The following is a 96327-nucleotide window of genomic DNA, read 5'->3' as shown; positions in this document are numbered from 1 at the left end:
CGGCCCAGGCCGCCGCGGCCATGGCGGCAATGGCCAACGTGCCGCAAACGCCCGCCCCGGCAGCGGGCGGCGCGCAAAGCGCGGACGCCTCGCAGGCCGGCAAGGCGCTGTATCAGGCGGTTTGCCAGGCCTGTCACGCAGCCGGCGTACTGAACGCACCGAAATTCGGCGACAAGGAAGCGTGGGCGCCGCGTCTCAAGGACCCGATGGACACCGTCTACAACTACGCGCTGCACGGCAAGGGCGCGATGCCGCCGAAGGGCGGCTCGAACGCGTCGGATGCGGACGTGAAAGCCGCCGTGGACTATATGGTCAGCGCGGCGAAGTAAGCGCCTGGCAAAGCGCGCCGCTGGCGGCATACACAAGCCGCGAAACGAAAAATCCCTGCCTTGCGGTAACGCACGGCAGGGATTTTTTATGTGCTGAGCGTTCCGACACGAGCCGCCCCGGAAAACCACCAATAACGAAGGCACACGGAGTAACTCACACGCATCCGGCGCCATCGCCGGAAAAGCCACGCAATCGCCGAAGCAGCAGGCAGCGGACCACACCGCCAACACCCGCTCAAGCCTTCTGCAACAACGCCTTCAAACTCGCGAGCCGATCCTTCGGCGACATCGGCGCTTCCTCGGGCGTCGGCGGCGGCGCATCGTCGAGCAGCATTTCGTTGATAAAGCGCGACGGCTCGCAGACGATCGTCTCTCTCGCCCGCTTGCGCTTCTTGCACCAGTTCAGATGCAGGCTGCGCTGCGCGCGCGTGATCGCGACGTACATCAGGCGGCGTTCTTCCTCGATGCGCGCGTCGTCGATCGGTTCGTCGTCGGGGCCGCCGCGATGCGGCATGATGCCTTCCTCGACGCCGACCAGAAACACATGCGGATACTCGAGCCCCTTCGACGCATGCACGGTCGACAGGCGCACCGCATCGGGATCTTCCTCGCGGCCTTCGAGCATCGACATCAGCGCGACCGTCTGGATCAGGCCGAGCAGGTTCTTGCCGGTGTCGCCAAAGCCGTCGGCGCTGTCGTAACCGGTCGCCTGGCTCTCGCTGCCGTGCCCGGGTTCTTCCTTCGTGCCCTTGCGCTTGAGCCACTCCATGAATTCGAGCACGTTCTGCCACTTCGCCTGCGCCTGGCGTTCGTCGAACGCGTCGTACAGATACGCCTCGTAATGGATCGCCTCCATCAGTTCATCGAGCAGCGTGCCCGCCGCGTCCTTTTCCGCGCGCTCGGTCAGGCGCTGCATGAAGTCGCAGAACGCGCGCATCGGCTCGATCTGGCGTGGCGACAGGCGCGCCTCGATGCCGCCCATATAAACCGCCTCGAACAGCGACACCTTCGCCTGCCCCGCGAACGCGCCGAGCGCTTCGAGCGTCGTATTGCCGACGCCGCGGCGCGGCGTCGTGATCGCGCGGATGAACGCGGGGTCGTCGTTCGCGTTGGCGATCAGTCGCAGATACGCGCAGATGTCCTTGATCTCGGCCTTGTCGAAGAACGACTGGCCACCCGACAGCACGTACGGAATCCGCTCGCGGCGCAGCACCTGCTCGAAGATGCGCGCCTGGAAGTTGCCGCGATAGAGGATCGCGTAGTCGCGGAAATTCGTGCGCCGCTCGAACTTGTGCGCGGACAGGCGAAACACCACCGACTCCGCCTCGTGCTCCTCGTCGTTGCAGCCCGTCACGGTGATCGTGTCGCCCATGCCGTGCTCGGACCACAGCTTCTTCTCGAACAGCTTCGGGTTGTTCGCGATCACGTTATTGGCGGCGGTCAGGATGCGCACCGTCGAGCGGTAGTTCTGTTCGAGCTTGATCAGATGCAGGTTCGGGAAATCCTTGCCGAGCTGGCCGAGGTTTTCGAGGGTCGCGCCGCGCCAGCCGTAGATCGCCTGATCGTCGTCGCCGACCGCCGTGAACGCCGCACGCTTGCCCGCGAGCAGCTTCACGAGTTCGTACTGGCACGCGTTGGTGTCCTGATACTCGTCGATCAGCAGATAGCGCAGCTTGTTCTGCCAGCGGTCGCGCACCGGCTCGTTGTTCGCGAACAGTTCGGCGGGCAGGCGGATCAGATCGTCGAAATCGACCGCCTGATACGCGTGCAGCGTCGCCACATAGTTGCGATAGACGATCGCCGCCTGATGCTCGTCCTCGGTCGAGGCCGTCGCGATCGCCTGCTCGGGCATGATGAGGCCGTTCTTCCACAACGAGATGATCGACTGGATCTTGCGGATGAAGCCCTTGTCCGTCGAGCCGACCTGCTCCTGGATCATGCCGAAGCAGTCGTCGGAATCCATGATCGAGAACTGCGGCTTCAGGCCGACGTGCTCCGCTTCCTGCCGCAGAATCTGCACGCCGAGCGAGTGGAAGGTACACACCGTCAGCTGGTTCACGGGCACCTTGCGGCCTTCCTTGCCGGGCGTGGTCAACGTCTTGCCTTCGAGCAGCTTGCCGACGCGCTCGCGCATTTCCGCCGCCGCCTTGTTCGTGAACGTGACGGCCGCGATGTGGCGCGGCTCGAAGCCCTTCGCTTCGATCAGGTGCGCGATTTTCTGCGTAATCACGCGCGTCTTGCCGCTGCCCGCGCCAGCGAGCACGAGACAGGGGCCGTCGAGATAACGGACCGCTTCACTTTGGGCGGGGTTCAGGCCTGCGGACATCGTCTGTGGATGGGTAATACGGTTGAGGGCTGTCGAGATCGCCGCGGCGCGAGACGCCGGCCGAAGGCCCCAGGAGATGCTGCGCGGTGCCGCGCCGCCGCCTGCAACCGGCGTCCTGCGCGGCGCGCTTCGCGCGAGAGCAGCGATGTTAACACGGTTGACCCGACGGCTGACCTCGACGGTTATCCACGACAGTTATCCGCGATCGATGCCTTCGCGAACTACCGCCGCGCGCCGCCGCGGCAATCTCGCCGCGGCTCCCCAGTCCATCCGACAAATGCCACAATGAGGACGTTGCGCGCCGTCGCCGCGGTGGCAAAGCGGCGCGCCGTTTTTGCAGGAAGACACGCATGTCCGCATCGCTGAAGATTGGATTGATGGGCTACGGCTTCGCCGGCGCGACGTTTCACGCACCGGTGATCGAACATTGCGGGCGCGCGAGCGTCGCCGCCATCGCGACCGGGCAGCCCGAGCGCGCGCGGGCCGACTATCCGCACGCGAAGATCGTCGCGGACCTCGACGCGCTGCTCGCGCTCGACGAAATCGACTGCGTGGTGATCGCGACGCCCAACGACACGCACTTCGACCTCGCGCGCCGCACGCTAGAAGCCGGCAAGCACGTGGTGGTCGACAAGCCGGTCACGCTGTCCGCCGCCGACGCCCACACGCTCGCCAATATCGCGCTCGCGCGCGGCAAGCTGTTCGCGCCCTTTCACAACCGCCGTTGGGACGGCGACTTCCTGACCGTGCGCGATCTGCTCGCGCGCGTGGAACTGGGCCGCGTCACGCAGTACGAATCGCATTTCGACCGCTTTCGCCCGGGCGTGCGTCAGCGCTGGCGCGAAGACGTCACGCGCGGCGGCGGCCTGCTGTTCGATCTCGGCCCGCATCTGATCGACCAGGCACTCGCGCTGTTCGGCGCACCGCAGACGGTCTCGGCAACCGTGCGCACGCATCGCGACGCCGCGAGCGCGCCCGACTACGTGCATATCCAGCTCGGCTACGGCGAGTTCGAAGTCGTGCTGCACGCGAGCGCGCTGACCTCGCTGCCGGGCCCGCGCTTTGCCATCCACGGAACGCGCGGCAGTTACGTGAAGTACGGTCTCGACACGCAGGAAGATCAGCTGAAGGCGGGGCTGCGTCCCGGCGACGAAGGCTTCGGCGCCGGCAATACGCCCGGCGTGCTGCGCGTGCTGGAAGGCGACCAGGAAGTCGAGCGCGAATGGCCGACCCGCAACGGCGAATACGTGGGCTTCTATATTGCGCTCGCCGACGCGATCCAGAACGGCGTGGCGTTCCCGGTCAGCGCACAGGACGCGGTCGACGTCATGACGCTCGTCGAACTGGCGGAACGCAGCTCCGAACAGGGCGTGCGCCTGCCGTTCGAGCGCGTGCGCTGACGCGCCCGGCTGCGCGCCGCGCCGTTTTGTGTACCCAAAACGGCGTGGCGGATCGGGTCGCGAAGCCCGTCGGATCGGGCTTCGCTGACAGTCCAGAAAGGAACATAACGTTACAAATTTGCCCGCCGACGGGTCAGCGAGCACCCGCCATCATCCGTTGCTAGCGGAGTAGCACCCAAATCACGACAACGACCTACGGAGAATCCATGCCTCGTACCATCCGAGCCCTGGCCGCATGCGCCCTGCTCAGTTCCCTCGCCGCCTGCGTGGTGCCGCCTCCGCCCGCGCCGCACCCTGGTCCTAGCCCGCAGCAGATCGCGGATCAACGCCTGCGTCAGGTCGATGGCCGGATCGACAATCTCTCGCACCGGATCGACGCCCATGTGAACCAGGGCTACTACCCGCCGCCGCAAGGTGGCGCGCTGCATCATCGTCTGGACACGATCCGCCAGGAAGCGCACGACATGGCCGCGCAACACGGCGGCGGTTTGTCCGCCGACGAGCAGCGCGTGTTGAATCAGGAGCTGGACAACGCGGCGCACGCGATCGGCGAATAAACGCGAGAAGGCGCCGCCGGCAGCCAGCCGGGCAAACCGGGCCAGCGCCGGTCGCCTGCCCGTTACCTGCCGCCGGCTACCGGTCATGAACCGGTAGCCGCGTAGCAGCGGAAGCAGTGGCAATCGAAAGCGCGAGCATCACGTCCCGCGCTTTTTTTGCGCCGCGAAGCCGCCGCCGCAGTCGCCATCACGGTCACGAGCCTTGATTTGACAAGCCCCGGCCCGTCGCGTAAATTCGCCGCACGCGTCGGGAGAGCGCGCCGGCAAGCGAAAAATCGCAGGCCGCGCCGCCGAAGGGGCACACCCGCAAACTCTCAGGCAAAAGGACCGACCGCGTCGAAAAAACCCGCCTTCCGGCGGTTTTTTCGCACTCTGGAGAGCGGCAGTAGCCATCCGCGTCGCACGTCGTGCACAGCAGGCAGGCTGCCCACCGAAGGGGCGCGCGTTTCACCGTGACGAATCGGGCTCATCGAGCCGGCCGCGGCAGCGCAATCTCTCAGGTATCGAGGACAGAGGGGTCATGCAGGATCACGCTCGCAGGCACACGGCCGCGAGGCGTTGCGCCGCATGGCCTTTTTTGTTTCGCGAGACGCCCGAGGCCCCATGACCGAACTCAAACACACCCCGCTCCACGCCGCTCACCGCGCGCTCAACGCCCGCATGGTCGACTTCGGCGGCTGGGACATGCCCGTCAACTACGGCTCGCAGATCGAGGAACATCGCGCGGTGCGCACCGACGCCGGCATGTTCGACGTCTCCCACATGTGCGTGGTCGACTTCACCGGCGAACGCGTGCGCGCGTTCTTCGAATACGCACTCGCGAACAACGTCGCGAAGCTGCAAACGCCGGGCCGTGCGCTCTACTCCTGCATGCTGAACCCGCAAGGCGGCGTGATCGACGATCTGATCGTCTATTACTTCGGCGAAGACCACTTCCGCGTGGTCGTCAACGCCGGCACCGCAGACAAAGACCTCGCCTGGTTCGGCCAGCTCAATGCCGAAGGCGGCTTCGGCCTCGCCATCACGCCGCGCCGCGACCTCGCGATCGTCGCGGTGCAAGGCCCGAACGCGCGCGAAAAAGCCTGGCAAACCGTGCCGGCCGCGCGCGCCGCCACCGAAGCGCTGAAGCCGTTCAACGCCGCGCGCGTCGACGGCACGCCGTTCGGCGAACTGACCGTCGCGCGCACCGGCTACACCGGCGAAGACGGCTTCGAGATCATCGTGCCGGCCGCGCACGTCGAAGCGCTGTGGAATGCGCTCGCCGCCCAGGGCGTGCGCCCGGCCGGTCTCGGCGCGCGCGACACGCTGCGCCTCGAAGCCGGCATGAACCTGTACGGTCAGGACATGGACGACACCGTCTCGCCGCTCGACGCCGGCCTCGCCTGGACCGTCGACCTCGCCGCGCCGCGCGACTTCGTCGGCAAGAGCCGGCTCGAAGCCGACGGCTCGCGCGCCGCGTTCGTCGGCCTGATCCTGCTGAAGGAAAACGGCAAGGCCGCGGGCGTGCTGCGCGCGCATCAGAAAGTCGTCACGCCGCACGGCGAAGGCGAAATCACCAGCGGCACGTTTTCCCCGACCATGCAGGAATCGATCGCCTTCGCGCGCGTGCCGCAAGGCGTGCAGCCGGGCGATACCGTGCAGGTCCAGATTCGCGACAAAGCCTGCCCCGCAAGCGTGGTAAAACTGCCATTCGTGCGCAACGGCAAGGTGCTGGCGGTTTAAGCAGCCGGCGCACGCCCCCCATTCAAGTCACTACCGAACCACGCATAGGAGCATCCGATGAGCATCCCGGCCGATCTGAAATACACCGAATCGCACGAATGGGTCCGTACCGAAGCGGACGGCACGCTGACGGTCGGCATCACCGACCACGCGCAGGAAGCGCTCGGCGACATCGTCTTCTTCGAAGTCCAGGAACTGGGCAAAAGCTTGAACGCCGGCGACACCGTCGCCGTCATCGAATCGGTGAAGGCCGCTTCCGACATCTACTTGCCGGTCGCGGGCGAGATCATCGAAGCGAACACGGCCGTCGCCGACTCGCCCGACTCGGTCAACAGCGCGCCGTACGACAGCTGGCTCTTCAAGATCAAGCCGGCCGACGGCGCGGCACTCGACCGCCTGATCGACGCCGACGCCTACGCGAAGTCGATCGGCGCCTGAGTCGCCCGCCGAATCGGCGCCTGACTCGCAGTCCGTTTTAACCGTCCGGCGCGGCGCACGCAACACGGCGTGCGCCGCGCCACCAGGAACACCCATGAAGCTCGAACACCCGGATCGTCTGATGAACCGCACTCCTCTCTCGCTTGCCGCACTCGAAGTGCACGACGCCTTCGCCGAACGGCATATCGGCCCGGATGCGGCCGACCAGCAAGCGATGCTCGAAGCACTCGGCTTCGCGTCGCGCGCGGCATTGATCGACGCCGTCATCCCGCAGACGATCCGCCGCACCGAAGCGCTGCCGCTCGGCCCCTTCGCGCAGCCCAAGAGCGAAGCCGAGGCGCTCGCCGCGCTGCGCGAGCTCGCGGACAGGAACCAGGTGTTCCGCTCCTACATCGGCCAGGGCTATTACAACGCCCATACGCCGACGGTGATCCTGCGCAACGTGCTCGAAAATCCGGCGTGGTACACCGCGTACACGCCGTATCAGCCTGAAATTTCCCAAGGCCGTCTGGAAGCGCTGCTGAACTTCCAGCAGATGGTCACCGACCTGACCGGCCTCGCGATCTCGAACGCGTCGCTGCTCGACGAAGCGACCGCCGCCGCTGAAGCGATGACGCTGCTGCAACGCGTCGGCAAGCCGAAGTCGAACGTGTTCTTCGTCGCCGACGACGTACTGCCGCAAACCATCGAAGTCGTGAAGACGCGCGCGACGCCGGTCGGCATCGAAGTAAAGGTGGGCCCGGCCGCCGAAGCCGCGAATGCGAACGCATTCGGCGTGCTGCTGCAATACCCGGGCGTCAACGGCGACGTGCGCGACTACCGCGCGCTGACCGAAGCGATCCACGCGACGGGCGGCCATGTGGTCGCCGCCGCCGACCTGCTCGCGCTGACGCTGCTCACGCCGCCGGGCGAATGGGGCGCGGACGTGGCGGTCGGCAACACGCAGCGTTTCGGCGTGCCGGTCGGCTTCGGCGGCCCGCATGCCGCGTACCTCGCAGTGCGCGACGAATTCAAGCGGCAGATGCCGGGGCGCCTCGTCGGCGTGACCGTGGACGCGCAAGGCAATCCCGCGCTGCGTCTCGCGCTGCAAACGCGCGAACAGCACATCCGCCGCGAGAAGGCAACCTCGAACGTGTGTACCGCGCAGGCGCTGCTCGCGATCATGGCGAGCATGTATGCGGTCTATCACGGCCCGCGCGGCCTGAAGACGATCGCGCTGCGCGTGAACCGCGTCGCCGCGCTGCTCGCCGCAGGCGCGCAGCAACTCGGCTACACGCTCGCGAACGAGACCTTCTTCGACACGCTCACGTTCAACAGCGGCGCGCGTACGCAAGCGCTGCACGACGCCGCGAAGGCGCAGCGCATCAACCTGCGCCGTGTCAGCGACACGCAAGTCGGCGTGTCCGTCGACGAAACCACCACGCGCGGCGATCTCGCCGATCTGCTCGCGGTGTTCGCACAGGCCGCAGGAGCGAAGGACGTGCCGCAAGTCGACGCGCTCGACTCGACGCTGACCGCGGCGAACACCGCGTCGGTGCCGGCCGCGCTCGAACGCACGAGCGCGTACCTCACGCACCACGTGTTCAACCGTCATCATTCGGAAACGGAAATGCTGCGCTATCTGCGCAGCCTGTCGGACAAGGACCTCGCGCTCGACCGCTCGATGATCCCGCTCGGCTCCTGCACGATGAAGCTCAATGCGACCTCGGAAATGCTGCCGGTCACGTGGCCCGAGTTCGGTCAGATTCACCCGTTCGCGCCGGCCGAGCAAACCGTCGGCTACCGCGAGATGATCGATCAGCTCGAACAGATGCTGGTCGCAGCCACCGGTTATGCGGCCGTGTCGCTGCAGCCGAACGCGGGCTCGCAAGGCGAGTACGCGGGTCTGCTCATCATCCACGCGTATCACGCGTCGCGCGGCGAAGCGCATCGCAACGTCTGCCTGATTCCGGCTTCGGCGCACGGCACGAACCCGGCGTCGGCGCAGATGGCCGGCATGCAGGTCGTGGTCGTGGCATGCGACGCGCAGGGCAACGTCGATATCGAAGACCTGAAGAAGAAAGCCGCGCAGCACGCCGACAAGCTCGCCGCGATCATGATTACGTATCCGTCGACGCACGGCGTGTTCGAGGCGAACGTGCGCGAAATCTGCGAGATCGTGCATGCACACGGCGGCCAGGTGTACGTGGACGGCGCGAACATGAACGCGATGGTCGGCCTGTGCGCGCCGGGTCAGTTCGGCGGCGACGTCTCGCACCTGAACCTGCACAAGACCTTCTGCATTCCGCACGGCGGCGGCGGTCCGGGCGTCGGCCCGGTCGCGGTCGGCGCGCACCTCGCGCAGTTCCTGCCGAACCAGACTTCCTCCGGTTACGAACGCGCGCCGCAAGGCATCGGCGCGGTGTCGGGCGCGCCGTACGGCTCGGCCTCGATCCTGCCGATCTCGTGGATGTATATCGCGATGATGGGCGCGAAAAACCTGACCGCCGCGACCGAAACCGCGATCCTCAACGCAAACTACGTTGCCAACAAGCTCGTGCCGCACTATCCGGTGCTGTACTCGGGCCCCGGCGGCCTCGTCGCGCACGAGTGCATTCTCGATCTGCGTCCCATCAAGGACACGAGCGGCATCACCGTCGACGACGTCGCCAAGCGCCTCGCCGACTACGGCTTCCACGCGCCGACCATGAGCTTCCCGGTGCCGGGCACGCTGATGGTCGAGCCGACCGAGTCGGAGTCGAAGGAAGAACTCGATCGCTTCATCGAGGCGATGATCGCGATTCGCGAGGAAATCCGCGCGGTCGAGGAAGGCCGTTCGGACCGCGAGGACAATCCGCTCAAACACGCGCCGCACACGGCGGCGGTCGTGATCGCCGACGACTGGAAGCATGCGTATGCGCGCGAAACCGCTGCCTATCCGCTGAAGACGCTGATCGCGAAGAAGTACTGGCCGCCGGTCGGCCGCGCGGACAACGTGTACGGCGACCGCAACCTGTTCTGCTCGTGCGTGCCGATCGCGGATTACGAGTAAGTCGCGCGCCCACCGCCTGCCGTGCGCATAGCACGCGCGAGCAGGCGGCGCGACGCGGTGAAGCCTGCTCGGCGTCGGCATCGGCGTCCATGAGCGGACGCGGCGCGGCCCACGCGCAGTCCTGTCGTTGAGGGCCGCAAACGGCTAACATCACACACCGAATCAGCCTAACGAGGAGTTCCGCATGGCGCGAAAGGTGCGATCGATGCAAAGCCGGGCCGCCGCCGCCCGTTCGTGGCGGGCCGCCTACGTCATGCTGCTGGCCGGCGCGGCCGCGCTGCTGCCGCTGCGCGAGGCACAGGCCGCGATGAATTTCTGCGCGGCGCCCGCGCTGCAAACCAGCGAGCGCACCCATGCCGATCCCGGCGTCAAGGCACTCGTCAGCAATGTGCAGGCGCATCTGAACGAGCAGCCGCATGCGCTCGCGAAACTGCACACCGAGGGCACGTTGCCGCACGAGGGCATCTACGATCAGAGCGTCGAAGCGGAACAGGACCTCGACCTGCTGCGCGACGCCGCGCTGGCGTGGCGCGCAACCAGCGACGACCGCTTCCTCAAGCTCGTCGACCGTCTGCTCTATGCCTGGGTCACGACCTATCAGCCGAGCTTCAATCCGATCGACGAGACGCATTTCGAAGGGCTGATCCTCGCGTACGACATGACCGCGAGCGCGCTGCCCGTCAAAACCCGCAACGCGGCAATGGCCTTCCTGACGAAGCTCGCGAGCGGCTACATCGCGCAGATCGACGCGCAGCCGCGGCCGCTTACGGGCACGTTCCGCAACAATTGGCAGAGCCACCGCATCAAGCTGATCGCGATGGCCGCGTTCACGCTCGACAATCGCAAGATGATCAACGCCGCGCAACGGCTGTTCGTCGAGCATATCGGCGACAACGTCGCGCCAGACGGCTCGACGATCGATTTCGGCGAGCGCGACGCGCTGCGCTACGTGGCCTACGATCTGCAACCGCTCGTGACGGCCGCGCTCGCCGCGCGCCGCCACAACCGCAACTGGCTGCAGGAGAAGGGCGCGAACGGCGCGACGCTGCTCGCCGCGCTGAACTGGCTCGTGCCGTTCGCCATGGGCACCCAGACGCATGAGGAATTCGTGCATTCGAACATTCCGTTCGACACGAAACGTCGCGAGGCCGGCTTGCCCGGCTACGCGGGCCCATGGGACCCGAAAAGCGCGACGGAACTGTTTCACCTGGCGGCGCGTCTCGACGGGCGCTTTACGCCCATCGCGCTGCAGCTCGCACCGACGCCGCCCGCGTGGCTCGCCGTGTGTTTGCCGCTGCCGGCGCGCTAAACTATTTATCTACGCAGCAGGAGCAGTACATGGCAGTCAGCGTCTTCGATCTCTTCAAAATCGGCATTGGTCCGTCCAGCTCGCACACCGTCGGGCCGATGCGCGCGGCGCTGATGTTCGTCCAGGGACTCGAGCGCGACGGGCTGCTCGACGCCACCGCGTCGGTGAAAGCCGAGCTGTACGGCTCGCTCGGCGCGACCGGCAAAGGGCACGGCACCGATCGCGGCGTCATGCTCGGCCTGATGGGCGATGCGCCCGACACCGTCAATCCGGAAACGATCACGCAGCGGCTCGAAGCGGTGCGCGTGTCGCGCAAGCTCGCGCTGCTCGGCACGCATGACGTGCCGTTCGTGCTGAAGGAGCACATCGCGTTCTATCGTCAGGCGCTGCCCGAGCATCCGAACGGCCTGAAACTGCACGCATTCGACGCGCAAGGCGCGACGCTGCGCGAATCGACTTATCTGTCGGTCGGCGGCGGCTTCGTGGTGACGGCCGGCGCGCCGAACACGAAGGTGCTGAGCGCCGTCGATCAATTGCCGTATTCGTTCCGCACCGCCAACGAGTTGCTCGCGCTGTGCGCGTCGAGCGGCAAGAGCATCGCGCAACTGATGCGGGAAAACGAGCGCGCCTGGCACACCGAAGAAGAAACGCGCGCGGGCCTGCTGAAAATCTGGGACGTGATGCAGGCATGCGTCGCACGCGGCTGCGGCATCAACAATCCCGATGCCGACGGCCACTTGCCCGGTCCGTTCCAGGTGAAGCGGCGCGCGCCGCAGCTGTATCGCGCGTTGACGGGCCATCCCGAACGCGCGTTGCAGGATCCGCTCTCGATGGTCGACTGGATCAACCTCTATGCGATCGCCGTCAACGAGGAGAACGCCGCGGGCGGGCGCGTCGTCACCGCGCCGACCAACGGCGCGGCCGGCATCATCCCGGCCGTGCTGCACTACTACACGCGCTTCATGCCGAACGCGAACGAGCAGGGCGTGATCGACTTCCTGATGACGGCCGCCGCGATCGGAATTCTCTACAAGCTCAACGCGTCGATTTCGGGCGCGGAAGTGGGCTGCCAGGGCGAAGTGGGCGTGGCCTGCTCGATGGCGGCCGGCGCACTCGCCGCGGTGATGGGCGGCACGCCGCAGCAGGTCGAGAATGCGGCCGAAATCGGCATGGAACACAACCTCGGGCTCACCTGCGATCCGGTCGGCGGCATGGTGCAGATTCCGTGCATCGAGCGCAATGCGATGGCGTCGGTGAAAGCCGTCAATGCGGCGCGCATGGCGTTGCGCGGCGACGGCAGCCACTACGTATCGCTCGATTCGGTCATCAAGACGATGCGCGAAACCGGCGCGGACATGAAGACCAAGTACAAGGAAACGTCGCGCGGCGGCCTGGCGGTAAATATCGTCGAGTGCTGAACGCGGCGGCGCCTGCCGCGTTCCCGCCGTGCCGTGACAGCGCACACGTGCCCGGCGTAAGCTGTCGAACCGCCCATCGGCTGCGCTCGCACATTGCGTCGGTGCGGCCTCATTCCATTGCGCTCACGCGCTGCCAGGAGGCTTCCTCGCCATGTCGCTGTCGAATGCTCCCGCTTCCAACGTTTCCGTTTCCCCCCTCGCGCGCACGACCGGCGCGCGCCTCGTCGTCGATGCGTTGCTCACGCATGGCGTCGAACGCGTATTTTGCGTGCCCGGCGAAAGCTTCCTCGCCGTGCTCGATTCGCTGCATGACGAAACCGCGCGCATCCAGACGGTCGTCTGCCGTCACGAGGCGGCCGCCGCGAACATGGCCGAAGCGGTCGGCAAGCTGACCGGCCGGCCCGGTGTCGCGCTCGTTACGCGCGGGCCGGGCGCGACGCATGCATCGATCGGCGTGCACACGGCGTTTCAGGACTCGACGCCGATGATCCTGCTGATCGGCCAGTGCGCACGCGAGCATCTCGAACGCGAGGCGTTTCAGGAGATCGACTATCGGCGCATGTTCGGCCAGATGGCGAAGTGGGTCGCGCAGATCGACGACCCGAAGCGCATTCCCGAATACCTGAGCCACGCGTTTCACACGGCCACCTCGGGCCGGCCGGGACCGGTCGTGCTGTCGTTGCCCGAAGACGTGTTGAGCGAGGCATGCGACGCGGTGCCCGGCGCGCCCGCTTATCAGCGCGTGGCGGCGTCGCCGTCCGCCGCGCAGATGGAGAAGCTGCGCCAGTTGCTCGACGGCGCGCAACGGCCGATGGTGATCGCGGGCGGCAGCGGCTGGACGCCGGCCGCCTGCGCGGACCTGCGCCGTTTCATCGAAAACTGGCAGTTGCCGATCGGCCTCGCGTTCCGCTTCCAGGACACCTTCGATAACGAGCATCCGAACTATGCGGGCGACGTCGGCCTCGGCATCAATCCCGCGCTCGCGCAGCGCATCCGCGACGCCGACGTGCTGCTCGCGCTCGGTCCGCGTCTCGGCGAAGCCACCACGAACGGCTACACGCTGCTCGACATTCCGAAGACGAAGCAGACGCTCGTGCACGTGCATCAGGGCGCGGAAGAACTCGGGCGCGTGTATGCGGCCGATCTGCCGATCGTGTCCGGCATGCCCGAGCTGGCCGCGATGCTGGCGGAGCTGAAGCCGTCGTCGTCCGGCACGCCCGCCTGGGCGGGCGCCGCCGCGGAAGCGCATCGCGCGTATCTGGAATGGCGCAAGCCGCGGCCGATTCCCGGCGACGTGCAGATGGGCGAAGTGATCCAGCAATTACGCGCGCACCTGCCCGACGACGCGATCCTCACGAACGGCGCCGGCAATTACGCGACGTGGCTGCATCGGCATTTCTCGTATCGGCACTTCCGCTCGCAGCTTGCGCCGACGAGCGGCGCGATGGGCTACGGCGTGCCGGCGGCGCTCGCGGCGAAGTCGCTGTATCCGCAACGCGCGGTGGTCGCGCTCGCCGGCGACGGCTGCTTCATGATGGCGGCCCAGGAACTCGCGACGGCGATGCAGTACGACCTGCGCGTGCTGTTCATCGTCGTCAACAACAGCCACTTCGGCACGATCCGCATGCATCAGGAGCGGCACTATCCGCATCGCGTGCATGGCACCGGCCTCACGAATCCGGACTTCGCGGCATTCGCGCGCTCGTTCGGCGCGCATGGCGAGACCGTCGAGCGTACCGAAGATTTTCTGCCGGTATTGCAACGCGCGCTCGAATCGCAGCTGCCGGCGGTGATCGAGATTCGCATGCCGCAGGAGGCGAGCACGCCTGCGGCGACGCTGGAGATGATTCGTGAGCAGGGGAGGAAGATGCGGGGGGAATGAACGGCTGCACACTCTAAAAGCACCTCGACCGCATAGCCAATAAAAAACCCCGCCGAAGCGGGGTTTTTTCACCATCAACCGCAGCCGGCAAAAAACTTACTTGCCGCCTACGCTTTGCAGCGTCGTCCACTTGCCGTCGACGACCTTGTACAGCGTGATGCCGCCGTTCTTCAGATCGCCGCGTTCGTCGTATGCGAGGTTGGCCGACGTCACGGCCGGCATCGAAGTCTTCGCGAGCACCGGCAGGTACTTCGCCGGATCGGTCGAGTTCGCGCTCTTCATCGCGGCGAACATCGCCATCGCGCCGTCGTAGGCGTACGGCGAGTACGTCTGCACGTCTTCGTTGAAGCGCTTCTTGTACTTCTCGACATAGGCCTTGCCACCCGGCATCTGGTCGAGCGGCAGACCGGCGAGCGAAGCCACCGTGCCGTTCGCCGCGTCGCCCGCGAGCTTGATGAAGGTCGGCGTGTGGACCATTTCGCCGCCCATCAGCGGCGCCTTCACGCCGAGCTGCTTCATCTGCTTGACCATCGGTGCTGCTTGCGAGTCCGCGCCGCCGTAGTAGATCAGGTCCGGGTTGGTCGACTTCAGCTTGGTCAGGATCGACTTGAAGTCAACGGCCTTGTCGTTCGTATATTCACGATCGACGATCGTCGCGCCCGCCGCCTTCGCCGCCTTCTCGAACTGATCGGCCAGACCCTGGCCGTAAGCGGTGCGATCGTCGACGATCGCAATCTTCTTCATGCCGAGGTTCTTCACCGCGAACGCGCCGGCCACCGAGCCTTGCTGCGTGTCCGACGTCATCATGCGGAAGGTGGTCTTGAAGCCCTGCTGCGTGTATTCCGGCGCGGTCGCCATCGCGATCTGCGGAATGCCCGCGTTCGCGTAGATGCGCGAAGCCGGGATCGTCGTGCCCGAGTTGAAGTGGCCGAGCATGCCCTTGATGCCGTCATCCACGAGCTTCTGCGCAACCGTCGTGCCGGTGCGCGGGTCGGCCTGGTCGTCGGCGGAGTCGAGCACGATGCGAACCTGCTTGCCGCCGATCACCGGCTTGGTCGCGTTGAACTCTTCGACCGCGAGTGTGATGCCGTTCTGGAAGTCTTTGCCGTAGTGCGCCTGCGCACCCGTCATCGGACCGGCGAAACCGATCTTCACGTCTTCCGTCGATTGAGCGTTGGCTGTCCCCGCCAGCGACATTGCGGCAACCAGAGCTGCGCCTGCCAGCTGTTTCATTGTGTGTTGCATAGCATCTCCTTGATACCAGGTGTGGATGAAGCGGTTTCGGGGTCGCCGTGCCGCTTCGTTCTATTGAAGAAATCGCCGAGGTTCGCTCAACCGATCGTCATCAAATTCGCATTGCCGCCCGCTGCCGCGGTGTTCACGCTGACCGAGCGCTCGGTGAGCAGACGCTCGAGCGCGTAGTCTTCGTCCCCGCTCGCGAGCGCACGGGCTGCGACGCCCTGCACCGAAACGATCGGCCCCGCGCGTTTCGCAACTTCCTTCACGAGTGCGAGCAGCTCGTCGCTGTCGCCCTCGAACAGCACCGCGTCGAACGACGCATCGGCGTTCTTCTTCACGCTTGCATGCGCCTTCAGCGATGCAGGCAGCTGCGCCACTAATTGTTCACCTGCCGCGCCTTCAAACAAGGCTCGATTTCCCGTAGCCAGCGCCGCCGCCAACTGCACGCGCGCGCCGCTCGCGGTCGACGCGATGCACAGCACCGTGCCGCGCGGGCCCAGCGTGTACGTATTGCGCTCGCCGGTCGGCCCGGAGAGCACCGCGGTCGCGCCCGCCGGCACATGCGACAGATAACCGTCGCAGCGCGCGGCAAGCTGCGGTTCGCGCTCGGCGATCAACCAGTCGCGCAGCACGGTCAGTGCCGCGGCAGGATTGTCGCCGTTTTCCGCCGTGCGTGGTACTTCCGCGACGAGCGCCTGCGCGAGCGACTTCGGCAGACCGGCCGGGCGCGTCGCCAGCAGACGCTGCAGATACAGCGCGCCGCCCGCCTTCGGCCCCGTGCCCGACAGGCCTTCGCCGCCGAACGGCTGGACGCCCACCACCGCGCCGATCACGTTGCGGTTCACGTAGATGTTGCCGACGTGCGCGCGGCCGATCACATGGGCGATCGTCTCGTCGATCCGCGTATGGATGCCGAGCGTCAGGCCGTAGCCGGTCGCGCGGATCTGTTCGAGCAGCTTGTCGAGCTGGCTGCGGCGATAGCGCACGACGTGCAGCACCGGGCCGAACACTTCGCGCTTCAGCTCGTCGATGCTGTCGAGCTCGATCAGCGTCGGCGGCACGAACGTGCCTTGCGCCGTGCTCTCGGGCAACGGCAACTGCTCGACCTTGCGGCCCTTGTCGCGCATCGCCGCGACGTGCGCGTCGATGCCGCGCTTCGCGTCGAGGTCGATCACCGGGCCGACGTCGATCGACAGGCGATCCGGATTGCCCACCGCCAGCTCGCGCATCGCGCCCGTCAGCATTTCGAGCGTGCGCTCCGCGACGTCTTCCTGCAGACAAAGAACGCGCAGCGCCGAACACCGTTGACCGGCGGAGTCGAACGACGACTGCAGCACGTCCGCGACCACCTGCTCGGCGAGCGCCGACGAATCGACGATCATCGCGTTCTGGCCGCCCGTTTCGGCGATCAGCGGAATCGGCTTGCCGTCCGGGTCGAGGCGGCCCGACAACGTCCTGTTGATGAGGCGCGCGACTTCGGTCGAGCCCGTGAACATCACGGCGCGCGTGCGCGGATCGGCCACCAGCGCGGCACCGACCGTCTCGCCGTCGCCCGGCAGCAGTTGCACCGCACCCGCCGGCACGCCGGCTTCGCGCAGGATGCGCACCGCCTGCGCGGCGATCAGCGGCGTCTGTTCGGCCGGCTTCGCGAGTACCGTGTTGCCGGCCGCGAGCGCGGCAGCCACCTGGCCCATGAAGATCGCGAGCGGGAAGTTCCACGGGCTGATGCAGACCACCGGACCGAGCGGGCGATGCGTATCGTTCGAGAACTCGCTGCGGATCTGCGTCGAGTAGTAGCGCAGGAAGTCGATCGCCTCGCGAATTTCCGCGACCGCGTTCGGCAGCGACTTGCCCGCTTCGCGCACCACGAGGCCCATCAGCGTGTGCATCTGCGCTTCGAGCAGATCGGCGGCCCGCGCGAGGCAGTCGGCGCGCGCTTCGACCGGCGTTGCCTGCCAGATCGGCGCTGCGGCAACCGCATGCGCGAGCGCGGCGCTCACGTGTTCGGCGCTCGCTTCGACGACCGTGCCGACGAGATCGCGCTGGTCGGCCGGGTTACGCACGTCGCGCGCGGTGCCGCCGGCGCCGTCGTTGTCTTCGAGCATCGGCGCGGCGCGCCACGGATGATGCGCGCTCGCGAGCAGCGCCGACGACAGCGACGCGAGCCGGTGCTCGTTCGACAGATCGAGGCCCATCGAATTGAAGCGCTCGGCGCCGTACAGGTTGCGCGGCAGCGGAATCTTCGCGTGCGGTGCGCCGAGCGGCGCGATCTTCGAGGCTTCCTCGACCGGATCGGCGATCAGGTCCTTGATCGCAACGCTTTCGTCGGCGATACGGTTCACGAACGACGTGTTCGCGCCGTTTTCGAGCAGACGGCGCACGAGGTACGCGAGCAGCGTCTCATGCGTGCCGACCGGCGCGTACACGCGGCACGGACGGTTCAGCTTGTCGCGGCCCGTGACCTCTTCGTAGAGCGGCTCGCCCATGCCGTGCAGGCACTGGAACTCGTACTGGCCGGGGTAGTAGTTGTTGCCGGCGAGGTAGTAGATCGCCGAGAGCGTGTGCGCGTTGTGCGTCGCGAACTGCGGATAGACCGCATCGGGCGCGCCCAGCAGCTTCTTCGCGCACGCAAGGTACGACACGTCGGTGTAGACCTTGCGCGTGTAGACCGGATAGCCTTCGAGGCCGTCCACCTGGGCGCGCTTGATTTCGGTGTCCCAGTACGCGCCCTTCACGAGCCGCACCATGATGCGGTGACGGCTGCGGCGCGCGAGATCGACCAGGTAGTCGATCACGAACGGGCAGCGCTTCTGGTACGCCTGCACCACGAAGCCGATGCCGTTCCAGCCGGCCAGTTCCGGATCGAAACACAGCGCTTCGAGCAGGTCGAGCGACAGTTCGAGGCGGTCGGCCTCTTCGGCGTCGATGTTCAGGCCGATGTCGTAGCGGCGCGCGAGGATCGCGAGCGAGCGCACGCGCGGCAGCAGTTCGCCCATCGTGCGTTCCTGCTGCGAGCGCGAGTAGCGCGGATGCAGCGCCGAGAGCTTGATCGAGATGCCCGGGCCTTCATAGATGCCGCGCCCGCCGGCCGCCTTGCCGATCGCGTGGATCGCCTGCTCGTACGACGCGTAGTAGCGCTGCGCGTCGGCCTCGGTGGTGGCCGCCTCGCCGAGCATGTCGTACGAGTAGCGGAAACCGCGCGCTTCGTATTTGCGGCTGTTCGCGAGCGCTTCGGAGATGTTCTCGCCGGTCACGAACTGCTCGCCCATCAGGCGCATCGCCATGTCGACGCCCTTGCGGATCAGCGGCTCGCCGCCCTTGCCGATCAGACGCGTGAGCGCCGACGACAGGCTCGTCTCGCTATTGGTCGTCACGAGCTTGCCCGTGAGCATGAGGCCCCAGGTCGCCGCGTTGACGAACAGCGACGGCGCCTGGCCGACGTGTGATTTCCAGTCGCCCTTGCTGATCTTGTCGCGGATCAGCGCATCGCGCGTCGCGCGGTCGGGGATGCGCAGCAGCGCTTCGGCGAGACACATCAGCGCCACACCTTCCTGGCTCGACAGCGAGAATTCGTGGATCAGCCCTTCGACGCCGCCGCCCTTGCTCTTCGAGCGCAGCGTTTCGACCAGCTTGCCGGCCAGCGCCTGCACGTCGCCCGCGAGATTGGCCGGCAGACGCGCCTGGCCAAGCAGGAACGGCACGCACTCCGGCTCGGGGCGGCGATACGCGGCCGTGATCGCCGCGCGCAGCACCGATTGCGGTTGCACGTTCTGCGCGAAATCGAGGAACGGATGCGATGCGCCGTCTTCCTCGCTCTCGACCGCGGAGCCGTCGGCGAGATCGGCCGAGCCTGTCGCGCCCGACAGTTCGGCGGGCAGCTGACCGTGCTCGATTTTTTCGAGATAGGCGAAGATTGCCTGTTTGATCAACCAGTGCGGGGTGCGTTCGAGACGGGTCGCGGCATCTTTGAGCCGGGAACGCAGGAGGTCGTCGACCTTAACGCCAAGGGTGGTGCTAGCCATGTTTCCTTCTTCAGTACCAGGTGCGAGCCCGGCAAAAGACTAAATGTTCGGCGAATCGTACGCCTCCCAATAAAAAGGTGCAACCAACCTTCGATTGCGGTTGCACCCCTCGAGAAGCCTTATGCGGCTTGAGTTTTCGGCCGAAGAGGCGAATTCGGGCCAGCGTGGTTGCGATCGGTATTTTCCCTGGCGTGATTCTTTTCGCAATTAGCCTTATCAAACGACTGCACGCGCCGATATATAGAGATACGGTGACGGGCGGCCCCAAACCTGCGGTTTGCGGGCACGCAAAGAAGACAAACGGGGCCTTCGAGGGCAGTGAGATGGAAAAGTGGTGGGCGATACTGGGCATCTGGGCGCTGTGTGCGACCTGTGCGGTGCTCTTCATTCGAGGCGCGACCGGGCGCCCGAACAGGCAGGAAGAGGATGAGAATCAGACACAGGCGGCCTCGCGCGCATCGGCGAGCAACACGACGCGGACCGCCTTGAACGATTGAGCATGCGGGCGCGACGGCCCACGCGAAGTGGCAAGAAAACGACGTCTTGCGGGGCGTCTGGATCGACGCGGCGCACGGCCATGCCGATTGCATCAGTTGTACGACAGGCGCGTCGAACCAGGTGCCGACATTGCGCGGCGACCCGAGCGGGTCAGGCGGGCGGCACGCCCCGCCACCGGAAGCGCTCCCGCCCAAACCCGAGCTGACGACGACGAATCCCGGAATGCGCAGTTCGAGCGCCTCCCGGCTCTCCACATGACGGCAACTCGCCGGTGCGACGCCGCAGCGATCCAGCCGCGAGCGTCAGATGTCGAGCGGATCGACTTCGAGATTCCAGCGCAGCACACCCTTGAGCCCGCGTAGCAGCGGTTGCCACGCACGCAGCGTCGCCTGCAGCGCGGCGCGCGAAGCGCTCTCGATCAGCAGTTGCGCGCGATGCACGTGCATGACCTTGACGATCGTGAGCGGCACCGCATCGTAGACGGTCACCCGCTCGGCGGCGGGGATGTGGACAAGTTCGGCGGCGGCCTGCTGCAGGAACGCGAGCGCGGCCTCGAGCGTGCGCCCTTCGGCGCGCAGCAGCGCCTGGTAGACGAACGGCGGCAGATGAGCATCGCGCCGTTCGGCGAGCGTCGAGTTGGCAAAACCGACGTAATCGTGACGGCCCAGCGCGTGATACAGCGCGTGACGCGGATAACGCGTCTGCACGAGCACTTCGCCCGGCAAGCCGGCGCGGCCCGCGCGCCCGCTCACCTGCATCAGCTGCGCGAACAGGCGCTCGCTCGCGCGGAAGTCGTGGGAAAAAAGCGCGGTATCGGCATTCAGCACGCTGACCAGCGAGACGCGCTGAAAATCGTGCCCCTTCGCGATCATCTGCGTGCCGACCAGAATGTCGACCTCGCCCGCGTGAACGTCCGAGAACAGCGCCTGCGCGCTGCCTTTGCGGCGCGTGCTGTCGGCGTCGATACGCAGCACGCGGGCGCCCGGCACCGCGCTCGCGAGCGTTTCCTCGACGCGCTGCGTGCCGCGCCCGAGCGGCGCGATATCGACGTTGCCGCACTCCGGACACGAGCGCGGAATGCGCGCTTCCCAGCCGCAGTGGTGACAACGCAGCGCGCGCTCGGGCTTGTGCAGCACGACATAGGCGCTGCAACGCGGACAACCGGCGACCCAGCCGCACGCGTCGCACGCGAGCTGCGGCGCGTAGCCGCGGCGGTTCAGGAACACGAGGCTTTGCTCGCCGCGCTCGAGGCGCGTCTTCAGCGCCGCGATCAGCGGTCCCGACAGGCCTTCGACCGAGGCACGCCCGCGCCGGCGCTCGTCTTCGAGATCGATGAGCCGCACGGTCGGCAGCACGGCATCGGCGACCGCGCGGCGCGACAGCGTGAGCCGCTTGTAGCGCCCCTGGTCGGCCTGCCACCAGCTTTCGAGCGACGGCGTCGCCGAGCCGAGCACGACCGGCACGCCGAGTTGCTTCGCGCGGTAGATCGCCAGATCGCGCGCCGAATAGCGCAAACCTTCCTGCTGCTTGTAGGCTGGATCGTGCTCCTCGTCGACGACGATGATCGCGAGCCGCGGCAGCGATGCGAGCACCGCGAGGCGCGTGCCGAGCACGATGCGCGCGCGGCCCGTGTGCGCGGCGAACCAGTTGCGGGCGCGCTCGCCCTCCGCGAGACCGCTGTGCAGCGTGACGATCGCCGTGCCGTCGAGCGCGGCGAAGCGCGCGCGGAAAGCCGCCTCGAACTGCGGCGTCAAGTTGATTTCCGGCACGAGCACGAGCGCCTGAGCGTCGGGCTTCGCGGCCAGCATTTCAGCAAGCGCGCGCAGATACACCTCTGTCTTACCGCTGCCGGTCACGCCGTGCAGCAGGAACGGCGCGAAGCCGTCCGCATCGCGGATCGCTTCGACGGCAGCGGCCTGCTCGTCCGTCAGCGTGGGAAGCGAGGGCGCGGGCACGTCCGCCGCTGAGGTGGCCGCCGGCACCGCCGCGGCTTCGATCACGTCGAGCGCGACCCAACCGGCCGCCAGCCAGCTCTCCAGCGTGGCCAGCGCCTTGGGATGGAGCGCGCGGGCGTCGGCGGCAAGCAGGAAGTCGGTTTCGGCAAGCGCCTGCGCGAGCTTTCGCAGCGCCGTCGCGCGGGCCGGCAAGGTATCGGGCAAGGCCGCGCGACCCTCGGGCATCAGCCGATAGCGCTCTTCCGGTGCGAACAGCCGCGACCAGCGTGACGCATCGCGCAAAGCCTGCGGCAGCGCGGGCAATGCGACTTCGCCGAGACCGCGCTGGTAGTAATCCGCGGCGAACGCGGCGAGCCCCAGCCATTGCGCCGAGACTGGCGGACAGGCGGCGCAGACTTTATCCACAGCCTTGAGACGCTCGGCCGGCACGTCGCTGTGAGCGGTCACTTCGCAGACAAGCCCCACCACATGGCGCTTGCCGAACGGCACGCTAACGAGCGTGCCTGGCACGGCCGCTTCCGGCGTGTCGCAGCGATAGTCGAACAGAGTCGGCAGCGGATGGTCGAGCGCGACGCGGACGAACATGTCGCTCACGCGGTGCAGGGAAGCCGAAAACATTGCACGGACGCAAGCCACACCACAGAGTCAATTGGACGCGAAGCGAGGCCGTCGAAGTTAAAGTAAAACTTCAATTTCGCCGCTAAGTTTTGGATTCGGCTGAATAATTGCACTCGACTCGCTGCCCTGTGGATAACTTTGTTAAGAACTTCACTCCGATGGGCCGGAAATGGCGTCGCGACGGCCTTCTGTGGGGTTGCGCACATTTTGCCGGATTCCCCGCAAACCCTTACCAGACAAGGCTTAGATCAAATGCGCCGGCAAATTGCAAGGGGTGGGGCACGATTAAAGCCTCTACCGCGCCGCAGCGTGACGAATGTGCATAAGTCAAGTCTTGACAATCACAAGACCGCCATCTGACGGCCTCTGCGCCGCACATTCGTCCTTAGGCCGAGAGCCCACTTCGCTGCATCGCAACAAAATCAGCGTCGGTGACGGCATTACGCCGGCGTATGCGCACCGCTTCGAATCGCGCGGCTATGGCGATGCACTTCGTCGACCAGTTCGGCGACGTGCTCCGGCGGCGTGAACTGCGAAATGCCGTGTCCGAGATTGAAAACGTGCCCCGGATGATTGCCGAAGCTGTCGAGCACCGCGCGCGCTTCCCTACGAATCGCGGAAGGCGGCGCAAACAGCACGGACGGGTCGATATTGCCCTGAAGCGCGACCTTGCCGCCGACGCGCTCGCGCGCCTTGCCGAGGTTGACGGTCCAGTCGAGGCCGACCGCGTCGACGCCGCTTGCGGCGATGTCTTCGAGCCACAGGCCACCGCCCTTCGTGAACGCGATCACGGGAATCTTCTCGCCGTCATGCTCGCGCTTGAGCTGGCTCACCACCTGTTCGATGTAATGCAGCGAAAACCGCTGATAAATGCTGTCTGCGAGCGTGCCGCCCCACGTGTCGAAAATCATCACGGCCTGTGCGCCGGCTTCGATCTGCGCATTCAGGTATGCCGCGACCGAGCGCGCGTTGACGTCGAGAATCCGGTGCAGCAGATCGGGACGCGCGTAGAGCATCGACTTGACGGTGCGGAAATCCGCCGAGCCGCCGCCTTCGACCATGTAGCACGCGAGCGTCCACGGGCTGCCGGAGAAGCCGATCAGCGGCACGCGCTGACGGCCTTGCGCATCGTTGAGCGCCACGCGGATTTCGCGCACGGCGTCGGTCACGTAGCGCAGCGTCGCATCGATGTCCGGCACGGCGAGCCGTGCGACATCGTCTTCGGTGCGCACCGGGTGGGCAAATTTCGGCCCCTCGCCGTTGACGAACTCGAGACCCAGCCCCATCGCGTCGGGCACGGTCAGGATGTCGGAAAACAGGATGGCGGCGTCGAGCGGATAGCGGTCGAGCGGCTGCAGCGTGACTTCCGTCGCATAGGCCGGGTTCTTCGCGAGCCCGAGGAAACTGCCCGCGCGGCCGCGCGTGGCGTTGTATTCGGGCAGATAGCGGCCCGCCTGGCGCATCAGCCAGATCGGCGTGTAGTCGGTTGGCTGGCGCAGCAGCGCGCGCAGGAAAGTGTCGTTCAGAAGTTGATGGGCCACGTTGCGTACGACCAGAAAGCTGAAGGCAAGGCGGCATTTTACCGGACCCGGCTCGCCGCATTACGCGTGATCGGACCAATAACTGTTGCGCTCGCGGCTCATAAAGCCCGCTCTTTGGGGTTGCGGCCGTGGCAAAGGCGCGCGTGGCGGGCGATTCGCGGTGGGCTGTCACTGTCAGCCCGGCTGGACCTGGCTGAACGGCCGATGTTCAAGCTCGCGTTGGCGGGCTACTATCCGTCAGCCTTACCAGCCAATTACACACGACAAGGAGACTCGATGAACAAGGCAGCTCTCGCAATGCTCGGCGCGCTCGCCGGCGTCTTGATGCAGGTGGGCGTGGCCAGCGCGCAGACCGCCACCGCGCCTTCCCGGCTCGACGACATCATGAGCCGCGGCACGCTGCGCGCCTGTACGACCGGCGACTACAAGCCGTACTCGTTCTACAAGGGGGATGGGCAGTTCGAAGGCATCGACATCGACATGGCGGAGTCGCTCGCCAGGTCGCTCGGCGTGAAGGTAGAGTTCGTCAAGACGTCGTGGTCGAACCTGATGACCGACTTCGTCGCGAAATGCGATATCGGTATCGGTGGCGTTTCGCCGACGCTCGAGCGGCAAAAGCATGCGTTTTTCACGCAGGCGTACATGATCGACGGCAAGACGCCGATCGTCCGCTGCGACGACGTCAACAAATACCAGACCGTCGCGCAGATCGACCAGCCGGCCACGCGGGTGATCGTCAATCCAGGCGGCACGAACGAGAAGTTCGCAAAGCAATACTTTCCGCATGCGAACGTGACCGTTTATCCGGACAACGTGACGATCTTCAAGCAGATCCTCGCCGGAAAAGCCGACGTGATGGTGACCGATGCCTCGGAGACGCTGTTGCAGCAGAAGCTGAATCCGGGTCTGTGCTCGGTGCACCCCGACAAACCGTTCCAGTACGGCGAGAAGGCGTGGCTGCTGCCGCGCGGCGACGTGGCGTTCCAACAGTATGTCGACCAGTGGCTGCATCTCGCGCGCGCAACGGGCGAATATCAGGCTATTTCGGATAAGTGGCTGAAGTAAGGCCGCCATTTACCCGTGTTTTTGTGTGTGCTGTTTCGGGCCGCCTGTCGTGAACTGCTCTTGCTCGGGCAGGCAGCCAGTCTCATAAGACGGTTTCGTTTCGCAAGGAGACGATCGTGTAACGAGCCACGACGTTTCTGAGCGTATCCACGCCATGGCCGCAGCGTCACAAGATGTTCAATCCGCCCCTGTTTTCTACGCGAGGAATCGGAAATAAAAGTTTTGCGACGCAGCACGTACCGTGCATTTCACCAGATGAATTTTCCGGGGCGGACCAAGCTCTTGTAATACGGGGAACTCGCCGTGCAAAAGATGCATATGCAACTACTTCATGCGCAATCGACCGAATAGTTTATGCGGCGATATGCGTCGCGAATGGCATCAATCATGCGTATGAAATTGCGCGGCAGTCATCGGTAAATACTACGTTTGAAACGATTTATTTTGGCAATAAATCCCGCAGCGCCTTATCTGGCGGGCGTTACAACCTGAAACACTTTGTTACCGCGCTCATAAGTTAATTCGCCCACAATGCCCTCAACGGTTTCAACACGGATGTGGCTGGGTGCGTGGTGTGAGCGGATACGATGCACTTGCCGGTCGGCTTTGCCGAAGCCCTGTGAAGGGGCATCCCTGTTGGGGCCGTAATCGGCACAGGGTCGCCGTGATAGCCGGTCCCATCTTTGGTCTCCTCGCGCTAACCCCGTAGCGTGTGGTTTTTAGCGGGCTCCAGGCCCGCTTTTTTTTCGTCTTCCCAAACGTTTGCGCGAGACGAAACCTCTCACGCAACCCGCGTTTCCTTCCCTATTCGAATCCTGTATCACGAGTGCTCGTGAGGCATCACGCGGTCTTGTCTACGCTCAGCTTCAATTCGCCGATCATCCGCTCACGCATGATGAATTTTTGTACCTTGCCGGTTACGGTCATCGGCAATTCGTCGACGAAGCGGATATATCGCGGCACCTTGTAGTGCGCAATCTGCCCCTGGCAGAACTGCTGGATCTCTTCGGCGGTCGCATGTTCGCCCGCGCGCAGCACGACCCACGCGCAAACCTCTTCGCCATACTTCGCGTCGGGCACGCCAAACACCTGCACGCTCTGAATCTTCGGGTGGCGAAACAGAAACTCCTCAATCTCGCGCGGATAGATGTTTTCTCCGCCGCGAATCAGCATGTCCTTCAGGCGGCCGACGATGTTGCAGTAGCCCTCGCTATCGAGCGTCGCCAGATCGCCGGTATGCATCCAGCCGTCGACAATGCTCTCGCGCGTCTTCGCCTCATCGCCCCAATAACCGAGCATCACCGAGTAGCCGCGCGTGCAGAGCTCGCCGGTCTCGCCGACCGGCACGACATTGCCGAGCGGATCGATGATTTTCACTTCCAGATGCGGCTGGATACGGCCGACCGTCGTAGTGCGCTTGTCGAGCGGATCGGTCGTCGAGCTCTGGAACGACACCGGGCTCGTTTCCGTCATGCCGTAGGCGATGGTGATCTCGGCCAAGTGCATCTTCGAGACGACCTTCTTCATCGTTTCGATCGGGCATGGCGAACCCGCCATGATGCCGGTACGCAGGCGCGAGAAGTCGTGGGATGCGAACGTCGGGTGATCGAGTTCGGCGATGAACATCGTCGGCACGCCATGCAGCGCGGTGCATTTTTCGTCCGCGGCCGCGGACAGCGTCGCGGCCGGGTCGAAGCCTTCGCCCGGAAACACCATGTTCGTGCCCACCGAGACGCACGCGAGCACCGCCAGCACCATCCCGAAGCAGTGATAGAGCGGCACGGGAATGCACAAGCCGTCGTGTTCGCTCAACCGCATCGCCATCGCGATATAGCGTGCGTTGTTGACCACGTTGCTATGCGTCAGCGTCGCGCCCTTCGGGTTGCCGGTCGTGCCGCTCGTGAACTGGATGTTGATCGGTTCGTGACACGACAGCGTGGCGCCGATCGCATCGAGCCTGGCCGTGTCGAGCGTCGCGCGCCCCCGCTCGATCAGCTCGGAAAAGCTCAGCATGCCCGGCGTTTCCGTGTCGCCCATGCGGATCACGTAGCGCAACTCCGGCAGCCGCGCGGCGTGGAGTTCGCCCGGTGCCTGCGTTGCCAGTTCGGGAGCCAGTTCCTGCAGCATCTCGAGATACATCGATGCCTTGAAGCGCTCGGCGGCAATAATCGCCTTGCAGCCGACCTTGTTCAGCGCGTATTCGAGTTCGGCGAGCCGGTAAGCCGGATTGATATTGACGAGGATCGCGCCGATGCGCGCCGTCGCGAACTGCGTCAGCAGCCACTCGACGCGATTCGGCGACCAGATACCGACGCGATCGCCCTTCGCGATACCGAGCGCGAGCAGCCCTGACGCTAGCACATCCACCTCGTCCGCGAACGCCTTCCACGTCCAGCGGATGCCCTGCTCGCGAAACACCACGGCTGGCCGATCGGGAAAGCGAGCCGCCGTTTCTCGCAGAAACTCGCCGACGGTCGCTTCGCTCAACGGAATTTCAGTCGACCCGCGCACATACGACAGTCCGTCCCTGGGTTCGATGAGCGCACCTTCGCCCGACATATGCGTTGCCATGGTGTTGTCTCCGTGAGCGAAAGCTCGCTCGACTGAAATACATTTGAAATCGATTGTGCCATCGGCGTAGGGCCGACCGGCATCAAGTCTTACCCGCAGCGCATTACGCGAACGGCAATCGCCGGCTTTTTCTTTCTCTCAACTACGCGGACTTTTTACCTTTACGTAAACGTCAATTTAATGCCGAAAAAAAGCAGCCGCGAAGGCTGCTCTTTTCTACCGCGTGTCTTAGTGCTGACCGCGCAGCTTGCGCAGACGCTGGATAGCCGCGAGCTGAGCCGTCGCATACGCGAGTTCCGCCTGCGCGGTTGCGTATTCGAGGTTCGAACCCGTGTTCTGCAGCGCCTCTTCCGCGCGCTTGCGTGCGTCTTCGGCCTTGGCCTCGTCGAGATCCTTGCCGCGGATTGCCGTGTCGGCGAGAACCGTCACAGCGCCCGGCTGGATTTCGAGGATGCCGCCGGCGACGAACACAAACTCTTCTTCGCCGTTTTCAGCTTCGATACGCACCGCACCCGGACGAATCCGCGTGATGAGCGGCGTGTGGCCCGGCAGAATGCCGAGTTCACCCGCTTCGCCCGGCAGCGCGACGAACTTCGCCTGGCCCGAGAAGATCTGCTCTTCCGCGCTGACGACGTCTACTTTAATGGTTGCCATAAGTGTCGACTCCTGTCGACGAAAGTAAGCACTTTGGTGCGCTCACTTTCGTCTCATGCAAGGCTGGGTTAAGCGTAGTGAAGGCGAGATAAGTCAGTAGTGACTTATTCAGTCGGTACGACTTTGCTGCGCCCGCTTCGTTACACCCGACCTTTACTGGATCTTCTTGGCCTTTTCGAAGGCTTCGTCGATCGTGCCGACCATGTAGAACGCCTGCTCCGGCAGATGGTCGCACTCGCCTTCGACGATCATCTTGAAGCCACGGATCGTTTCCTTCAGCGGCACGTACTTGCCCGGCGAGCCCGTGAACACTTCAGCGACGTGGAACGGCTGCGACAGGAAACGCTGGATCTTACGAGCGCGCGCAACGGCGAGCTTGTCTTCCGGTGCGAGTTCGTCCATGCCCAGAATCGCGATGATGTCGCGCAGTTCCTTGTAGCGCTGCAGCGTTTGCTGCACGCCGCGCGTGATCGAGTAGTGCTCTTCGCCGATCACGTTCGGGTCGATCTGGCGCGAGGTCGAATCGAGCGGGTCCACTGCGGGGTAGATACCGAGCGAAGCGATGTCACGCGACAGCACGACGGTTGCGTCCAGGTGGCCGAAGGTCGTAGCCGGCGACGGGTCGGTCAAGTCGTCCGCAGGGACGTACACGGCCTGCACCGAGGTGATCGAACCGGTCTTGGTCGACGTAATACGCTCTTGCAGCTTACCCATTTCTTCAGCCAGCGTCGGCTGATAGCCCACCGCCGACGGCATACGGCCGAGCAGTGCCGACACTTCGGTACCGGCCAGCGTGAAACGGTAGATGTTGTCGACGAAGAACAGCACGTCGAGGCCTTCGTCACGGAAGTGCTCGGCCATCGTCAGGCCGGTCAGCGCGACGCGCAGACGGTTGCCCGGTGGCTCGTTCATCTGGCCGTACACGAGCGCGACCTTGTCGAGAACGTTCGAGTCCTTCATTTCATGATAGAAGTCGTTCCCTTCGCGGGTCCGCTCGCCCACACCGGCGAACACGGAGTAACCGCCGTGCTCCTTCGCGATGTTGTTGATCAGTTCCATCATGTTCACGGTCTTGCCCACGCCGGCGCCACCGAACAGACCCACCTTGCCGCCCTTCGCGAACGGGCAGATCAGGTCGATCACCTTGATGCCGGTTTCGAGCAGTTCCGTCGACGGCGACAGTTCGTCGAACGCCGGCGCCTTCTGGTGGATCGAGCGCATGTTTTCGCTCGCGATCGGACCGGCTTCGTCGATCGGACGGCCCAGCACGTCCATGATGCGGCCGAGGGTCGGCTTGCCGACCGGCACGCTGATCGGGTTACCGGTGTTCTTCACGATCGTGCCGCGGCGCAGACCGTCCGAAGCACCCAGACAGATGGTGCGGACCACGCCGTCGCCCAGCTGCTGCTGGACTTCGAGCGTCAGTTCCGAACCTTCGAGAATGAGCGCGTCGTAAATCTTCGGCATGGTTTCACGCGGAAATTCCACGTCGATCACCGCGCCGATGCACTGTACGATCTTGCCTTCTACCAAAGCAGTAGTACTCATCGCTTTTCCTTTAGATACTCAATTCTTCACTCGCGCAAAGGCGCAGTTTCGATGGGTGCGCCACTACGGGCGCACATGAGCGGCTGCCGACCGTTACGGTCAGACCGCCGCCGCACCACCGACGATTTCCGACAGTTCTTTCGTGATCGCGGCCTGACGGCTCTTGTTGTACACGAGTTGCAGTTCGTTGATGACCGTCTTCGCGTTGTCCGAAGCGGCCTTCATCGCCACCATCCGGGCCGATTGCTCCGATGCCATGTTTTCCGCGACGGCCTGATAAACCAGCGCTTCGACATAACGCACCAGCAGCTCGTCCACCACGGCCTGCGCATCCGGCTCGTAGATGTAGTCCCACTGCGTGCGCGGCGTCGTGCCGTCTTCTTCCGTGCGCTCGAACTGCTCCGCCGACAGCGGCAGCAGCTGCTCGATCACCGGCTCCTGCTTCATCGTGTTGACGAAGCGCGTGTACGCGAGGTACACCGCCGAAATCTTGCCTTCCGAGAACAGGTCGAGCTGCACCTTCACCGCGCCGATCAGCTTTTCCAGATGCGGCGTATCGCCCAGATGCACGACGTTCGATACGACCTTGGCGCGCAAACGGTTCAGGAAACCGAGCCCCTTGCTGCCGATCGCGGTTGCTTCGATCGTCTTGCCCTGGCCTTCCAGTTCCTTGAACTTCTGCACCGACGCGCGCAGCACGTTGGTGTTCATCCCACCGCACAGACCCTTATCGGTCGTGACGAGGATGATGCCGGCCGCCTTCGCTCCGTCGTTCGACACCATGAACGGGTGACGATACTCCGGATTCGCACGGCTCATGTGCGCAGCGATGTCGCGGACCTTGTCGGCATACGGGCGAGCAGCGCGCATGCGCTCCTGAGCGCGGCGCATCTTCGATGCGGCCACCATCTCCATCGCTTTCGTGATCTTGCGCGTGTTTTGCACGCTCTTGATCTTGCCGCGAATTTCCTTCATTCCAGCCATTGCTTGCTCCTTTGTCGGCCCGAGTTAGCGCTTCAGCGCTTACTCGGGTCCCATGCAAAGCGGTCGAAGCAGCACGGGAGCATTCGCATGCGGCCCGCGCCGCTTCAAGGTCCGTTTATGCCTTGCGGATCACTCGCGGATCAATAAGCGCCGGACTTCTTGAAGTCTTTGACGGCCGTATGCAGCAGGCCTTCGTCGTCCTTCGAGAGTTCCTTGGTATCTTCGATACGCTTGACCAGGTCAGCATGGCTCGCCTTCAGGTGGTCGCGCAGGCCCTTTTCGAACGGCAGAACCTGACCGACTTCGAGGTCGTCGAGGTAACCGTTGTTCGCCGCGAACAGCGACACAGCCAGTTCCCACACCTGCAGCGGCTGATACTGCGGCTGCTTGAGCAGTTCCGTCACGCGGCGGCCGCGCTCGAGCTGCTTGCGGGTCGCTTCGTCGAGGTCCGATGCGAACTGCGCGAACGCTGCGAGTTCACGGTACTGCGCGAGGTCGGTACGGATACCGCCCGACAGCTTCTTCACGACCTTCGTCTGTGCCGCGCCACCCACACGCGACACCGACACGCCGGCGTTAATTGCCGGGCGGATACCTGCGTTGAAGAGGTCGGTTTCAAGGAAGATCTGGCCGTCGGTAATCGAGATCACGTTCGTCGGAACGAATGCGGTCACGTCGCCTGCCTGCGTTTCGATGACCGGCAGTGCCGTCAGCGAGCCGCTCTTGCCCTTCACTTCGCCGTTGGTGAACTTCTCGACGTACTCTTCCGAGACGCGAGCAGCACGCTCAAGCAGACGCGAGTGCAGATAGAACACGTCACCCGGGTAAGCTTCACGGCCCGGCGGGCGGCGCAGCAGCAGCGAGATCTGACGGTATGCCCAGGCCTGCTTGGTCAAGTCGTCATAAACGATCAGCGCGTCCTGGCCGCGATCGCGGAAGTATTCGCCCATCGTGCAGCCGGCGTACGGCGCGAGGTACTGCATCGCTGCCGAATCCGAAGCCGAAGCGGCTACGACGATCGTGTATTCGAGCGCGCCCGATTCTTCGAGCTTGCGCACCACGTTCATGATCGACGAAGCCTTCTGGCCGATCGCGACGTAGATACAGACGAGGTTCTTGCCCTTCTGGTTGATGATCGCGTCGACTGCGACTGCGGTCTTGCCGCACTGGCGGTCGCCGATGATCAGCTCGCGCTGGCCACGGCCGATCGGCACCATCGCGTCGATCGACTTCAGGCCGGTCTGGACCGGCTCCGAAACCGACTTACGCCAGATCACGCCCGGTGCAATCTTTTCGATTGCGTCGGTCATCTTCGCGTTGAGCGGGCCCTTGCCGTCGATCGGGTTGCCGAGTGCGTCGACCACGCGGCCGAGCAGTTCCGGACCCACCGGCACTTCGAGAATGCGGCCCGTCGTCTTGACGATGTCGCCTTCCGAAATGTGTTCGTACTCACCCAGAATCACGGCACCGACCGAGTCGCGCTCGAGGTTCAATGCGAGACCGAAGGTGTTGCCCGGAAATTCGAGCATTTCGCCCTGCATCACTTCCGACAGGCCGTGGATACGCACGATACCGTCGGTCACGGAGATCACGGTGCCCTGGTTGCGAACGTCTGCGCTCGCGTCAAGGCCCTGGATCCGGCTCTTGATCAGCTCGCTGATCTCAGAGGGATTGAGTTGCATTATTCGCTCCTGATAGTCAATTCTGTTGCGTGCCAGCCGCTAAAGCGCAAGGCGCTTCAGGCCGTCAGGGCCGTCTGCATGCTGGCAAGCCGCGCGCGGACCGAGGTATCGAGCACTTCGTCGCCGACCGTCACGCGCACGCCGCCGATCAACGACGGGTCGACTTCGACCGTCGGCTTCAGCTTGCGCTTGAACTTGCGTTCGAGGCTTGCGACGAGTTCGTTCAACTGCGCACCTTCGAGCGGGAATGCGCTGACGATCAGCACATCTGCCGCCCCTTCGCGGGCGTTCTTCAACTCTTCGAACTGCGAGGCGATTTCCGGCAGCAATTGCAGGCGATGGTTGTCCACCAGCATCTGCACCAGATTCTTCGCTTGCGCGTTGTCCTTGAGCGGCGACTTGACCGCAGCCAGCAGCAGATCGCTGACCTGGGTGCGGCTCACTTTCGGGCTCGAGGCGATCGACAGCACTTCGGGCAGACGCGCAACCTGTGCCAGCTCCTGCACGAGCGTGGACCAGGCGGCGATGTCACCAGCTTCGGCCACGCCAAACAGCGCTTCCGCGTACGGACGGGCGATGGTTGCAAGTTCGGCCATGATCAGAGCTCGGCTTTCAGTTGATTCAGCAGGTCAGCGTGAGCGGCCTGGTCGACTTCGCGCTTCAGGATCTGCTCAGCGCCCTTCACGGCGAGTGCGGCGACTTCGCCGCGCAGCGTTTCGCGCGCCTTCACGACTTGCTGCTCCGCGTCGGCCTTCGCCTGCGCGATGATGCGGGCGGCTTCAGCCTGTGCCTGTGCCTTGATTTCGTCGGCGACTGCCACGGCGCGCTTTTCCGCGTCGGCAATACGCTGCTGGCCGGCATTGCGTGCCTGGGAGAGTTCCTGGTCGACGCGCTTGTGAGCGGCTTCGAGTTCCTGCTTGCCCTTTTCCGCGGCGGAAAGGCCGTCAGCGATCTTCTTCGAGCGCTCGTCGAGGGCGTTGATCAGCGGCGGCCACACGAACTTCATCGTGAACCACGCGAGGATCAGGAACACGACCATTTGCGCAAACAGGGTTGCGTTGAGATTCACGGTGTTTCCTTAAACGTTGCTTGTTCGGAAAGTGAAACGGCAAGGCGCTCATCGATTCTGTGTTCGATCAGCGCCCCAGTACCCGTTCCGCCCTGCGCCTTTACCAGTTATAGCTCAGACGCAAACCTCCGAGGAACCTCAGCCTGCCAGCTTCGACAGCAGCGGGTTCGCGAACGCAAACAGCATTGCCACACCAACGCCAATCAGGAACGCCGCGTCGATCAGACCAGCCAGCAGGAACATCTTGGTTTGCAGCGGGTTCATCAGTTCCGGCTGACGGGCGCATGCTTCGATGTACTTGCCGCCCATCAGACCGATACCGATACAGGCGCCGATTGCACCCAGGCCGATGATGATGCCGATACCGATGGCGGTCAGACCCTGGATGTTGGCGATGAAAGCTTGCATGATCACTCCTTTGTGAAAAGTCTTTTAGAACTGGTTGGAACTGGGATTTGAAAAACTACGATTCTTTTACCGACCGCGCAGGTTAGTGCGTGTCGTGTGCCTGGCCGATGTACACCAGCGTCAGCATCATGAAAATGAACGCCTGCAGCAGAACGATCAGGATGTGGAAAATTGCCCACACGCTGCCGGCGATCACGTGGCCGATGAAGCCAAGCACCGTCGTGTCCGCGCCGAAGCTCCAGATGCTGCCGAGCAGGGCAATCAGCAGGAACAACAGTTCGCCCGCATACATGTTGCCGAACAGCCGCATGCCGAGCGAGACCGTCTTCGCGACGAACTCGATGATGTTCAGTGCAAGGTTCGGGATCCACAGGAGCGGATGCGCGCCGAACGGAGCGGACAGCAGTTCATGCACGAAGCCGCCGACGCCCTTGATCTTGAAGTTGTAGTAAATCATCAGCACGAACACGCCAAGTGCGATGCCGATGGTGCCGTTCAGGTCGGCGGTCGGCACGATGCGGTGGTGCGGAATCACTTCGGACAGACCCAGCCAGCCGATCACGCGGCCCGGCAGGTCGACGGGAATGAAGTCGAGGGAGTTCATCAGCGCGACCCAGACGAACACGGTCAGCGCGAGCGGAGCGATGAAAGTACGCGAGCCGTGGATCATCGCCTTCGATTGATCCTCGACCATTTCGACGAGCATTTCGATCGCGCACTGGAAACGGCCCGGCACGCCGGACGTTGCCTTGCGGGCAGCGAGATGCAGCACGAAGATGGTGACCAGGCCGCAAACGATCGACCAGAAGAGGGTGTCCAGATTCCACACGTGGATGTCGAAAATCGACGTCTGGTGCGCGGTGGAAAAGTTCTGCAAGTGGTGCGCAATGTACTCGGACGGGTCCATTGCTCGCGTGCCTTCGCTAGCTGCCATATCGTTAAAGCCACCCAAATTGTCGAAAATCGTTTGAGGCCGTTCCCGCCGAAATACTCTATTGCGGGAACGCGCCGGGTGCAGGCCCTGTCTCATCCGCACACCCGTGCCGACGCCACGCGCCGGCCTTAAATTCTTCGTGCTGCTATTTTTGGTACTGCTACCTTAGCGCCACGCCAAGGCAATCCAGTAAGTCTTCAGCGCGATGAGGTAGGTCACGAGCAGCGGAATCCAGCGCACATCGTGATACCAGAAGGCGATGCCTACAAACATCGCGATCGTTGTCCCCATCTTGAGCGCTTCGCCGATCATCCAGCTCATCACTGTCTCGACGCCGCGCTGCTTTATCAAACGTGCCGCGAACAACGCGCCCGGCACCCAACAGATCGCTCCCCCCAGGAACGCGGACAGCGCAGCAGCGCCCGGCGGCTTATAAAACAGCCACCACGCCAGCGTAGCAACCAGGGACAAAACCACTTGCGCTGCAACGACCCTGAAAGGCGTCACCCGCGATGGACGACCCACGTCAGGACCAAACAGCTTTTCTGCCTCGGCCCGCGTGAGCGGAACGATATTGTTATCTTCCTGCCCGTCATCCCATGCTTCGGCCGGGTCGAACTGCCGGCTGGAGGACGCATCGGAAGCGGAGCGTTCTGCGCGGTGTTCGTCGTGCCCATTCTTCGGCGACAGATTCGACGTTTTGACCGCCATCGCAATGTTCCGAAAGTCTCTTTCCAGCCCGCGAGCTTACGCAGCGCTTACGGGGTTGCCGTGCAATTAAATCCGGGCGATTGTAAGCGATAGTTGCAGGCAATTCAAGACTTTAGGCCGCGCTATAACGGCGTGAAACTTGGGCCCACGATACGGTAAAACGCTTGCTGGCAGCGCGAAACACGTCAAATGTAAGGCAGGCGTGGGACGACAAAACCATGGCTCCCGATCGCATGGATCGAAGCTTGCCGGCAGGCTGTTTCGACGTTATGGCAGACGTCTCGGAAATGCAACAAATGCGGTTTTTTTCGGGGAGAACTGGCGCCGTTTCGTGCTGGCAGCGTCTATGCGGGGAACATGTTTACGCGAGTGTATCTGCCCGCTTGCGATAGCAGGCCGTAAGGATTGCCGTGGCCGTCGATCTACCATTGCAGCCCACTCAAACCTGGCATGACTGATTATTTGGCCGATACTATTCAGGAATCCACGATAATTGGAAGGCATGTTCGTTAGTCGAAAAAACGATTCACGAGGCAAGGTTCGAGGACGCCCGAAACCGCAGCGCCCTACCCTTATTGATCGTCGGTCAGACGTTGGCATTGCCGCGCAAGCGGACAAGAATGCCTTCCAGGGCGTCGAGATCGCCGAAGTCCACGAGCACCTGGCCACGGCCACGCCGGCCGAGTTTGATTTTCACGGTCGACGCCAGCAGGTCCGAGAGTTCCTCTTCGAGACGCCGCGTATCGCGCCCGCCATCCGGATTCGCGCGGGCCTTGACCGTGGGCGTCATCTTCGTCGTCATCGCGACGAGCTTTTCGGTCTCGCGCACCGAGAGGCGTTTGTTGACGACCTGGTTGGCCAGCGTGATCTGCGTCGCGGCATCGACAGCGAGCAACGCGCGAGCGTGGCCCATGTCGAGATCTCCGGCGAGCAGCATCGTTTGCACCGGCGCCGCGAGATTGAGCAGACGCAGCAGATTCGACACCGCGCTGCGCGAGCGGCCAACCGATTCCGCCGCCTGCTCGTGCGTGAAGTGGAATTCGTCGAGCAAACGCTGGATGCCCTGCGCTTCTTCGAGCGGATTCAGATCTTCGCGCTGAATGTTCTCGATCAGCGCCATCGCGGCGGCGGCCTGGTCCGGCACGTCCTTCACGAGCACCGGCACCTCTTCAAGGCCGGCAAGGCGTGCGGCACGGAAACGTCGCTCACCGGCGATGATCTCGTATCTGTCCGCGGAGATCGGGCGCACCAGAATCGGCTGCATCAGCCCCTGCGCGCGGATGCTGGCCGCGAGTTCCTGCAGCGCGCCCTCGTCCATGCGCGTGCGCGGCTGGTATTTGCCGGCCTGCATCTTGCTGAGCGGTAGCACGTTCGGCGCACCCTCGATCGCCACCGCCTCGGTGATATCCGCGGTGCCGCCGAGCAATGCCTCCAGACCGCGGCCCAATCCTTTCTTTCTTGCTACTGCGTTCATCGTGCTTCCTCGATCCGCTTAGGATGCTTGGGGCGCGTCGTTCAATGCGCGCACCCGCTCAATCATTTCCGCGCCGAACTGCACGTAGGCCTGCGCGCCACGCGACGCCCTGTCGAACACCACGCCGGGCAGCCCATAGCTGGGCGCCTCGGCAAGCCGTACGTTGCGCGGGATCACCGCGTCGAACACCTTGTCGCCGAAATGCTCTTTCAGTTGATCCGAAACCTGCTGTTGCAATGTGATGCGCGGATCGAACATCACGCGCAGCAAACCGATCACCTTCAGGTCACGGTTCAGATTGGCGTGAACCTGCTTGATCGTATTGACGAGGTCGGACAGGCCTTCGAGCGCGAAGTATTCGCACTGCATCGGGATCACGACGCCATGCGCGGAGCACAGCCCGTTGAGCGTGAGCAGCGACAATGCGGGTGGGCAATCGATCAACACGAAGTCGTATTCGCTCTCGACCGCCGCAAGCGCCACCTTCAACTGACGCTCGCGATTTTGCATGCTGACCAGTTCCACCTCGGCGCCCGCGAGTTCGCGATTCGCGGGCAACACGTCGTAGCCGACCGCTTCCGGCCGCACGCGCGCATCGGCCACGGACACGTTATCCACGAGCACTTCGTAGACAGTGTTCGTACATTCGGCCTTATCGATACCGCTCCCCATCGTGGCATTGCCCTGCGGGTCCAGATCGATGAGAAGAACTCGCTGTCCCTGCGCTGCCAGGCTCGCGGCCAGATTGACTGTGGTGGTGGTCTTGCCGACACCACCCTTCTGGTTCGCAACGCAGAAGATTTTTGCCATCGTTGGTGTGTCCCTTTTGCTGCTTGATGAAGTGAAGATCGTTGAGGATGCGGGTCGCCGTGGGAGTGGCCGTCAGCTTTCCGCGCCCAGCCGAACCTTGATCAGGTGCCGTTCGGCGTCGAGCGACGGCACGTTCAGCCGGATGATCCGTTCCACGTGGGCGCCCGCCGGCAGACGCCCGATTTCACCGTCCGGCTGCACGCCCTTCATCGCCCAGATCGCGCCCTGCTCCGCAACCAGGTGACGGGCCAGTGTAACGAAATCCGTGAGTTCTGCGAATGCGCGCGAAACGATTACGTCGAACTTTGCCGGTACTTCGGCGCCGGGCCGCAATGTCTCGACGCGTCCCGTCACGACCGACAGATTCGCGAGACCCAGCTCGGCCTTCGCCTGAGCCTGGAAAGCCGTCTTTTTATGAACAATATCGTTCGTGGTGACGGTCCATTCGGGCAGTACGATTGCCAACACGATCCCGGGCAAGCCGCCGCCCGAACCGACGTCGAGCACAGAAGACGGGCCGAGCGGCGCGAGATGCGGCACGATCGAAAGAGAATCGAGAATATGCTGGACCAGCATTTGCCGCGGATCGCGAATCGCCGTCAGGTTGTAGACGTTATTCCACTTCGCCAACAGGGCGACGTAATCAAGCAGCTTGCGTTGCTGAACGTCGCTCAGGTCGAGGCCCAGCTCACGGACACCATCCGCCAGCAGCGACGCCAGGGCCTGCTGATCGATACCCCTCTGCCCTGCCGTCATTGCACCACCGGCTTGCTGTCGGTGCCGGGTTCGGCGGGCTTCGCCGGACGCCGCCCAAGGCCTCGCTTCAGATGAACCATCAGCAACGAGATAGCCGCCGGCGTGATGCCCGAGATACGGGATGCCTGGCCAATCGTTTCCGGCCGGAACTGCGTCAGCTTCTGGCGTGCCTCGAACGACAGCCCGCGAACCTCTGCGTAGTCGAGCCCTTCCGGCAGACGCGTGTTTTCGTGCGCCTCGTTGCGTTCGATTTCATCGGCCTGGCGATCGATGTAGCCCTGATATTTGATGCCGATCTCGATCTGCTCCTTGATCTGAGCGAGCAGTACGTCGTCTTCGGCGAGCACTTCGGGCGCACCGCACGTGCCGCCACGCAAGCCGCAGACGCCGTCGTAGCTCACGCCCGGTCGACGGAGCAAGTCCGCGAGGCTGTATTCGTGGTCGATCGGCTTGCCGAGCAGTGCCGTCGCTTCGTCGGCAGATAACGTCTTAGGATTGACCCACGTCGTACGAAGGCGCTCTGTTTCACGTGAAACAGCGTCGCGCTTGCGGCTGAACGCGTCCCAACGGGCGTCATCGATCACGCCCAACTCGCGGCCGATCTCGGTCAGGCGCATGTCGGCGTTGTCTTCGCGCAGGCTCAGGCGGTATTCGGCACGGCTCGTGAACATCCGGTACGGCTCGGACACCCCGCGCGTGACCAGATCGTCGACCAGCACGCCCAGATAGGCCTGATCGCGACGCGGGCACCATGCGTCCTTGCCCTGAACGTGCAAACCGGCATTGATACCGGCCAGCATGCCCTGCGCCGCCGCCTCTTCATAGCCGGTCGTCCCGTTGATCTGCCCTGCGAAGAACAGCCCGCTAATCACCTTGGTTTCCAGCGATGCCTTCAATCCGCGAGGATCGAAATAGTCGTACTCGATTGCATAACCGGGTCGCAGGATATGCGCATGCTCCAAACCTCGCATCGAACGCACCAGTTCGAGCTGCACGTCGAACGGCAGGCTCGTGGAAATCCCGTTCGGGTAGAACTCGTTGGTCGTCAGCCCTTCCGGTTCCAGGAAAATCTGATGCGACTCCTTCGACGCGAAACGGTGAATCTTGTCCTCGATCGACGGGCAATAGCGCGGCCCGACCCCTTCGATCACGCCCGTGTACATCGGCGAACGGTCGAGGCCGCTACGAATAATGTCGTGGGTGTGCTGATTCGTATGCGTGACCCAGCACGGCACTTGCCGCGGATGCTGCTCGACGCGCCCGAGGAACGAAAACACCGGCACCGGGTCCAGATCGCCCGGCTGCTCTTCGAGTTGCGAGAAATCGATCGTACGGCCGTCGATACGCGGCGGCGTACCGGTCTTGAGCCGTCCCTGCGGCAGCTTCAGCTCCTTCAGGCGTGCGGACAGCGAAACCGCAGCCGGATCACCCGCGCGGCCACCGGTGTAGTTGTTCAGACCGACGTGAATCTTGCCGTCGAGGAACGTACCCGCAGTCAGCACCACGGCGCGCGAGCGGAAACGGATGCCCACTTGCGTAACGGCGCCGACCACGCGGTCGCCCTCGACCATCAGGTCGTCGACGGCCTGCTGGAACAGCCACAGATTCGGCTGATTTTCCAGACGATGACGGATCGCCGCCTTATAGAGCACGCGGTCGGCCTGAGCGCGCGTCGCACGCACCGCCGGCCCCTTCGACGAGTTCAGGATACGGAACTGGATGCCGCTTTCGTCGGTGGCGGCCGCCATGGCGCCGCCGAGCGCGTCGACTTCCTTGACCAGATGGCCTTTGCCAATGCCGCCGATCGACGGATTGCAGCTCATCTGCCCAAGGGTTTCGATGTTGTGGGTCAAGAGCAGTGTCTTATTACCCATGCGCGCCGATGCCAAAGCGGCTTCGGTGCCGGCATGACCGCCGCCAACGACGATTACGTCAAATTCTGTGGGAAAAAGCATCGCGGGATCTCACGCCAGATCGTCGCGTGAGCCTCAAAGGAAAATGTATGGGCGAATTATAACGGGTTCAGTTTCGGCCCGAATTTCGTCCGAATGGCTAACGAATAAAAAAAGCGGTGTGTTTCACGTGAAACACACCGCTTGAAAGACCGCCATCAGCAAAAAAGGTGCTGTGCTACGCCACTTTTTTCGCCAGGCCAAGATAGGTTTCGATCACGCGCGGATTCTGTGCGAGATCCGCTGCCGGTCCTTCGAGTGCCAACTCGCCGGTTTCGAGTACATAGCCGTAGTCGGAAATTTGCAGCGCGGCACGCGCGTTCTGCTCGATCAGCAGCGTGGCAACGCCCGTCTGCCGCAGCGCACTGATGATGTGGAAAATCTCCTTCACGATCAGCGGTGCGAGACCGAGGCTCGGCTCGTCGAGCATCAGCAGATCGGGCTTGCCCATCAGCGCGCGACCGACCGCCAGCATCTGCCGCTCGCCACCTGACAGCGTGCCAGCTTCCTGCTTGCGGCGCTCCTTCAGTCGTGGAAACAGCTCGAACACCGGTTCAAGCTGATCGAGGAAATTCCGCTCCCCTGCCCGCTTGCGCCGGTAAGCGCCGAGCACGAGGTTATCTTCGACCGTCATCGACGCAAATAGCTCGCGCTTTTCCGGCACCAGACACATGCCGCGTGCGACCCGCTTCTCGACCGGTATCGCGCTGACGTCCTCGCCGCGATAGTTGATCGCGCCCTTCGCATGGCCGGTGCCCGGCAACGCGCCCATGATTGCGTTCAGCAGCGTGGACTTGCCCGCGCCATTTGGACCGATCACCGAAACGATTTGTCCTGCCCGCACCCGGATCGCCGCGCCGTGCAGCGCCTCGACCTTGCCGTAACGGACCGATAGACCGTCCACGTCGAGAATCGGCGCCACGGCCGCTACACCCGTCGTCATTGTGTTCCCCATCACTCCACCCCGCCCAGATACGCTTCGAGCACCGCCGGGTCCTGCTGCACGTCCTGCGGCAAACCTTCCGCGATCCGCGTCCCGAACTCCATGACCACAAGCCGGTCGGTGAGATTCATCACGAAATCCATATCGTGCTCGACTAGCAACACACTCATTCCTTCCGCTTTCAGGCGACGCAGCAGATCGGCGAGTTGCAGTTTTTCCTGATACCGCAGACCGGCGGCCGGTTCGTCGAGCAACAGCAGCGTCGGATCACAGCACAGCGCGCGAGCGATTTCGAGAATCCGCTGCTGTCCGAGCGCGAGGCTACCCGCCTCGTCATACATATGCTGCTCGAGACCGACGCGGCGAATCTGTCTGGCCGCCTCGGCCATCAAGCGCGCCTCTTCCGCGCGATTCAAGCGCACGATGCTGCGCCACACGCCCGCATGACCACGCAGATGCGCGCCGATCGCGACGTTCTCCAGCACCGTCATGCCCGGCAGCAACTTGACGTGCTGGAACGTGCGGCCGATCCCGCGTTTGACGATTTCACGTGAACTGAGCGCATCGATACGCTCGCCGCGAAACATGATCTCGCCGCTCGTCGCCTGAAGCACGCCGGTCACGAGATTGAAGGTGGTCGATTTGCCGGCGCCGTTCGGCCCGATCAGCCCGATGATCTGCCCGGCTTTGACTTCGAAGCTCACGTCGTTCACCGCGACGAGGCCGCCGAACTGCTTGCGCGCCTTGTTCACCGTCAGCAGGTTTTCGCCGGCTTGCGGTTTGTTGCGCTGCGGTAGAGGCTCCGCGTGATCGGCGAGATGCGCATGCGGCCCGCGCGGGAAAAAGCGCGCGACGAACGGCCACACGCCCTGTCGCGCGTACTGCAACAGCAGCACCATCAGAATGCCGAACACGATCACTTCGAAGTTGCCGTTCTCGCCGAGCAGCTTCGGTAGCAGCGTTTGCAGATAATCCTGCAGCACGGTCAGGATCGCTGCGCCGAGCACCGCGCCCCACACATGCGAAACGCCGCCCACCACCGCCATGAACAGAAACTCGATGCCGTGGTTGAGGCCGAACGGCGTCGGATTCACCGCGCGTTGCAGATGCGCATACAGAAAGCCCGACACCGACGCGAGCACCGCCGCATAAACGAAGATCACGACGCGCATCCAGCCGGTATTGACGCCCATCGCCTCGGCCATCAGACCGCCGCCGCGCAGCGCACGGATCGCGCGGCCCGGCCGGCTATTAAGCAAATTCTGAACAGAGACGACCGCGCCGAGCACGACCGCCCAGATCAGGTAATAGATATGACGGCCGGACTCGAGGTTTATCCCAAAAACATTGAGCACCGGGATGCCGTTGATGCCGTCGTACTTGCCGAGCATGTCGAGATTGCCGAACAGGTAGAACAGCGCGAGCCCCCAGGCGATCGTGCCGAGCGGCAGGAAGTGGCCGGACAGACGCATCGTCACGAGACCGAGCATCAGCGCGACCAGGGCGGTCACGATAATGCCGGCGATCAACGCAAGCCACGGCGACACGCCGTAGCTCGTCGTCAGATACGCGGTCGCATAGGCGCCGATGCCGACGAACGCGGCCTGCCCGAAGCTCGTCATGCCGCCGATGCCGGTCAGCAGCACGAGGCCGATGGCGACGATCGCATACAGCCCGATGTAGTTGAGCAGCGTGACCCAGTACTCGGGCACGTGGATCGGATGCGGCAGCACGGGCAACGCGAACAGCACCACGAGGAACAACCAGAAGAACTTCTTTTGCATGATCCGTTTCATCGCGTCACTCCTCTTCCTCTTCGGCATGCGGGCTCGCAAGACTGCGCCACAGCAGCACCGGGATGATTAGCGTGAACACGATCACTTCCTTATAAGCACTCGCCCAGAACGACGAATACGACTCCAGCAAACCCACGAGAATCGAGCCCGCTGCCGCGAGCGGATAGCTGACGAGACCGCCGATGATCGCGCCCACGAAGCCCTTCAGACCGATCAGGAAGCCCGAGTCGTAGTAGATCGTCGTGAGCGGCGCGACGAGGATGCCGCACAAGGCGCCGAGCCCCGCCGCGAGCGTGAACGCGAGGCGCCCTGCCTGCGTCGTGCCGATACCGACGAGGCGCGCGCCAAGCCGGTTCACCGAGGTCGCGCGCAGCGCCTTGCCCGAGATCGAGCGATCGAAGTACAGATACAGCGCGCCGATCAGCACGACCGCCGTGCCGATCACCCACAGGCTTTGCCCGGAGATCGACAGACTGCCGACGTTGAACGTCGCATCGGAAAACGCGTTGGTGCGCGAGCCTTCCGCGCCGAACATCACGAGGCCGAGACCGACCATCGCGAAATGCACGGCCACTGCGACAATCAGCAGCAGCAGCGTGGTCGCTTCCGCGATCGGCTCATAGGCGAGCCGATAAACGAACGGCCCCATCGGAATCACGATCAAGAGCGTCAGCGCGATCTGCACGATCATCGGCAGCGGCTGCATGAAGAGGCCACGCGTGAGCGCATAGACGGCGATCGGGAACAGCAGATACTTCCCTGCCAGCACGGGCAGCGTGCGCGCCGCATGACGGCGCCGCTCGGCATGCCGCAACGTCGCCGCCGTCTCGACGACAAAACACGCCGCGCCCATCGCCATCAGCAGCCAGCAGGTGGCCGGAAACTTCTGCGTCTGCAATGCGGCGAGCGTCAGCGCGCCATACGAAACAAACTCCCCCTGCGGTATAAAGATCACCCGCGTCACGGAAAACACCAGCACCAGCGCAAGCGCAAGCAGCGCGTAGATTGCGCCAGTGGTAATGCCGTCCTGCGCGAGGATCGCCGCAATTGATAGATCCATACTTCCTCGTCCTGAAGCGTCGAAATCGAAAAACCGGGAAACAGTCGTGATAGCACGGCGCGTAGCCGTCCATCAACCTGCATGCCATGTATGAAAAGACAACCGCCGCGCCGGGATACGGCGCGGCGGTCGTTGCCATTGTCGTCGAACACATGGCAATGCGGTGCCATGCACCGCAGATTGCGCGAGAGGCGCGTACCGCTTTTTATCCTGATGGATTATTTTCAGTCGTTCTGCAGCTTCCATTTGCCGTCGACGATCTGCACGATCACGCGTGCGCGCTGGTCGAGGCCGTTGTGGTCGGTCGGCGTGGTGTTCATGATGCCGTGCGACACCGGCAGTTCCTTGAGGTTTTCGAGCGCGCTGCGCAGCGCCGCGCGAAACTCGGGCGTGCCCGGCTGCGCGGTCTTCAGCGCGACCGGAATCGCGGCCTGCAGCATCTGGCCCGCATCCCATGCGTGACCGCCGAAGGTGGCGACCGAACCCGCGCCATACGCCTTCTCATATGCGTTCTTATAGGCTTCCGACGACTTCTTCACCGGGTTCGAATCGGGCAACTGATCGACGACGAGAATCGGACCGGCCGGCAGCAACTCGCCGTCGCAATCCTTGCCGCACACGCGCAGGAAGTCGTTGTTCGCGACACCGTGCGTCTGATAGATCTTGCCCTTGTAGCCACGCTCCTTGAGCGTCTTGGCCGGCAGCGCCGACGGCGTGCCCGAGCCCGCGATCAGCACCGCATCGGGATTCGCGCTCATCGTCTTCAGCACCTGGCCCGTCACCGATGCGTCGGTGCGGTTAAAGCGCTCGTTGGAGACGACCTTCAGATTGTGGGCTTTCGCCGCGGCGTCGAAGGTCGTGTTCCAGCTATCGCCATAGGCATCCGAAAAGCCGATGAAGCCGACCGTCTTCACGCCGTGACGCTGCATGTAATCGGCGATGGCGTCGGCCATCAGGCTGTCGTTCTGCGGCGGCTTGAAGGCCCACGCGCGCTTCGCGTCCATCGGCGCGATGATCGCCGCCGATGCCGCGAGCGAGATCACCGGCGTCTTGCCTTCGGCGGCGGGATCGAGCATCGCGAGCGCATTCGGCGTGACGGTCGAGCCGATGATCGCGTCGACATGGTCTTCGTCGATCAGCTTGTGCGTGTTCTGCACGGCTTTGCTGGTGTCCGAGCCATCGTCGAGAACGATGTACTGCACGCTCTTGCCGCCGATCTCCTTCGGCAGCAATGCAATCGTGTTCTTCTCGGGAATCCCGAGCGATGCGGCCGGCCCCGTGGTGGACAGCGTCACGCCGATCTTCACCTGCGCGAACGCCGCACCCGCGCCGCACATCAGCGCCATTGCGATGCCCGTGCGTACCCATTGCCTTGTCTTCTTCATTACGAGTCTCCAAACGCCTTGAAGCGCGTATCTATGAGCCGGCTCGACGGGCCCGGTGCGTGATCAAGTTATCGGGCCTGGGTGCGCGCGTGCCAAGCATGGTTTTCCCTGCTCAATGCGAATACCTTGCCCGTTCTGTTCGATGCCGCTCCTCTCACCTGCACGATCGCTGCTGCCTCGGACTGTCGCGCTTTCTGCGGCGCGATTTCCTCTTTTTTAACCACTAATATGCTAGTAGATTGCGTTCTGCATGATCGACGGTCAATAGCGCATGGACCGAATGCGGGTTTGTCCTGAAGCAACGGAACCACACTTCTCTCGCGATGCGCGCCACCGCACGGGCAATAAAAAAGACGCGTCAACTGCACGCGTCTTTTCGATGAGGCTTCGTGGCGTTTTGCCTTCGCTCAGTCGCCGGCCAGCTTCCACTTGCCGTCGACGATCTGCACCATCACACGCGCTCGCTGATCGAGACCGGCGTGATCGTTCGCGCTCATGTTGAAGATGCCGTGCGATGCGGGCATGTCTTTGGTGCCTTCGAGCGCCGCGCGCAGCGCTTCGCGGAACGCCGGCGTGCCCGGCTGCCCTTTCTTCAGCGCGAGCGGAATCGCCTGTTGCAACAGCAGGCCCGCGTCCCACGCATGGCCGCCGAACGTCGACACGGAGCCCACGCCATAAGCGGCTTCATACGCGTGTTTGTACGCGAGCGAGGTCTTCTTCACCGGGTTCGAATCGGGCAGTTGATCCGCGACGAGCAGCGGACCGGCCGGCAGCCACGTGCCCTCGCAATCCTTGCCGCACACGCGCAGGAAGTCGTTGTTCGCGACACCGTGCGTCTGATAGTACTTGCCCTTGTAGCCGCGCTCCCTGAGCGTTTTCTGCGGCAGCGCGGCCGGCGTGCCGGCGCCGGCGATCAGCACCGCGTCCGGGTTCTGCGACATCATCTTCAGCACCTGGCCCGTGACCGACGCGTCGTTGCGCGCAAAACGCTCGTTCGCGACGACCTTGATCTTCTGGAGATCGGCGGCCTTGCTGAACTCCTTGAACCAGCTCTCGCCGTATGCGTCGGCAAAACCGATGAACGCGACCGTCTTCACGCCGTGATTCGCCATGTGCTGCGCGATCGCGGTCGCCATCAGGATGTCGTTCTGCGGCGTCTTGAAGACCCAGGCGCGCTTCGCGTCCATCGGCTCGACGATGCCCGCGGCGGCGGCCATCGAGATCATCGGCGTGGACGTTTCGGCGGCGACGTCGATCATGGCGAGCGAGTTCGGCACGACGGTCGAGCCGATCAGCGCGTCGACGTGATCTTCGCTGGTGAGCTTGCGGGCGTTCTTGACTGCCTGGGTGGAATCGGTCGCGTCGTCGAGCACGATGTAATCGATTTTCTGGCCCGCGACCTCCTTGGGCAGCAGCGCGATCGTGTTCTTCTCCGGAATGCCGAGCGAAGCGGCCGGCCCCGTAGCCGACACGGTGACGCCGATTTTCACGTCTGCGAATGCATGGCCGCTCCAGGCAGCCGATACTCCGGTAGCGACCAATGCCGCGCTAATCCAACGTAATGCCGACTTCATCCTGCTCCTCTATTAACCCCGTTATTCAACTGAATTTAAATCCGCGGATTTAAATGCCAACCCAGTGGTCGGTGAAAAGCGAGTTTAGCGGACGCGCGCGCCGTGCCGCAAGCGTTTTGCAGGGTTGTAGCGCTTAAATGCGGTGTTCTCGCAGAACAAAAATAACGGCCCGATTCAACGATTATCCCGGCGCGGCTTGTCGAAAGCACGTTCGAAAAGCACAAATAAAAAGCGCTGTTGGATATCAATCCAACAGCGCTTTCGTCTGGGCACTGAGTGCCTCAATTGTCTCCTCGTTCTCCACCTGCAAATTCGTGGTGCATCAGAACTGCGTAAAGATTAAACGACGCCTCTACCGGTAACAACTAGCAATTACCCTAGTGGTGCACTGCGGCACCGAATTGACGCACGTCGGCGCGTTTCGTCTGCACATTATGCGACCTGCTTATGAAAGCCGTTGTTTCATTGGATTTTTAGCCTGCCCGAATTAGATCGGATGTCGAAGCAATCTCATATCGCACTGCATCAAGCCAGGCTCGATTATGCACGCAACGGCCGCACGCGCGCGACGATTTCGCCGACGATACCGCGCCGGAACGCCAGCACGCACGCAATGAAAATCAGCCCCGTGACGATCGTCACCGATTCGCCGAGCGAGCGGAACCAGTCGACGCCCGTCATCGAGGCAAACGCGGCACCGATATCGCCGAGCCGGTCTTCGAGCGACACGATCAGCGCGGCGCCGAGCAACGGCCCGAACAGCGTACCCATACCACCCACGAGCGTCATCAGGATGACGAGACCGGACATGGTCCAATACGCGTCGCTCAAGGTTTCGAAGCCCTGCACGAGCACTTTCAGCGAGCCGGCGAGACCCGCGAGGCCGGCCGACAGAATGAACGCCAGCAGCTTGAAGCGATCGGTATCGTAGCCGAGCGACACCGCGCGCGGCTCGTTCTCCTTGATCGCGACGAGCACCTGCCCGAACGGCGAATGGACGATCCGCACGATCAACAGGAATGCCGCCACGACCACCGCGAGCACGACGAAATAGAGCGCGACGTCCGACGAAAGACCGAGCACGCCGAACAGCTTGCCGCGCGGCACGCCTTGCAGACCGTCTTCGCCATGCGTGAACGGCGCCTGCAGGAACACGAAGTACACCATCTGCGCGAGCGCGAGCGTCACCATCGCGAAGTAGATGCCCTGGCGGCGAATCGCGAAGAAGCCGACGACGAGCCCGAGCAGCGTCGCCGTCGCGGTGCCGGTCAGCACCCCGAGCTCCGGCGAGAACCCGAGCGTCTGCATCGCATAGCCGGTCGCGTAGCCGGCCGAGGCGAGAAACATCGCATGTCCGAACGACAGCAGCCCCGTATAGCCGATCAACAGATTGAAGGCGGCCGCGAACAGCGCGAAGCACAGCACCTTCATCACGAAGAGCGGATAGATGCCAAGCACCGGCACCGCGAGCAGCACGATCAGCAGCAGACCGTAGAGGACTTTTCTCTGCATCATTTTTCCCTGCCGAAGAGGCCCGCCGGGCGCACGAGCAACACGAGCGCCATGATCACGAAGACGACGGTCGCCGACGCCTCGGGGTAATACACGCGCGTGAGCCCTTCGATCACACCGAGCATGAGGCCGGTCAGAATCGAGCCCATGATCGACCCCATCCCGCCGATCACGACCACCGCAAACACGGTGATGATCATCGGCTGGCCCATCAGCGGCGAGACCTGGATGACCGGCGCGGCGAGCACGCCGGCAAACGCCGCGAGCGCGACGCCGAAGCCGTAGGTCAGCGTAATCATCAGCGGCACGTTGACGCCGAACGCCTCGACGAGCTTCGGGTTTTCGGTGCCCGCGCGCAGATACGCGCCAAGCCGCGTCTTCTCGATCACGAACCACGTCGCGAAGCACACGACGAGCGACGCGACGACAACCCACGCGCGATAGTTCGGCAGGAACATGAAGCCGAGATTGGTCGCGCCGGTAAGCGCCGAAGGCACGTCGTACGGCTGGCCCGACGACCCGTAGATCGAATGGAAGATGCCTTCGATCACAAGCGTGAGCCCGAACGTCAGCAGCAGGCCGTATAGATGATCGAGCTTATAGAGCCAGCGCAGCATCGTGCGCTCGATCGCAATGCCGAACAGCCCGACGATCAGCGGCGCGAGCACGAGCATCACCCAGTACGGCAGATTGAAATACGACAGCCCCATCCACGCGAGCATCGCGCCGAGCATGAACAGCGCGCCATGCGCGAAGTTGATCACGTTGAGCAGGCCGAAAATCACCGCCAGCCCAAGGCTCAGAATCGCGTAGAACGAGCCGTTCACGAGCCCGAGCAGAAGCTGGCTCAGCATCGCCGGAAGCGGAACGCCAAAGATATCCATTGAAGCCCTTCGCCCTTCAAGCCATCGTCAAGTGAGACCGGTCGCGCGCACGATGCGGCAAACAGCGCCCGCTGCGCGGCACGCAAAACGTCCGGGCTGTTTGAGCCGCCGTTGCTCATGCTCACGAAAACGCCGCACGTACGCGCCGCGCTGCCATTCAACGCAGCAGCAACACGCACGGCGTTTCGTTCACGAACAACGGAAGGCCCCCGCGAGCGTCTCAGGTGCCGCTATCCGCGACTTCTTTCTTCTGGCCCGCGCTTACTTCCACAACGCGCAGCGCGTTTGCGCCTTGGTCGTGAACGCCTGCTCGCCCGGGATCGTCGCCATGATCTTGTAGTAGTCCCACGGTTCTTTCGATTCGGCCGGCGTCTTCACCTGCATCAGGTACATGTCGTGGATCATGCTGCCGTCCTGGCGGATGTAGCCCTTCGCGTAGAAGTCGTCGATCTTCGTCTTGCGCAGCTGCGCCATCACCTTGTCCGGGTCGGTCGAGCCGACCGCCTGCACCGCCTTCAGGTAGTTCATCGTCGCCGAATAGTCGGCGGCCTGCAGGCTCGACGGCATCTTCTTCATCTTGTCGAAGTAGCGCTGCGACCACTTGCGTGTCTCGGCATCCTTGTTCCAGTACCAGCTGTCGGTCAGCACGAGACCTTGCGTGGTTTCGAGACCGAGGCTGTGCACGTCGTCGATGAACATCAGCAGCGCGGCGATCTTCATCGTCTTCGGAATGCCGAATTCCTTCGCGGCCTTGATCGCGTTGACCGTATCGCCGCCGGCATTCGCGAGGCCGAGAATCTGCGCCTTCGAGGCCTGCGCCTGCAACAGGAACGACGAGAAGTCCGACGCCGAGAGCGGATGCCGCACCGAACCGAGCACCTGGCCGCCGTTCGCCTTCACGACGTCCGAGGTGGCCTTTTCGAGCGCCTTGCCGAACGCGTAGTCGGCCGTCAGGAAGTACCACGTCTTGCCGCCCTGCTTCGTCACGGCCGAGCCCGTGCCGTTGGCGAGCGCCGTCGTGTCGTAGGCGTAGTGAACCGTGTACGGCGTGCATTGCTCGTTGGTCAGCGTATCGGCGCCGGCGCCGATGTTGATGTAGACCTTGTGCTTCTCGCCCGCGACGGTGTTCATCGACAACCCGGTCGCCGAGTTCGTGCCGCCGATCAGCATGTCGACGCCATCGCGGTCGAACCATTCGCGCGCACGCGACGCGGCGATGTCCGCCTTGTTCTGGTGATCCGCGTACAGCACCGTGATCGGCTTGCCGTTGACCTTGCCGCCGAAGTCGGCCACCGCCATGCGGATCGCCTCAAGACCGCCCTGCCCGTCGATATCGGCGTACAGGCCCGACATGTCGGTGATGAAGCCGATCTTCACGGCATCGTCGGCCGCTTGCGCGCCCCCGAACGTTAGCGCAGTGCCGGCGGCAACCGCGAAACAGAATGAGGCAAGCCGTGCGAGTGGGTTCTTTTTCATGCGTGTCTCCAGGTTGTTCGCTTGTGGTTATCAGAGGCAAGCGGACGCATGCGGAAGATTTCCGCAAGTACGCCCGCATGGGGGTCTATACACCGAGTAAATCGTGCAGCACCGGCATCTTGCCTTCGAGTTCGCGGGCCGCGAAATGCTCGACGATCGTGCCGTGCTCCATCACATAGAAACGATCGGCGAGCGGCGCGGCAAAACGGAAGTTCTGTTCGACCATCACGACCGTGTAGCCACGCGCCTTCAGCGTGACGATCATGCGCGCGAGCGCCTGCACGATCACGGGTGCGAGCCCTTCCGAGATTTCGTCGAGCAGCAGCAGATTCGCACCCGTGCGCAGAATCCGCGCGACCGCGAGCATCTGCTGTTCGCCGCCCGAGAGCCGCGTGCCCTGGCTCATGCGCCGCTCGTACAGATTCGGGAACATCGCGTAGATTTCCTCGAGCGACATCATGTGCGCCTTGTCGCCGACGGGCGGCGGCAACAGCAGATTTTCCTCGCACGACAGGCTCGAAAAAATGCCGCGCTCTTCGGGGCAGTAACCGATGCCGCAGTGCGCGATGCGATGCGTGGGCAGATCGATCGTTTCGCGTCCGCCGATCCGGATCGAACCCGTGCGGCGCCCCGTGAGGCCCATGATCGCGCGCAGCGTCGTGGTGCGGCCCGCGCCGTTGCGCCCGAGCAGCGTGACGACCTCGCCGCGGCCGACCGTCAGATCGACGCCGTGCAGAATGTGGGATTCCCCGTACCAGGTTTGCAGTCCCGCGATTTCCAGCGCGGCTGCGCCGTTTTTCGTTGTGCCCGCTTCGAGCCCTTCGCGCTCGACCGTCGTATTCATGCGTGGGCTCCGGCGAGCGCCGCGTCGGCGCTGCCCATGTAGGCTTGCATCACGAGCGGATTCTTCGACACTTCCGCGTAGCTGCCTTCGGCCAGCACCTCGCCCCGTTGCAGCACGGTGATCGTATCGGAGATGCCGGCGATCACGTTCATGTTGTGCTCGACCATCAGGATCGTGCGGCCGGCCGATACTTTCTTGATGAGCGCGGTCACGCGGTCCACGTCTTCGTGGCCCATGCCTTGGGTCGGCTCGTCGAGCAGCATCAATTCCGGTTCCATCGCGAGCGTGGTGGCGATTTCGAGCGCGCGCTTGCGGCCGTAGGCAAGTTCGACCGTCAGCACGTCGGCGAAATCGGTCAGACCGACCTGGGTCAGCAGGTCCATCGCGCGATCGTTCAGGCGCCGCAGCGTGCGCTCGCTCTTCCAGAAGTGAAATGCGGTGCCGAGCGAGCGCTGCAAACCAACGCGCACGTTCTGCAATGCCGTCAGATGCGGAAATACCGCGGAAATCTGGAACGAACGGATGATGCCCCGCCGCGCGATCTGCGCGGGACGTTCGCTGGTGATATCGACACCGTTGAAAACGATCTGACCCGCGGTGGGTTCGAGAAATTTGGTGAGCAGATTGAAGCAGGTGGTCTTGCCTGCTCCGTTGGGGCCGATCAGCGCATGGATCGAACCACGGCGCACGCGCAGGTTCACGCCGTTCACGGCAACAAAGCCTTTGAACTCACGGGTGAGGCCGCGCGTTTCGAGAATCGTATCGCCGAGAATCATGTTCCCTTCCATACGGAGTTAGGCGAAGCACTACGATCTTTTCGCGCGAAGCTCCGCGCGACGTTTTATGAACGACGGCACCCCCTTGCCGATCGTTGGCGTACTGCACCAATCCGGACGGTAATCCATGGCGCAGCACGCAGCATGGCTATCATTGTCGCGCCAATGATGCAGCGCATTCATTGGGATTTGCACTTAGTGAAAGTGGACCGAGCGGTCGCCGTGCGCAAGCGACACGTCCATCACAGCGCCGACAGAGGCGCAGACATGCTGTTTTGCGCGGACATGCTGCCACTTACGCGTGCGCGGCGATCTTCGCGAATCATCGCACTCGCGCGCTCGGCGATCATCAGCGTCGGCGAATTCGTGTTGCCCGACGTGATGTTCGGCATCACCGACGCATCGACGACACGCAAGCCCTCGACGCCGATAACCCGCAGGCGGTTGTCGACGACCGCGGCGGGATCGTCGCTCGTGCCCATACGGCAGGTGCCGACCGGATGGAAGATCGTCGTGCCGACCGCGCCCGCGGCCTGCTGCAACTCGGCTTCGCTTTGATACTGGATGCCCGGCAGAATCTCCTGCGGCCGATAGCGCGCAAGCGCGGGCGCCGCGGCGATGCGGCGCGTGAGACGCAATGCGTTCGCGGCGACGTGGCGGTCGTAATCGGTGGAGAGATAGTTCGGCGCGATCAACGGCGGCGCCGATGCGTCGGCCGATCCAATATGGATACTGCCGCGCGACGTGGGACGCAATTGGCACACCGACGCCGTGAATGCATTGAAGCGATGCAGCGGCTCACCGAAGCGATCGAGCGAAAGCGGCTGCACGTGGTACTCGAGATCGGGGCGTGTGAGCGAACGATCGTCGGGATCGGACCTGGCGAACGCACCGAGTTGCGACGGCGACATCGACATCGGCCCGCTTTGGAACAACGCGTACTGCATGCCGATCATGAGCTTGCCCCACCAGTGCGCGGTCATCGTGTTGAGCGTGCGCACGCCCTCGACCTTATAAGCCATGCGCAGCTGCAAATGATCCTGCAGATTTTCGCCAACGCCGCGCAGATCGTGAACGACCTCGATGCCGAGCTTCTGAAGACGCGCGCCATCGCCGACGCCGGACAGTTCGAGCAGTTGCGGCGAGTTGACCGCGCCCGCGGCAAGAATGACTTCGCAACGCGCCCGGGCGAGATAGTCGACCTCGCCGCCACGATATTCGACACCCGTGCAGCGGCGTCCCTCGAACACGACCCGCTGCGTATGCGCGCCGGTCATGACCGTGAGATTCGGCCGCTTCACGGCGGGCCGCAGAAACGCCTTCGACGCATTCCAGCGAATGCCGCGCTTCTGGTTGACGTCGAAATAGCCGACACCGGTGTTGTCGCCGCGATTGAAGTCGTCCGTTGCGGGAATGCCGGTTTGCTGCGCGGCTTGCGCGAACTCTTCGAGAATCTGCCACTTCAGGCGCTGCTTTTCGACGCGCCACGGGCCACCCGCGCCGTGCGATTCGTTGGCGCCGCCGTGGTGATCTTCGCTGCGTTTGAAGACCGGCAGCACTGCATCCCACGACCACGAACGGTCGTTGGTCACGCGCGCCCACTCGTCGTAGTCCTCGCGCTGGCCGCGCATATAGATCATGCCGTTGATCGACGAACTGCCGCCCAACACGCGCCCGCGCGGATACGACAGCGCGCGGCCATTGAGTCCCGCTTCCGCCTGCGTCTTGTAGAGCCAGTCCGTGCGCGGATTGCCGATGCAATACAGGTAGCCGACCGGCACGTGAATCCAGTGGTAATCGTCCTTGCCGCCCGCTTCGAGCAGCAGCACGCTGACGTCGGGATCTCCGGTGAGCCGGTTCGCCAGCACGCAGCCCGCAGTGCCGGCGCCGACAATGATGTAGTCGAATTCGCCTTCGAGCCGCCGCGAGGCCGTGGACGTACTTTCGCTATGACTCATCATTCAGTCTCCTAAGCATTTTTATGTTCATTTTTATGCTTACGACAGACTACTTCGCGACCGGCATCGTGAATTCAGCGCCCTTCGCGATGCTGTCGGGCCAGCGCTGCATGATGCTCTTATAGCGCGTATAGAAGCGCACGCCCTCTTCGCCATACGCGTGATGATCGCCGAACAGCGACTTCTTCCAGCCGCCGAACGAATGCCAGGCCATCGGCACCGGAATCGGCACGTTGATGCCCACCATGCCGATCTCGATCTGCCGCGAGAACGCGCGCGCAATGCCGCCATCGGACGTAAACAGCGACACGCCGTTCGCGAACTGGTTGGCGTTGATCAGCGCGACCGCGGATGCGAAGTCCGGCACGCGCACCACGCACAGCACCGGCCCGAAAATTTCCTCGCGATAGATCTTCATCTCGGTCGTCACGTCGTCGAATAGCGTGCCGCCGAGGAAGAAGCCGTTCTCGTGGCCCGCCACCTGATGACCGCGCCCATCGACGACGAGCTTCGCGCCCGCCGCCACGCCGGCGTCGATATAGCCGGCCACCTTGTCGCGATGCGCGCCGGTCACGAGCGGCCCCATCTCGGCGGCGACTTCCATGCCGTTGAGAATCTTCAGGCTCTTCACGCGCGGCGTCAGACGCTCGATCAGTTCATCGGCGATATGGCCCACCGCGACCGCCACCGAAATCGCCATGCAGCGCTCGCCCGCCGAACCGTACGCAGCGCCGATCAACGCATCGACGGCTTGATCGAGATCGGCGTCGGGCATCACGACGAGGTGGTTCTTCGCACCGCCCAACGCCTGCACGCGCTTGCCGTACTTCGTGCCTTCCGTGTAGATGTATTCGGCGATCGGCGTCGAGCCGACGAACGACAGCGCGCTCACTTCGGGATGCACGAGCAACGCATCGACCGCGACCTTGTCGCCATGCACGACGTTGAACACGCCGTCCGGCAGACCCGCTTCCTTCAGCAGTTCGGCAAGCCGGATCGAGGCCGACGGATCGCGTTCGGACGGCTTCAGCACGAAGGTGTTGCCGCACGCGATCGCGACCGGGAACATCCAGCTCGGCACCATCATCGGGAAATTGAACGGCGTGATGCCGGCGACCACACCGAGCGGCTGACGCAGATTCCAGTTGTCGATACCACCGCCGATCTGGTCGGTGAAGTCGGTCTTCAGCAGATTCGGAATGCCGCACGCGAATTCGACGATCTCGATGCCGCGCATCACCTCGCCCTTCGCATCGGAAAACACCTTGCCGTGTTCGCGCGTAATCAACTCGGCGAGTTCATCGTGGTGACGGTCGAGCAATTCCTTGAACCTGAACAGCACACGCGCCCGTTTGATCGGCGCGGTTTCGCTCCACGCGGGGAAAGCGGCTTTGGCGGCGGCGACCGCCGCATCCACCTCGGCGACGCTCGCGAGCGGCACGCGGGCACTCACGCTGCCGAGCGCCGGATTGAAGACATCGCCGAAACGGCCGCTCGTGCCGTCCACCGCCCGGCCGTTGATGAAATGGCCCAGCACACGGGCGCCGGCCGCGCCGCGCCCGGTCCCGTCCTGCGCGGTTTGTACATATGTCTCGCTCATCTCTTTCCTCTTCCTGTGGTGTTCCGGTGATGTCGTTTAGCCCGGCGTGGATAACGCGCGTGGCGCATGCAGCGCCTCTGCGAGCGTGCTGAACGCCAAGCGTACGGCGCTTTGGCGAGACAAATCCAATGAATATTGCTCAAATGAGCTATAAGCCGCGCTAATATCAGGCTATGGATCTGACTCTGCTCCGGGCCTTCGTCACCGTCGCACGCGAGGGCAATCTCACGCGCGCCGCAGTGCAACTGCATCTGACCCAACCCGCCGTCAGCCTGCAAATCAAGCACCTGCAGGAGGCGCTCGGCGTGACGCTGTTCACGCGGACCTCGCACGGACTAACGCTCACGCGCGACGGCCAGGCGCTGCTGCCGCATGCCGAACGCGCACTTGGAGCCGCCGCCGACGTGCAACGCGCCGCGCAGTCGCTGCGCCAGGAAGTGCGCGGACGTCTGCGCATCGGCACGATTCTCGACCCCGAATTCCTGCGCCTCGGCGGCTTTCTGAAGCAGCTCGTGGAAACCTGGCCGCGGATCGAAACCGCGCTGCGCCACGGCATGTCGGGCTGGGTGCTCGAACAGATTCGCGCGGGCGAGCTGGACGTCGGCTATTACATCGGCCTGCCGTCCGACGACGAGCCGCGCGACGGCCCCGCGTGTCACGCGGTGACGCTCACGCATTTCCAGTACCGCGTGCTCGCGCCGGCCGGCTGGAAAGACCGCGTGAAGGGCGCGCGCGACTGGCGCTCGCTCGCCGCGCTGCCGTGGATCTGGACGCCGCCCGCGTCGGCGCACAACCGCCTGTTGTCGCGCTGCTTCGGCGAGGCCGGCGTGAAGCCGCTCAAGGTGGCCGAAGTGGACCAGGAGCCGTCGATGCTCGATCTCGTCAAGTCGGGCGTCGGCCTCACGCTGGCGCGCGACGCGACCGCGATTGCCGAAGCCCATGCGCACGCGCTGACGATCGTCGAGGGAATCACCGTGCCGACCCAGCTCAGCTTCATCACGCTCGACGAGCGCAAGGACGAACCGGCGATTGCGGCCGCGCTGAAGCTGATCGAGCAGCAGTGGGCAAATTGAATTTCGCAGCTAAAACGGCCTGAACGGCCCGAGGTCCGCGCCCGCGAGGTTGCGTGGCGCCGATCCGGCATTGCGCGAGCACTTCGCCATCCCTCGCGATATGAGGCGCGCTAATGCCATAAGGGATGCAGCAAGCGGCGTAACCGGCGAAAAGACGGAAAACACGTCGGTGCAAAATGCGCCACATCACGGTCATGTCGACCTGTCTCGACCGCCACGCCGCTGCCCTACTTTGCTTGCGGGCTGAAACCATACCGTCACACAGTTTTTGCTAGATTGAACGTTTGTGCCTGCTCACCCGCCTCATACGATTTCCCGTTCCGCCCGACTTCGTTTTTCCCGGCGGCTTCTCTGCGGCAACCACGGCAACCCGGGGAAGCCGCCGGCCATTCCATCCATCGACAGGAGCCTGACATGGCACGCAACATCGAAATCAAAGCCCGCGCCCAGCATTTCGAGCAACTGCGCGAGCGCGCCGCGCAACTCGCGACAGAGGCTCCGCTGATCTTCCGCCAGCAGGATTTTTTCTACGACGTGCCGCGCGGCCGCCTGAAGCTGCGCCAGTTCGACGACGGCACGCCGGCCGAGCTGATCTTCTATCAGCGTGACGACCGCGACGGCCCGAAGGCCTCGTACTACACGCGCAGTCCCGTGACGAACCCCGAAGCGATGCATGCATTGCTCGCGACCGCGCTGACCACGCGCGGCATCGTCACGAAGGAACGGCATGTGTATCTGAGCGGGCGCACGCGGATTCACCTGGACCGCGTCGACGGTCTCGGCGATTTCATCGAACTCGAAGTGGTGCTCGCGCAGGACGACGACGAGGAAAGCGGTCACGCCGAAGCGCAGGAGATGTTCAGAAGCCTCGGCGTAGCGGAAGCGGATCTGGTGCCGGTCGCCTACGTCGATCTGCTGAACGACGCGGAACAGGCTGCATAAGTTTCCAGCGATGTCATGGGCCGCAGCGTGCCACGCGTCGCGGCCCGCCCGGGTATCGCTCCTCCGACGGCAAGCGAGGCGAAACGGCCGCGAACTTACCACCGCCCCTTCCACATCATCAAACCGCGGCCGCTCCCGGCGCCAGATGCCCGAGCGGTAACGGCCCATTGCGCTTGAACGTGGTCAGCACGATGTTCGAGCGCACGCTGTCGACACCGGGCACGCGCATGAGCTTCTTCATCACGAACGTCGACAGGTAGTTCAGGTCCGGTGCAACGATGCGCAGCAGATAATCGGCATCCCCAACCACCGCATGACATTCGAGCACTTCCGGCAGCGCGTCGATCTGCTGCTGAAACTGCTCGATGATCGAATCGCCGTGGTGCTTCAGTTTGAGGCTCGTAAACGCGGTGACGCCGAGCCCGAGTTTTTCCGGACGCAGTACGACGCGGTAGCCGTCGACGACGCCCACCTGCTCCAGCCGCTGCAAACGCCGCCCGATCTGCGACGGCGACAGCGGCACCTGCTCGGCCAGTTGCTGATGCGTAGCCCGCCCAAAGCGCTGCAATACGTCCAGCAGCGCGAGATCGAAGTGATCGAGTTCCAGCATGTGAATATTCCGCATTGAATCGTTATTTAACGCGAAATTATTGCACATTTATACAAAATAACGACAGTTTCGTGCCATTTAGATGCACCGCCCGCTCTACATTCGCATCCGTCTTTTTCACGCGGATCGCGATGCAATTCGAGTCGCCGCGTTTATCAAAGGTATTACCGCGCAATACAAAAAATTCGCGGTGTCTCACGCGCGTTTATACGCCGCGCATCAAACAATCGGATCGAAATGAAAGGACAATGCAGGCTATCCCCTGGTCAAACCTTCAGTTCTACAGGCTATTATTAAGTCGAACGTAAGATTCCCATGCCTGCTTTGCAATCGGGTCGAAACGATCCAGTGATAGCGACTGCTGACGCTGTACAATCAGCAGCGCATACGGCTTGGAGAGCGCGCTTGCCTCCTTGCACAGAACGAGTTCGTCGCCGCTTGAAGGCGAGCGGGCACGCCAGAAGTTGATCGCGGCTTCCAGTTCGTGAATGGTGATCTCGGACATGACTTCGTGATGGCTAGCAAGGCGTTCCAGGGCGGCTCGGCAGCTGCTTCGCGGCGCGCTTTCCGCCGCTTCGCACGCTGCCTGTGCAGCAGGCGCCCCGGCGAACCGCTTGCCCAAACGCCTAAACCCATTGTACTTGAGCGAAATCCATGCGACTCCTTCTGATTGAAGATGACCGTCCCATCGCACGCGGCATCCAAAGCAGTCTCGAACAAGCCGGTTTCACCGTCGACATGGTCCATGACGGCATCTTCGCCGAACAGGCCCTCACGCAAAACCGCCACGAACTCGTGATCCTCGATCTCGGTCTGCCGGGCATCGACGGCATGACGCTGCTCGCGCGTTTCCGCCAGAGCAATCGCCATACGCCGGTCATCATCCTCACCGCGCGCGACGAGCTGAACGACCGCGTGCAAGGTCTCAATTCCGGCGCCGACGACTACATGCTGAAGCCGTTCGAACCCGCCGAGCTCGAAGCACGCATTCGCGCGGTGATGCGCCGCAGCGGTCCGCACGGCGACATGCCGCGTCCGGAAGTGTCGCTCGGCGGCGTGCGCCTGTCGGGCGTCGATCGCCGCATCTTCAACGACGACAAGCCGCTCGAACTGTCGCCGCGCGAATTCGCGGTGCTCGAAATGCTGCTGCTGCGTCATGGCCGCGTGGTCAGCAAGGCGCAATTGCAGGATCACCTCACGCACTTCGGCGGCGATCTCGGCGACACCGCGATCGAAGTCTACGTGCACCGGGTGCGCAAGAAACTCGAGAACTGCCGTGTCGAAATCGTCACCGTGCGTGGCTTCGGCTACCTGTTGCAGGAAATCCGCCAGGCGGCATAATCGTCGTACGGGCCGCGCATTGCGTCGCGGCCCGACGGCGCCGGACCGGTGCGGCACACACCTCGTGCCGGGTGTGCGGCCTGCCGGCCTCCGGAACATTTCAGGGCGCCTCGCGCCGTTGTCCCTACCCCGCGCGTACGACCATGCCCCAGCCGGCCGCTAATAGTCTGCGCCGCACGCTGCTGCGGCGCCTCGCTGCTCCCCTTTCGCTGCTCGCGCTGATGAGCGGCCTGATCGCTTACTGGCTGGCTTGGCAGTACACGCAGCATGTCGTCGACCGCTCGCTCGCCGACCTCGCCACCGCGATCTCCAAACAGATCCAGATTGCCGGACCCGAAGCGCCGATCACGGTGCCGCCGCTCGCGCAGGCGATGTTCTCCGATCCGGTCGAGCATCTCGTCTACCGGATCAGCAACGGCGACACCGAAATCGCCGGCGACAGCAATCTGCCGCTGCAAGGCATCAACGTGCGCCGTATGCACTATGCGTATGTATTCGAAACCCAGCATGAAGGCGTGACGGTACGGGTCGCGCAAGTGCGGGTCGACCAGCCGAAGGGCAATCCGATCATCATCGAAGTCGGTCAGGCCGTGCATCACCGGTTCCGCATCGCCGCCGAGTTTCTGGTCGCGATCATGATGCCGCTGCTGTTGCTGCTGCTGGCCGGCTGGGTCATCGTCTGGCGCGTCGTCAATCAGCAGCTCAATCCGCTCACCGCCCTCGCCGATTCGCTGAACCGGCAGACGCACACGTCGCTCGAACCGGTCGACGAAACCTATGTGCCCGTCGAAATCCGTCCGCTTACCGGCGCACTGAACGCGCTGCTCGACCGCCTGAAAACCGCGCTCGACGCGCAGCGCAAATTCATCGCCGACGCCGCGCATCAGCTGCGCACGCCGCTCACCGCCGTGAAGCTGCATGCGGAACAGGCGGCGGTCGCGCGCGATCCGCAGCAGACGCTCGCCGCCGTACGAGAGTTGCGCGCCGCGGCCGACCGCGCGGTGCGGCTGTCGAATCAGTTGCTGTCGCTCGCGCGGGCCGAGCCGGGCGAACAGGCGGCACGCTTCGTCAATGTCGATATGGCCGCGCTCGCGTTCGACACAGGTGCGGAATGGGTGCCGCGCGCGCTTGCCGTGCAGGTTGACCTCGGCTTCCAGCGTCTCGACGATCCCTCGAACGATCATCCGCTGACGGCGCGCGGCAACCCGGTGCTGCTGCATGAAGTGATCGCGAATCTGCTCGATAACGCGCTGAAGTACGTGCCGCCGTCGCGCATCGACGGCGCTCGTATCACCGTGACCGTTTCGCAGACGCTGATCGACGAGCTGCGCATGGCGGAGATCGTCGTCGAAGACAATGGGCCGGGCGTGCCCCGCGCGCAGCAGGCCGATCTGTTCAAGCGGTTTTTCCGCGGCGACGGCCAGAGCGAAGCCGGCGTGGATAGCGGCGCGGGCCTGGGTCTGGCGATCGTCCACGACATCATGGTGCTGCATCACGGCAGCGTGCATTACGAGGACGCACCCGAAGGCGGCGCACGTTTCATCGTGCGGGTGCCACTGATGCGCGCCGAGGTGCCTGCCGGCGTCGCGGACGCCGACGCGCGGCGCGTGGCGAAAAAAACGGCGCCCTCGGCGCCGGTGGATATCTGACTATCCGACAGCAGCAGGACGTGAACGCCCGGTTCGACCGAGGCGCTCACGCCTTGCCTCATTTCTTCTTCGATTTCTTCGTCGTCTTGCCGGACTTGCCGGACTTGCCTGGCTTGTCGGCCTTGGCACCGCCGCTCTTGCCCTTCGCCGGCGGCGCCAGCATCGTGCCGCGGCACTTGCGCGCGCCGCAACGGCATTCGTATTCCTTCTTGAGCTTTTTCGTCTGACGCGCGTCGATCACGAGCCCGTAGTCGTAAAAGACTTCCTCGCCTTCCGCGATATCGCGCAGCGCATGCACGTACACGTGACCGTCGATTTCCTCGGCCTCGCAGTTCGGCGCGCACGAGTGATTGATCCAGCGCGCGCTATTGCCGTTCACCTTGCCGTCGATCACCTTGCCGTTGTCCAGCGCGAAGTAGAACGTATGATTCGGCTCAGCCGGATTGTGCGGATGACGGCGCAGCGCTTCTTTCCAGGAGATCCGCTCGCCCTTGTATTCGATGAGCCGCTCGCCGGCCGCAATCGGTTCGAGTGCAAACACGCCCTTGCCGTGCACACCCGAACGGCGCACGGCGATCCTGCGTGAATTCATTGAATGAATCCTTGTGAAGAACTGGGATGAAGTCCGGCAATCGTCAGAGACACGTTTTGCACGCAGCTTTTCTGACGCGGATAGCAAACGCGGCGCCCTGCGAGCGCCGCGTCGACTTGCGACGCCGAAGCGCCACAACCGGCATCCTACACGCTGACTGCGGCTTCGTTCAACCGTCGCCGGCGCGTTCGTTTCAAGCTGCGCTACGTTAGCGTTGACCGAACGATATGTCGCCGAACAGGGCCTTCTGATCGCGCGGTTGCGAACGCCAGTACTGCGGCGGCGCATCGACCGTAGCGCCGAGTTGCGCGGCGGCATGCCACGGCCAGCGCGGGTTGTACAGCAGACCGCGAGCGATGGCGATCAGGTCGGCGTCGCCCGCTTCGATCAGTTGCTCGGCATGCAGCGGATCGGTGATGAGCCCGACGCCGATCGTCGCGAGACCGGTCGCATGCCGGACAGCCTTCGCGAACGGAATCTGATAGCCCGGTTCGAGCGGAATTCTCTGCAATGGCGACACGCCGCCCGATGACACATCGATCCAGTCGCAGCCGCGCTTTTGCAGTTCGTGCGCAAAGGCGATCGTGTCTTCGAGCGTCCAGCCGCCTTCGACCCAGTCGGTTGCCGACACGCGCACGCCAACGGGTTTGTCGGCCGGGAATGCGGCGCGCACGATGTCGAAGATTTCGAGCGGGAAACGCATGCGGTTTTCGAGCGAGCCGCCGTATTCGTCGCTGCGCTGATTGGCGACCGGCGAGAGGAACTGATGCAGCAGATAACCATGCGCCGCATGCACTTCGAGTGCGTCGATGCCGAGGCGCGCGGCACGCCGCGCGGAAGCCGCAAAGGCTTCGCGAATCCGCCTCAGACCGCCGACGTCGAGCGCCAGCGGCGGCTCTTCACCGGCCTTGTGCGGCAACGCCGACGGCGCATGCGGCAGCCAGCCGCCTTGCGACACCGGAATCAGTTGACCGCCGTCCCACGGCACATGGCTCGACGCCTTGCGGCCCGCATGCGACAGCTGCATCGTCACGCTGATGGACGAATGCTTGCGAATCGCGGCCAGCACCGGCACCAGCGCTTCTTCGGTTGCGTCGTCCCACAAGCCGAGATCGCCGGGCGTGATGCGGCCATCGGGCTCGACCGCGGTCGCTTCGATGCACAGCATCGCCGCGCCGGACAAGGCGAGACTGCCGAGGTGGATCATGTGCCATGCGGTCGCTTCGCCGCGTTCGGCGGAGTACTGGCACATCGGGGAAACAACGATACGGTTGGGAAGCGTCACGCTACGCAGCGTGAGCGGAGAGAAAAGCGCGCTCATGGATTTGCCCAGTGAAAACCCGAGAGCAACCGAGCATAGCACCGCAAGCGGTTTACTGCATGAATCTGGGCTCAGGCTTGGGTTTCGACCTGATCGAGCCATTCGCCGAACATGCGGCAGGCGGCGGCTTCGAGGGCCGGGCCGAATTGCGCGGTATCGGCACGCAACTGGCGCGCATCGATGCCATGCCCGATCAGTTCGCCCGCATTGCCGATCAGCCATGGTTCGAAGCGATCGCTGCGGATTTCCGGATGACATTGCAAACCCAGCACGTGATCGCCCCAGGTGAACGCCTGGTTTTCGCAGGCGGGTGTCGAAGCAAGACGCGTCGCGTTGGCGGGCAGATCGAAGGTATCACCATGCCAATGCAGCATCGACGTCTGCGCGCCATCCAGATGACGCAGCGGCGAAGCGCGGCCGGCGTCGGTCAACGTGAGCGGCGTCCAGCCGAGTTCGGTATGGCCTGCGGGATAAACGCGCGCACCGAGCGCACGCGCGATCAGTTGCGCGCCGAGACAGATGCCGAGCGTCGGCAGACCGGCCGCGATGCGCTTTTCGATCATCGCGAGCAGCGGCACGAGTGTGGGATAAAGCGCGTCGCCGGTTGCGCTGATCGGGCCGCCGAGCACGACCATCAACGAAGCGGAGACGGGATTCGGCGCCTCGATACGGGCAAGTCCCACGTCGAGATAACGGACCGGACGCCCGCGCTCGCCGAGCACCAGCTCGAGACTGCCCAGATCCTCGAAGTGCACATGACGAATGGCCAGTACTTCGCGATTCATCGCCCTGTCCCACCTTCAGGTTAACTAACGACTTGCCGTGCAACGACATGCCGCCGGCCTGTCATTGCGCGACCGCCAGCCGTCCGACAGCCGGCTTACGCCGGCCGCCGGACCCGCGAGGCCATGATAGCGAATGGTCCCGATCGCCCCGAAAGACGCCGCGTTAGACCGCGAAAATCTTCCAGTTCTTCTTCTGGGTAGCGACGTCCGCCTTTTCGTGCACGGAGCAGTCGAGACGCAGATCGGTGTCCGCCATGTTCAGGTCGAGCAGCGCGCAGTGATGCGGCGTCTTCTTCGGATTCTTGCTCGGCTGGAAATGCGAGCAGCTCAGGCACATGCGGTGCGCCGGAATCGTGTCCTGCGCCTCGAGCTGATGGATGGTCTTGAGCAGCGTGCGATAGAACACGGCCTGCTCTTCTTCACGCAGCGTGCCCACTGCCTTGCTCAGGAAGTCGGGCCACTGGGCCGCGCGCTTCGCGGCCGTGCGGCCACGCGAAGTCAGACGGACAGCAAGGGCACGGCCATCGTCGAGGGCGCGGCGCTTTTCGACAAGACCCTTGGTCTCGAGCGTGCTGACCGCATCGCTGGTGGTCGCGGCGGTCAGCGCCGTTTCGCGGGCAATCTCGCCGAGACGCATCGGCCCTTTGCGCTGCATCAACAGCACGAGGATTTCGCCCTGGGTCGGCGTGAGGCCTGCGCCTTCCGCCCATTCCCAAGCCTGGCTGCGCATCGCCGTGCTCAATCGCAAGAGGCTGTGGGTCACACGCCCAGCTGCCTGTTCTCCGTATACACCTTCGCTCATAATCTTCGATTCGTTTATTTACCGCTTTTGTGCGATGCCGGCAAACTGCTTGCCGACCGCGCCCGTTGCGTGTGTGGGGTAGCTTCGACTGACTGCTGACGAAACCGGTGGTTCAACTATCTCAAAAATTTACCGCCCGGCAAACCGCTAGCGGTTGAAAACGACATTCTATGCGAGGTCGGCAAATCGTACAGCTAACTTACCCAACCCACTCTGTGGATAACCAGGGGAAAACGTTTGGATAGCCTGTGCAACATTTCCCGATAACGCCCCGGACAATACCTGACCGCTTCCTGTCCGTCCTTGTCCGACAAGGTCGAAGCCCATTTCGCGATACCTCGTTATCATTTCCGCAGCGCGTTGACTTTGCAAGGAATTATTCAGTTGTCCACAGCCTCAGGCAATGCTTGTTAACGACTACTACGCTTGTATACGTAAACTTTGGAAAAACCTGAAGGGGGTCACGGGCAAAAATTTTTTAAAAGACATTACAAAAAAAAACCCGCACGAGGCGGGTTTCCCTGAAACGTTACGTAAATGACACTCGCGAGCGCGATTTTGTGAATGACCTCGCGACTAGGCGCGCCATTGCAGACACTGCTGCCGCACCGCTTCGTGCAAGGACTTTTCCCGCGCAAACACGCTGCGCAGCCAGGTTGCATCGTTGATCTGGCCGCGCGCAATCGCGCCGATTTCAGTCAGCGCATTGGTCGAGCCCAGCGTTTCGGCATGCGCGCCGATCAGTTCGAGCGTTTCGAGGATGTCCTCGGAAATCGTCTTGCGTTCGCCCGTTTGCGGATTGATGCAGGTGCCGCCGAGACCGAAACGGCAGGCCTCGAAGCGGTTGAAGGTATAGACAAGGTAGTCGTCCTCCTTCGGCGCGATCGGCTTGTCGAGCAGCAGATGCCGCGCGAGCGTCTGGATGTAGCAGGCGATCGCCGCAGCGCGGTCGACCGAAAACGGCGTATCCATCACACGTACTTCGATCGTGCCGAAGCCGGGCTTCGGACGGATGTCCCAGTAAAAGTCCTTCATGCTGTTGACCACGCCGGTGTGGACCATCTTCGAGAAATATTCCTCGAAGCTGTCCCACGTGAGCACGAACGGCGCGCGGCCCGACAACGGAAACGCGAACACCGAATTGAGCCGCGCCGAATGGAAACCGGTATCGACGCCCTGCACGAACGGCGACGAAGCGGACAAGGCGATGAAATGCGGGATGAAACGCGACATCGAATGCAGCAGATACAGCGCGCTGTTCGCATCCGGGCAACCGATGTGCACGTGCTGGCCGAACACCGTGAACTGCTTCGCCAGATAACCGTATAGCTCGGAAAGATACTGAAAACGCGGCGTATCGACGATCTGCCGCTCGCTCCATTGCTGGAAAGCATGCGTGCCGCCGCCGCACAGGCCGACATTGAGATGATCGGCCGCGGAGACAAGCGTGTCGCGAATCTGGCGCAGATCGGCCACGGCCTGCTCATGCGACGTACAGATGCCGGTCGACAGCTCGATCATGCTTTCGGTGATTTCCGGCGTGATGTTGCCGGGGATTTTTTCGTCCTTGATAAGACGCAGCAGATCCGAGCCGGCCTTGGTCAGATCATAGTCATGCGTATTGACGATCTGCATTTCGAGTTCGATGCCGAATGTGAACGGCTTCGAATCGATGAAGGGTTCGAGTGACATGGCGTCCCCTGAGTCAGGTCGTTTGAAACGGATGAGTTTAAAACGGCTTCGCGAGTCCGGCGCCGCCGTCTTCCCACGCCGCGCTCATGTTGGGTTCCCGCTTACTCTTCGCGCCGTTCGGCGACGAGCGCGAGACTGCGATACACGAGCCACGGCCCGAGAATCTGCAGCACGAAAATCGAACACATCACGATGGCGCGCAATTGCGGATCGAAGTTCGGATAAAGGTTGTAGGTGTCGTCGACGAGCAGATAAGCCAGCGCCGACATGGGCGACAACGACAGGCCGAGCGCCACGCCCTGCTTCCAGTTCAGGCCGCTCGGCTTGGCGAACGCGAGCACACCGACCAGCTTCGCCACCAGCCGCGCCACTATCAGCCCCAGCGCCGCAACACCGCCGAGCGCGATGTGCCGCCATTCGAACGCGGTCAGCGTTAGCACGAACAGGATCACGGTCAGCAGCCAGCCGGCCGTGCCGAAATGCTGCGGCCACAACTGCGGACGAGCCTCATGATTTTTCACGATGATGCCCGCGGCGAGCAACGCGAGAATCGTCGACAGCTTGAACAGATGCGCAACCGCGATCGCGAGCAGCACGAGACCGAACAGCGCGACGAACGAATGCTCGTCGTGCATGTTCAGGCGCCGATAGAAGAACGTGCAGGTGCGCGCAAGCAGATACGCGAGCACGAGCGAGCCGATCAGCAGATACAGCGGCTGCAGGATGGTCGCGAAGACATTGCCGTATACCTCCTGATGCAGCCAGCTCGAGACGAGCTTTTCGATCACCACCGCATACATGCTGTTCAGCGCGGTCAGCGTCAGCAGACGCTGCGTGACCTGCCCTTCCGCGCGCAATTCCGTTTTCAGCTGGATCACCATCGCCGGCGACGTCGCCATTGCGATCGCGGCCAGCACGGTCGCCACCATCAGCGGCACGTTCAGGAACAGCAGAACCGGCAGGACCAGCACGAAAGTCAGCGTGGCTTCGGCGACGCTCGACAGGATCAGCCACGGATTACGGCGGATCCAGCGCAGATCGAGCCGGCTGCCGAGTTCGAACAGCAGCAGGCCGAGCGCGACGTCGAGCAACGGCCGCGCGGCGCGCGCGGCATCGGCGTCGATCACGCCGAAACCGGCCGCGCCGGCAACGAGACCGATCACCGCATAACCGGAAATGCGCGGTAAACGCCATGCGCGATAACACAACTCGCCGCACAGCCCGGCGGCAAGCAAGGCAAGTCCGGCCCAAAAGATGGCGTCGGGCGAAAGCGGCCACGCTGGAAGAAACGAAAACGCCGAATTCATCGTGATGGGTTCTCCTTGTCAGCAACGGCAGACGACACGAACCGGCGCAGACGCCGGCGAGCGAGCGGTCAACGCCCACTGTCGCAATCTCGCTTCGCGAAGTCAGCGTTGCGAGTTTCAATGATCGGATGATCGGCATGCGCCGCGGCCGGAAAAGAACCGCGAAGAATCCGGCACGTTCACGGATGCGGCTATAGCAACCGGTACGGTGAAAGAACGCCGTCGACTTTGAATCAGATTCTGTTTGACCGGCACCGTTCCGTTGCAATGCGTGCCGCCAGATACGGGGGGCACAACGCGGAAAAGAACGGCGATTGTGCCATAGCTTTTTCTGTCTCAACCGAAAAGGCACCAACTCGCAGGCAAAACGGTAAAAACGTACGCGATCTTCGTGACAAACGGTGACAAGAGGAAAAAGCGACCGTTTTACTCATGAAAAATAGCCGGCGCGGATTGCGAGCTTGAGCGCTGCCTGTGTGTTTTTCATGTGCGTTTCCGCATAGAACCGGTGAAGTCCAGCGATGTTTTGACGGAATTGCGCCAGTCGATGGGCGGGGCGTCAGCCTCTGCCTTCGTTGTTTACTGGTTTACCGTATGTATACGTAGTAACAGTTAACAAGCTGCCTCGCTTTCTGTGGATAACTCGGGTTTACCGAAACGAATCAGCCAATTACCGGCCGCATAACCGGATGCACAGCGTGTGCGGCAGCGGCAGGTATACGCGGGCAACTTTTTGCGTTTTTCGGCGACGCGCGAGTTACCCCGTTTACGTCCACAACGGTTCCACACGACTTGCGCCGGTTAACCGCGCGGTTATCCACAGGGGCTGGTGGATAACCTGCGTTGCGAGTTAACCGGGTTAACCGTCGGGATGAACCGCAGCGGCGTATACGGCAACAGCATGCGACGATCACGCAGCGTGCGGTTGCGACCGCGACCGCGACCGTTAACGAGGGAGGGCGGTTAACCGACCGTTCCCTGCCGCAATCCACGCAGCAGGAACCGGGCCGGGTCGATGTCTTCCGCGAGGTCGCGTTCGAGCGGCCACGGCTCGCCTTCGATCTGCGAGGCGATCAGTTCCGCGCCAAGCGCCGCCCATACGAGACCGCGAGACCCATACGCGAATGCGCCGTACAGGCCGTCCACGCGCGGCAGATCGAGCGGCCATGCGCCGCGCAGGCGGGCGGCATCGCGGACGGCCGCGGCTTCGTCGGCGAGTTGGCCGATCATCGGCATGCGGTCGCTCGTGACGCAGCGAAACGCCACGCGTCCCGCGAGTTCGGCGATTGCCGCCGGTTGTGCGACGTCGAGCGCGCTCGCGAACACGGGCAGCATCTGCGCGACGCGCTCGATGTTCTCACGATGACCGTCCGTTCGCAGCGACGTATCGGGATCGTCGAGTTCGTAAGTGGCGCCGGCCAGCGTGACGCCGTTCGCGAGCGGCACCGCGTAACCCTCGCCGATCACCGGCAGCGCGAGCGGCGCGACCGTGCCCGGCGGCAGTAAGCTCAACTGACCGCGAATGCTGCGGGTCGGCGCATGACGCAAGCCGGCGATTCGCGCGGCCTCGTGCGCACCGGCGACGATCACGACCGGCGCGCGTGCCACGGCATTGCCCGCGATATCGAAGACGGTCCACTGGTCGCCGGTTCGTTCGAGCCGCGCGACCTCGACGCCGAAGCGTCGTTCGAGCCGCTCGCCCGCCGCGGCGAACTGCGCGGCGCATAACGAGGCCGGATCGATCCAGCCGCCGTGCGCAAAGAACCAGCCGCCGCGCGCGAGCGGCATGCCGGCGAGCGCCGAAGCCTCGCTGGCGGAAACCGGCCTCACGTAGTCGGACGGATAGCGGAACGTCGCGATTGCAGCGCCGATCGAGCGGGCTTCGTCGTCATCGGCGGCGATTTGCAGCAGGCCCTCGCCGCCGCGCGCGAGCCGATGACCGGCCGCTTCGAGCGCGGCCCAGCGATTGAGCGTATAGAGGAAACCGGCGCGCGTGACGCGCGAGGCGACGCTGTCGTCGCGCGAGATCATCGGATGGAAAACGCCCGCGGGATTGCCCGACGCATCCTGCGCCACCGACGCGTGCCGTTCGAGCGAGGTGACGCGCCAGCCGCGCGCCGCAAGCCGTTCGATCACGGCGCAGCCGGCGAGCCCCGCGCCGATCACGACCGCATGCCGCTCGGCATGCGCGAACGGCGCGGGCGGTTCATAACGGCGCACCCGCCAGCGCGGCGCGAAGTGACCGACCAGCATCGCGCGCTTCCAGCCGAAGCCGTCGACCTTGCGATACTCGAAGCCGCATTGTGTCAACGCGCGTTTGACGTCGCCGGCGCTGCTGTAGGTGGAGAAGGTCGCGCCCTCGCCCGCGACGCGCGCGAGCGACTTGAAGATCACCGGGCTCCACAGCTCCGGATTTTTCGCGGGCGCGAAACCGTCGAGATAAAACGCGTCGGCGCGCAGGCGCAACGCAGGCAGGCTGTCGGCCGCATCGGCGAAGACCAGCGTGAGCACGACACGGCCGCCTTCGAATTCGAGCCGGTGCGTGCCTAGCACGAGCATCGGCCATGCGTGCGCGAGCGTATCGGCAAGGCTCGCAATCAGCGGCTCGGAGAGCGTCTTCGCATAGACGCGGCGCAGATCGTCGGCGCTGAACGGATGCTTTTCGATCGACACGAAATGCAGCCGCTCGCAACGCGACGGATCGGCGCGCCACGCGGCCCACGTCACGAGAAAGTTGATGCCCATGCCGAAGCCGGTTTCGAGCACGGTGAACGTGCGGCGGTTCTGCCATCGCCCGGGCAGCGCATTGCCGCGCAGAAAAACGTATTCGGCCTGTTCGAGCGCGCCGACGGCGCTGTGATAGATGTCGTCGTAGAGCGGCGAAAACGGGTTGCCGTTGTCGCGAAAAGCGAGGACGGCGGGGATCAGCGGATCGGTCATGCGCAGCGGGAAAACACGCTCAAATGGATGCTCGAAGGAGCGGTCCGGTCGTTGTGGCCGGCGCGCGCGGCTCGTGGAGCGCCGGAAAAAGGCGGATGCGCATCTGTGCTGCGTTGGCAAAAACCAACGCCAAGCCCCGTCAGCACTGGGTTTCAGCCTCGTTTTAAGGGTTAACCAAGGTGAAAACTCCGGTTTCCTTGCTGGATCGGCCCGAGAACCGCGCAAATCTTCGAAACCCTTATCCTGATTGGGTTTGCGCTGCGCTATCATAGCAAGCGCCGCGAAGGGAGCGGCAGCACGGCCGGCGGACAGTCACCTGTCCGCTGCGAGAGATTCTCGGGGATCAGGGCCGCAGCTGCTCGACGGCGCGGTGCGCGCACGTATAATCGGCGCGTTCGCGCTGTTCGTATCAACCTAAACTCAGAAAGGAACCTTAATGAACAAACAGGAATTGATCGACGCTGTCGCAGGACAGACGGGCGCCAGCAAGGCTCAAACCGGCGAAACGCTGGACACGTTGCTCGAAGTGATCAAGAAGGCTGTGTCGAAGGGTGAAGCGGTCCAGTTGATCGGCTTCGGCAGCTTCGGTTCGGGTAAGCGCGCAGCGCGTACGGGTCGCAATCCCAAGACTGGCGAAACCATCAAGATTCCGGCAGCCAAGACCGTCAAGTTCACCGCCGGCAAAGCGTTCAAGGACGCAGTCAACAAGCGCTAAGCAGATCGATCTGCCGGGCAGTTGACACCCGCTAGAAACCCGCCCATGGCGGGTTTTTTTTCGTCCGCGATTTCGTTTCCGGCCAGCGGGAAAATGCCGGGCGCTGTGCCTGGTGCGCCCGGTGCTCAGTCGTGACGATGCACGATTTCGCCGTGACCATCTCCGCCGTGTTCGCAATCGTGGCCGTGATCGTGATGGGTGTGACCCTGTGCGCCGTCATGATCGTGATTGTCTTCGTCGAAGTCCCATGCGGGGAACGGATCGTCGAACTGCCGCCAGGCCTCTGACCCGAGCGCGTATTCGGCGTCACTGAGCAGGCACGCGTCGAATTTCGCGCGCCACGCGGCCGGATCGATATCGATGCCGATCAACACCAGCTCCTGGCGACGGTCGCCGATGCTCGTATCGTCCAGATCGCCATACCAGTCGGCGGCGATTTCGGCGCTCAGTTCGTCGTCTCCGTCGGGCCATTCGCTGCGATCCTGCGCGGCCCACCACATGCCCGCCGGACCATGCCGGCAGGCACCGCCCGCTTGCGACAGCGAACCGGCAATGTCATTGCGCGTCGCGAGCCAGAAGAAGCCCTTGCTGCGCAGCACGCCCTTCCATTCCTGATGCAGCAATTCCCACAGCCGCTGCGGATGAAACGGCCGGCGCGCGCGATAAATGAAATTGCCGATGCCGTATTCGTCCGCTTCGCCGTGATGCGCGTGGCCGTGCTCATCGTCGTGGCCGTGATCGAGCGAGGCGAGCCAGCCCGGCGCGCTCGACGCCTCGTCGAAATCGAAGCGCCCCGTGTTCAGCACCTGGTCGAGCGGCACGCAGCCGAAGCGGCTTACCACCTGCACCGCGCGCGGGTTGATGCGCGTGAGGATGCCTTGCAGGCGCGCGAGTTCGTCCGTGCTGACGAGGTCCGCCTTGTTCACGACGAGCACGTCACAGAATTCGATCTGCTCGATCAGCAGTTCGACGATCGTGCGGTCGTCTTCTTCGCTGACGGCGACGCCGCGTTCGGCGAGCGCCTCGGCCGAGGCATAGTCGCGCAGGAAGTTGAACGCATCGACGACCGTCACCATCGTGTCGAGCCGCGCGATATCGGATAGCGATGCACCGTCATCGTCGACGAACGCGAAGGTTTCGGCGATCGGCATCGGTTCGGCGACGCCGGTCGATTCGATCAGCAGCGCATCGAAGCGCTTTTCTTCCGCGAGGCGGCGGATCTCGTTCAGCAGATCGTCGCGCAACGTGCAGCAGATGCAGCCGTTCGACAACTCGACGAGCTGTTCCTCGACACGCGACAACTCGGCGGCGTGACGCACGAGCGCCGAATCGATATTGACGGCGGCGAGATCGTTGACGATCACCGCGACGCGCAGACCGGCGCGATTCGCGAGGATGTGGTTCAGGAGCGTGGTCTTGCCGGCGCCCAGAAAACCGGAGAGCACGGTGACGGGCAATAGCGGCTGGTTCATCGCGGTACGGAGAAAACAGGAAGATGGGAAGGCATGCCGGGCCCGGCCTTGCATGAACCGCTTGGCCGTTTTGCCGCGCGAGCCCGAACGGATCGTCGCGGCAGCATGAAGCCGCATTGTGCATCAAAACGGCCATGGGCCGCGCGCGAGCATCGTGGCGGCGAGAGGCACGGCCGTATTCGTGGGGAAAATCACGAGGAAAAAACGGAAGAAAGCACGCCAGCGAACGAGAAACCCGGCAAACCGCTTTAGTTCTCGTACTAGCGTGCGGCCGGCATCAACTTCCAGCTACGCAGAATCGCGACGATCTGCTGCGAGTACTTGTCGCGCAATGCCGGCGTTTCGGAGTGGTACGCGCCGACCGCCTGCCACGTATTGCCGTACTTGTTCATCTGCCGGCGCAGATGCCACGCGGCGATATAGACGTTCTTGCACGGCTCCATCAGCGTGCCCTGCGAGATGCCGTATTGCGCGAGCACAGGCAGATGGATCGAGTTGATCTGCATCACGCCGTAGTCGGTCGAGCCGTTCGCGTTCTTGTGCTGCGCGTCCGGCCGGTTGTGCGATTCCTGCCAGGCGATGGCCCGCAGAATCAGCGGATTAACCTTCTGATATTTGGCCGCCTCGTCGAAACAGTCGGCGCGTGCCGACCCCGCTGCCGCGAGCAGGGTCAGGGTGACAACGACAGTAACGAACGGACATTTCATCGCTAAAGACAGCCAGAAAATCTCGGAGTAAGGATCAGTAAGGCGTTTTCCCGGCCGCGTTTTTGCCGCGAGAGGCAGGCTGGCCGGGTGTTTATCGCGCGTCGGGGAAAACCCGCGTGAGCAAACCCATAACGGCGAGTCGAACGGCTCGTATCATACCGGCAGTCTGAACATCGTCAAGTTGGCCAACCGACATAAGGCAGCACAAATCCGCGTGCTGAGATTCGCTCCTGAAGCCGGTTTGCTTTCAATTGAATGACAACCCAGCGATCTTTTAAAGGAATCGCGCGAGGTCGTCTGTTTTGTTTCAAATCCGACATGAAAAGCTGGTACTGTTCGTTTTTTTCGGACATTGGCGAGCTGGTGTTCCACGCGGAAATCGTTTTCGCAACCGGCTCGTAAGCCGATCGGGCAATGGCTTGCCGCCGGGTCCGCATCGCATGACCGTCGGTGGCAGCGGCTGCCGGCATCGATATCACATTCCATGAGAAGAAATTGTATGGCTTTGCGTCGCGTGGCAACGGCGCTGCTGGTGGCTGGGTTGATCACCGCGCAGACAGCACAGGCAGAGGTGACACTGAATTTCGTGAACGCCGACATCGATCAGGTCGCGAAGGCGATCGGCGCCGCAACCGGCAAAACGATCATTGTCGACCCACGGGTGAAGGGACAGCTGAACCTCGTTTCCGAAAACGCTGTACCTGAAGATCAGGCGCTGAAAACCCTGCAGTCGGCACTGCGCATGCAGGGCTTCGCGCTGGTGCAGGATCACGGCGTGCTGAAGGTCGTGCCCGAGGCCGACGCCAAGCTGCAGGGCGTGCCGACCTACGTCGGCAATACGCCGAGCGCGCGCGGCGACCAGGTGGTCACGCAGGTCTTCACGCTGAAGAACGAATCGGCCAATAACCTGCTGCCGGTGCTGCGTCCGCTGATCTCGCCGAACAATACCGTCGCGGCCTATCCGGCCAACAATACGATTGTCGTCACCGATTACGCCGACAACGTGCGGCGCATCGCGCAGATCATTGCGGGCGTCGACAGCGCGGCGGGCCAGTCGGTCGCGGTCGTGCAGCTGAAGAACGCGAACGCGATCGACATCGCCCAGCAGATGAACAAGATGCTCGACCCGGGCTCGATCGGCAGCACGGACGCGACGCTGAAGGTATCGATTTCGTCTGACCCGCGCACCAACTCGCTGCTGATCCGCGCCTCGAACAGCGCGCGCCTTGCCGCCGCGCGGGAACTCGCGAAGCAGCTCGACACGCCGACCACGATGCCAGGCAACATGCACGTCGTGCCGCTGCGCAACGCGGATGCGACGAAGCTCGCGCGCACGCTGCGCAGCATGCTCGGCAAGAGCGGCGGCGGCGAAGGCGGTTCGTCGGGCGGCTCGAACGAAGCGAACTCGTTCAACCAGAATAGCAGCGGCGGCCTGTCGGGCAGCAACTCGACGGGCACGTCCGGCACGCCGCCGTTGCCGTCGGGCGGCCTCGGCAGCAGCTCGATGGCCTCGCCGATGGGCGGCGGCGCCTCGGGCTCGAATAACAACGGCGATTTTCTCGGCGGCGACAAGAACAAGAGCGACGACAACCAGGGCGGCGGCATGATCACGGCCGACTCCGCGACCAACTCGCTGATCATCACCGCGCCGGACCCCGTCTACCGCAATCTGCGCGCGGTGATCGACCAGCTCGACGCGCGTCGCGCGCAGGTCTACATCGAGGCGCTGATCGTCGAGCTGAACTCGAATACGAGCGGCAATCTCGGCATCCAGTGGCAGGTCGCGAACAATTCGCTGTTCGCGGGCACGAACCTGGCGGCCGGCTCCGGCAACAGCATCGTCAACCTGACGGCCGCGGCCGTAACGGCCGGCGCGACAGCCGGCGCGACCAGCGGTCTCGGGCTTGCCTCGGCGCTCGGCAATGGCACGCTTCAGCAAGGCCTGAACGTCGGCTGGATTCACAACCTCTTCGGCGTACAGGGTCTCGGCGCGCTGCTGCAGGCGCTCTCGCAGACCGCCGACGCGAACGTGCTGTCCACGCCTAACCTGATTACACTCGACAACGAGGAAGCGAAGATCGTCGTCGGTACGAACGTGCCGATCCAGACCGGTTCGTACTCGAACCTGACGAGCGGCACGACGAGCGCGGCATTCAACACGTTCGACCGCGTCGACATCGGTCTCACGCTGCACGTGAAGCCGCAGATCACCGAAGGCGGCATCCTCAAGCTGCAGCTTTACACCGAAGATTCGGCGATCGTGAACGGCACGAACAACTCGACGACGAACCCGGCGGGCCCGGAGTTCACGAAGCGCTCGATCCAGTCGACGGTGCTGTGCGATAACGGCGAGATCATCGTGCTCGGCGGCCTGATGCAGGACAACTACCAGGTCAGCAACAGCAAGGTGCCGCTGCTCGGCGACATTCCGTGGCTCGGCCAGCTGTTCCGCTCGGAGCAGAAGACGCGCGACAAGACCAACCTGATGGTGTTCCTGCGTCCCGTCATCATCAGCGATCGCGATACCGCGCAGGCTGTCACGGCGAACCGCTACGACTACATCCAGGGCGTGCAGGGCGCGTACCGCTCGGACAACAACATCATGAAGGATCGCGACGATCCGGTCGTGCCGCCGATGCCGATTGGCCCGAGCCAGGGTGGCGTGCCCGCGATGAACCTGTTCGATCTGAACCAGATGCGCCGTCAGCAGATGATGCCGCAGCAAGCCCCCCAACAAACGCCGCAACAGGCCGTGCCGCAAGCGGCGCAGCCCGCGACGACGCAACCCGTGCCGCAGCCCGCCGTCATCGCCCCGGCGAGCAGCGTCGAGCCGAGCACGATGTCGCCGGGAGCGCGTCCGTGACGCAGACGCCCGCGCAATCGCAGCGCACGCACCACGGCGAGGCCGTCGGCGAGCACGCGGCGCCCTCGCCGCTCGCGGCCCGGCTCGTGCCGTACGGCTTCGCGCGCGGCGGCCAGATTCTCGTCGCGCATCAGCACCCCGACAGCCTCGAAGTCTGGATCAGCGAACGCACGAGCGACGCGGCGCTTGCCGAGGTCGCGCGCAATTTCGGCGCGGTCTCGGTCGTGCGCATGCCGGCCGACGAACTCGCGCAGGCAATCAACCAGGCCTACGCGCGCCAGGACGGCAGCGCCGCGCAGGTGGTCGGCGAGGTGGAAGGCGAAGTCGATCTCTCGCGTCTGATGCAGGACATTCCCGAGGTCGAGGATCTGCTCGAATCGGAAGACGACGCGCCGATCATCCGCATGATCAATGCGCTGCTCACGCAGGCCGCGCGCGAACAGGCTTCCGACATTCACATCGAGCCGTTCGAGAATGCGTCGGTCGTGCGCTTTCGCGTCGACGGCACGCTGCGCGACGTGGTGCGGCCGAAAAAAGCGCTGCACGGCGCGCTGATTTCGCGGATCAAGATCATGGCGCAGCTCGACATCGCCGAGAAGCGTCTGCCGCAGGACGGCCGCATCACGTTGCGCGTGGGCGGCCGCCCGGTCGACGTGCGCGTCTCGACGCTGCCGACCGGACACGGCGAGCGCGCGGTGCTGCGTCTGCTGGAGAAGGATGCCTCGCGCCTGAATCTCGAAGCGCTCGGCATGGCCTCGGACACGCTCGGCCAGTTCGACAAGCTGATCGGCAAGCCGCACGGCATCGTGCTCGTGACGGGCCCGACCGGCTCGGGCAAGACCACGACGCTGTATGCGTCGATGTCGCGGCTGGAGACGGCGACCACCAACATCATGACGGTGGAAGACCCGATCGAATACGACCTGTCGGGCATCGGTCAGACCCAGGTCAACGAGCGGATCGGCATGAGCTTCGCGCGCGCGTTGCGCTCGATTCTGCGGCAGGACCCGGACGTCATCATGATCGGCGAAATCCGCGACCTCGAAACGGCGCAGATCGCGGTGCAGGCATCGCTCACGGGCCACCTCGTGCTCGCGACGCTGCACACGAACGACGCGGCCTCGGCCGTCACGCGTCTCACGGACATGGGCGTCGAGCCGTATCTGCTCGCCTCGTCGCTGCTCGGCGTGCTGGCGCAGCGGCTCGTGCGGCGGCTGTGCCCGGTATGCCGCGAAGAGCGCACCGAAGAGGATGGCAGCAAGCGCTGGCATCCGGTCGGCTGCGACCGGTGCGGGCACTCCGGTTATGCGGGACGGCGCGGCGTGTACGAGTTGCTGCTGATCGACGAATCGATCCGCACGCTGATTCATCGCAACGCGGCCGATGCGGAAATTCTCGAAGCGGGCCGCGCGCAGGGCATGCGTACGCTGCGCGAGGATTCGGAGCGCTGGCTCGAATCGGGGCTCACGTCGCTCGAGGAAGTGATTCGCGTGACGGGCGGAGCATAAGCGCATGCCGGCATTTCGTTTTGAAGCGATCGACGCCGCGGGCAAGGCGCAAAAAGGCGTGCTCGACGCGGACAGCGCGCGCAGTGCCCGCACGAACCTGCGCTCGCAAGGGCTCACGCCGCTCGTCGTCGAACCGGCCGCCTCGCGCACGCGCGGCGAGCGCGATCAACGGCTCGCGCTCGGGCGTCGTCTGTCGCAACGCGAGCAGGCCATTCTCACGCGGCAACTCGCGAGTCTGCTGATCGCGGGGCTGCCGCTCGACGAAGCGCTCGCGGTGCTGACCGAGCAGTCGGAGCGCGATTACATCCGCGAGCTGATGGCGTCGATTCGCGCCGAAGTGCTCGGCGGTCATTCGCTGGCCAATGCGCTCACGCAGCATCCGAAGGATTTCCCCGAGATTTACCGGGCGCTCGTCGCGGCCGGCGAACATACGGGCAAGCTCGGTCTCGTGCTGTCGCGGCTCGCCGACTACATCGAACAGCGCAATGCATTGAAACAGAAGATCGTGCTTGCGTTCACCTATCCGGCGGTCGTCACGCTGATCGCGTTCGGCATCGTGACGTTCCTGCTCAGCTATGTGGTGCCGCAGGTCGTGAACGTGTTCGCGAGCACGAAGCAGCAGCTGCCGATTCTCACCGTGCTGATGATGGCGCTGTCGGGCTTCGTGCGGCACTGGTGGTGGGCGATGCTGATCGGTGTTGTCGTGGTCGCGTATCTCGTGCGCTCGACGTTGAAGCAGCCCGGCCCGCGTCTCGCGTTCGACCGCTGGCTGCTGACCGCGCCGCTGCTCGGCAAGCTCGTGCGCGGCTACAACACCGTGCGCTTCGCAAGCACGCTCGGCATTCTGACCGCGGCGGGCGTGCCGATTCTGCGCGCGTTGCAGGCCGCCGCCGAAACGCTCAGCAACAACGCGATGCGCGAGAACATCGACGATGCGATCGTGCGCGTGCGCGAAGGCACCTCGCTGTCGCGCGCGCTCGGCAACACGAAGACGTTTCCGCCGGTGCTCGTGCACCTGATCCGTTCGGGCGAGGCGACCGGCGACGTAACGACGATGCTCGATCGCGCGTCCGAAGGCGAAGCGCGCGAACTCGAACGGCGCACGATGTTCCTCACGAGCCTGCTCGAACCGCTGCTGATTCTGGCGATGGGGGGCGTGGTGCTCGTGATCGTGCTGGCGGTGATGATGCCGATCATCGAGTTGAACAACCTCGTGCAGTAACGGGCAGCCGCAGCGCGAGGAAGAACTGAAAGGCGAGGAAGAAACGGAAAGGATGGCGCGGCGGGCCGCAGCGGCCGCGCAACCGTTTCTGGTTTAGCGTACGTAGATGGTGGGGCCGCTCGCGTTGGGAGGCAGGAAGACTTCGGAGTGCGCGCCGTTGCGGTCGATGATGATCGAGCGGGCGCGGACTTCGGAGAGTTTGGTGCCTTGCATGAGCGTGCTGCCGAGCGACACCGCATGAGGCGGTTCGCCGCCGACGCTGACGATTGCCGCCGCGCCTTCGCGTAATGCGAGGATGCCGAACAGATGGATGTCCTGATTGACGTTGCGCTGGAGCTGTCCGCCGAACAGCGTCGCGGCCTGCTCGGTCGAGACCTGCGCATGCGCGGCGGCAGCCGGCAACGGCGCGCCGGACATCGTGGTGAGGGTGATGACCCAGTAGGTCAGCGTCGCGCAGAAAGCGGCGAACAGCGCGAGCGACAGGAGGCGGATTTGGATGGCGTTCATGCGCACATTGTACGGACTATTGTGAAAATTTCGGTGGGTTGAAACCCTTCAACTCCATGACATTAAAATGACCGACCCGGCGTGTTCAATATGCGCCCAAGTCGAAAATTTCACCTGAAAAGAGGTAGCAAGCTATGCAACTGTCGACCATTCGCCGCGCTGACAACGCGGGTTCGCGCAGCCGTCGCCAGCGCGGTTTTACGCTGATCGAAATCATGGTCGTGATCGCGATTCTCGGCATTCTCGCCGCGTTGATCGTGCCGAAGATCATGAGCCGTCCGGACGAAGCGCGGCGCGTCGCCGCGAAGCAGGACATCGGCACCGTGATGCAGGCATTGAAGCTCTATCGCCTCGACAACGGCCGCTATCCGACCCAGGAGCAGGGCCTGCGCGCGCTGATCGAAAAGCCGAGCACCGACCCCGTGCCGAACAACTGGAAGGACGGCGGCTACCTCGAGCGTCTGCCGAACGATCCGTGGGGCAATGCGTACCAGTATCTGAATCCGGGCGTGCACGGCGAGATCGACGTGTTCAGCTACGGGGCCGATGGCAAGGCCGGCGGCGAAGGCAACGATGCCGACGTCGGTTCGTGGCAATAGTCCGTATCGGTATTCCGAGAGTTACATGATGTCCACGCACGCGAGCCGGCGCCGCGCGGCCGGCTTCACGCTGCTCGAAATGATGGTCGTGCTCGTGATCGCGGGCCTGCTCGTGTCGCTGACCGCCGTGACGATGACGCGCAATCCGCGCACTGACCTGAACGAGGAAGCGCAGCGTCTCGCGCTGCTGTTCGAATCGGCCGGCGACGAAGCGCAGGTGCGCGCGCGGCCGATCGCATGGCAGCCGTACGACGGCGGTTTCCGTTTCGATCTGCGTACCGAGGACGGCTGGCGTCCGTTGCGCGACGACCTGCTCGGGCCGCGTCGATGGGAAGGCGGCGTGACCAGTGTCTCGATCAGCTATCCCGGTTCGGATTCGCAGGCCGATCGCATCGTCTTCGGCACCGAGGCGATCGACGTGCCGGTGCAGGTCACGCTGTTTTCGGCGGCCGGACAGGCGACGATCGTCGGCACCGGCAATGGCCGCTACGAGGTGCGTTGACATGCTTCGCCGCAGCAGGAACGCCTGCGCCCTTCCCCGCCACACGAACCGCAAGCCGCGCGGCCATGTTTCGCGTCACGCTGCGCGCGGCTTCACGATGATCGAAGTGCTCGTCGCGCTCGCGATCATCGCGGTCGCGCTCGCCGCGTCGCTGCGCGCGGTCGGCAGTCTCGCGAGCGGCGAGGCCGATCTGCATCAACGTCTGCTCGCCGGCTGGAGCGCGGACAACGCGCTCGCGCAATTGCATCTGACGCACGGCTGGCCGAACGTCGGCGAAACGCGCTTCGATTGCTCGCAGGGCAATCTGCAACTGGTCTGTACCGAACATGTGACGGCGACGCCGAATCCGGTGTTTCGCCGTGTCGAAGTCATGGTGACGATGCCTGGGCGCTCCGGCAATCTCGCTCAGATGGTCACGGTGGTCGCGAATGAAAACAACCGCTCGCTCTGAGCGCCGCCGCCGGGTCGGCGCGCGTGGCTTCACGCTGATCGAACTGCTGGTCGCGATTGCGATCCTCGCGGTGATCGCGGTGCTGTCGTGGCGCGGGCTCGACCAGATCATCCGCGGCCGCACGACGATTACGAACGCGATGGAAAACGAGCGCGTGTTCGCGCAACTCTTCGACCAGATGCGCATCGACGCGCGCCAGGCCGCCAGCGACGATGAAGCCGGTCAGGCCGCGGTCTCGATCTCCGGCAACACGCTGCAGATCGTGCGGTACATGGTTTTGCCGGGCAAGGCGCCGCGTCTGCAGGTCGTGCGCTATCGGATCGCCAATGGACGCGTGGTGCGCTCGGCGTCGCCGCCGCTTGGCAACGTCGGCGAGTTGCGGCGCGCGCTGAACGGCGGCGACAGCGAGGGCTGGAACGCGATCCCGCTGATGGGCGGCGTCGGCTCGATCTCGGCGCGCCTGTACGTGCCGAAGCTCGGCTGGACCACGCAGATGAACGACGTGCAGGCCGCGATCGGCGAAGCCGCCAACAATCTGAGGGTGCCGCAGCTCGGCAATGCGCCGATGCCGCGTTCGGCGACGGGACTCGAGGTGCGCATCGGCGCGACCTCGCTTGCGCGGCCCGTCACGCGTGTTTTTCTGATCGGAGAATGAAATGACGTTCTCCCCGTTATCGCGGCGGCGGTGTGCATCGGGTGCGCGAGTGCGCGCTCGCGTTCAGGGGCGCCGCGCGCGCGAGCGTGGCGTCGCGATCATCAGCGCGCTGCTCGTCGTCTCGCTCTCGGCGATTCTCGTCGCCGGCATGCTGTGGCGTCAGCAGGTGCAGGTCCGGCGCATCGAAAACCAGCGGCTGCTCTCGCAGGCGCAATGGGTCGCGCGCGGCGCGCTCGACTGGACCCGGCTGATTTTGCGCTCGGAAGGCGACACGTCGGCGGGCATCACGTATCTGGGCGGCTTATGGGGTGTGCCGATCGCGCGTACGCGCCTGTCCGATTTCCTCGGACAGATCGGCGAGGTGCGCGCCGAGGAAGGCGCGGCCACGTATCTGTCCGGTTCGATCGAGGACGCGCAGGCCAAATTCAATCTGCGCAATCTTGTGGCGAGTCCCGCGCCCGGCGTGATGCAGCTGAACGCGGAGCAGACCGCCGCGTATCAGCGCCTGCTGATCTCGCTCGGCCTGAGCGGCCAGCTCGCCAAGGCCACCGCGTTGCAGATGCGCGCCGCGCTCTCGCAATCGGCGACGCGCTTCCAGACCGGCACGCCGACGAGCAGCGCGACGCCGGTCGGCGGCGGTGGGGGCGGGGGTGGCACAGGCGGCGGCAGCTTCACGAGCCAGCCCGGCATCGAGGACGCCGACGAGAACCCGGCGGTCGCGCCGCTGCAGCTGATCGGCGTCGACTCGCTGCTCGACATTCCCGGCTACACGCCCGAAATCGTCGAGCGTCTGCGCCCGTTCGTCACCGTGTTGCCAACGATTACGGCGCTCAATATGAATACCGCGTCGGCCGAAGTGATCGCGGCCGTCGTCACAGGCATGACGGTGTCGCAGGCGCAGACGCTCGTTGCGCGCCGGCAGACCGTGTTTTTCCGCAACACCGGCGACGTGCAGCTCGCGCTGACCGCCTCAGGCGTGCAGTCGGCGTCGATCGATGCGAGCGAGTTCGACGTCAATTCGAGCTACTTCCTCGTTCACGGCAGCGTGCAGCACGAGCGCGCCACCGTGGACCGGACGACACTCGTCTATCGCGATCCATTGACTCACACTACGCGTATCGTGCGGGTGCAAGACCAACTATGAACTACGCAATCCCGAGAGAGAGTGGCCTTTGAGCACGCTGATCGTTCTATTGCCGCCGCGTGATCCGGCGGTGCCCTCGCAGGAATGGCAACTGCCCGAGCTGCCGTTCGTCCTGCTCGACAAGACGGGCCGCACGCAGCGCGCCGGCCGTTCGGCGCTCGCGCTGCTGCCGCGCGCGAGCGTGGCCGTGCTGATGGTCGCCGCGTGCGACCTGCTGCTGATGCCCGCGACGCTGCCGCCGCTGCGCGGTCCGAAGCTGCGTCAGGCGCTGCCGAATATCGTCGAGGATCAACTGATCCAGGACCCGCAAACCTGCCATATCGCGGTCGATCCGCAAGCGCTCGGCGATGGCCGGCAATTGCTCGCGATCGTCGATCGCGGCTGGTTCCGCTTCATCTGCGAGGCAGTTACGGCGGCTGGCCATCGCAGCCTGCGCGCGGTGCCGGTCACGCGTTGCCTGCCGCAGGTGCCCGTGATCGAGACGCCCGCGAGCGTCGGCGAGACGGCCGACGCTCGCGAGCCGGTCCTGGCCGGCGCGGCGGGTGGCGCGAATGCGCTGCCGGATGCCGCGTCCGCCGCCGCACCCGAGGCGCCGCCGCTCGTGCCGATGGTCGCCGCCGTGCTCGGCGCGGTCGTGCAGACCGCGCCCGCCCTGCTGCTCGAAGGCGCGGTCGAGAGCGGCGTGCCGCGCGTCGAACTCGCGATTGCGCGCGGCGTGCAAGGCGAAGGGCTTGCGGCGCCGGCCAATGCCGTGAACGCGACGCTGGCCGCGCTCGCGGGCGCTGTGCCGGTGTCGCTGTATATGCTGACCGAGGTGCCCGGCAACGAACCGGGGTCTTCCGCGACGAGTCCCGCGCGGCTCGCCGCGCACGTCCACGGCGCGAGTCCGCTGCCGTTCGAACAGCTTGCGCGGCGCGCGCTCGAATGTCGCTTCGATCTGTGCCAGTTCGAGTTCGCCTCGCAGCCGTGGCGGCTCGATCGCGCGACGCTCCGGCGTCTGCGTCTGCCGATCCTGCTCGCGGTCGCGGCGCTCGTCGTCGCGGTCATCGGCGCGAACGTGCAGTGGCTGATGCTGTCGCGCCAGCGCGACGCGATCAACACGCAGATGACGGAGCTGCTGCTCAACACGTTCCCGAAGACGACGGTCGTGCTCGACGCGCCCGACCAGATGGCGCGCCAGGTGCAGCAGTTGCGTGTCGCGGCGGGCGAACTGTCGCCGGAAGATTTCCTCTCGCTCGCCGATGGCCTCGCGCGCTCGCTGTCGCCGCTGCCGGTCAACGGCATCGCCGCGCTCGACTATCACGATCACCGCCTCGAGGTGACCTTCAAACCGGAGATCAAGGTCGATCCCGATTTTGCGAAGCGCCTCGAGCGCAACGGACTCACCGGCGCGATCGACAGCAACACCGGCAAGTGGACCATCAGGAACGGACAATGAAAGCTGAACTCGCTCAAACATGGGCCGGATTCTGGGACCAGCGCACCGATCGCGAAAAGGGGCTGCTGACGTGGGGCGGCGGCGTGCTCGCTCTGGTGGTCGCGTGGTCGGTGCTGTGGGCGCCGGCGCAGGACGGCCGCTCGCACCTCAAGGAATCGCTGCCGGCGCTGCAACGGCAACTCGCGCAGATGACCGCGCAGGCGAACGAGGCGCGTTCGCTCTCGGCGGCCGCTCAGGGCGTGGCGCCGACCGGCGCGGCCTTGAAGGATGCGCTGACGGCGTCGCTCGGCGATCACGGATTGACCGCGACGCAGGTGCAGTTCATCGGCAACGCGGTGCAGGTGCAGATGAAGAACGTCGCGTTTCCGGCCTGGACGACATGGGTCGACGACGTGCGCAAGCAGTTCAAGGTGCAGGTCGCCGAGGCGCACATCACCGCGTTGAAGGACGACGGCCAGGTGGACCTGACGGTGTCGTTGCAGCCGTCGACCGCAAAATAAGAATGAGCCGTTCGCTACAGGATTTCGCATGAATTACTGGATGTGGCGCGTACGTATCGCGCTGCCCTGGCTCGTGGTCGCGTTGTTGTCGGCCGCGGCCGTGATGCTGGCCTTGCTGCCGGCCGCCTGGATCACGCCGCAGTTTGCGCGGCAGACCCACGGCCACGTCAATTTCGTCGACGCGGAAGGCTCGCTCTGGCACGGCTCGGCCACACTGATGCTGGCCGCCGGTTCCGACATGAGCACGGCCACCTTGCTGCCTGGCCGGATCGAATGGCATACGGCGTTCTGGCCATTGTTCACGGGACGCGTGCGCATGGTCATGCGGCACAGCGAGGCGATGCCCGAGCCGGTCACGGTCGACGCGACGCCGCGCGGTGCAACCATCACGCCGGGCGCGCTCGCGGTGCCGGCGTCGCTGCTCGTCGGGCTCGGCGCGCCGTTCAATACGCTCGATCTGCAGGGCGACGTGCAGCTCTCGTGGACGGACTGGCGCAGCTTCAATGGCGAAGCGTTCGGGCAACTGACCATGACGCTGACCGACGTCAGCTCGCGGATTTCGCTCGTCAAGCCGCTCGGTTCGTATCGGGTCCGTTTGCAGGCGCAGGGCACTTCGTCGACGCTCGATCTGAGCACGCTCAAGGGACCGCTGATGCTGAACGGCAGCGGCACGGTGTCGGCGGCTTCGACGTCGTTTCATGGCACGGCGAGCGCCGCGCCCGAGGCGCGCGACAACCTGGCCGGCCTGCTGAATCTGCTAGGCCGGCCGAGCGGGCCAGATACGGTGGCGCTGGCTTTCGTGCACTGATTTTCGTGTGCTGATGCGTGCGCGTTGCTGACGTGTGGCGCGATGAAAAAAAGAGGCATGGCCGCGTTGCGCGGTCATGCCTCTTCTGTTTTTGCGGTCCTGCTTTGCTTTGCTCTTGCTTCGCTTTGCGATTGATTCTTCGTTGATGCTTCAGCGGTTCGCGAGCGGCGTGGCGTTTATTTGCCCGGCACTTGGGGTTGCGCCTCCATGCCGTTCTGCGCCGTGTTTGGCATCTCGCTACGCGCTACCGGCGTGGCGGCCATCGCCACGGCAGCGCCGCTTGCCGCGGCTGCCGCGCCCGGCGTGACCGCAGCCGCAGCCGGCAACGGAGCCGGCGCAGCCACCTCGCCCGTCTCACGATTCATCTGCGACGCGTCCCAGCCGCCGCCGAGCGCCTTCACCAGCCCCACCGACGACACCATCCGCTGCCCCGCGATGCTCTCGAGCTTCTGCTCGGCCGTGAACGCGGTGGTCTGCGCGGTCAGCACGTTGACGAAGCCGACCGTGCCCGCCTTGTACTCGTTGGTGACGATCGCGAGCGCCTGGCGGGCCGACTCGACCGCCTGCCGCTGCACGACGATTTCCTGTTCGAGGATGCGCTGCGACGCGAGGTTGTCCTCGACGTCCTGGAACGCGGTCAGCACCGTCTGACGATAGGTGGCGACGTCGGCGTCGTAGGCGGCGCGCGCGGCGTCGGTTTGCGCCTTGCGCAGGCCGGCGTCGAAGATCGTCCCGGCGAGTTGCGGGCCGAGCGTCCAGAAGCGCGACGGCAAGGTCAGCAACTGCGAGAACACCGAGTTCTCGAAGCCGCCGGTCGCCGATACCGTCAGCGACGGGAAGAACGCCGCGATCGCGACGCCGATCTGCTCGTTTGCGGCTGCGGCCTTGCGCTCGGCCGAGGCGATGTCCGGCCGCCGTTCGAGCAGCGCCGACGGCATTTGCGCGGGCACGGCGGGTGGCGTCGCGGTGAGCGGCATCGGCGGCAGCGAGAACATCGAGGCCGGCATGCCGATCAGCACTGCGATCGCATGCTCGTCCTGGGCGCGCTGGATGCCGTTGTCGATTGCCGCGGCCTGCGCCGATTGCAATTGCGTTTGCGCCTGAATCACGTCCGAGCGCGCGGCGACGCCGGCCGCGTACTGGTTCTGCGTGAGTTGCAGCGAGCGCTGATAGGCCGCGACGGTGTCGTCGAGCAGCTTTTGCGTGGAGTCGAGCGCGCGCAGCGAGAAGTAGGTTTGCGCGAGCGTGGCCTGAGCCGACAGGCGCGCGTTCGCGAGGTCGGCGGCGGCGCCCTGCTGGCCGGCCTTCTGCGCGTTGACCGAGCGCGTGACCGAACCCCACAGGTCCGGCTCCCAGCTGGCGTCGAGCTGGACGTTGAAGTTGTTGTTGATGCCGGTGCGGTTTGTCGCCGTCGTCGAATTACCGCCCGACGACGTGCCGTTGCCCGAGCGCGTCGCGCCCGCCGACGCGCCGATGGTCGGGAAATACGCGGCACGCGCCTCGCCGACCAGCGCGCGCGCCTGCCGGTAGCTCGCGGCGAACTGCGCGATGGTCTGGTTCGCGGCGTTCAACTTGTCTTCGAGTTCGTTGAGCTTCGGGTCTTCGTAGATGGCCCACCAGTCGCCACGATCGTACTGATCGGCCGGTTCGGCGACCTTCCAGCCGGGGGCGGCTTCCTTGTACGACGCCGGGATCTCGGTGGCCGGCCGCTGATAGTTGGGGCCGACCGCGCAGGCGGCCACGAGCATCGCGCAGGCCGCGCTTACGGCAAGGGTCAGAGCGCGCGGCGCAAGCGGCCGCGCGCGCGAGGTTCGATCAGACTGCATGCAATGGATTCCTTCTGGACGCCGCGGTGCGGCCGGAGCGGCGCCACCGGCCGGGCGAGATCGTGGTCTGCCGGAATGTTAGCGTATGAGCCCGCACGAGCGCGGGAAACTGAAAGGTGAAAGCGTAATGCGTGGCTACGCGCAGGTGTGTTACTTGCGGTATTGAGATGGTTACGCGTTGTTACCGCGTGAGGCGAGGAGCGGCGGGCGCCGGGTGGCGCGTGTGTGGCGAGCGGGCAAAGTCGCGCGTCGAATCGCGGCGGACGCGCGCACTGAACGCGCGCCGACGATCAAACCCTCGTTTCCGCCGGTTTGGCCTGTCTTTGCCGCGCCAGCTTGCCGGCTGCGGCCCGGCACGGCTTACCGCCGCGCGCCTGGCAGCCCGTGGCGGCGTTTGCCGCGGGAGCCGCAATGGCTTTTGCCGTAGCCGCGCTGGCTTCCACGGACAGCACGATCGTCGGGTTGTCCACGGCCGCTGCCTTGTTCTTCGCGCGCTTCGTTTCCCGCCGATGCTCCACCCACGCGAGCAGCGCGACGCCGACCGATCCGCCCGGCAGCACGAACAGTCCTGCGAACAGCGCGAGCTTCCACCAGCGGTGCGGACCTTGGAAGTTCCTGTGTGCGGAATCGGTCAGTGAGCGGCTCAGGCCGCCAAGCGTGTTTTTGAGGTACAGCATCGGGGAAATCCTGTTTTTGCGCGTCGCGGAGCCGCGGCGTGCGGACGATCGGTCAGAACATGGTCTCGAAAGGCGCGTATCGCGCGAAACTCATTGCTTAACATAATATTGACTATGCAATTAGTTTTCAACATACTGCACTCCTTGAACGACCGGAGTGTTGTTTTTCTGCCGGTCAGTCGTTTGAAAATGCGATTTGACTTGCCTGCTTAGGCAGCTAAACTTCCCTCTGCCTGTCGATGTTGCGGATACACCATGGCTGATGGCCCTTACCACGCGGACGAGACCGATCTCACGACGAGTCTCGGCTATTACCTGACGAAAGCGCGCAACGTGCTGGTCGAGCGCACGGACCGCGCGGTCAAGCCGCTGGGGCTGACCGCGCAGCAGATCGGCGTGATCCTGATGCTGTCGTCGCGGCGCGCGAGCACGCCGTTCGAGCTGTCGCGCGCCATGTCGTACGACAGCGGTTCGATGACGCGTCTGCTGGATCGTCTTGAAAAGAAAGGTTTTGTGGTGCGCACGCGCAGCAGCGACGACCGGCGCATGGTGAAGCTGGAACTGACGCCGCAGGGCCATGACGCCGCGCGGCAATTGCCGGGCCTCGGCGTCGCGGTGCTCAACGAGCAGCTGCGCGGTTTCAGCGCCGACGAACACGCCACGCTGATTCATCTGCTCAGCCGCTTCATTGCGAACGGGCCGGACGGAGGGGGCGGCGGATGTTGTGGATTGACCGCGCAGCCGGATGTGCCGGACGCGTGATCTGAAGACCCATCGCCGCAAGGCGGTGGCGCGCAACAACAAGGCAACGAGGCGCTTCCCCAGGCGCCATTGCCTGAAGAAAGCTGTCTGGGCAGAGGATGATGCGGCATGAAAGCGGCGCGTTTGAAGCGCGCGATAAAGCTGCTGTGACAAGCTTTCCCGGCTGAGGAGAACAACCTATGGATGCCACGGCTTCCGATGCTACGCCGCTTGCCGACGAACCCGCCCAGCTACAGGGCGGCACGCTTGCCCTGCTGACCGTCGGCCTTGCGCTCGGCACCTTCATGGAGGTGCTCGACACCTCGATCGCGAACGTCGCGGTGCCGACCATTTCCGGCAGCCTCGGCGTTGCCTCCAGCCAGGGCACCTGGGTGATCTCGTCGTATTCGGTCGCCTCGGCGATTGCCGTGCCGCTGACCGGCTGGCTCGCGCGACGCGTCGGCGAAGTGCGGCTGTTCACGCTGTCGGTGCTGCTCTTTACGCTCGCGTCGGCGGCCTGCGGCTTCGCGCACAACTTCGAATCGCTGATCGTGTTCCGGCTCGTGCAAGGGCTCGTGTCCGGGCCGATGGTGCCGCTCTCGCAAACGATCCTGATGCGCTCTTATCCGCCCGCGAAGCGCGGACTCGCACTCGGCCTCTGGGCGATGACCGTGATCTGTGCGCCGATCTTCGGTCCCGTGATGGGCGGCTACATCACCGACAACTTCACGTGGCCGTGGATTTTCTACATCAACGTGCCGATCGGCCTGTTCTCGGCGATTTGCGCGTACCTGCTGCTGCGCGGCCGCGAGACGAAGACGACGCAGCAGCGCATCGACGTGATCGGCCTCGCGCTGCTCGTGACCGGCGTGTCGTGCCTGCAGATGATGCTCGACCTCGGCAAGGACCGCGACTGGTTCAATTCGACGTTCATCGTGACGCTCGCGGTGATCGCGCTCGTGTCGATTGCGTTCCTGCTCGTATGGGAGTTGACGGAGGAGGAGCCGATCGTCGATCTGTCACTCTTCAAGGATCGCAACTTCGCGCTCGGCGTCGTCATCATCTCATTCGGCTTCATGGCGTTCTTCGGCTCGGTGGTGATCTTCCCGCTGTGGCTCCAAACGGTAATGGGCTACACGGCCGGCCTCGCGGGCCTCGCCACGGCACCCGTCGGATTGCTCGCGCTGTTCCTCTCGCCGATGATCGGCAAGAACATGCATCGGCTGAATCTGCGCATGGTCGCGAGCTTCGCGTTTATCGTGTTCGCGATCGTGTCGTTCTGGAACTCGACGTTTACGCTCGACGTGTCGTTCGGTGGCGTGATTCTGCCGCGGCTCGTGCAGGGCATCGGCGTGGCGTGCTTCTTCGTGCCGATGACGACGATCACGCTCTCCAGCGTGTCCGACGAACGGCTCGCGAGCGCGTCGGGTCTGTCGAATTTCTTCCGCACGTTGTCGGGCGCGATCGGCACGGCCATCAGCACGACGTTCTGGGAGAACGACACGATCTATCACCATGCGATGCTCGCCGATACGGTCAACGTGTATTCGCCGAATACCAATGCCTATACGAATGCGCTCGCGGGCGTCGGGCTTTCCGGCGACAGCCTCACTGCTCAGTTGAACCAGGTGGTGACCTCGCAGGCGTACATGATGGCCACCAACGATTTCTTCCGCATTTCCTGCGCGGCGTTTCTCGTGCTGGCGGTGCTGGTGTGGATCACGAAGCCGCGCAAGGGCGCGGGGCCTTCGATGGGGCATTGAGCCGTTGCACGCCGATGCGGCGAGCGCGCATGCCGAAGCTCGAGCGCGGCGTGTCGTTCGCATCGGCGTAACGTGTTGTTGATGTGCGGGGCGTACCTGTGCGATCACTGCGACGCACGCCCCGCGCACTACTGCGACATCGCCTCGCCGTTCGGCGTCGCCGGCGGCTTTTCCGGCATTGCTTCCGGATGCATCGCGGCAGGCTCTGGCGATTGCGCGGGCTTTGCTCCACCCTGCGGCGCTTCAGCACTCGCGCCTCTCACGTACTGCTTGAAATCGGCGCCCGCTTGCCACGGGTTCGGCTTGCATCCCAATGCGCCGTCGCAATGCGCGGAGAAGCCGATGGTCGCGGTGCCATCCGGATTCGCGGTGCGCGTGATCTGATACGCGAGTGCGCGCTTGCCGCCATCGGGGCCGGTGGTCTGGATCAGCGAATCGGTTGCGGTTTCGATCTTGTACTTCGAATGACTCGCTACCCATGACTGCGCACGTTGCCACCAGAGATCGCATTCGGTCCGGCTCGAACACGTCAACGGTGTGGTCGCGATCTGCATGACGTCCGGATCGACCTGGCCCTGCGTCGAACACCCTGCCGTCGCCACCAGACACAGCGCGGCCCACAGACATTTGCTCATCACGTTGGTACCTCCCGCTGCGGAGCGTGTCATACCACTTTGGACCGCAACGCCGGGGCGGTGTTTCATGCGCCTCGGAGAATCGTTGGCGCGCGCGGAGAATTTGCCGATCGGTGGCGCGAACCGCAAGTGTCGTGCGTAAAGCCTACCAGCTGCCTACTCGTAGCCTACCCGCGGCTCATTTGCAGGATGCCCTGGGTCGAATGGCGCGGCGAACAAAAAAGCGGCCACGTGGGCCGCTTTCTCTTTCTTCACATCAGTTGCGCGTCGTTCAGACGCTAAAACGATTGAGCGTATACGCCCGATAAGCAGCGACGAACGCATCGAACGAACCGACTTCTTCGCGTTCGAGCTTCGCCTGTTCGTCGAGCGATTGTACCGCGAGGTCGGCGAACTCTTTCGCCTTCGCGGCATCGAGCGGACGCGAGCGGAAATACGCGGCATGTGCCTCGCTCTGTTCGAGACCGAACGCGATAAAGCTCTGCTGCCTGTCGCGCATCGTTTGCAGCACGCGCGCCGACGGCGTCAGCGACGCGTCCGCGAGTTTCGCGCGTTGCGCGGCCACGGCGCGCGCATGCGCGTCGCCGCCCTGCAGCGTGTCGAGCGCGGCCGCGGCCGCGTCGATCTTCGCGAGCAGTTCGTCGGCCCAATCGGTCATCGCAACGGTCTTGCCGTCGCGGATCAGTTCGAGGCCGGGCTTGCGGCCTTCCATCGTCACGCGGCCGAAGTTCTGGTTCGCTTCGGCATAGGCGGGCGGCGGCAACGGCGCGCTGTCCTCGAGTGCACAGACGAGCAGATAGGCGTCGAGAAAGCGCGAGGTCTCCAATGAAATACCGGTCGGCTCGAACGGATCGATATCCATGCAACGCACTTCGACGTATTGCACGCCGCGCGCGGCGAGCGCGTGCAGCGGCCGCTCGCCCGGATACGTGACGCGTTTCGGACGAATCGTCGAATAGAACTCGTTTTCGATCTGCAGCACGTTGGTGTTGATCTGCACCCACTCGCCGTCGCGTTGCGTGCCGATCTGCTCGTAGGCCGGATAGGGCTGGCTCACCGCTTTCGCGAGCGCGTCGAGATAGCCGGGCAGCGTGTCGTAGTCGGCGTGCAGCGCGGCTTGCGCGGTGGTGTTCGAATAGCCGAGGTCGCTCATGCGCAGGCTTGTTGCGTACGGGCGATACAGCGTGTCGGCGTCGAAGCTGTCGAGCGCGTGCGGGCGATCGCGCAGGAAGCGGCGATCGAGCGCCGGCGACGCGCCGAACAGATACATCAGCAGCCAGTTCGTGCGGCGGAAATTGCGGATCAGCGCGAGGTAGCGCTCGGACTGGAAATCGACGGCGTTCGCGGTGGACTGCTGATCCGCATGCAGCTGCCGCCATACTTCTTCGTTCAGCGAATAGTTGTAGTGGATGCCTGCGATGCACTGCATCGCGCGGCCATACCGCAGCGCGAGGCCGACGCGATACACGTACTTGAGCCTGCCGATGTTCGAGCTGCCGTAGTGCGCGATCGGAATGCCCTCGTCGGCGGCGGGCAGGAGGCCCGGCATCGAGTTGTTCCAGAGGATCTCGCCGTCGAGTTCGGCATAGACGAAACGATGCAGCGTGTCGAGTTTTGCGAGCGTGTCGGCAACGTCCTGTTCGGCTGGCGTAATCAGTTCGAGCAGCGCTTCGGAGTAGTCCGTGGTTAGCGAAGGATGCGTGAGCGCCGAGCCGAGCGCGCGCGGATGCTGCGTCATCGCGAGCTGGCCGTCGTGCGTGACGCGCAGGCTTTCCTTCTCGATGCCGCGCAGGCCGCGTATCAGCGCCTCGCGTTGCGGGCTCGAGGTCAGCACGGACAGGCGGTGCGAGAACGCATCGGTCGTGCGGGAAGGTTTCGTGTTTGGCATTGATGCGAGTCGCGCGTTGCCGCCGCAGCGTACCGCCTGGCCTGATTATCACCTGATGTTTCGCTGGCGATACGGCGGTACGGTGCGGCGACAACGTTCGGCGGAATTTTCAGTAGCGGGCACTTTAACATCTCGCCAGAACGGCTGCTTGCGGCCACTTCGGCGGGATGCGCGCGCTGCTTGCCGGCGCGCCGCATCTGCTGTTCCGGCGACGCAACTCGCTGCTGCATGTTGCGTGACGCTATTCGTGCAGCGATCGCAAACCGCGTACGGCGGGTCGCCTCGCCTCACCTGGCCGTCGACATGACGGCCGTCGACTCAGCCGCCACGGGCCGCGCCTGCTCGATCCGCGATCTCGTTCCACAGATGCATCGCCGCGTACGCGCGATATGGCCGCCACGCATCGGTGCGGCTGCGCTGCTGCGCGGGGCGCACGAGCGACGGATCGCGCGCGCAGATTGCCTGCATCAGCACGAGGTCCGACGCGGGCCACGCGTCGGGGTCGCGCCAGGCGCGCATCGCGACGTACTCGACGGTCCACGGGCCGATGCCCGCGAGAGCGAGCAAGGCGGCGCGCAGGCTCGTGGCGTCGACGGTGTCGCTGTCGAGCGGCACCTCGCCGCTCGCGACCGCGCGCGCGAAGCCTTGCAAGGCGGCGACGCGTTTGCCCGGCATGCCGATCTGCGCGAGGTCGACCTCGGCCAGCGCGGCGGGCGTCGGGAAACGCCACGCGGTGTTCTCATGCGGATGAGCTTCGATGCGCTCGCCCGCGCGCTGCACGAGCCGTCCGATGATCGTCGTCGCGGCCTTCACGCTGACCTGCTGGCCGACGATCGCGCGCACCACGAGCTCGAAGCCGGACCATGCGCCCGGCACGCGCAGGCCGGGCACCGCCTCGACGAGCGGCGCGAGCCACGGATCAGCGGCGAAGCCCGCGGCAATCTGCTTCGGATCGGCGCGCAGGTCGAACATCTTCGCGATCGGCGCGGCGAGCGCGTCGGCGTGACGGCTCGCGGGCCCGTCGATACTCGCGACGATGCAGCGCTTGCGCGGATGCAGACGCACGCTGAGCGTGCCGCCGTCGCCGTTCCAGTCGATCGCGCGGCGATACGCGCCGTCTTCGACGGCTTCGACGCCTGGCGTCGCGCGGCCGCCGAAAAAGCGCAGCAGGCGCGGCCAGTCGAAGGGTGGTTTGAAGGGCAGTTCGAGGGTTGCGACGTCGTTATGCGTAGTCACGCGGCGTGATCCAGTCGGGATGTTGTTGTCTTGGCGGGGTTCGGGCTCGCGTCGTCGCGGCCTGCTTTGCGGTGGTCCGCCTCGCTGGCGCCGTGCGCCGCGTCGCCGGCGTGCTGCGCCTCGTTGTCGAGCAAGGCGGCCTTGCGCGGCAGCCCCCAGCGATAGCCGGCGAGCGCCCCGCCCTTCTGCACGACGCGATGGCAGGGAATCGCAAGCGCGACCGGATTCGTCGCGCACGCGCTCGCCACCGCGCGCACGGCGCGTGGCGAGCCGACCGCCTCGGCGATTTGCGAATAGCTGCGCGTTTCGCCGTACGGAATGCGCCGCAGCGCGTCCCACACGCGCTGCTTGAACGCGGTCGAGGCGATGTCGAGCGGCAGATCGAAGTCCTGGCGGGTGCCGCGCAGATACGCGTCGATCTGCGCGACGAACGGCGCGAGCCCGGCGGCGTCTTCGCAGAGCGCCGCGTTGGCGAATTCGCCGCGCAGTTCGTCGATGAGCGGCGCGGGGTCGTCGCCGAAACCGATCTTGCAGATGCCTTTGTCGGTCGCGGCGACGAGCACGAAGCCAAGCGGGGTCGGCGCGCTCGCGTAGCGGACCGTGAGCCCCGCGCCCTTGCGGCGATACGCGGACGGCGCCATGCCGAGTTCGGCCGGCGCGCTGTCGTACATCCGCGACGGCGAGCCGAAGCCGGCGTCGAGCGTC

78 protein-coding genes and 2 riboswitches are annotated in these 96327 nt (G+C 64.2%); of the genes, 28 read left to right on the top strand and 50 right to left on the bottom strand.

What is annotated here, in order from left to right:
* The coding region (locus GXB81_RS06085) for a c-type cytochrome (RefSeq protein WP_205988640.1) at positions 1–329 on the top strand (329 nt) is incomplete at its 5' end.
* A gap of 235 nt (positions 330–564) precedes the next feature.
* On the opposite strand, the gene GXB81_RS06080 is transcribed toward GXB81_RS06085, so the two are convergent.
* A complete protein-coding gene (locus tag GXB81_RS06080) occupies positions 565–2655 on the bottom strand; it encodes a UvrD-helicase domain-containing protein (RefSeq protein ID WP_167049016.1) in 2091 nt (696 codons plus the stop codon).
* A 350-nt stretch (positions 2656–3005) separates the two neighbouring features.
* Between GXB81_RS06080 and GXB81_RS06075 the strand changes: the two genes are divergently transcribed.
* The 8 genes from GXB81_RS06075 to GXB81_RS06040 all read left to right on the top strand — a co-directional run bounded on the left by GXB81_RS06075 (position 3006) and on the right by GXB81_RS06040 (position 14412).
* Complete coding sequence (locus GXB81_RS06075) at positions 3006–4055, top strand: oxidoreductase (RefSeq protein WP_205988639.1); 1050 nt, start codon at positions 3006–3008, stop codon at positions 4053–4055.
* A 206-nt stretch (positions 4056–4261) separates the two neighbouring features.
* The gene (locus GXB81_RS06070; protein ID WP_167049020.1) at positions 4262–4612 is read left to right on the top strand and encodes a hypothetical protein; all 351 of its coding nucleotides are present in this window, start codon (positions 4262–4264) and stop codon (positions 4610–4612) included.
* Positions 4613–4850: 238 nt separating this feature from the next.
* A riboswitch (glycine riboswitch) is annotated at positions 4851–4953 on the top strand.
* Positions 4954–4974: 21 nt separating this feature from the next.
* Positions 4975–5135: riboswitch (glycine riboswitch) on the top strand.
* A gap of 80 nt (positions 5136–5215) precedes the next feature.
* A complete protein-coding gene (gcvT, locus tag GXB81_RS06065) occupies positions 5216–6334 on the top strand; it encodes a glycine cleavage system aminomethyltransferase GcvT (RefSeq protein WP_205988638.1) in 1119 nt (372 codons plus the stop codon).
* Between the two features lie 57 nt (positions 6335–6391).
* Complete coding sequence (gene gcvH, locus GXB81_RS06060; protein ID WP_167049024.1) at positions 6392–6772, top strand: glycine cleavage system protein GcvH; 381 nt, start codon at positions 6392–6394, stop codon at positions 6770–6772.
* 94 nt (positions 6773–6866) lie between these two features.
* On the top strand, positions 6867–9803 hold the full coding sequence (gene gcvP, locus GXB81_RS06055) for an aminomethyl-transferring glycine dehydrogenase (RefSeq protein WP_205988637.1): 2937 nt from the start codon (positions 6867–6869) through the stop codon (positions 9801–9803).
* Between the two features lie 184 nt (positions 9804–9987).
* Complete coding sequence (locus GXB81_RS06050) at positions 9988–11112, top strand: alginate lyase family protein (protein WP_167049028.1); 1125 nt, start codon at positions 9988–9990, stop codon at positions 11110–11112.
* A gap of 29 nt (positions 11113–11141) precedes the next feature.
* The gene (locus tag GXB81_RS06045) at positions 11142–12530 is read left to right on the top strand and encodes an L-serine ammonia-lyase (RefSeq protein ID WP_167284396.1); all 1389 of its coding nucleotides are present in this window, start codon (positions 11142–11144) and stop codon (positions 12528–12530) included.
* Positions 12531–12681: 151 nt separating this feature from the next.
* The gene (locus tag GXB81_RS06040; RefSeq protein WP_205988636.1) at positions 12682–14412 is read left to right on the top strand and encodes a thiamine pyrophosphate-binding protein; all 1731 of its coding nucleotides are present in this window, start codon (positions 12682–12684) and stop codon (positions 14410–14412) included.
* Between the two features lie 96 nt (positions 14413–14508).
* Here GXB81_RS06040 and GXB81_RS06035 read toward each other — a convergent pair whose 3' ends face one another.
* The 4 genes from GXB81_RS06035 to hemE form a co-directional block, all read right to left on the bottom strand.
* The gene (locus GXB81_RS06035) at positions 14509–15657 is read right to left on the bottom strand and encodes a branched-chain amino acid ABC transporter substrate-binding protein (protein ID WP_205988635.1); all 1149 of its coding nucleotides are present in this window, start codon (positions 15655–15657) and stop codon (positions 14509–14511) included.
* A gap of 86 nt (positions 15658–15743) precedes the next feature.
* On the bottom strand, positions 15744–19673 hold the full coding sequence (putA, locus tag GXB81_RS06030) for a trifunctional transcriptional regulator/proline dehydrogenase/L-glutamate gamma-semialdehyde dehydrogenase (protein WP_167049036.1): 3930 nt from the start codon (positions 19671–19673) through the stop codon (positions 15744–15746).
* Positions 19674–20473: 800 nt separating this feature from the next.
* Entirely contained in the window at positions 20474–22711 is a 2238-nt protein-coding gene (locus GXB81_RS06025) for a primosomal protein N' (RefSeq protein WP_205988645.1), read from the bottom strand.
* 473 nt (positions 22712–23184) lie between these two features.
* Entirely contained in the window at positions 23185–24285 is a 1101-nt protein-coding gene (gene hemE / locus GXB81_RS06020; RefSeq protein ID WP_205988634.1) for a uroporphyrinogen decarboxylase, read from the bottom strand.
* A gap of 276 nt (positions 24286–24561) precedes the next feature.
* Between hemE and GXB81_RS06015 the strand changes: the two genes are divergently transcribed.
* Positions 24562–25350: a transporter substrate-binding domain-containing protein gene (locus GXB81_RS06015; protein ID WP_167049040.1), complete on the top strand. Its 789-nt coding sequence runs from the start codon at positions 24562–24564 to the stop codon at positions 25348–25350.
* Between the two features lie 840 nt (positions 25351–26190).
* On the opposite strand, the gene GXB81_RS06010 is transcribed toward GXB81_RS06015, so the two are convergent.
* From GXB81_RS06010 to GXB81_RS05885, 26 genes are all read right to left on the bottom strand, one after another.
* The gene (locus GXB81_RS06010) at positions 26191–27921 is read right to left on the bottom strand and encodes an AMP-binding protein (protein ID WP_167049041.1); all 1731 of its coding nucleotides are present in this window, start codon (positions 27919–27921) and stop codon (positions 26191–26193) included.
* Between the two features lie 228 nt (positions 27922–28149).
* Complete coding sequence (locus tag GXB81_RS06005) at positions 28150–28575, bottom strand: F0F1 ATP synthase subunit epsilon (protein ID WP_007180027.1); 426 nt, start codon at positions 28573–28575, stop codon at positions 28150–28152.
* A gap of 153 nt (positions 28576–28728) precedes the next feature.
* Complete coding sequence (atpD, locus tag GXB81_RS06000) at positions 28729–30123, bottom strand: F0F1 ATP synthase subunit beta (protein ID WP_167049043.1); 1395 nt, start codon at positions 30121–30123, stop codon at positions 28729–28731.
* A gap of 99 nt (positions 30124–30222) precedes the next feature.
* A complete protein-coding gene (atpG, locus tag GXB81_RS05995; RefSeq protein ID WP_167049045.1) occupies positions 30223–31107 on the bottom strand; it encodes a F0F1 ATP synthase subunit gamma in 885 nt (294 codons plus the stop codon).
* Positions 31108–31247: 140 nt separating this feature from the next.
* Positions 31248–32789 (bottom strand): F0F1 ATP synthase subunit alpha, encoded by a 1542-nt coding sequence (gene atpA, locus GXB81_RS05990; RefSeq protein WP_167049047.1) that lies wholly within the window; start codon positions 32787–32789, stop codon positions 31248–31250.
* Positions 32790–32845: 56 nt separating this feature from the next.
* The gene (locus tag GXB81_RS05985) at positions 32846–33385 is read right to left on the bottom strand and encodes a F0F1 ATP synthase subunit delta (protein WP_167049049.1); all 540 of its coding nucleotides are present in this window, start codon (positions 33383–33385) and stop codon (positions 32846–32848) included.
* A gap of 2 nt (positions 33386–33387) precedes the next feature.
* Positions 33388–33858: a F0F1 ATP synthase subunit B gene (locus GXB81_RS05980; protein WP_167049051.1), complete on the bottom strand. Its 471-nt coding sequence runs from the start codon at positions 33856–33858 to the stop codon at positions 33388–33390.
* A 138-nt stretch (positions 33859–33996) separates the two neighbouring features.
* On the bottom strand, positions 33997–34266 hold the full coding sequence (gene atpE / locus GXB81_RS05975) for a F0F1 ATP synthase subunit C (RefSeq protein ID WP_007180033.1): 270 nt from the start codon (positions 34264–34266) through the stop codon (positions 33997–33999).
* An 82-nt stretch (positions 34267–34348) separates the two neighbouring features.
* Positions 34349–35200 carry a F0F1 ATP synthase subunit A gene (gene atpB, locus GXB81_RS05970; RefSeq protein ID WP_167049053.1) on the bottom strand — a complete coding sequence of 284 codons (852 nt, stop codon included), beginning with the start codon at positions 35198–35200 and terminating at the stop codon, positions 34349–34351.
* A gap of 165 nt (positions 35201–35365) precedes the next feature.
* Entirely contained in the window at positions 35366–35911 is a 546-nt protein-coding gene (locus GXB81_RS05965; RefSeq protein ID WP_167049055.1) for an ATP synthase subunit I, read from the bottom strand.
* Positions 35912–36497: 586 nt separating this feature from the next.
* Positions 36498–37385, bottom strand: coding sequence for a ParB/RepB/Spo0J family partition protein (locus GXB81_RS05960; RefSeq protein WP_205988633.1), 888 nt, complete (start codon positions 37383–37385; stop codon positions 36498–36500).
* Between the two features lie 18 nt (positions 37386–37403).
* Positions 37404–38195, bottom strand: coding sequence for a ParA family protein (locus tag GXB81_RS05955; RefSeq protein ID WP_167049059.1), 792 nt, complete (start codon positions 38193–38195; stop codon positions 37404–37406).
* Positions 38196–38267: 72 nt separating this feature from the next.
* The gene (rsmG, locus tag GXB81_RS05950) at positions 38268–38951 is read right to left on the bottom strand and encodes a 16S rRNA (guanine(527)-N(7))-methyltransferase RsmG (protein WP_167049061.1); all 684 of its coding nucleotides are present in this window, start codon (positions 38949–38951) and stop codon (positions 38268–38270) included.
* Positions 38948–40906 (bottom strand): tRNA uridine-5-carboxymethylaminomethyl(34) synthesis enzyme MnmG, encoded by a 1959-nt coding sequence (mnmG, locus tag GXB81_RS05945; RefSeq protein ID WP_167284402.1) that lies wholly within the window; start codon positions 40904–40906, stop codon positions 38948–38950. Before mnmG ends, rsmG begins: the two co-directional genes overlap by 4 nt.
* A gap of 175 nt (positions 40907–41081) precedes the next feature.
* Entirely contained in the window at positions 41082–41858 is a 777-nt protein-coding gene (locus GXB81_RS05940; RefSeq protein WP_205988632.1) for an ABC transporter ATP-binding protein, read from the bottom strand.
* Positions 41858–43642: a branched-chain amino acid ABC transporter ATP-binding protein/permease gene (locus GXB81_RS05935; RefSeq protein WP_205988631.1), complete on the bottom strand. Its 1785-nt coding sequence runs from the start codon at positions 43640–43642 to the stop codon at positions 41858–41860. The genes GXB81_RS05940 and GXB81_RS05935 overlap by 1 nt, the downstream gene beginning before the upstream one ends.
* A 4-nt stretch (positions 43643–43646) precedes the next feature.
* Positions 43647–44702 carry a branched-chain amino acid ABC transporter permease gene (locus GXB81_RS05930; RefSeq protein WP_167049069.1) on the bottom strand — a complete coding sequence of 352 codons (1056 nt, stop codon included), beginning with the start codon at positions 44700–44702 and terminating at the stop codon, positions 43647–43649.
* Between the two features lie 224 nt (positions 44703–44926).
* Positions 44927–46087 (bottom strand): ABC transporter substrate-binding protein, encoded by a 1161-nt coding sequence (locus tag GXB81_RS05925; RefSeq protein WP_205988630.1) that lies wholly within the window; start codon positions 46085–46087, stop codon positions 44927–44929.
* 407 nt (positions 46088–46494) lie between these two features.
* Positions 46495–47661: an ABC transporter substrate-binding protein gene (locus tag GXB81_RS05920; protein WP_205988629.1), complete on the bottom strand. Its 1167-nt coding sequence runs from the start codon at positions 47659–47661 to the stop codon at positions 46495–46497.
* A 540-nt stretch (positions 47662–48201) separates the two neighbouring features.
* Positions 48202–49173, bottom strand: a complete 972-nt coding sequence (locus tag GXB81_RS05915) for a branched-chain amino acid ABC transporter permease (protein ID WP_205988644.1) — start codon at positions 49171–49173, stop codon at positions 48202–48204.
* A complete protein-coding gene (locus GXB81_RS05910; RefSeq protein WP_205988628.1) occupies positions 49173–50057 on the bottom strand; it encodes a branched-chain amino acid ABC transporter permease in 885 nt (294 codons plus the stop codon). Before GXB81_RS05910 ends, GXB81_RS05915 begins: the two co-directional genes overlap by 1 nt.
* Positions 50058–50318: 261 nt before the next feature.
* The gene (locus GXB81_RS05905) at positions 50319–51533 is read right to left on the bottom strand and encodes an ABC transporter substrate-binding protein (RefSeq protein WP_167049077.1); all 1215 of its coding nucleotides are present in this window, start codon (positions 51531–51533) and stop codon (positions 50319–50321) included.
* A gap of 85 nt (positions 51534–51618) precedes the next feature.
* Positions 51619–52377, bottom strand: coding sequence for an ABC transporter ATP-binding protein (locus GXB81_RS05900; protein WP_167284407.1), 759 nt, complete (start codon positions 52375–52377; stop codon positions 51619–51621).
* A complete protein-coding gene (locus tag GXB81_RS05895; RefSeq protein WP_167049081.1) occupies positions 52374–53153 on the bottom strand; it encodes an ABC transporter ATP-binding protein in 780 nt (259 codons plus the stop codon). The genes GXB81_RS05900 and GXB81_RS05895 overlap by 4 nt, the downstream gene beginning before the upstream one ends.
* A 242-nt stretch (positions 53154–53395) precedes the next feature.
* The gene (locus tag GXB81_RS05890; RefSeq protein ID WP_167284423.1) at positions 53396–55111 is read right to left on the bottom strand and encodes a GMC family oxidoreductase N-terminal domain-containing protein; all 1716 of its coding nucleotides are present in this window, start codon (positions 55109–55111) and stop codon (positions 53396–53398) included.
* A gap of 49 nt (positions 55112–55160) precedes the next feature.
* Entirely contained in the window at positions 55161–56711 is a 1551-nt protein-coding gene (locus tag GXB81_RS05885; protein WP_241016259.1) for a CoA-acylating methylmalonate-semialdehyde dehydrogenase, read from the bottom strand.
* Between the two features lie 173 nt (positions 56712–56884).
* Here GXB81_RS05885 and GXB81_RS05880 point away from each other — a divergent pair, with 173 nt between their 5' ends.
* Both GXB81_RS05880 and GXB81_RS05875 read left to right on the top strand, forming a co-directional pair.
* Complete coding sequence (locus GXB81_RS05880; protein WP_205988627.1) at positions 56885–57784, top strand: LysR family transcriptional regulator; 900 nt, start codon at positions 56885–56887, stop codon at positions 57782–57784.
* A gap of 414 nt (positions 57785–58198) precedes the next feature.
* Positions 58199–58726, top strand: a complete 528-nt coding sequence (locus tag GXB81_RS05875; protein ID WP_167049087.1) for a class IV adenylate cyclase — start codon at positions 58199–58201, stop codon at positions 58724–58726.
* Between the two features lie 118 nt (positions 58727–58844).
* Here GXB81_RS05875 and GXB81_RS05870 read toward each other — a convergent pair whose 3' ends face one another.
* Together GXB81_RS05870 and GXB81_RS05865 are read right to left on the bottom strand one after the other, a co-directional pair.
* On the bottom strand, positions 58845–59336 hold the full coding sequence (locus GXB81_RS05870) for an Lrp/AsnC family transcriptional regulator (RefSeq protein WP_167049089.1): 492 nt from the start codon (positions 59334–59336) through the stop codon (positions 58845–58847).
* 280 nt (positions 59337–59616) lie between these two features.
* Positions 59617–59841: a DUF3717 domain-containing protein gene (locus GXB81_RS05865; protein ID WP_167049090.1), complete on the bottom strand. Its 225-nt coding sequence runs from the start codon at positions 59839–59841 to the stop codon at positions 59617–59619.
* Between the two features lie 149 nt (positions 59842–59990).
* Between GXB81_RS05865 and GXB81_RS05860 the strand changes: the two genes are divergently transcribed.
* The gene (locus GXB81_RS05860) at positions 59991–60677 is read left to right on the top strand and encodes a response regulator transcription factor (RefSeq protein ID WP_167049092.1); all 687 of its coding nucleotides are present in this window, start codon (positions 59991–59993) and stop codon (positions 60675–60677) included.
* Between the two features lie 143 nt (positions 60678–60820).
* Entirely contained in the window at positions 60821–62326 is a 1506-nt protein-coding gene (locus GXB81_RS05855) for a sensor histidine kinase (RefSeq protein ID WP_167284411.1), read from the top strand.
* Positions 62327–62384: 58 nt separating this feature from the next.
* Here the strand turns inward: GXB81_RS05855 and GXB81_RS05850 are convergent, their stop codons facing one another.
* From GXB81_RS05850 to mnmC, 7 genes are all read right to left on the bottom strand, one after another.
* The gene (locus tag GXB81_RS05850) at positions 62385–62918 is read right to left on the bottom strand and encodes an SET domain-containing protein-lysine N-methyltransferase (protein WP_167284412.1); all 534 of its coding nucleotides are present in this window, start codon (positions 62916–62918) and stop codon (positions 62385–62387) included.
* Between the two features lie 208 nt (positions 62919–63126).
* Positions 63127–64239: an NADH:flavin oxidoreductase/NADH oxidase gene (locus tag GXB81_RS05845; protein WP_167049098.1), complete on the bottom strand. Its 1113-nt coding sequence runs from the start codon at positions 64237–64239 to the stop codon at positions 63127–63129.
* A 71-nt stretch (positions 64240–64310) separates the two neighbouring features.
* Positions 64311–65024 (bottom strand): glutamine amidotransferase, encoded by a 714-nt coding sequence (locus tag GXB81_RS05840; RefSeq protein ID WP_167049100.1) that lies wholly within the window; start codon positions 65022–65024, stop codon positions 64311–64313.
* 163 nt (positions 65025–65187) lie between these two features.
* Complete coding sequence (locus GXB81_RS05835; RefSeq protein WP_167049102.1) at positions 65188–65826, bottom strand: MarR family winged helix-turn-helix transcriptional regulator; 639 nt, start codon at positions 65824–65826, stop codon at positions 65188–65190.
* A 576-nt stretch (positions 65827–66402) separates the two neighbouring features.
* Entirely contained in the window at positions 66403–67518 is a 1116-nt protein-coding gene (locus tag GXB81_RS05830; protein ID WP_167049104.1) for a YbdK family carboxylate-amine ligase, read from the bottom strand.
* A 101-nt stretch (positions 67519–67619) separates the two neighbouring features.
* The gene (locus tag GXB81_RS05825) at positions 67620–68825 is read right to left on the bottom strand and encodes a cation:proton antiporter (protein ID WP_167049106.1); all 1206 of its coding nucleotides are present in this window, start codon (positions 68823–68825) and stop codon (positions 67620–67622) included.
* Positions 68826–69788: 963 nt separating this feature from the next.
* A complete protein-coding gene (gene mnmC, locus GXB81_RS05820) occupies positions 69789–71765 on the bottom strand; it encodes a bifunctional tRNA (5-methylaminomethyl-2-thiouridine)(34)-methyltransferase MnmD/FAD-dependent 5-carboxymethylaminomethyl-2-thiouridine(34) oxidoreductase MnmC (RefSeq protein ID WP_205988626.1) in 1977 nt (658 codons plus the stop codon).
* A gap of 436 nt (positions 71766–72201) precedes the next feature.
* Between mnmC and GXB81_RS05815 the strand changes: the two genes are divergently transcribed.
* Positions 72202–72480, top strand: a complete 279-nt coding sequence (locus tag GXB81_RS05815; RefSeq protein ID WP_085482965.1) for an HU family DNA-binding protein — start codon at positions 72202–72204, stop codon at positions 72478–72480.
* Between the two features lie 125 nt (positions 72481–72605).
* Here GXB81_RS05815 and GXB81_RS05810 read toward each other — a convergent pair whose 3' ends face one another.
* The 3 genes from GXB81_RS05810 to GXB81_RS05800 form a co-directional block, all read right to left on the bottom strand.
* Positions 72606–73952, bottom strand: coding sequence for a GTP-binding protein (locus tag GXB81_RS05810; protein WP_205988625.1), 1347 nt, complete (start codon positions 73950–73952; stop codon positions 72606–72608).
* A gap of 260 nt (positions 73953–74212) precedes the next feature.
* Entirely contained in the window at positions 74213–74659 is a 447-nt protein-coding gene (locus GXB81_RS05805) for a lytic transglycosylase domain-containing protein (RefSeq protein WP_167049112.1), read from the bottom strand.
* A 176-nt stretch (positions 74660–74835) separates the two neighbouring features.
* The gene (locus GXB81_RS05800) at positions 74836–75129 is read right to left on the bottom strand and encodes a hypothetical protein (protein ID WP_167284415.1); all 294 of its coding nucleotides are present in this window, start codon (positions 75127–75129) and stop codon (positions 74836–74838) included.
* Positions 75130–75158: 29 nt separating this feature from the next.
* On the opposite strand from GXB81_RS05800, the gene gspD reads away from it, so the two are divergent.
* Genes gspD through gspF form a run of 3 tightly spaced genes read left to right on the top strand, consistent with a single transcriptional unit; the run spans position 75159 to position 80252 of the window.
* On the top strand, positions 75159–77522 hold the full coding sequence (gspD, locus tag GXB81_RS05795; RefSeq protein ID WP_205988624.1) for a type II secretion system secretin GspD: 2364 nt from the start codon (positions 75159–75161) through the stop codon (positions 77520–77522).
* Positions 77519–79030 carry a type II secretion system ATPase GspE gene (gspE, locus tag GXB81_RS05790; protein ID WP_205988623.1) on the top strand — a complete coding sequence of 504 codons (1512 nt, stop codon included), beginning with the start codon at positions 77519–77521 and terminating at the stop codon, positions 79028–79030. The genes gspD and gspE overlap by 4 nt, the downstream gene beginning before the upstream one ends.
* Before the next feature lie 4 nt (positions 79031–79034).
* On the top strand, positions 79035–80252 hold the full coding sequence (gspF, locus tag GXB81_RS05785; RefSeq protein WP_167049120.1) for a type II secretion system inner membrane protein GspF: 1218 nt from the start codon (positions 79035–79037) through the stop codon (positions 80250–80252).
* Positions 80253–80345: 93 nt separating this feature from the next.
* Here the strand turns inward: gspF and GXB81_RS05780 are convergent, their stop codons facing one another.
* Complete coding sequence (locus GXB81_RS05780) at positions 80346–80759, bottom strand: type II secretion system protein N (protein ID WP_167284418.1); 414 nt, start codon at positions 80757–80759, stop codon at positions 80346–80348.
* 134 nt (positions 80760–80893) lie between these two features.
* Between GXB81_RS05780 and gspG the strand changes: the two genes are divergently transcribed.
* The 8 genes from gspG (at position 80894) to GXB81_RS05740 (ending at position 86856) form a co-directional block, all read left to right on the top strand.
* Positions 80894–81358: a type II secretion system major pseudopilin GspG gene (gspG, locus tag GXB81_RS05775; RefSeq protein ID WP_167049124.1), complete on the top strand. Its 465-nt coding sequence runs from the start codon at positions 80894–80896 to the stop codon at positions 81356–81358.
* A 25-nt stretch (positions 81359–81383) separates the two neighbouring features.
* Positions 81384–81860: a GspH/FimT family pseudopilin gene (locus tag GXB81_RS05770; protein ID WP_240159290.1), complete on the top strand. Its 477-nt coding sequence runs from the start codon at positions 81384–81386 to the stop codon at positions 81858–81860.
* Between the two features lie 97 nt (positions 81861–81957).
* Positions 81958–82311: a type II secretion system minor pseudopilin GspI gene (gspI, locus tag GXB81_RS05765; RefSeq protein ID WP_205988642.1), complete on the top strand. Its 354-nt coding sequence runs from the start codon at positions 81958–81960 to the stop codon at positions 82309–82311.
* Positions 82289–82966 (top strand): prepilin-type N-terminal cleavage/methylation domain-containing protein, encoded by a 678-nt coding sequence (locus tag GXB81_RS05760; RefSeq protein WP_167284419.1) that lies wholly within the window; start codon positions 82289–82291, stop codon positions 82964–82966. Before gspI ends, GXB81_RS05760 begins: the two co-directional genes overlap by 23 nt.
* Before the next feature lies 1 nt (position 82967).
* A complete protein-coding gene (gspK, locus tag GXB81_RS05755) occupies positions 82968–84110 on the top strand; it encodes a type II secretion system minor pseudopilin GspK (protein ID WP_205988622.1) in 1143 nt (380 codons plus the stop codon).
* Between the two features lie 28 nt (positions 84111–84138).
* Positions 84139–85548, top strand: a complete 1410-nt coding sequence (gene gspL, locus GXB81_RS05750) for a type II secretion system protein GspL (RefSeq protein ID WP_205988621.1) — start codon at positions 84139–84141, stop codon at positions 85546–85548.
* Entirely contained in the window at positions 85545–86048 is a 504-nt protein-coding gene (locus tag GXB81_RS05745; RefSeq protein WP_205988620.1) for a type II secretion system protein M, read from the top strand. The genes gspL and GXB81_RS05745 overlap by 4 nt, the downstream gene beginning before the upstream one ends.
* Before the next feature lie 28 nt (positions 86049–86076).
* Positions 86077–86856, top strand: a complete 780-nt coding sequence (locus GXB81_RS05740; RefSeq protein ID WP_167285628.1) for a type II secretion system protein N — start codon at positions 86077–86079, stop codon at positions 86854–86856.
* Positions 86857–87032: 176 nt separating this feature from the next.
* Here GXB81_RS05740 and GXB81_RS05735 read toward each other — a convergent pair whose 3' ends face one another.
* Together GXB81_RS05735 and GXB81_RS05730 are read right to left on the bottom strand one after the other, a co-directional pair.
* Positions 87033–88682, bottom strand: coding sequence for an efflux transporter outer membrane subunit (locus GXB81_RS05735; protein WP_167285629.1), 1650 nt, complete (start codon positions 88680–88682; stop codon positions 87033–87035).
* 290 nt (positions 88683–88972) lie between these two features.
* Positions 88973–89359, bottom strand: a complete 387-nt coding sequence (locus tag GXB81_RS05730) for a hypothetical protein (RefSeq protein ID WP_205988619.1) — start codon at positions 89357–89359, stop codon at positions 88973–88975.
* A 255-nt stretch (positions 89360–89614) separates the two neighbouring features.
* On the opposite strand from GXB81_RS05730, the gene GXB81_RS05725 reads away from it, so the two are divergent.
* Complete coding sequence (locus GXB81_RS05725; protein WP_167050088.1) at positions 89615–90121, top strand: MarR family transcriptional regulator; 507 nt, start codon at positions 89615–89617, stop codon at positions 90119–90121.
* Positions 90122–90300: 179 nt separating this feature from the next.
* Positions 90301–91863: a DHA2 family efflux MFS transporter permease subunit gene (locus GXB81_RS05720; RefSeq protein WP_167285631.1), complete on the top strand. Its 1563-nt coding sequence runs from the start codon at positions 90301–90303 to the stop codon at positions 91861–91863.
* A 128-nt stretch (positions 91864–91991) separates the two neighbouring features.
* Here the strand turns inward: GXB81_RS05720 and GXB81_RS05715 are convergent, their stop codons facing one another.
* The 4 genes from GXB81_RS05715 to GXB81_RS05700 form a co-directional block, all read right to left on the bottom strand.
* The gene (locus tag GXB81_RS05715) at positions 91992–92498 is read right to left on the bottom strand and encodes a hypothetical protein (RefSeq protein ID WP_205988641.1); all 507 of its coding nucleotides are present in this window, start codon (positions 92496–92498) and stop codon (positions 91992–91994) included.
* Positions 92499–92769: 271 nt separating this feature from the next.
* Positions 92770–94386 carry a glutamate--cysteine ligase gene (gene gshA, locus GXB81_RS05710; RefSeq protein WP_205988618.1) on the bottom strand — a complete coding sequence of 539 codons (1617 nt, stop codon included), beginning with the start codon at positions 94384–94386 and terminating at the stop codon, positions 92770–92772.
* A 318-nt stretch (positions 94387–94704) separates the two neighbouring features.
* Entirely contained in the window at positions 94705–95622 is a 918-nt protein-coding gene (locus tag GXB81_RS05705; protein ID WP_205988617.1) for a DNA-3-methyladenine glycosylase 2 family protein, read from the bottom strand.
* The coding region (locus GXB81_RS05700) for a methylated-DNA--[protein]-cysteine S-methyltransferase (protein ID WP_205988616.1) at positions 95619–96327 on the bottom strand (709 nt) is incomplete at its 5' end. The genes GXB81_RS05705 and GXB81_RS05700, both read right to left, overlap by 4 nt.

Source organism: Paraburkholderia sp. Ac-20336 (assembly GCF_017105025.1).
Classification (GTDB): Bacteria; Pseudomonadota; Gammaproteobacteria; order Burkholderiales; family Burkholderiaceae; genus Paraburkholderia.
This window is presented reverse-complemented; position numbering and strand designations above follow the sequence as displayed.

Bases quoted from the DNA above. Each gene is read 5' to 3' on its own strand.
- GXB81_RS05760 (WP_167284419.1), top strand. From the start codon at position 82,289: ATGAAAACAACCGCTCGCTCTGAGCGCCGCCGCCGGGTCGGCGCGCGT.
- gshA (WP_205988618.1), bottom strand. From the start codon at position 94,386: ATGCCAAACACGAAACCTTCCCGCACGACCGATGCGTTCTCGCACCGC.
- GXB81_RS06045 (WP_167284396.1), top strand. From the start codon at position 11,142: ATGGCAGTCAGCGTCTTCGATCTCTTCAAAATCGGCATTGGTCCGTCC.
- GXB81_RS06050 (WP_167049028.1), top strand. From the start codon at position 9,988: ATGGCGCGAAAGGTGCGATCGATGCAAAGCCGGGCCGCCGCCGCCCGT.
- GXB81_RS06040 (WP_205988636.1), top strand. From the start codon at position 12,682: ATGTCGCTGTCGAATGCTCCCGCTTCCAACGTTTCCGTTTCCCCCCTC.
- atpE (WP_007180033.1), bottom strand. From the start codon at position 34,266: ATGCAAGCTTTCATCGCCAACATCCAGGGTCTGACCGCCATCGGTATC.
- GXB81_RS05865 (WP_167049090.1), bottom strand. From the start codon at position 59,841: ATGTCCGAGATCACCATTCACGAACTGGAAGCCGCGATCAACTTCTGG.
- GXB81_RS05805 (WP_167049112.1), bottom strand. From the start codon at position 74,659: ATGAAATGTCCGTTCGTTACTGTCGTTGTCACCCTGACCCTGCTCGCG.
- atpA (WP_167049047.1), bottom strand. From the start codon at position 32,789: ATGCAACTCAATCCCTCTGAGATCAGCGAGCTGATCAAGAGCCGGATC.
- gspD (WP_205988624.1), top strand. From the start codon at position 75,159: ATGGCTTTGCGTCGCGTGGCAACGGCGCTGCTGGTGGCTGGGTTGATC.
- GXB81_RS06035 (WP_205988635.1), bottom strand. From the start codon at position 15,657: ATGCAACACACAATGAAACAGCTGGCAGGCGCAGCTCTGGTTGCCGCA.
- GXB81_RS05800 (WP_167284415.1), bottom strand. From the start codon at position 75,129: ATGCCGGCAGCCGCTGCCACCGACGGTCATGCGATGCGGACCCGGCGG.
- gcvP (WP_205988637.1), top strand. From the start codon at position 6,867: ATGAAGCTCGAACACCCGGATCGTCTGATGAACCGCACTCCTCTCTCG.
- GXB81_RS05920 (WP_205988629.1), bottom strand. From the start codon at position 47,661: ATGAAGTCGGCATTACGTTGGATTAGCGCGGCATTGGTCGCTACCGGA.
- gspK (WP_205988622.1), top strand. From the start codon at position 82,968: ATGACGTTCTCCCCGTTATCGCGGCGGCGGTGTGCATCGGGTGCGCGA.
- GXB81_RS05825 (WP_167049106.1), bottom strand. From the start codon at position 68,825: ATGAATTCGGCGTTTTCGTTTCTTCCAGCGTGGCCGCTTTCGCCCGAC.
- GXB81_RS05900 (WP_167284407.1), bottom strand. From the start codon at position 52,377: ATGAATACGACGGTCGAGCGCGAAGGGCTCGAAGCGGGCACAACGAAA.
- GXB81_RS05955 (WP_167049059.1), bottom strand. From the start codon at position 38,195: ATGGCAAAAATCTTCTGCGTTGCGAACCAGAAGGGTGGTGTCGGCAAG.
- GXB81_RS05890 (WP_167284423.1), bottom strand. From the start codon at position 55,111: ATGAGTCATAGCGAAAGTACGTCCACGGCCTCGCGGCGGCTCGAAGGC.
- GXB81_RS05855 (WP_167284411.1), top strand. From the start codon at position 60,821: ATGCCCCAGCCGGCCGCTAATAGTCTGCGCCGCACGCTGCTGCGGCGC.
- GXB81_RS05840 (WP_167049100.1), bottom strand. From the start codon at position 65,024: ATGAATCGCGAAGTACTGGCCATTCGTCATGTGCACTTCGAGGATCTG.
- GXB81_RS05915 (WP_205988644.1), bottom strand. From the start codon at position 49,173: ATGCAGAGAAAAGTCCTCTACGGTCTGCTGCTGATCGTGCTGCTCGCG.
- mnmC (WP_205988626.1), bottom strand. From the start codon at position 71,765: ATGACCGATCCGCTGATCCCCGCCGTCCTCGCTTTTCGCGACAACGGC.
- rsmG (WP_167049061.1), bottom strand. From the start codon at position 38,951: ATGACGGCAGGGCAGAGGGGTATCGATCAGCAGGCCCTGGCGTCGCTG.
- gspI (WP_205988642.1), top strand. From the start codon at position 81,958: ATGATCGAAGTGCTCGTCGCGCTCGCGATCATCGCGGTCGCGCTCGCC.
- GXB81_RS05870 (WP_167049089.1), bottom strand. From the start codon at position 59,336: ATGCTGGAACTCGATCACTTCGATCTCGCGCTGCTGGACGTATTGCAG.
- GXB81_RS05935 (WP_205988631.1), bottom strand. From the start codon at position 43,642: ATGAAACGGATCATGCAAAAGAAGTTCTTCTGGTTGTTCCTCGTGGTG.
- GXB81_RS05725 (WP_167050088.1), top strand. From the start codon at position 89,615: ATGGCTGATGGCCCTTACCACGCGGACGAGACCGATCTCACGACGAGT.
- GXB81_RS05880 (WP_205988627.1), top strand. From the start codon at position 56,885: ATGGATCTGACTCTGCTCCGGGCCTTCGTCACCGTCGCACGCGAGGGC.
- GXB81_RS05910 (WP_205988628.1), bottom strand. From the start codon at position 50,057: ATGGATATCTTTGGCGTTCCGCTTCCGGCGATGCTGAGCCAGCTTCTG.
- GXB81_RS05940 (WP_205988632.1), bottom strand. From the start codon at position 41,858: ATGGGGAACACAATGACGACGGGTGTAGCGGCCGTGGCGCCGATTCTC.
- atpD (WP_167049043.1), bottom strand. From the start codon at position 30,123: ATGAGTACTACTGCTTTGGTAGAAGGCAAGATCGTACAGTGCATCGGC.
- GXB81_RS05875 (WP_167049087.1), top strand. From the start codon at position 58,199: ATGGCACGCAACATCGAAATCAAAGCCCGCGCCCAGCATTTCGAGCAA.
- GXB81_RS05860 (WP_167049092.1), top strand. From the start codon at position 59,991: ATGCGACTCCTTCTGATTGAAGATGACCGTCCCATCGCACGCGGCATC.
- GXB81_RS05895 (WP_167049081.1), bottom strand. From the start codon at position 53,153: ATGATTCTCGGCGATACGATTCTCGAAACGCGCGGCCTCACCCGTGAG.
- GXB81_RS05815 (WP_085482965.1), top strand. From the start codon at position 72,202: ATGAACAAACAGGAATTGATCGACGCTGTCGCAGGACAGACGGGCGCC.
- GXB81_RS06010 (WP_167049041.1), bottom strand. From the start codon at position 27,921: ATGGCAACGCATATGTCGGGCGAAGGTGCGCTCATCGAACCCAGGGAC.
- GXB81_RS05835 (WP_167049102.1), bottom strand. From the start codon at position 65,826: ATGAGCGAAGGTGTATACGGAGAACAGGCAGCTGGGCGTGTGACCCAC.
- GXB81_RS05740 (WP_167285628.1), top strand. From the start codon at position 86,077: ATGAATTACTGGATGTGGCGCGTACGTATCGCGCTGCCCTGGCTCGTG.
- gspG (WP_167049124.1), top strand. From the start codon at position 80,894: ATGCAACTGTCGACCATTCGCCGCGCTGACAACGCGGGTTCGCGCAGC.
- GXB81_RS05845 (WP_167049098.1), bottom strand. From the start codon at position 64,239: ATGAGCGCGCTTTTCTCTCCGCTCACGCTGCGTAGCGTGACGCTTCCC.
- GXB81_RS05905 (WP_167049077.1), bottom strand. From the start codon at position 51,533: ATGAAAAAGAACCCACTCGCACGGCTTGCCTCATTCTGTTTCGCGGTT.
- GXB81_RS05745 (WP_205988620.1), top strand. From the start codon at position 85,545: ATGAAAGCTGAACTCGCTCAAACATGGGCCGGATTCTGGGACCAGCGC.
- GXB81_RS05720 (WP_167285631.1), top strand. From the start codon at position 90,301: ATGGATGCCACGGCTTCCGATGCTACGCCGCTTGCCGACGAACCCGCC.
- atpB (WP_167049053.1), bottom strand. From the start codon at position 35,200: ATGGCAGCTAGCGAAGGCACGCGAGCAATGGACCCGTCCGAGTACATT.
- gcvT (WP_205988638.1), top strand. From the start codon at position 5,216: ATGACCGAACTCAAACACACCCCGCTCCACGCCGCTCACCGCGCGCTC.
- putA (WP_167049036.1), bottom strand. From the start codon at position 19,673: ATGGCTAGCACCACCCTTGGCGTTAAGGTCGACGACCTCCTGCGTTCC.
- GXB81_RS05810 (WP_205988625.1), bottom strand. From the start codon at position 73,952: ATGAACCAGCCGCTATTGCCCGTCACCGTGCTCTCCGGTTTTCTGGGC.
- GXB81_RS05850 (WP_167284412.1), bottom strand. From the start codon at position 62,918: ATGAATTCACGCAGGATCGCCGTGCGCCGTTCGGGTGTGCACGGCAAG.
- GXB81_RS05985 (WP_167049049.1), bottom strand. From the start codon at position 33,385: ATGGCCGAACTTGCAACCATCGCCCGTCCGTACGCGGAAGCGCTGTTT.
- GXB81_RS05885 (WP_241016259.1), bottom strand. From the start codon at position 56,711: ATGAGCGAGACATATGTACAAACCGCGCAGGACGGGACCGGGCGCGGC.
- GXB81_RS06080 (WP_167049016.1), bottom strand. From the start codon at position 2,655: ATGTCCGCAGGCCTGAACCCCGCCCAAAGTGAAGCGGTCCGTTATCTC.
- gspF (WP_167049120.1), top strand. From the start codon at position 79,035: ATGCCGGCATTTCGTTTTGAAGCGATCGACGCCGCGGGCAAGGCGCAA.
- GXB81_RS05925 (WP_205988630.1), bottom strand. From the start codon at position 46,087: ATGAAGAAGACAAGGCAATGGGTACGCACGGGCATCGCAATGGCGCTG.
- GXB81_RS05715 (WP_205988641.1), bottom strand. From the start codon at position 92,498: ATGAGCAAATGTCTGTGGGCCGCGCTGTGTCTGGTGGCGACGGCAGGG.
- GXB81_RS05730 (WP_205988619.1), bottom strand. From the start codon at position 89,359: ATGCTGTACCTCAAAAACACGCTTGGCGGCCTGAGCCGCTCACTGACC.
- GXB81_RS05960 (WP_205988633.1), bottom strand. From the start codon at position 37,385: ATGAACGCAGTAGCAAGAAAGAAAGGATTGGGCCGCGGTCTGGAGGCA.
- GXB81_RS05930 (WP_167049069.1), bottom strand. From the start codon at position 44,702: ATGGATCTATCAATTGCGGCGATCCTCGCGCAGGACGGCATTACCACT.
- GXB81_RS05780 (WP_167284418.1), bottom strand. From the start codon at position 80,759: ATGAACGCCATCCAAATCCGCCTCCTGTCGCTCGCGCTGTTCGCCGCT.
- GXB81_RS06005 (WP_007180027.1), bottom strand. From the start codon at position 28,575: ATGGCAACCATTAAAGTAGACGTCGTCAGCGCGGAAGAGCAGATCTTC.
- GXB81_RS06070 (WP_167049020.1), top strand. From the start codon at position 4,262: ATGCCTCGTACCATCCGAGCCCTGGCCGCATGCGCCCTGCTCAGTTCC.
- mnmG (WP_167284402.1), bottom strand. From the start codon at position 40,906: ATGCTTTTTCCCACAGAATTTGACGTAATCGTCGTTGGCGGCGGTCAT.
- GXB81_RS06025 (WP_205988645.1), bottom strand. From the start codon at position 22,711: ATGTTCGTCCGCGTCGCGCTCGACCATCCGCTGCCGACTCTGTTCGAC.
- GXB81_RS05965 (WP_167049055.1), bottom strand. From the start codon at position 35,911: ATGGCGGTCAAAACGTCGAATCTGTCGCCGAAGAATGGGCACGACGAA.
- atpG (WP_167049045.1), bottom strand. From the start codon at position 31,107: ATGGCTGGAATGAAGGAAATTCGCGGCAAGATCAAGAGCGTGCAAAAC.
- gcvH (WP_167049024.1), top strand. From the start codon at position 6,392: ATGAGCATCCCGGCCGATCTGAAATACACCGAATCGCACGAATGGGTC.
- GXB81_RS06075 (WP_205988639.1), top strand. From the start codon at position 3,006: ATGTCCGCATCGCTGAAGATTGGATTGATGGGCTACGGCTTCGCCGGC.
- GXB81_RS05830 (WP_167049104.1), bottom strand. From the start codon at position 67,518: ATGTCACTCGAACCCTTCATCGATTCGAAGCCGTTCACATTCGGCATC.
- GXB81_RS05770 (WP_240159290.1), top strand. From the start codon at position 81,384: ATGATGTCCACGCACGCGAGCCGGCGCCGCGCGGCCGGCTTCACGCTG.
- GXB81_RS06015 (WP_167049040.1), top strand. From the start codon at position 24,562: ATGAACAAGGCAGCTCTCGCAATGCTCGGCGCGCTCGCCGGCGTCTTG.
- GXB81_RS05735 (WP_167285629.1), bottom strand. From the start codon at position 88,682: ATGCAGTCTGATCGAACCTCGCGCGCGCGGCCGCTTGCGCCGCGCGCT.